This window comes from Rhodanobacter sp. PCA2 (genome assembly GCF_013620825.1).
Classification (GTDB): domain Bacteria; phylum Pseudomonadota; class Gammaproteobacteria; order Xanthomonadales; family Rhodanobacteraceae; genus Rhodanobacter_A.
Genome location: NZ_NJIC01000016.1, coordinates 1 through 100,243, shown reverse-complemented (window position 1 = coordinate 100,243; position 100,243 = coordinate 1). Strand labels below are relative to the sequence as shown.

Sequence of the window (100,243 nt, the reverse complement as noted above, 5' to 3'; positions counted from 1 at the left end):
CTCTTTGGGCACGCAAAGAGAAAGTAGCTCGACCGCCCATAGGGCGGGCGAAAGCCTTTGCTCACTGCAAGCACGACTCGATTCGAAGGCAGCAACGGCGCCAGCCGCCATCACTTGCCATCCGGCAACCCCACCGCCCGCACCGCCGCCGCCAGCCAGCGCAACTGCACGCCCTGGCGGGTGTCGTAGTTCGAGCCGGAGTATCCCCACCAGTCCCAGCATGCCTGCGGATTCAAGGGCGCGAAGCTTGCGCGGGTCTGAGGGTACAGCACGGCCACGTCGTAGGCGTCGGCCCAGCGGTTGAAGCCGGCGTCGCGCACGAAGGCCTCGCCCACCGACTCGGCGTTCTGCCTGCAACCGTGGAAGGCGACCAGCAGGCCGCAGGGTTTGCCCGCCGCGCAGTCCGGCGGCAGGTAGACGTAGCCGGCAGGAGCCATGAACGCATCGGCGCCGGCAGGGCGCAATGCGTCCTGGTCGAACGTGCGCAACTGTCCCTTCGCCGCCGCGACGGCGCGCGGCGGCGGGCCGTACAGGTGGGCGAAGATCGCGCCGGCGGCATCGAAACCGCAGTGGCCAAGGTACGGCGATTCGGACTTGCCGCAATCGTCGCCGCTCGCCGCCACCGGCAGGTTGTGCGCGAAATCGCGCCCGGCATCGTCTACCACCTGCATGCCCTTGAGGCCGGGCACGCCGTCGCGCAGCTTGCGGTAGAACGCGGCGCCGGCTTCGGCCACCGCCGGGGCGACCGTGGCGTCTGCACGGCCGTGCAGCAGGTAGACGCGCGCATGCGCCAGGGCAGCCAACGGACCGATCTCGCCCGCCTTGGCGCGTTGTTCGGCACGCGCCACCAATGCATCGACGTCCGGCGGCGGCACGCCTTTCATGCAGCTGCCCAGTGCCGCGTTCAACTGCCCGTTCGCGCAGCCGTACGGGCCGCCGGCCACCATGGCGGCGCCATGGAAGATTTCCGGCCACGCGAGCTGCGCCTGGGTCGCCATGTACGCCCCGGACGACAGCCCGGTCACCGCCACCCGCGCCGGGTCGAGCTTCAGCCTGGGCAGCGGCGCGGCCTCGTCGGCCTGCGCCGTCGCCGCGAACAGCACGGCGACGGCCAAACACCATTTCATCCATCGCATCGCGATTCTCCCGTCGCCGCCGCGTGCATCGTGGTCAGAACTGGTAACGCGCGCTCAGCGTCACCATCCGCGGATTGCCGTAGTACCCGGTCACTATACCCAGCGCGGCGATGTTGTAGCCGGTGGTGCGGTAGCCCTTGTTGGCGAGGTTGCTGCCCTGCAGGCTCAGCGACCACGGCTGGTCGATCTGCCAGGTCACGCCGGCGTTCCACAGGCCGTAGGCCGGCTGCGCGATCAGCGGCGACAGCGTGGTCTCCGGGTACACCATGGCCTGGTAGGTGTAGTTGATGCGGGCGCCGATGCTGCCGCCGTTGGCCAGCGGCACGGTGTGCTCGAGGGTGAGGCCGCCGGAGAACTTCGGCGCATTGGTGAACTTCTGCTTGTCGGCGATGTTGACGCCGCTGCTCATGAACTTCGTGTACTTGGTGTGCATCCACGCGAGGCTGCCGCGCAGGGTCCAGTACTCGCTCGGCATCCAGGCGAACTCTTCCTCCAGGCCGTCGATGCGGCCCTTGCCGGCGTTGGTGAAGTCGCCGAAGAAGCCCTGCTGGCCGTTCGGCTGCGTGTAGGAGGTGAACACCGACAGCTGGATGTTGGAATACACGTTGCGATACAGCGCCGTGTTCAGCATCAGGCGGTCGTCGAAGAACGTCATCTTGCTGCCCAGCTCGAACGACTTCACCTTCTCGTCGTCGATCGGCCGGCACGAGCTGGGGATCGCCACGCAGTTCGCGCGGATGTTGTAGCCGCCCGAGTGGAAGCCTTCGCTGTAGCTGGCGTAGAGCTTCACGTTCGGGTTGACGCTCCAGTCCAGCGACACCTTGGGCGACACGTTGTTCGTCGCATGCGAGCCGCTGAAGTTCGCCAGCACGCCCACCGGCGTGGCGAAGTCGGCGTTCGCGAAACCGTAGTTCTGGATCAGCGCGGTCTTGGTTTCGTGGGTGTAGCGCAGGCCCACGTCCAGGCTCCAGTCGGGGCTGAAGTCCCAGCTGAAGTCGCCGTAGCCGGCGTAGCTCTTGGTGCCCATGCGGCCGCCGGTGCTGCCGTACTGCGCCAGGCCCAGCGTGGAGTACGGCGGCGAGCCCAGGAAGATGTTGTGGATCGTGCCGTTCGCGGTGCCGTCGAAGTAGAACAGGCCGAACACGCCGTGCACGCTGCCGCCGGCGTCGTAGTTGGCCTGGAATTCCTGGCTGAACTGGTGGTCGCTGTAGACGGCGTTGACGTCGGCGACCTTGGCCGGCAGCGTGTCGAAGTCGATGTTGGTGTCGGTGGACGAGCCGCGCACCGCGGTGACCGACTTCAGCGACCACGCCTGGCTGGCGATCCAGTTCATCGTCAGCGCCGTGCCGTACAGCTTGGTGTGGTTGAGCTGCGCCATACCGCCGCGGGTGTCGTAGTTGCTGGAGAGCGGCTGGTATTGCGGATAGAGCTTGTTGACCTCCAGCAGCTTCGCGCCGCGCGGGTTGGAGTTGTCGCGCACGCCGTCGAACTCCAGCTGGGCGTTGAAGCTGTTCGACGGGAAGAAGCCCACGGTGAGGCGGGCCGCGTTGGTGTTCTTGTTGCCGTTGCGGCTGCCGGTGTCGATGTTCTTGCCGAAGCCGTCGTTGTGCAGGCTGGCCACCGCGAGGCGGCCGCGCCAGACCTGGTCGGCGCTGGCGGTGCCGAGGCTGGCCTTGACGTCCTTCTCGCCGTGCGTGCCCACGGTGGCCTCGACCGCGCCCTCGGTCTTCACCGGCAGCGGCTTGGAGATGTACTTGATCGCGCCGCCGATGGTGTTCTTGCCGTACAGCGAGCCCTGCGGGCCGCGCAGCACCTCGACGCGCTCCACGTCGAACACGTCCAGCATCGCGCCCTGCGGACGCGCCATGTAGACGCCGTCGATGTAGATGCCCACGCCCGGATCGAAGCCCCAGGTGGGATCGGCCTGGCCGACGCCGCGGATGTAGGCGGTGAGCGTGGTGTTGGAGCCGCGCGCGGCGTAGATCTGCAGCGAAGGCACCTTGCCCTGCAGGTCGCCCAGGTTCTGCACGTTCTGCGTGCGCAGGTCCTCGGCGGTGAACGCGCTGACCGCGATCGGCACGTCCTGCAGCGTTTCCACGCGCTTGCGCGCGGTGACCGTCACCTGGTCGAGCTGTTTCACCTTGACCGGCGCATTGCCCTGCGCGCCGGTATCGGCGGGTGCCTGCTGCGCCCACGCCGGCGCGGCGAACGCCGTACCCACCGCCAGACCGACCGCCAGACTCAGATGCGTGCGCTTCATGAACTCCCCCTCATCGTGGACGCACCCAACGGACGTGGATGCCGGATTTTGCGGCGAGCTTAGGCAGCGCATGCAGCGACGACACTTGTACCTTCGTACAGTGCCTGCGCGGCGCGGCGCTGCCGAATACTGCAACCCTCGCTCCATCTCTGCAGGGGATTCGAACGCATGGCATTCCTGATCGTGCTGGCCGCGCTGTGCTTCCTGATGCTGGCGGCCTACCGCGGCCACAGCGTGATCCTGTTCGCGCCGCTGGCTGCGCTGGGCGCCGTGCTGCTGACCGAGCCCGCGCTGGTGGCGCCGATGTTCACCGGCCTGTTCATGGACAGGATGGTCGGCTTCCTCAAGCTGTATTTCCCGGTGTTCATGCTCGGCGCGCTGTTCGGCAAGCTGATCGAGCTGTCGGGTTTCTCCAAGGCGATCGTGGCCGCCACCATCGGGCTGGTGGGGCGCAGCCGCGCGATCCTGTCCATCGTGCTGGTGTGCGCGCTGCTCACCTACGGCGGCGTGTCGCTGTTCGTGGTGGTGTTCGCGGTGTACCCGTTCGCGGCCGAGCTGTTCCGCGCCAGCGACATCCCGAAGCGGCTGATTCCCGGCACCATCGCGCTGGGCGCGTTCACCTTCACCATGGATTCGCTGCCGGGCACGCCGCAGATCCAGAACATCATCCCCACCGCGTTCTTCGGCACCAACACCTGGGCGGCGCCGTGGCTGGGCGCGCTGGGCGCCGCATTCATCCTGCTGGCCGGCCTCGCCTACCTGGAATCGCGCCGGCGCAAGGCGGCGCACGCGGGCGAAGGCTACGGCGGCGACCTCGTCAACGAGCCCGCGCCGTTCGACCACGGCAAGCTGGTGCATCCGCTGATCGCGCTGCTGCCGCTGGTGCTGGTGGGCGTGGCGAACAAGCTGCTCACCGACCTGATCCCGCGCCTGTACGGCAGCAACGCGGCGTTCCAGCCCAGCGTGGTCGGCAAGAGCGCGCCGGTGGTGCAGGAAGTGGGCAAGGTGGCCGCGATCTGGGCGGTGGAAGGCGCGCTGCTGCTCGGCATCCTGTGCGTGCTGGCGTTCGCGTGGAAACCCGTCGCGCTCCGCTTCGCCGAAGGCAGCAAGGCCGCCGTGGGCGGCGCGCTGCTGGCCTCGATGAACACTGCCTCGGAATACGGCTTCGGCGCGGTGATCGCCGCCCTGCCCGGTTTCAAGCTGGTGGCGGACGCGCTGCACGCCATCCCGAACCCGCTGGTGAACGAGGCGGTGACCGTGACGGTGCTGGCCGGCATCACCGGCTCGGCTTCCGGCGGCCTGGGCATCGCGCTGGGTGCGATGTCCGACACCTTCATCGCGAACGCGCATGCCGCCGGCATCCCGCTGGAAGTGTTCCACCGCGTGGCTGCGATGGCCTCGGGCGGCATGGACACCCTGCCCCACAACGGCGCCGTGATCACCTTGCTGGCGGTGACCGGGCTCACCCACCGCCAGTCCTACCGCGACATCTTCGCGGTCACCGTGATCAAGACCCTGGCGGTGTTCGCGGTGATCGCGACCTATGCCCTGACCGGGCTGGTCTGAGCGCGGGACGGCTTTCCCGCGGCAGGGACGACAGGCAGCGCCCCAACATCTCCGGCCGGCCCAGCGGGCGGCCGGCCCGGCCGCCGGCGGCTTTTGCCGGCCGGGGCTCGCGCAAGTGCCCGTACATGCGCGTATAATCGGCCGATTCGCCTTTCCAAAAGTCCGCGTGACGGTCCCCCACACCGCCCGAGCCCTGCCCATGTCCATAGAAAACCTTCGCAATATCGCCATCGTCGCCCACGTCGACCACGGCAAGACCACCCTCGTCGACCAGCTGCTGAAGCAGTCCGGCACGCTCAACGAGCGCACCGTGCTGGCCGAGCGCGTGATGGACAGCAACGACCAGGAAAAGGAACGCGGCATCACCATCCTGGCCAAGAACACCGCCATCAAGTGGAACGGCAACCGCATCAACATCGTCGACACCCCCGGCCACGCCGACTTCGGCGGCGAGGTGGAGCGCGTGCTGTCGATGGTGGACTCGGTGCTGCTGCTGGTCGACGCGATGGACGGCCCGATGCCGCAGACGCGCTTCGTCACGCAGAAAGCCTTCGCGATGGGCTTCAAGCCGATCGTGGTGGTGAACAAGATCGACCGTCCGGGCGCCCGTCCGGACTGGGTCGTCGAGCAGGTATGGGACCTGTTCGACCGCCTCGGCGCCACGCCGGAGCAGATGGACTTCCCCATCGTCTACGCCTCGGCGCTGAACGGCTACGCCAGCCTCGACCACGAGGCCCGCGAGGGCGACATGACGCCGCTGTACGAGGCGATCATGCAGCACGCGCCGAAGCCCGACGTCGACCCGGAAGGCGCGTTCCAGATGCGCATCAGCCAGCTCGACTACAACAGCTTCGTGGGCGTGATCGGCATCGGCCGCATCCAGCGCGGCACCATGAAGAAGGGCATGCCGGTCGCCATCATCGACCGCGAGGGCAAGAAACGCAGCGGCCGCGTCGGCCAGGTGCTGGGCTTCATGGGCCTGGAGCGCATCGAGCAGGACAGCGCCGAGGCCGGCGACATCATCGCGATCTCCGGCATTCCCGAGCTCACCATTTCCGACACCGTCACCGCGCCCGAGGTGCCCGAGGCGCTGCCGGCGCTGACCGTGGACGAGCCCACCATCTCGATGACCTTCCAGGTCAACAACTCGCCGTTCGCGGGCAACAAGGACATGTCCGGCGGCAAGTTCCTCACCAGCCGCCAGATCCGCGACCGCCTGGACCGCGAGAAGGTGCACAACGTGGCGCTGCGCGTGGAGGACGGCTCGGACGCCGACAAGTTCCTGGTCTCCGGCCGCGGCGAGCTGCACCTGTCGGTGCTGATCGAGAACATGCGCCGCGAGGGCTACGAGCTGGCCGTGTCGCGTCCCGAGGTGATCATCAAGGAGATCGACGGCCAGTCGATGGAGCCGTTCGAGCAGTTGGTGGTGGACGTGGAGGAAACCCACCAGGGCGCAGTGATGGAGCGCCTCGGCATCCGCAAGGGCCAGCTCAAGAACATGGAATCCGACGGCAAGGGCCGCGTGCGCCTGGAATACATGATCCCGGCGCGCGGCCTGATCGGCTTCCAGAACCAGTTCAAGACCCTCACCCAGGGTTCGGGCCTGCTGTTCCACGTGTTCGACCACTACGGCCCGAAGGAAGAAGGCCAGATCGCCCAGCGCCCGAACGGCGTGATGATCTCCAACGGCACCGGCCCCACCCCGGCCTACGCGCTGAACATGCTGCAGGAGCGCGGCCGCCTGCTGGTGGGCGACGGCGACGAGGTGTACGAGGGCCAGCTGGTCGGCATCCACGCCAAGGACAACGACCTCACCGTCAATGCCCTGCGCGCGAAGCAGCTCACCAACATGCGCGCCGCCGGCAAGGACGACGGCATCCAGCTCACCCCGCCGATCCGCATGTCGCTGGAACAGGCGCTGGACTTCATCGACGACGACGAACTGGTCGAGGTGACCCCGAAGTCGATCCGCCTGCGCAAGAAATATCTCACCGAGAACGACCGCAAGCGCGCCTCGCGCGGCTGAGCGGGCCGTTGCATGCAGCATCGTCGAAGGCCGCCGCGAGGCGGCCTTCGGCTTTCCGTGCCCCGACGCGCCCGCGGCGTCGGCAACGATTCATGCCCTGAAGCCCGCCGCTGCCGCACCTGCCCGCGCGGTCGGCGCCAACCGACTCGTTTGGCCGTCCAGAACGCGTTGACAGCCCGCCGGACCGCGACTACAGTGCGCGCGCCTTCAGCCCGGCTGACGGCTTCTTTGGCCACTCCCCGCGAGAAATGGACAGTTATCCCGGTAGCCGCGCCGGCAATCGCAAGCTCTTGCGGATGCCGGCATCGCACAACCCGACGAACGCCTGCGACCGCCTGCGGTCGGCCCGCGCCTTCCTCGACTGAGGGATACGGGCCGCCCGCTGCGCCGCAGGCGCACGACACAGGCGAGCCCATGCAGCTCCACCGCTTCCACGCCCCGGCGCGCCCGCGCCCACTCCACGCCGCCGCGCCCGCGGGGCGGTCGCAGGTTCGTGCCTGTCGTCTGTCCGCCACACGCATGCCGCACGATCCACCCCGGGATCACGGAGGCTCCTGATGCCCGGCGACAGTCGACCTCCCTCCGCGTCCCGAGCGGGCGCACTTCCACCGATTTTCCCGTCCGGACCACGACGTCCGGCGTGATGCGCGGCTGATCGCCCGGCTTGCATCCGCCCTCGCCCGACCGGCCACAACGGATCCAAGCCATGTACGTGAACATCCTCAAGCCGCGCGTCGCCTTCTGCACGCTCGCCCTCGCCGGCCTGCTGGCCGGCTGCTCGCACGGCGAGACCGCGCAGGAAACCCCGCCCGCCTTCGTGCGCCACGGCCAGCGCATCGAAGTGCCCGCCGACTCGCCGCTGCGCCAGCGGCTGAAGATCGCATCGGTGGAGCTGCGGCAGGCCCCGCACGAACTGGAATTCCCCGCCACCGTCGAGGCCGACCCCGCGCACATGGCGAACGTGCTGCCCGCGCTCGCCGGACGCGTGGTCGAGCTGCACGTCGACCTCGGCCAGCAGGTGCAGCGCGGCCAGTTGCTCGCGGTGATCGATTCCGGCGACCTCGCCCAGGCCTACGCCGACGCGGACAAGGCGCGCGATGCGCTGAACCTCGCGGGCAAGACCCTGGAGCGCGCCCGCGGCGTGCAGCAGGCCGGCGGCACGGCGACAAAGGATCTGGAAGCCGCGCAAAGCGGCTACGTGCAGGCCCAGGCGGAATCCCGGCGGGCGCAGACCCGCCTCGCCGCGCTTGGCGGCAGCGCCGCCGCGAAGGGCGGAGCGCGGCCCATGCAGGTGCGCGCGCCCATCGCCGGCACCATCACCGCGCTGTCGGTGGCGCCGGGCATGTACGTCAACGACGCCACCACGCCGATGATGACGATCGCCAACATCGACAGGCTCTGGATCACCGCCCAGGTGCCGGAGGACGCGCTGGGCCAGGTCGCGCGGGGCCAGGCCGCCACCGCCAGCGTGCCGGCGTGGCCCGGCCGGGTGTTCCGCGGCGCCGTGGCGTCGGTGGGCGCCGTGCTCGATCCGGCCAGCCGCCGCGACCCGGTGCGCATCGCCATCGACAACGCCGACCACGCGCTCAAGCCCGGCATGTACGCCCGCGCCGGCATCGCCGTGGCGCAGCCGGCGCAGGTGTTCGTGCCGGAATCCGCGCTGCTGATGAACAACGACAGCACCACGGTGTTCGTCGAGGTGGCGCCGTGGATGTTCGAACGCCGCGCGGTGGAACTGAGCTACGACGAAAGCGCGGGCGCCCGGGTGCTCAAGGGCCTCGAGGCCGGCGACCGCGTGGTGGTGGCGGGCGGGGTGCTGCTCAATGATTAACCGCATCATCGAGTTCTGCTTCCAGAAGCGCACGCTGTTCTTCGTGGTCACCGTGCTGGTGGCGATCTTCGGCTGGTACTCGTGGACCCGGCTTTCCATCGAGGCCTACCCCGAACTCAGCGCCGTCACCGCCCAGGTCACCACCCAGGTGCCCGGCCTCGCCGCCGAGGAGATCGAGCAGCAGATCACCACGCCGCTGGAACGCGTGCTGGCCGGCACGCCGGGCCTGGTGCACATGCGCTCCAGCAGCACGTTCGGCCTGTCGCTGATCACCCTGGTGTTCAAGGACGGCAGCGAGGACTACTGGGAGCGCCAGCGCGTGATGGAGCGCATCGCCCAGGCGCAGCTGCCGCCCGGCATCACGCCCGGCCTCGACCCGGTGTCCGGGCCGGCCGGCGAGATCTACCGCTACACGCTGGAGTCGGACACGCAGAACCTGATGCAGCTTTCCGAGATCAACACCTGGGTGGTGATCCCGGCGCTGCAGTCCGTGCCCGGCGTGGCGAACGTGGACAACTTCGGCGGCTACACCAAGGAATTCCAGCTGGTGCTGGACCCGGCCAGCCTGCAGCGCCACGGCGTGAGCGTGAGCCAGGTGACCCAGGCGATCACCGCGAACACCGCGAACGCCGGCGGCGGCCGCATCACCCGCGGCGAGCAGAGCTACATCGTGCGCGGCATCGGCATGGTGCATTCGCTGAAGGATCTGGGCGACATCGTGGTGAGCCAGTCCAACGGCTCGCCCGTGCTGGTGCGCGACCTCGGCCTGCTGCGCTACGGCCACCAGGTGCGCGAGGGCATCCTCGGCAAGGACGGCAACCCGGACGCCGTCGAGGGCATCGTCGACCTGCTGAAGTACCAGAACCCGTCGGCGGTGCTGGTGGACCTGCATGCCAAGGTGGACGCGCTGAACCGCCGGCTCGCGCCGAAAGGCGTGAAGATCGTGCCCTACCTCGACCGCGACGACCTGGTGCACGCCACCACCGACAAGGTGTTCCACACCGTGATGGAAGGCGTGGGCCTGGTCTGCCTGGTGCTGATCCTGTTCCTGGGCAGCCCGCGCGCGGCGCTGGTGACGGCCACCGTGATCCCGCTGTCGCTGGTGACCGTGTTCATCCTGATGCACCTCACCGGCATGAGCGTGAACCTGTTCTCCATCGGCGCGATCGACTTCGGCGTGATCGTGGACGGCGCCATCGTGGTGACCGAGGCGATCCTGCTGCGCCGCGAAGCCAAGCCCAGCGAGGAGCTGGCCGCCTCCGACGTGATGGCCGCCACCGCGCAGGTGGGCAAGCCGATCTTCTTCGCCACGCTGATCATCGTCACCGCCTACCTGCCGCTGTTCGCGTTCGAGCATGCGGAAGGCAAGCTGTTCCGACCGATGGCGTTCACCGTGGGCTACGCGCTGCTGGCGGCGCTGCTGTGCACGATCACGCTGATCCCTGGGCTGGCGTGGCTGGCGCTGCGCAAGCCGCGCAAGCCGTTCCACAACAAGCCGCTGGAGCGGCTGCACGCCGGCTTCAGGTCCAGCCTCGGCAAACTGCTGCAGCGTGTGCACCTCGCCTATCTCGCCACCGGCCTCGCGCTGGCGGCGGTGATCGTGTTCGGCGCCACCCTGGGCCGCGCCTTCCTGCCCACGCTGGACGAGGGTTCGCTGTGGCTGCAGGTGCAGCTGCCCAGCGGGCTGTCGCTGGACCAGGCCAGCGGCATGGCCAGCGACCTGCGCCGCGTGGTGCGGTCCTTCCCCGAAGTGTCCCATGTGGTCACCCAGATCGGCCGCAACGACAGCGGCACCGATCCGTGGACGCCGTCGCACGTCGAGGTGGCGGTGGGCCTGAAGCCTTACGGCACCTGGCCCGGCGGCGAAAGCAAGGCCGCGTTCGTGCGGCGCTTCCAGGCGAAGCTGGACCGCGAACTGCCCGGCATGAGCGTCGGCATCAGCCAGCCGATCAGCGACGGCGAGAACGACATGGTCAGCGGCGCGCACAGCGCGCTGGTGCTGTACGTCTACGGCGACGATTTCAGGCAGATGCGCAAGCTGGGCGACACCATCGTCGACACGCTGAAGACCATCCCGGGCACCGATGCCGCGATCTTCCAGGAGCCGCCGATCCCGCAGCTGGTGATCAAGGCCGACCGCGCCGCCGCGGCGCGCTACGGCATCAACGTGGCGGACATCAGCGGGCTGATCCAGACCGCCATCGGCGGCGCGCCGATCACCCAGGTCTACGTGGGCGACCGCATCTACAACGTCACCGCGCGCGTGGCGAACGAGGTGGCGAACGACGTGGAGGCGATCGGCAGGCTGCCGCTGACGACCGCCAACGGCGGGCAGATCCCGCTGTCGCTGGTGGCGCACATCGCCTACCAGACCGGCGAAGGCACGATCGCCCACGAAAGCGGCAAGCGCCAGCTGTCGATCACGGTGGACAACAACCGGCTCGCGCTGTCGAAACTGGTGGCGCAGGCGCAGGCGCTGATCGCGCAGAAGGTGCACTACGACCCGCAGTCCTACCGCCTGGAATGGGCCGGCACGTTCCAGGAGGCCGAACGTGCGCAGGCGCGGCTGCTGGTGGTGCTGGGCATGGTGATGGCGCTCATGGCGGTGCTGCTGTTCGGCGAGTTCGGCAAACTGCGCCAGGCGCTGCTGGTGCTGGGCGTGGTGCCGCTGGCGACGCTGGGCGGCCTGATCGCGCTGCACCTGCGCGGCGAGACGCTGAACATCGCCACCGCCGTGGGCTTCATCGCGCTGTTCGGCGTGGCGGTGCAGAACGGCATCATCATGGTGGCCAACATCAACCGCCTGCGCGCGCAGGGCATGGCGCTGGCGCACGCGGTGGTGGAAGGCGCCGCCGAACGCTTCCGCCCGGTGCTGATGACCGCCACCGTGGCCAGCATGGGCATGCTGCCCGCCGCGCTCGCCACCGGCATCGGCACCGACGTGCAGCGCGGCCTCGCCACCGTGGTGGTGGGCGGCCTCGCCATCGCCACCCTGCTCACGCTGTATCTGCTGCCCGCGCTGTATTACGCGCTGGAAAGCTGGATCGAGCGTCGCCACCCGCCGCGCGTCGCCAGCTCCGTTCCAGCGCAGGGCATCGTCCATTGATAGGCACGCGGCGCGCCGCCTGAGCGCGCGCCGCCATCAGGTGTTCGCATGAAGACGTCCATCCATCGCACGTTCCGCGCACTGCCGATCCTGGCCGGCGCCACCCTGCTCGCCGGCTGCATGGCCGGGCCCGATTTCCATCGCCCCGCCGCGCCGGAGACCGACCGCTACACCGCGCAGCCCCTGCCCGCCGCCATCGGTGAGGGCAGCGGCGCGCAGCGCCTCGTCGCCGGCATGGACGTGCCCGCGCAATGGTGGACGCTGTTCCGCTCGCCGCAGCTCGACGCGCTGATCCGGCAATCGCTCAAGGCCAATCCCGGGCTGGCCGCCGCGCAGGCTTCGCTGCGCCAGGCGCAGGAGGGACTCGCCGCCGGCAGGGGCGCGCTGTATCCGGCCGCGACGGCCGACTACAACGTGACGCGCCAGCGCATCGCCGGCACGCTGGCCAGCCCGGCCGCCTCGGGCTACGACTACTACACCCTGCACACCGCGCAGCTCAGCGTGTCCTGGGCGCCGGACCTGTTCGGCGGCAACCGGCGCCAGCTCGAAGCACTGCGCGCGCAGACCGACGTGCAGCGCTATCAACTGGAAGCGGCCAGGCTCAGCCTGACCTCGAACGTGGTGGTCGCGGCGATCGAGCAGGCCGGGTTGCGCGCACAGATCGAAGCCACGCAGAAGATCATCGCCAACCAGCAGGAGACGCTCGATTCGTTCCAGCGCCAGCTCAAGCTGGGCCAGCTCGCGCAGGCGGACGTCGCCGCGCAACAGGCCATGTTGGCGCAGGCGCAGGCCACGCTGCCGCCGCTGCAGAAACAGCTCGACCAGCAGAACGACGCGCTCGCCGCCCTGCTCGGCCTCGCCCCGGCGGACGCACGGCTGCCTGCCTTCGACCTCGCCGACCTGCATCTTCCCGACACGCTGCCGCTCAGCCTGCCCTCGCAACTAGTGGCGCAGCGCCCGGACGTGCGCGCCGCCGAAGCGCAGTTGCACGCAGCCAGCGCCCAGGTCGGTGTGGCCGCAGCCAACCGCCTGCCGAAGTTCACGCTCAACGCCAGCGCGGGCAGCTCGCCCACTGACATCGGCAACCTCTTCAGCCACGGCACCGTGTTCTGGAACCTGGGCGCCGACGTGGCGCAGCCGCTGTTCGACGCGGGCAGCCTCAAGCACCAGCAGCGCGCCGCCGAAGCCGCCCTCGACGGCGCGAAGGCGCAATACCGCGGCACCGTGATCGCCGCGCTGCAGAACGTGGCCGACACGCTGCACGCGCTCAAGGCCGACGCCAACGGCCTGCAGGCCGCGCAAACCGCCGAACAGGCCGCCGCGCGCAGCCTCGCGATCAACCGCCAGCAGTTCGCGCTCGGCGACGTGAGCCATCTTGCCGTGCTGCAGGCCGAGCAGGCGTGGCAGCAGGCCGAGATCGCGCTGGTGCAGGCACGGGTCAACCGCTACAGCGACACGGCCGCCTTGTTCCAGGCGCTGGGCGGCGGCTGGTGGCAGCATGAAAAGACGGCTGCGCCTCAAGCACAATGATCCCTCTGCTCCACGATCCGAAGATGCGAATACTTCCCCGCATGCGTCTTGCCACCGTTTTCCTCCTGCTCACCGGCGCGCTCGCGCTGACCACTGCCGCTTTCGCCGATGACGCCCCGCTGTTCATCCCGCAATGGCTCGGCGCGCAATACACCTTCGTCGCCCAGCACCAGGGCACAGTCCATTCGCCCTACGCCGGGCCGCTTAGCCTGCGCAAGCAAGGCGACACCGCGCGCTCGCACACCTTCGGTGCCTACTTCGGCGTGGCGCTGCCTGCGCATCTCGCCTTCTATGTCGACGTGGAGATGTTCCGCGGCGAAGGCGTGAGCGGCGCCACCGGCCTGGGCGGACTCACCAACGGCGACGTGATCCGCGCCGGCGTGGCCGGCCTGGGCCGCGGTGCCTACGTGGCGCGGCGCTACCTGCAATGGTCGCTGCCGCTGGGCGACGGCCGCGAAACAGTGGAGCGCAGCCAGGATCACCTGCCCGGCACGCAGGCCACGCAACGCCTCGACGTGAAGCTCGGCAAGATGGCGGTGAACGACGACTTCGACCGCAACCGCTATGCCAACGGCACGCGCACCCAGTTCATGAACTGGGACCTGTTCAACACCACCAGCTGGGACTTCGCCGCCGACACCCGCGGCTATACCGAAGGCCTGATGCTGGCCTGGGTCAATCCTGCCTGGACGCTGCGCTACGGCATCTACCGCATGCCCTACGAAGCGAACGGGCAACGGCTCGAAAACTCGTTGCGCCACGCGCGCGGCGAACAGTGGCAGCTCAGCCTGCACCCGCATCCCGACGGCTGGGTGCTGCGCCTGCTCGCCTTCCGCAACCACGCCCGCATGGGCAGCTACCGCGATGCCATCGCGCAAGCCCTGGCCACCGGCCAGGTGCCCGACGTGCACGCCGACGACCGTCCCGGCCGCCGCAAGTACGGCTGGGCGATCAACGGCGAACTGCCGCTGGCCGACAACGGCGACACCGGCCTGTTCGCCCGCATGGGCTGGAACGACGGCCGCAACGAATCCTTCGTGTTCACCGAAGTGGACCGCACCGTCAGCGGCGGCTTCCAGCTTTCGGGCGCGCATTGGGGGCGCTCGGCCGATCACATCGGCGTCGGCTTCGCCCTCGATGCACTATCGCGGCCGCACCGCGAATACCTCGCACTGGGCGGCACGGGTTTCGTGCTGGGCGATGGCGCGCTGAACTACGCGCACGAGGAAATCGCCGAGCTGTACTACAGCTGGGCGCCGGTCGCGCACCTCACGCTCAGCCCTGATTTTCAGTGGGTTCGTCATCCGGGATACAACAGGGATCGGGGGCCGGCGGAGTTCGCCGGCGTGCGGGCGCATGTGGAGTTTTGATTGCTGCCGGTGTTGATGGCGGCATGTGGTCTTTTGTCGGCAACCAAAGCGGTTTCGAGCGCCCTATGGGCGCCCGAGTTACTTCTCCTTTGCTTGTCCAAAGGAGAAGTAACCAAGAGGAAACGACACCCCGGTTGGCGCTTGCCGGGCATCCATGCCCGGCAAGTGCGTGAGGTGGGGCCGGGCTTTTCGAGCGGGCATCCTGCCCGCGCGAAAAGGCGTTGCCATCCTTGGCAACGCCCGCTGCGCGGCCTGATCGTCCCCACCTCACCGCCGCCCAGGGGCCCCAAGAGCAGGCGCGCATCGTGCGCGCCAGAAGCAACAGCAAATGCAAAAGCGAAGCGCCGCGAGTATGCGGCGCTTCGCTTTGGGGATGTTTTGATTTTGCTCGTCATCCCAGCGAAGGCTGGGATCCAGTGCTGTAAGCCACGAAACACAACGGCACTGGATTCCTGCTATCGCAGGAATGACGAGCAAGCCGCAGGAATGACGAGCAGGCAGTCGATTAATTAGATCATCCTTGGCTCTGGCTCTGGCTCTGGCTCTGGCTGTGCCCTGCTGTTGCTTCTGCGCGCCGGGAGCGCGCTGCTTTACCCGGGGCCCCTATGGCGCGGCGGGCGGGTGGAGGAAAGTCCGCAGGATGGCTCGCATGGATGCGAGCCAGTTTTTCGCCGGCACAGGATGTGCCGTCGAAAAACCCCGTAACCCGCCCGCGTACCCGCAAGGCAGGATGCCTGGAGGGCGCGCCATCGGGGTGCCATTTCTCTTTGGCTACTTTCTCTTTGGGCACGCAAAGAGAAAGTAGCTCGACCGCCCTAAGGGCGGTCGAAACCGCTCTGATGCAGGCCAAACGCCAGTTCGCCCGTTGCGCGTGAAACGCGCCCACCTACGCCGGCAACTGCGCCCTCTCCAACGCCGCAATATGCCTCTCCAACCGCGGCCCCAGATAACAATGCGACCCACACGGCAACAACCCCACCCGCCCGAACTCGCGCAGATACCACGACGGCGCGCGCGCCAGGAACCCGTGGCGATCCCCATCCACGTCGTCGCGGCTGGTGAACAGCTCCAGGAAGGCGATGCCTTCGAGCATCTCGCCGATGCCGACGAGGCCGGCGCGGATCTCCGCCGGCTTCAGGTAGTGCAGCACATCGGTGCACACGATCAGGTCGAAGCGCGTGTCGAAGCGCAGCTGTTCGAGCTGGCCGAAGCGTGCCAGGCCGATGTTGCGGCTGCGGCCGTAACGCGCCACCACGTATTCGCTGGCGTCCAGCCCGCGGTAATCGATGCCGGGCCGCAATGCGCGCAGCGGCGCGCGCCACGTGCCTTCGCCGCAGCCCACGTCCAGCACGTTGCGCAAGGGGCGGCCGAGGTAGTACTCGGCCTGCGCCACCACCATCGCCACCTTGCGCCTGAGTTCGGCCGGCGAGCCCACTGCATGCTTGGGGTCGCGATACCACTTGTCGAAATAGGCGCGGTCGTAGGTCTTGGTCATGGCAATGCCTCTGTCAGTGGCGCGCATGGTAACCGCTGCGGCCGACGGGCCGCGCAAGATGCTGCGAAAAATGAATCGCCATCGAATTCGCACGGCATGTCACTGCACTGCAGTCATCCGCGCCGATACCTTTGGCGTTGAAACCCCGACACTCTCGCCGGAGCAGGAACGCATGCCTGTCGTTTCGATACGTCGCCGCGGCCTCGCGCTCGGCCTGCTGCTCGGGTGCCTGCCGGCGCTGGCCTGCGCCGGACAGGCCACGCAGCAAGGCATGCCCACCTCCACCGTCACCGCGAAGGTGGATGGCCTGAGTCTTTCGGACATCGCCTGGCTGCGTCGCGACGGCTTCGGCCTGGACAGCGCCACGCTGGCGCGCTACCGCGAACTCGGCCGTGCGCGCTTCCTCGACGAGCAGTTGGCCGGCGGCGACGACACCCTGCCGCCGCAGGTGGCCGCGCAGATCCACGGCTTTCCCGTGGTGAGCACGCCGCTGCCCGAACTGCTGGCGGACTTCCGCGACCGCCAGAAGCAGTTCAAGGACACGCCGGCCGGCCCGGCCAAGGACGCCGCGAAGAAGACGAACCAGCAATACCGCCGCGACCTCTACCAGCAGGCCACGCAGGCCGAGTTGCTGCATGCGGTGTATGGCGGCAACCAGCTCAAGGAACAGATGGTGTGGTTCTGGCTCAACCACTTCAGCATCTACGCGGACAAGGGCCCCGTGCGCGTGTTCGCCGCCGACTACGAGGAACAGGTGATCCGCCCGCGCGCGCTGGGCAAGTTCAAGGACCTGGTGATGGCCACGCTGAAGAGCCCGGCCATGCTGGTGTTCCTCGACAACGTGCACAACGTCAAGGACAAGACCAACGAGAACTACGCGCGCGAGCTGATGGAGCTGCACACGCTCGGCGTGGGCTCGGGCTACACGCAGGCCGACGTGCAGCAGCTGATGCGCGTGCTCACCGGCGCCGGCCTGCTGCCGCCGAAGCTGGCGATGCGCGGCGGCCGCTTCGGCGGCATGCGCCCCGGCTTCGTGCGCGACGGCCTGTTCCAGTTCAATCCCGACCGGCACGACTTCGGCGACAAGCCCTTCCTCGGCCAGACCATCAAGGGCAGCGGCTACGCCGAGATCGAGCAGGCGGTGGACCGGATCGTGCGCCAGCCCGCCTGCGCGCGCTTCGTCTCGCGGAAGCTCGCCGAATACTTCATCGACGACAAGCCCTCGCCCGCCCTGGTCGACGCGATGGCGCAGACCTTCCAGCGCAGCGACGGCGACATTGCGGCGGTGCTGCGCACGATGCTCCTGTCGAAGGACGCCGGCGCCGTGGGCGGGCACAAGTTCAAGGACCCGATGCGCTTCCTGGTTTCCGCGATGCGCCTGACCTACGACGGCCAGCCGATTCCCAACGCCGTGCCGCTGGTGAACTGGCTGCGCCAGATGGGCGAGCCGCTGTACGGCCGCATCACGCCCGACGGCTGGCCGCTGGATTCGGCGAGCTGGACCGGTTCGGGCCAGATGAGCAAGCGCTTCGATTTCGCACGCGTCATCGGCAGCGGCCGCAACCGGCTGTTCGCGGGCAACGACGGCGACGCAGCGATCGCGAACGATCCGCCGCCCGGCCCACCCGATCTGCAGGGCTCCGCACTCTATCGCGACGCCATCGCCCCGCGCCTCTCCGACGCCACGCGCAACGCGCTGGCGCAGGCAAAATCGCCGATGGAGTGGAACACCTTCCTGCTGTCCTCGCCCGACTTCAATTACCGATGAGCCATTCCCCTGCCCGTTGCCGTACGCGGCTCCCTCCCCTGCATGCAGGGGAGGGCTGGGGTGGGGTGCGGTTCGCGGCACAAGCCTTGTCCCCCTCCCAACCTCCCCCTGCACACAGGGGGAGGGGCCAACTCGTCTCCCAATCTCCCCCTGCTCGCAGGGGGAGAAGCCAACTCATCTCCCAGCCTCCCCCTGCTCGCAGGGGGAGGGGCCAACTCGTCTCCCAACCTCCCTCTGCTCGCAGGGGGAGGAGCCAACTCGTCTCCCCCCTGCTCGCGGGGGAGGGGCCAACCCGTGTAGCTGAGGTGCTGTCATGAACCGTCGCGAATTCCTGCTTGCCGCTGCCGGCGCGGCCGCCGCGTCCACGTTGTCGTTCTCGGGCCGGCTGTTCGCGGCGCCCGCGAACTCGCCGCGCTTCCTGCTGGTGTTCCTGCGCGGCGGCTACGACTGCAACAACCTGCTGGTGCCCTGCGGCAGCGACTTCTACTACGAGTCGCGCCCCACCCTCGCCATCGCGAAACCCGATCCGGACAACCCCGACAGCGCCGTGGCGCTGGACGCGAACTGGGGCCTCAACCCCGTGGTGCGCGACACGCTCTATCCGCTGTGGCAGAAGAAGCAGCTTGCCTTCATTCCGTTCGCCGGCACCAACGACCTTTCGCGCAGCCACTTCGAGACCCAGGACCACATCGAGCGCGGCGAACCGCTGGGGCATGAGACGAACTACCGCTCCGGCTTCCTCGCGCGGCTCGCGGGCCTGATGGCCGGCACGCCGGCCATCGCCTTCACCAGCAACCTGCCGCTCTCCTTCCAGGGCGCGGGGCGCGACATCCCCAACATCTCGCTGAAGGACGATCCCAGGGCGCATTTCGACGAGCGGCAGGCGGCGATCCTCTCCGGCATGTACAAGAACACCTCGCTGGCCCATGCCACCGCCGACGGCCTCGCCCTGCCCAAGACGGTATCCGCGGACCTGCGCGACGAAATGGTGGCGGCCAGCCGCGGCGCGCCCAGCGCGCACAACTTCGCCGCCGAGACGCGGCGCATCGCCACCCTGATGCGCGACCAGTACCGGCTCGGCTTCGTCGACGTCGGCGGCTGGGACACCCACGTCAACCAGGGCAACACCAAGGGCGGCCTCGCCAACAACCTGAAGAACCTGGGCGAAGGCCTGGCCGCCTACGCCGACGCGCTGGGCAATGCGTGGAACGACACCACCGTGGTGGTGCTCTCCGAATTCGGCCGCACCTTCCGCGAGAACGGCGACCACGGCACCGACCACGGCCACGGCACCGTGCACTGGGTACTCGGCGGCAAGGTCGCCGGCGGCCGCCTCGCGGGCGAGCAGCTCGCGGTGACCCAGCCGAACCTGCTGCAGAACCGCGACTACCAGGTGCTGAACGACTACCGCGACGTGCTGGGCGGGATGTTCGCGCGACTGTGGGGCTTGAACGCCGGCCAGTTGCAGACGGTGTTTCCGCAGGCGAAGCCGCGGGATCTGCGGCTGGTGTAGAAAGATGGTCCATGCACGGATACCTCCACTGCGCTCAGATACCCGGGCCGTCGTGCACGGGATTCGTTCCCACGCCTACGCACGGACAGCTGCCATGCCCCGCCGCGCACTAGCTCTCCTCCTCACGGCAGCCATGCTGTTGCTCGCCGCCTGCGCCAACCAACCCACGCAGGCAAACAAGGCGGCGCACGGCGCATTCAGCGACAGCGACCTCACCTGGCTGCGCCGAGACGGTTTCGGCCTGGACAGCGCGGATGTGGCGCGCTATCGGAAGCTGGGCCGCGAGGGCCTGCTCGATGCGCAACTGGCCGACCGCGTGCCCGGTTCGATGCCGCCGCAGGTCGTCGGCCTGATCCACGGCTTCGAGGCGACGAACACGCCGCTGCCGAAACTGCTCGGCGATCTGTACGACGCCCAGCAGCAGGTCAAGGCGATGCCTGCCGGGCCGGACAAGGACGCCGCGAACAAGGCCTGGCAGCAGCACGGCAACGCGTTGATGCAACAGGCGCGGCAGGCCGAGTTGCTGCAGGCGGCGTACGGGCCGAACCAGCTCAAGGAGCAGGTGGTGTGGTTCTGGCTCAACCACTTCAGCGTGTACGCGCCCAAGGGCCGCATCCGCTGGGAGCTGGCCGACTACGAGCAGCGCGTGATCCGCCCGCATGCGCTGGGCAGGTTCCGCGACCTGGTGATGGCGACGCTGGAAAGTCCGGCGATGCTGGAATACCTGGACAACGCGCAGAACGCCAAGGGCCACGTCAACGAGAACTACGCGCGCGAACTGATGGAACTGCACACGCTGGGCGTGGGCTCGGGCTATACCCAGCAGGACGTGCAGCAACTGGCGCTGATCCTCACCGGCGTCGGCATCACACCAGTGGACGGCAAGCCGCAACGCTTCAACCCGAAAGTAGCGCCGCTGGTGGTGCAGCACGGCCTGTTCCAGTTCAACCCGTACCGGCACGACTTCAGCAACAAGGTTTTCCTTGGCCAGCACATCAAGGGACGCGGCTACGACGAGGTGCGGCAGGCAGTCGATCTCATCGTGCACCGGCCGGCCTGCGCGCAGTTCGTCTCGCGCCAGCTTGCGCAGTATTTCGTGGCCGACAACCCGCCGCCCGCGCTGGTGGCGCGCATGGCGCAGACCTTCCAGCACACCGACGGCGACATCGCCGCGGTGCTGCACACCATGTTCGACTCGCGCGAGCTGCTGGCCAGCGGCCGCCAGTTCATGACCCCGACCCGCTTCGTGGTGTCCTCCGTGCGCCTCGCCTACGACGGCAAGCCCATCGCGAACGCCCTGCCGCTGGTGTACTGGCTGGACCAGCTGGGCGAGCCGCTGTACGGCCGCATCACGCCCGACGGCTGGCCGCTGGACGGCGCAAGCTGGACCGGTTCCGGCCAGCTCTCCAAACGCTTCGACATCGCCGCCGCGATCGGCAACGGCAACACCCAGCTGTTCACGCCGCCGGGCAGCACCACGCGCGAGGCCGGCTTCCCGATGCTGAGCACGCGGCTGTACTACGACGCCATCGAGCCCCACCTTTCCGCCGCCGCGCGCAGCGCGCTGGCCAAGGCGGAATCGCAGCAGGAATGGAACACCTTCCTGCTGGCCTCGCCGGACCTCAACTACCGCTGACCCGGTTCGCGCGGCCGCACACGGGCGCTGCCCTTGTGTCGGCTTGCGGAGCCGGTGCGCGTCCCGCGTTCAGGCCCGCAGCACCAGCAGGTGCTTGGCCAGCTGGCCGTGCAGGTGGCCGAGGCCACGCACCACATGCAGCAGCAGGAAGAACAGCAGCAGGCCCAGCGCGCAGAGCACGATCGCACCGCTCCAGCTGTGCGTCCACGTGAGCAGGTCGCAGGGCCACTGCGGCGTCCCGAGGCAGGTCACGCCATCCCATTGATCCAGCCCGGGGAACAGCTTCGCAATCGGCATCGCGATGAAGGCCAGCGAGACGGAGAGCCAGGTCACGACCAACGTGAAGTAGAAGATGCCCAGCGGCAGTTGCAGCAACCCGTACAGCATCGAGCTCCAGCTGCGCGGGTCGGTGAACATCGCGCCCATGCGCTGGAACAGCGTCATGTGCTTCGGCGGATACGGCGGCCGCCGCGGCATGCGCACGCCAAGCATGGTTTCCACCAGGCGCCCTTCCAGCAGCGCCAGCCCGCGCACGCTGCCGAAGAACAGCACGATGAACGGCAGGCCGATGATGAGCACCGAGAAGCCCAGCGACACCGAGAGGCCGGCGACCACCCAGGTGAAATACGCGATGCCGGTGACCAGGCCGAACAGCAGGTAGAACAACGCGCCCCAGGCGCGCGGATCGGCGGCCACGCCGAAGAAGCGGCCGGCGGCCGAGCGCCGCTTCGGCGGCGGCGGCGGGCGGATCGCGCGCTGGATCTTGATCTCCTGGTCGCGGTAGATCTCGGCCACCTCGTCCGGGGCGCCGTAGCTTTCCACCACGTGTTCCAGCATCGCGGCCTCGTCGCGGCCGGGGCGTTCGTACAGTTCCGCGCGCAGGTGTTCCTCGGCGTCGTACAGCGCGTCCTGGATCAGCGCGGGGTCGGCGCCGCGCAGCGCGGCACGCAGTTGTTCGAGGTATTCCGCGATCGTGCGCGGCACGTTGCCGGATGCTTCGTTCATCACAGTTCTCCCTGCAATACCTTGTCGACGCTGTCGCGGCTGGCGTTCCACGCGGCGATCCACTCGCGCAGCACCTCGCGGCCGAATTTCGTGATGCGGTAATAGCGGCGCGGCGGCCCGCTCACCGAAGGCTCCACCTCGCTGGCCAGCAGGCCTGCGCCCTCCAGGTTGCGCAGCACCGGATACAGCGCGCTCTGCTTGCCGGCCAGCACGCCCTCGCCCACCTGCTCCAGCCGTTTCGCGATCTGGTAGCCGTACAGCGGCTGGCGCGACTGCCCCAGCACCGCCAGCAGCACCAGCGACACGGTGCCGGTGGACAGCTCCTTCTGGAATTTCTTCAGTTGGCCGTCGAGGTCGTCCATGCACTTGCCTGCACTGCGCCATAGCTTGGACTGAAGCATAGTATTCACTTCACACTAGTACATGCGCCGGAAGTCATGGCCGGCGGATTGGCGCTGCCCCGGGGTTTCTCTGTATCGTGGCGACCGTCTCCCGACCCGGCGCCCGCATGACCGTATCCACCGCGCAACCGGAGCAGCTGCGGCGCAGCCTCTCCAATCGCCACCTGCAGCTGATCGCGCTCGGCGGCGCGATCGGCACCGGGCTGTTCATGGGCTCGGGCAAGACCATCAGCCTCGCCGGGCCGTCGATCCTGCTGGTCTATCTGATCATCGGCGTGATGCTGTTCTTCGTGATGCGCGCGATGGGCGAGCTGCTGCTGTCGAACCTGCAGTACAAGTCGTTCATCGACTTCTCCACCGACCTGCTGGGGCCGTGGGCCGGCTTCTTCTGCGGCTGGACGTACTGGTTCTGCTGGATCGTCACCGGCATCGCCGAAGTGGTCGCGATCGCCTCCTACACCCAGTTCTGGCTGCCGCATCTCGCGCCCTGGATTCCCGCGCTGCTGTGCGTGCTGTTGCTGCTGGGCCTGAACCTGCTGACGGTGAAGCTGTTCGGCGAGCTGGAGTTCTGGTTCGCGCTGATCAAGATCGTGGCGATCTGCGCGCTGATCGCGGTGGGTTGCGCGCTGGTGCTCTGGGGCTTCCGGTCGCCGGCCGGCAACCAGGCCACGCTGGCGAACCTGTGGAACGACGGCGGCTTCTTCCCGAAGGGCGTGTCCGGCTTCTTCGCCGGCTTCCAGATCGCGGTGTTCGCGTTCGTCGGCATCGAGCTGGTGGGTACCGCCGCCGCCGAGACGGCCGACCCGCGGCGCAACCTGCCGAAGGCGATCAACTCCATCCCGCTGCGCATCCTCGTGTTCTACGTGCTGGCGCTGGTGGCGATCATGGCGGTGACGCCGTGGCGGCTGGTCGAGCCGGACAAGAGCCCGTTCGTTGAACTATTCGTGCTGGCCGGCGTGCCCGCGGCGGCCAGTCTGATCAACTTCGTGGTGCTGACCTCGGCCACCTCCTCGGCGAACAGCGGCATCTTCTCCACCAGCCGCATGCTGTACGGCCTGGCGGACGAGAACCATGCGCCGAAGATCTTCACGCGGCTGTCGAAGGCCGCGGTGCCGACGCCGGGCCTGCTGTTCTCGTGCCTGTGCCTGATGCTGGGCGCGGGGCTGATCTACCTGGTGCCGAACCTGCTCACCGCGTTCACCCTGGTCACCACGCTGTCCGCCGTGCTTTTCATGTTCGTCTGGTCGCTGATCCTGTTCGCCTACATGGCGTACCGGCGCAAGCGTCCGCAACTGCATGCGGAGTCGATCTACCGGATGCCTGGCGGCGTGTTCATGTGCTGGGCATGCCTGGCGTTCTTCGCGTTCGTGCTGGTGCTGCTGTGCCTGCAGGCCGACACCCGCGCCGCCCTGCTGGCCAGCCCGGTATGGTTCGTGCTGCTGGGCGTCGGCTATGCGTGGAAGCGGCGGCGCGCCGCCAAACGGTAGAATTGGCTCACCATTCACTGCCTTGGGGGGGACATGCAGGGTCCGTCGGGAGTTTCGATCGTCCATCCGCATGTGCTGGAATCAGCGGACGCGTGCCGGGCCGAGTTCTGTTCGGCGGCGCCGTTCCCCCACGTGACGATCGATGATTTCTTCGCCCCGGATTTCGCCGCGGCACTGCTGGACAGCTTCCCCGCGTTCGAGCGCGGCAACTCGGTGGGCGACGACGGCAAGCTGGGTGGCAAGTCCACGCTGGCAAAGATCCGCCAGCTCGGGCCGGCCTGGGAGCAGCTTGACGACGCGATCCGCAGTCCCGAGTTCCTGGCGACGGTAGGCCGTCTCACCGGCATCGACGGCCTGATCTACGACCCGTGGTATCTCGGCGGAGGCACCCATGAGAACCGCAACGGGATGAGCCTGGACCCGCATGTGGATTTCAACTACCACCCCAGCGAACGCTGGCACCGCCGCCTCAACCTCATCGTCTACCTCAACCCGCAGTGGGAGGAATCATGGGGCGGCTGCCTGGAACTGTTCCGCGATCCACATGCCGATGCGCGCCCAGCACGCTCGGTGGCGCCCGCGTTCAACCGCTGCGTGATCTTCGAGACGTCCGAATGTTCCTGGCACGCCTTCAACCGGATCGAGCTGCCGCCTGAGCATGCCGATCTCACGCGCCGCTCCGTCGCGTTGTACTTCTACACGAAGGATCGCCCCGCCGCCGAGACGGCGCCGCGTCACACCACTTATTACGTGAACCGCCAACTGCCGCCGCACCTGGACGAGGGTCACATTCTGACGCGCAGCGACGTGGCCGGGATCCAGCAGCTGATCGAGCAGCGCGACAGCCACATCCGCATGCTCTATGCCGAGAACACCGCACTGCGCGAAGCCCAGGATGCCGGCCTGACCGGACACCTGCTGTACCTGGCCAGACGCGCCTTCGTGCGCTTCCGCAAATAACGCACGCACCGGCTTGCGGCTCCTGCTAACGTGCCGCGACGCCAACGATACGGGGAAACCACCATGCGCCATCATCCTGCCGCCGTCGCAATGGCGCTCGCTCTCGCGGCGGTCTCGGCCTCCGCCGCGGAAGACAAGCCCACGCCCAGCGCGAAGGAACTGCTGGCGGCGTCGAAGCCGGCCGAATGGCGCACGCCCGACCCGGCCAACCTGCTCTACATGCAGCTGCCTGCGGGCCGCGTGGTGATCGAGCTGGCGCCGGGCTTCACCCCGCTGCATGCGCAGAACATCCGCACGCTGGCGCGCGAGCACTATTTCGACGGGCTGTCGATCAACCGCGTGCAGGACAACTTCGTGGCGCAGTGGGACGATCCCGAAAGCGACGGCGACCATCCCGATCCGGCGAAGCTGAAGCCGCTGGGCAAGGCCAAGCAGACGCTGCCGCCGGAATACACCCGCGCGATCGACGCGAAGCAGCCGTGGATGCCGCTGCCGGACGGCGACGTGTATGCGCCGGAAGTGGGCTTCAGCGAAGGCTTCCCCGCCGCGCGCGACCCGGCCACGGGACGCGAATGGCTGACGCACTGCTACGGCATGGTGGGCGTGGCGCGCGACATCGCGCCGGACAGCGGCAACGGCAGTTCGCTGTACGCGGTGATCGGCCAGTCGCCCCGCGCGCTGGACCGCAACCTCGCGATCGCCGGCCGCGTGCTGGAAGGCATGCCGCTGCTGTCGGGCCTGCCGCGCGGTCCCGCACCGATGGGCTTCTACGCCAAGGCCGAACAGCGCGTGCCCATCCTGTCGGTGCGCCTCGCCTCCGAACTGCCGCCCGCGCAGCGCACGGATATCCAGGTGCTGCGCACCGACAGCCCCACCTTCGCCGCGCTGGTCGAAGCCAGGCGCAACCGCCGCGACGCGTTCTACAAGAACCCCGCGGGCAAGGTCAGCCTGTGCAGCATCGATATCCCGGTACGCGACGGCGGCAAGCCGGCCGCGCCGTAAGAATCGGCAGCGGAGCGCCATAACCGGATCAGAACATCCGCCCCGCTCGTTCCGGTTATCGTGCGCCACTGGAACCGCTGCTGCCGTTGCCCATGTCCCTGAACGACACGATGGATCTCCTGCGGGCCTGGCTGCGCGATCCCCGCAGCGTGGGCGCGCTGGCACCCTCCGGCCCGGCGCTGGCCCGGCTGATGACCGCCCATGTCGACCAGGCGCACGGCCCGGTGATCGAGCTGGGGCCCGGCACCGGCGTGTTCACGCGGGCCTTGCTGGACCGTGGACTGCCGGGGCACCGGCTGGTGCTGGTGGAAACCGACCAGGTACTGGCCAGTGCGCTGGCCCACCGTTACCCGCTCGCGCGCGTGCTGCACATGGATGCCGCCGAACTGGGCAGCGCGTCTTCGCTGTTCGGCAACGAACGCGCCTGCGCCGTGATCAGCGGCCTGCCGCTGCTGTCGATCCCGCCCGACAAGGTCGAAGCCATCATCGCGGGCGTGTTCGAGCGCCAGTTGCAGCAGGACGGCTCGCTCTACCAGTTCACCTACGGCCTGCGCTGCCCGGTGCCGCGCGCGCTGCGGCAGCGCCTGGGGCTGGAGGCCGAGCGCATCGGCGGCGTCTGGCTCAACCTGCCGCCGGCGCAGGTCTGGCGCATCCGCCGCCGCACCCGCTGATTCCCGGCTTGCCGCCCCTGGCCTGATCGTCCGCGCTTGCAAACGATATATCGTGGATATATCTTCGACTCCCAATTCGATATATCGGAAGCAGCCATGCGCATGCATCACCTGTTCCATCGTTTCGCCCACCACCACGATTCCCACGGCTTTTTCGCGTACGACGGCGAGCGCGGCTTCCACGCCGGCCGTCACGGCCCGTTCGGCGGCCACCATGGCGGCGACGACAGTTTTGGCGGCTGGGACGCGCTGCGCGGCGGCGGCCGGCGCGGCGGCGGCCGCATGTTCGGCCACGGCGACCTCAAGCTGCTGCTGCTGGCGCTGATCGAGCAGCAGCCGCGCCACGGCTACGAACTGATCCGCACCATCGAGGAGATGTTCCACGGCCAGTACACGCCCAGCCCCGGCGCGATCTACCCCACCCTCGCCATGCTGGAAGACATGGGCCATGTGCAGGTGGAAAGCGAGGCGGGCAACCGCAAGCTCTACGCGATCACCGACGCCGGCCGTGCCTTCCTCGACGAGAACCGCGCCGCGGTGGACGCGGCGACCTCGCGCACCGAGCACAGCGCGCGCCTGGCAGCGAAGATGGCCGCGCCGATGGCGGTGCGCAAGGCGATGCACGCGCTGAAGCACGCGCTGATGATGCGCACCGGCTGGGACAAGGCCGAGGCGGATCGCATCGCCGCGATCCTGCAGCGGGCCGCCAGCGAGATCGCTGGTGGCCAGCCGAAGGATTGATGCACCCGCCGTCTTCTCCCGGCGGCTTCCCTACGCGCCAGCCATCGCCAGCGCCCCATCCCCACGAGGCAACCACGATGGCACTCCATGCCCACCAGCGCCTGCGCCACGACGTCGTGCTGCGCATGCTCGACGTGCTGCGCGTCGAACGTCTCTCGCCGCACATGCAGCGGGTGACGCTCGGCGGCCCCGGCTTGCGCGGCTTCCGCGGCGCGTCGCCCGACGATCACGTGAAGCTGTTCCTCCCCAACCGCGACGGCGAGCTGGTGCTGCCCGCGCTCGGCGCGAACGGCCCCGAATTCCCGCCCGACCGCGAGCCGTCGCCGATGCGCGACTACACGCCGCGCCGCCACGACGCCGCGCGCGACGAGCTGACTGTCGACTTCGTGCTGCACGGCGACGGCCCCGCGTCGAACTGGGCGGCGCAGGCCGCGCCCGGCCAGCAGCTCGGCGCCGGCGGACCGCGCGGCTCGTTCGTGATCGCCGGCGACTTCGATCATTACGTGCTGGTGGGCGACGAAACCGCCCTGCCCGCCATCGGCCGCTGGCTGGAGGAAATGCCCGCCGGCACGCGCGCCACCGCGTTGATCGAACTACCCGACGCCGCCGACCGCCAGCCGCTGCACACGCACGCCGATGTCGACATCCGCTGGCTTGCACGCCATGGCGAGGCAGCCGTGGACAGCCGTCGCCTGGAACAGGCCCTGCAGGAATTGCCCGCCATCGAAGGCGACGTGTTCCATTGGATCGCCGCCGAATCGGGCCGCGCCCGTGCCATGCGCCAGTGGCTGGAACAGCGCGGCGTGCCGAAAGACTGGATCAAGGCCACCGGCTACTGGAAGGCTGGCGCGGACGACGACAACGACTGATCCCGAGCCGCTGCGGGTGAACGCACGGTGAGCGAAACCGCGCCGTCACTACGAAACCTTGCCGCAACATGGGTTATGTCATGGCATAACGCCATTGCCGGTCGCACTGCGGCCGCAGGAGTCGGGCATGAGGCGCAGGAACAAGTGGCTGGCATGGATCATCGGGATACCGGTGGCACTGGTGGTCATCCTCGCCGTGGCGCTTGCCCTGTTCGACTGGAACCGCCTGAAGCCGACCATCGACGCCAGCGTCAGCGCCGCCATCGGCCGCCCGTTCGCGATCAACGGTTCGCTCGACGTGCAGTGGCGGCGCGAGCCGCAGGCAGGTGGCCTGCGCGCGTGGCTGCCGTGGCCGCAGGTGGTGGCGAACGACATCAGCGTCGCGAATCCCGCATGGGCGAAGCAGCGCGAGTTCGCCCACCTGGACGCGCTGCGCTTCAGCCTGTCGCCGCTGGATCTGCTGCTGCACCGCGTGCGCATTCCCACCTTGCAGCTGGTGCGTCCCCGCGTGGACCTTGAGCGCGATGCGCAGGGCCGCGCCAACTGGAACTTCGAACTGTCGAACAGCGCGTCGCCTTCCCGCTGGGCGCTGGACCTCGGCGCGATCGCTTTCGATGCCGGCCACATCGCGCTGGACGACGCCGCCGGCCGCGTGCGGATCGATGCCGACATCGAACCGCTGAAGCAGGCGATTCCCTACGACCAGATCGTGGCGCAGGCGCGCACCGATGCGCGCGCGCAGGCCGAGCGCAGCGCAGGGCGCGGCGCCGACAGGTCGCTGCGCAGCGACGACGAGGCGCCGGCGGAATCCGGCGAGGCGGCCGCGCGGCGAACCGCCTACCAGTTCGCGTGGACCGCCAGGGGCAGCTACCAGGGCGCACCGCTGGAAGGCAGCGGCAGGACCGGCGCCGTACTGGCGCTGCAGCAGGCCGACCAACCATTTCCCGTACAGGCACGCTTGCGCATCGGCGATACGCACATCGCCCTCGTCGGCACGCTGACCGATCCGCTGCACCTGGGCGCGCTGGACCTGCGCCTGTGGCTCGCCGGCTCCAGCATGGCCAGGCTGTATCCCATCCTCGGCGTGACCCTGCCCGACACGCCGCCCTACGCCACCCGCGGCCGCCTCACCGCCACGCTGGGGCGTCACGGCAGCCGCTTCGGCTACCACGGCTTCCGCGCCCGCGTGGGCGGCAGCGACCTCGCGGGCGACGTCGATTACGTCACCGGCGGCGCACGTCCCAAGCTCAGCGGCAAGGTGCAGGCCGAGCAACTGCACCTCGCCGACCTGGCGCCGCTGATCGGCGGCGGCGGCTCCAGCACCACCGCGCCGCCGCCCGCGGCGTCGGACCGCGTGCTGCCCACGCAAGCCTTCCGTACCGACCGCTGGAAGGCGATGGATGCGGACGTGACGTTCGCCGCGGGGCGCATCGAGCACGGCGCGTCGCTGCCCATCGAATCGCTGTCCACCCACCTGGTGCTGGACGGCGGAGTATTGGCGCTGGACCCGCTGCAGTTCGGCCTCGCCGGCGGCCATGCGGACGGCGCGCTGCGCCTGGACGGCAGCGCCGCGCCCATGCGCGGCAGCCTGAAACTGCATGCGCGGCACCTGAAGCTCAAGCAGCTGTTCCCGGACTTCGAGCCGATGCACACCAGCCTTGGCGAGATCAACGGCGGCGCCACGCTGGACGCGCGCGGCAATTCCGTCGCGGCCCTGCTCGGCAGCGCCAACGGCGAGCTGAAGCTCTTGATGAACGACGGCGCGATCAGCCGCAACCTGCTGGAGACCGCCGGCCTCAACGTGGGCAACATCGTGCTCGGCAAGCTGTTCGGCGACCGCACGGTGAAGATCAACTGCGCCGCCACCGACCTCGCCGCGCAGAACGGCCTGTTCCGCACGAAGCTCTTCGTCTTCGACACCCAGGATGCGCTGATCGACGTCGAGGGCACGGTGAACTTCGCGAACGAGAAACTGGACCTGGACGTGACGCCCCACACCAAGGGCTTCCGGGTGCTCTCGCTGCGTTCGCCGCTGTACGTGCGCGGCACGCTGAAGCAGCCGGACGTGGGCGTGCAGGCCGGCCCGCTGCTGGTACGCGGCGCCGGCGCGCTGGCGCTGGGCGTGGTCGCCGCCCCCGCAGCCGCGCTGCTGGCGCTGGTCGCCCCCAGCCACGACAGCGGCGACGCCAACACCTGCACCACGGTGCTGCAGCAGATGCGCACGCCCAGGCAACCCGCTTCCGTGGGCAAACCGCGCCGCTGACATGCTGCCGCGACCCGCGGCGCAACGTAGAATGCCGCGTCTCCCATCGATGCGTTTCCATGCAAGCCACCAACCGGGCCCGCCTGCAGATCCACTTCTGCGTGCTGTTGTGGGGCTTCACCGCCATCCTCGGCAAGCTGATCACGCTGCCCGCGCTGCCGCTGGTGTGGTGGCGCATGCTGCTGGTGACCGCCGCATTGCTGCTGGTGCCGCGCGTGTGGCGCGGCCTGCGCGCGATGCCGTCGCGGCTGCGCTGGGCCTATGCCGGCATCGGCGTGCTGGTGTCGCTGCACTGGCTCACCTTCTACGCCGCGATCAAGCTGGCGAACGCGTCGGTGGGCGCCACCTGCATCGCACTGGGGCCGGTGTTCCTGGCCTTCGTGGAACCGTGGATCGCCCGGCGCAAGTTCGACCCGCGCGAGCTGCTGATCGGCGCGGCCGTGGTGCCGGGCGTGGCGATGGTGGTGGGCGGCGTGCCGCACGGCATGCGCCTCGGCATCGCGGTGGGCGTGCTGTCGGCGCTGTTCGTGGCGCTGTTCGGCTCGCTCAACAAGCGGCTGGTGAACCACGGCGACCCGCTTACCGTCACCTGCATCGAACTGGGCACCGGCACCGCCTTCCTCACCGTGCTGGCGCCGCTGCTGCCGCACGCAGGCGCCGCCTTCGTGCTGCCCGGTGCGCACGACACGCTGCTGCTGCTCGCGCTGGCCTTCGGCTGCACCCTGCTGCCGTTCGTGCTCGCGCTGGTGGCGCTGCGCCACATGAGCGCCTTCGGCACGCAGATGGTGACCAACCTGGAGCCGGTCTACGCGATCGTGCTGGCCATGCTGCTGCTCGGCGAGCAGCGCCAGCTCGATGGCTGGTTCTACGCGGGCGTGGCGGTGATCCTCGTCGCCGTGTTCGCGCATCCGCTGCTGGCGCGCCGGCAGCGACCGGCCGGGCAGCCGGAATTGCTGGGGACGGCGGAGAGCCACAACATCGTGGAGTAACGCCAGCCGGTGCGGGGATTCAGGCCGCCTTGCCGGCAAGGCTCTCGCGCAGGTGGTCGATGAAGGCGCGCACCTTGGCCGGTGCGTGCAGCCCGGCGTACACCGCGCTGAAGCTGCCTTCGGGCAGGCGCTGCGTGGGCAGCAGGTGTTCCAAGCGGCCGGCGGCGAGGTCGGCTTCCACCATGAAATCGGGCAGCACGGCCACGCCGGCGCCAGCCAGCACCATCGCATGCACGGCCGCCGCACTGTCGGCCTGGGCACGCGGCGCCAGCCGCACCCGGGTCTGCGCACCGCTGCGCGCGGTGAATACCCAGCGCGCGGGGGAACTCAGCACCGCGAGCAGGATCGCGTCGTGCTGCGCCAGCTCCAGCGGTCGGCGCGGCCGGCCCCGCGCAGCGATATAGGAAGGCGCCGCCACCAGCAACTGGCGGAAGCCGGTCAGGCGCACGGCGCGCAAACCGGAGTCGCGCAGCGGGCCGCCGCGGATCGCCAAGTCGAAACGGCCGCCGATCAGGTCGCTCATGCCGTCGTCCAGCACCAGTTCGGCATGCACCTCCGGATAGCGTCGGAGAAAGCGGGCCAGAACAGGCGCTATCACCGAGGTGCCGTAGTTCACCGGCGCCGTGAGGCGCAGCGTGCCGCGCGGCGTGTCGCGGTTCTCGCCCACGCGACCGATGGCTGCCTCGGTTTCGCCGAGGATGCGCACGCAGTCGGCATGGAAGGCTGTGCCGGCTTCGGTCAACGCCATGCGCCGCGTGCTGCGCACCATCAGCGTCACGCCCAGCTCGCGTTCCAGTCGCGCCAGGTGCTGGCTCACCATCGCCTTGGTCTGCCCGAGCTGTTCCGCAGCCGCGGTGAACGAGCCTGCGCGCACCAGCGCAACGAACACCGCCAGCCGATTGAGATTGACCTCGCCCATGCATGCGCTCCACTGTCAACTCCTGATTTACAGTGAATTGCACCATCCCGCGTTTATCGAATCAATGGCCTGGCGCATGCTGGTCTCCATCCCCACCCATCGGAGACTTCCATGCACATCGCCTTGTTCGGCGCCACCGGCCACATCGGCCATGCCATCCTCGACGAGGCGCTTGCGCGCGGCCACGAAGTGACCGCCGTCGTGCGCGACCCGGCCCGCCTCGACCTCCGCCACGACAGGCTCAAGCTCGTCACCGGCGACGTGGCGCAGCCGGAAACCTGGCAGGAGGCCGTGCGCGGCAGCACCGCGGCAATTGCGAGCCTGTCCGCACGGCGCGACAGCAACCCGAATACCCCGCCCGCCAATGCGCGCATCCTGCTCGACCGCTTGCCCGCGCTGGGCGTCCAGCGCTTCGCGTGGGTGGGTGGCGCCGGCAGCCTGGAAACCGCGCCGGGCGTGCGCGTGATCGACAACCGGAACTTCCCGGCAGCGTGGAAGCCGGAAGCCGAGGCCCAAAGCCAGGCACGCGAGGGCTGCCGGGCCAGCACCGCATCGATCGACTGGACCTACATCAGCCCCGCCGCCTTGATCGAGGACGGCAAGCGCACCGGCCATTACCGCATCGGCGGCGACCAGTTGGTGACCGATGCTGCGGGCGTCAGCCGCATCAGCGTGGCCGACTATGCCATCGCCCTGCTCGACCGCATCGAGAAAGGCGACGCCCCGCGCCGCCGGATCACCGTGGCCTACTGAGCGGGAGGCGCACCCGCCGTACCGGCCATCCCGGGCATGTCGTCCATGCCGGGATGGCCGGCATCGTGGTGATCGCCGCCCATCACCATATCGTCGTCCGGCGGCGCCATGGCGACGATGGCCTTGTACTGCGCCGGCGTCATGTCCGGCAGCTTCTGCAGGAAGGCCACCATGCTCCAGATCGTGGCATCGTCGTGGCTGTGGCCCCAGGCCGGCATCGCGCTCATCTTGATGCCGTGCTTGATCGCCCAGAACGCGGCCTTCGGATCGACGCGCAGCTGCGCCAGGTTCGGCGGCTGCGGGTACAGCCCGGGGCGGATTTCCGAATCCTCCATGCCCGGCGCGAGATGGCAGCCGGTGCACATCGCCGCGTACTGCCCCGCGCCTTTCAGGATCAGCTGCGGATCGTCGAGGTCAGGCAACTTGAGGTCTTCCGAGCGCACGCGGATCGAGCGGTCGCGCAACGCCTGCAACACGACGGACACCGGCCGCGTATGCGGCGCGTCCGCGCCGATGTCGTAGGCGCCGGAATAGACGAACGCCCCGGCACCCGCCACCAGCGCGCCCAGCGTGCATGCCACGGTGATTGCAACTTTCACGTACGGCTTCATGGGCACTCCTCAGAACCAGATGCGGACACCAGCCACGAGCTGGCTGTCGGACACGGGGCGTCGATCCTCTCGTGCATACGCGGCCGTGGCGCCGAAGCGGCGTACCCACGACACGCCGAGGTAGGGCGCGAACTGCCGCCTGATCTCGTAGCGCAGCCGCAGGCCGAAGCTGGCGTCCGACAGCCCGGCACCGATCCCGCGCTGCGGATCGGCCTTGCCGTAGAGGTTGAATTCAAGCTCCGGCTGCAGGATCAACCGCTGGGTGAACAGCAGCTCGTACTCCACGCGCAGCCGCGCGGCGGTGCGACCGGACGGCGCCGCATAAGCCGTCGCCGACAGCGCGAACCAGTACGGCGCCAGGCCTTGCACGCCGAACGCGGCCCAGTCGCGGGCGGGACCATCGCCGAAGTCGTGGCGCACGCCGAGCTGGGTGTCCCAGTACGACGCCACGGCATGGCTCCACAACGCCTCGGCATCGCCGTCGCCGACGCGGCCACCGGCGCGCTCGCCTTCGCTGCGCACCCACAGGCGATCGATGTCGCTGCCGTACCAGGCCTGTAGATCCCAGCGCTGCCCGCCGCCGTCCCGGCCGTCGAAGGCTTCGAGCCGGTCGAACCGCAGCATGCCCAGCGGCGCGGCGTCGCGCATGTCCATGCCCGGCATGTCGCCGTGGCCGATGCCGTCGGAATAATCGGCGCTGCGCGCGTCAGGCGGCGCCGCGCCGCCCTGCATGCGCATGTCGTGCGTCGCGCTGGCGCCACCGTGATCCATGCCTTCGTGCGTGGCATGCGGGGACATGTCCATGTGATCCATGTCCGGCATGGCATGGTCGCCATGCTCCATCGGCGGCATCGCGCCTGATGCATGGTCCGCGTGATTCGTTGCGTCGGCGGGTGCCGGTGCCGCCATGGGCGATGCTTGGTCAACAGGCGTTGCTGTGCGTTGTGGCATGCCCTGCTTCGCCGGCTTCGGCTTGCCGTGCCCATGATGCGACGGATGCTCCGCATGGCCCGCATCGTGCGCCATGCCCGGCATCTCCGACATGTCCATGCCTGTGCTGCTCGCCGGCGCCGGCGCGGTTTGCCCCAGCACTGCCAGCGGCAACGCGCATGCGAGGCTGACGAGCGCCCTGCGGATGATCGCGCTCATGCGACCACCACTTCGCGCATCATTCCCGCTTCCATGTGATAGAGCATGTGGCAGTGATAGGCCCAGCGCCCCGGGGCGTCCGCGGTCACGCCATAGGCGATGCGCTGCGCCGGCTGCACGTTGATGGTGTGCTTGCGCACCTGGAATTGCCCCTGCGGGTTTTCCAGCTCGCTCCACATGCCGTGCAGGTGCACGGGGTGGTTCATCATGGTGTCGTTGACCAGCACCAGGCGCAGCCGCTCGCCGGCACGGAAGCGGATCGGTTTCGCCTCCGAGAACTTCACGCCGTCGAACGACCACATGTAGCGCTGCATGTTGCCGGTGAGGTGCAGCTCGATCTCGCGTCCGGGCTCGCGCGGATCGAGCGAGCCGCCGATGGTGTGCAGGTCGGCGTAGGTGAGCACGCGTCGGCCGTTGCCGCGCAGGCCGATGCCGGGATCGTCGAGGTTCGTGCGCGGCATGTCCACGCGCATGTCCACGCCGGGGTTGCGGTATTCGCTGCGCGCGTGGTGCACGGCGGCCGAATGGCGCATGTCCATCGCCCCCATCATGTCCACCATCGCCAGCGGCTCGCGCGGGTCCATCGCAGGCACCTCGGCGACCATGCCGGGCCGCGGCGCCAGCGTGCCGCGCGCATGGCCGCTGCGGTCGATGGCCTGGGCGAACACCGTCCAGGCGCGATCGTCGGCGGGTTCCACGATCACGTCCAGCGTCTCGGCCACGGCGATGCGGAATTCATCCACGCTCGCCGGTTCGACGTCCTGGCCGTCGGCGCCGACCACGGTCATCTTCAGCCCCGGGATACGCACGTCGAAGATCGTCATCGCCGAGCCGTTGATGAAGCGCAGCCGCACTTTCTCGCCGCGCCGGAACAGGCCGGTCCAGTTGCCGGCCGGCGCGACGCCGTTCATCAGGTAGGTGTAGCTGGCGCCGCCCACGTCGGAGAGATCGGCGGGGCTCATGCGCATGGCGTTCCACATGCGCCGTTCGGCCAGCGCCGCGCGAAGCCCGCGGGCATGTGCGTCGCGAAAGAAGTCCGGCACGGTGGGTTCGGCGTAGTTGTAGTAGTCGCCCTGCTTTTTCAGGTGCGCATAGATCGCCTCCGGGTCCTCGTCGCTCCAGTCGCTGAGCATCACCACGTAGTCGCGGTCGGCGGGAAAGCGCTCGCCGCCGGCCGGGTCGATCACGATGGGGCCGTAGAGGCCGGCCTGCTCCTGGAAGCCGGAGTGGCTGTGGTACCAGTAGGTGCCGCTCTGCCGCACCGGAAAGCGATACGTACAGCTTTCGCCCGGCGCGATGCCGGGGAAACTGATGCCGGGCACGCCGTCCATCCGGAACGGCAGCAGGATGCCGTGCCAGTGGATGGAACTGGGCACCGGCAGGCGGTTGGTTACGCGCAGCGTGACCGTGTCGCCCTCGCGCCAGCGCAGCAACGGGGCGGGCAACTGGCCGTTGACCACAGTGGCGATGCGCTTGCGCCCGGTGAAATCCACCGGCAGCTCGCCGATGGAAAGCTCGAAATGCGTGCCGCGCAATTCGCGGCGCACGGCGGCCTGTTGTGCTGATGCCCCGCCCACGTGCAAGCCCAGCCCGGCGGCCACGCCGCCCAGCGCCAGACCCTGCACGAAACGCCGGCGCGACAACTGCACGCCGCGCAAATCCTGCCTGTTCATACCTGCTTTGCTCCTGCGCGGAATCACCGGGATTCCGCCTGGCGTTGCCGCGAACGCGGCAACGGGCCTGCGCGCGGGCAGGCGACCAAGGAAGGTCTGATTGATCGACTGCCTGCTCGTCATTCCTGCAAAAGCAGCAGGCGCCCCACAACGGCGAAGCGCCTCCGGCCTTCGCCGGGATGACGAGCGAAATCAGACCACCGCCAACCGAACGAATCGGCATCAGCGGGAGGAATCAGGCCAGCGGCGGCCGCAAGGGTGGCGGGTGCGGAAGCGTAGGTGCGATGGCGGGCCAGGCCTGCCACTTCGTCGCGGCGAGGCGTACCGGCACCACGGCGGCAGCCAGTTCCGGCAGCGCGGCCGTCGCATGCACGCAGGCACACGCGCCACCGGCATGGGCGCCGTCCGCATGCAACGGGGCCTGCGCGCTGTCGGGATGCGTCATCGTCGCGGCACCGGACATGCCGCCCATGCCGGCACAGCAATCCGCATGGGCGAACACGGAACCCGCCAGGCCCAGCCACGCGCACAGCGCCAGCACGAACAGCAGGCGGCAGCGGCGCAGGCGGCGGAGGGACGAACGGATCATGCCGCGAGCATAGCCACGCACCACGCGCCCGCTCAACCCTGAAGCCGGCTTCATGCGGTCTGCGCGGCGGCCACAGCCTATACTTGGGCGCCTTTCTGCGGCCGCCGCCATGAACTACCGCCACGCCTACCACGCGGGCAATTTCGCCGACGTCCTGAAGCACGCGGTGCTGCTGGCGCTGATCGAGGCGCTCAAGCTCAAGCCCGCGCCGTTCTGCGTGATCGACACCCACGCCGGCAGCGGCTGCTATGCGCTGGACGGCGCCGAGGCCGACAAGACCGGCGAATACAGGGACGGCATCGCCCGCCTGCTGTTTCCCGACCTGCACGGCGGCGACGCCCATGCCGCCGCACTGCCGCCGCTGCTGCGCCGTTGGCTGGATTCCATCCTCGCGCTGCCGGGCAACGAACACGGCCTGAAGCTCTATCCCGGCTCGCCGCTGCAGGCCGCACTGGCCATGCGCGACACCGACAGCGCGCAACTGTGCGAACTGCACCCGGAGGAATCCGCAAGGCTGCGCGAACTGTTCCACCGCGACGCCCGCATGCACGTGCACGGACGCAACGGCTACGAGGCGCTGGGCGCGTTGCTGCCGCCGAAGGAAAAGCGCGGCCTGGTGCTGATCGACCCGCCCTACGAGGCGCAGGAGGCCGAGTACCGCCTGATCGAGCACGCCCTGAAGGGCGCGCTGGAGCGCTGGCCCGGCGGCATCTACGCGGTGTGGTATCCGATCAAGCGGCGCAGCCAGGTGCAGCCCTTCCTGCGCTGGCTGCAGCATTGCGGCGCGAAGCGCGTGCTGCGCGCGGAGCTGCTGGTGCACGGCGACGACTCGCCGCTGCGCCTCAACGGTTCCGGCATGGCGATCATCAACGCGCCCTGGCAGCTCGACGAAACCCTGCGCGAACCGCTGCGCGCGCTGGCGCGCCTGCTTGCGCAGGAACGCCCCGCCGAGTGGAAGCTGGACTGGCTGGTGGCTGAATCCGCCGCGCCCCCCGCAGCGCCCGCCCGGCTACCGCCGGGGCCGCGCCGCCGCTAAGCTCGGACCACCGTCTCGCATCCGGGAGATCGCCATGCGCCTTGCCGCCGTTTCCGCCCGCATCCTTCTTCCCATCGTGCTGCTGGGCCTCGCCGCCTGCGCGCCCGCGCCGATCTACAAGACCGCGCCCGGCACCGTCGCCGCCACGCCCATGCAGGTGGGGCAGTCGCCGGAGCAATACGCGCGCGGCCAGGTGATCTGGGGCGGCCGCGTGGTGGGAGTACGCAACCTGCCCGACCACAGCGAGATCGAAATCCTCGCCTACCCGCTTGACGCCTCGCAGCGGCCGAAATTCGGCGGCGGCGCGAGCGGCCGCTTCATCGCCGTGCTGGCGGGCTACGCCGAGCCCATGAACTACCCCAACGGCGCCCCGATCACCGTTGACGGCCAACTCGCCGGCAGCCGCGCCGGCAAGGTGGGCGAGGCCGATTACGTGTTTCCGCTGGTGCAGGCTACGCAGTCGCATGTATGGACCGACCAGGAAATGCGCAGCGGGCGCCCGAACGTGAGCTTCGGCGTGGGGCTTGGCGTGGGCATCCGCTGATTCGGGCTACCGCTGCATCGTCCGGCGATGCGCGTCGCGCCCGATCCGGCTGCCCAGCCATTCCCCGAACCACATATCGGACCATGGACGAAAGCGCTCCCTTCACCGCCCATCCCATCGCGCACGTGCGCTCGCCGTACGCGCGGCGCATCGACGCGCCGCACCAGTCCACCGTGGTGGCGGGTACCGAGACGGGTGCCGAGGCAGAGGCGCGCATCGAGTTCGTGGACGGCTTGCCGGCGGAGGCGTTCCGCGACCTCGCCGGCTTCGGGCGTGTCTGGCTGATCTTCGTGTTCCATCGCAGCGAAGGCTGGAAGCCGCTGGTGCGGCCGCCGCGCGGTGGCGGCAAGCGCGGCGTGCTGGCCACGCGCTCGCCGCACCGCCCGAACGCGATCGGCTTGTCCGCGGTGGAACTGCTCGCGGTGGAGGAACGTGCGCTGCGCGTGCGCGGCGTGGACCTGCTGGACGGCACGCCCATCCTCGACATCAAGCCCTACGTGCCCTACGCCGATGCGTTTCCGGCCACGCCGGCGGGCTGGATAGACGCAATAGACGCGGCGCAGGGCCGCCATTCCGCCCCGGGCCCGAAGCGGCCGCGCTAGGTCGCCGGCACGCCACCAGCCTGAACGCTCCTGGTTGTGCGACTGCGTCAAAAAGGCCCAAAGACTTGTATAATCACTCATACAAGCTTATGCTGCACCGCACACAATACTTCCGAGTATTGACATGATTTCCGCCAGTCTGCGCCCCACCATCTCGCACCCGCCGCTGCTTCCGCGCGGCCACGGGTACGACGTCTCCGCACTGGTCTGGCACCCTCCGCACGGCGAACTCCTGCGCAGCACGGATGGCCGCGAGTTGTGGCTGCGCGTGATCGAACCCGGCGATGTCGCTGCGCTGCAACGCGCATTTACCCGGCTGTCGCCGGAAGACATCCGACGGCGCTTCCTGCACGCGATGTCCGAGCTGCCGCCATTGATGGCCAAGCGCCTGTGCAACATCGATCCGGTGCACGAATCCGCGTACGTGCTGATGGACGAATCCGTGCGCCCCCACGAGATCCGTGGCGTGGGCCGCATCTACGTGGACCACACCTCCGACAACGCCGAGTTCTCCGTGGTGGTGGAACATGACTGGAGCCGCCAGGGCCTCGGCGTGCTGCTGATGCAGCGACTGGTCGACGACTGCCGCAGCCGCGAACTCACCGAGATCTGGGGCTATGTGCTGCTGGAAAACCGGCCGATGCTGGAACTGTGCCGGGATCTGGGCTTCACCCAGCGCCTGGTGCCCAGCGAACCGGGCGTAGCCCAGCTCTCGCTGCGCCTTTAACGCCCTCGCCCCTCTCCCCATCGGGGACAGGGCAGGGGTGGGGGGCATGCCTGCCCCGCCGCGATACCGGAGCGGGTTTCCGAGGCAACGCTTTCGCAAGCACCGCCACCCACCTCGATCCTCTCCCCGGAGGCACGAGGAAGAAAGGCTGGTTACACGCGTCGCGCTACACTTGTCCGCTTTCCCGGCGCGGCAAGACGTTCGCGCCTCCAGCGCAACGTATCCATGTCCGCCTCGATCCCGCATCCCCCGCTTCCCACCTCCCCGAAACAGCGCCGCTACTGGACGCCTCCGCACGGCTCCGCGCGCGCCCTGTTGCTGGCCGAGGCGGCACGCTCGCACGACGGGCTGCTGGTGGCGGTGACGCGCGACACCCAGCGCGCCTCGGCGCTGGAGGACGAGCTGCGCATCTACGCCGGCGACCTGCCGGTGCTGCATTTCCCGGACTGGGAAACCCTGCCCTACGACGCGTTCAGCCCGCACCCCGAGATCGTCTCGCAGCGCATCGCCACGCTGTACCGGCTGCCCGGCGTGAAACGCGGCGTGCTGGTGGTGCCGGTGGCCACGCTGATGCAGCGCATCGCGCCGCGCTCGCACATCACCGGCTCCGGCCTGGTGGTGGCGAAAGGCCAGAAGTTCGACCTCGCCACCGAGCAGCGCCGGCTGGAGGCCAGCGGCTACCGCAACGTGCCGCAGGTGGCCGAGCCCGGCGATTTCGCCGTGCGCGGCGCGCTGATCGACATCTTCCCGATGGGCGCGGCCGAGCCCTACCGCATCGAGCTGTTCGACGACGAGGTCGATTCCATCCGCAGCTTCGACCCGGAGACGCAGCGCTCCGCGCAGCCGGTGGAGAAGGTGGAACTGCTGCCCGCGCGCGAGTTCCCGCTCACCGACGAGGCCGCCAAGGGCTTCCGCAACGCACTGCGCGAACGCTTCCCCATCGACGTGCGCCGCTGCCCGCTGTACCAGGACATGAAGGAAGGCGTCACGCCCGGCGGCATCGAGTACTACCTGCCGCTGTTCTTTCCCGCGAAGAGTCCGCCCGTGGATGTGCGGGGTGTTGCGGGGGATCCGCATACAGGCACCTCCACCTTGTTCGACTACCTCGCCGACGACGCGCTGTTCGTGCTCGGCGAAGGCGCCGGCGAGGCCAGCGAAGCGTTCTGGACGCAGACCGCCGACCGCTACGACCAGCGCGCCCACGACATCGAGCGTCCGGTGCTGCCGCCGGCCGAGCTGTACCTGTCGCCCGAGCAATTGCGCGAACAGCTCAACCGGCGCCTGCGCGTGGAAGTGGTGGCGCCGGGCCATGCGCACGCGATGGACGCCGGCACCCAGCCGGCGCCCGAGTTGCCGCTGAACCGCAAGGGCGAGGAACCGGGCACCTCGCTGCGCCACTTCCTGGAGAACTACCCCGGCCGCGTGCTGATCGCCGCCGATTCGGCCGGGCGGCGCGAGGCGCTGCTGGAAACGCTGGCGGGCGCGGGCCTGAAGCCGGAGCACGTCGACGGCTGGCAAGACTTTCTCCTGCCCCTGCGTGCAGGTGGAGGTCGGGAGGGGGCTGCCCCAACTGGCGCAGAAGCAAAAGCCCCCCTCCCCAACCCTCCCCAGCACGCAGGCGAGGGAGTCAAGTTCGCCATCACCATCGCACCGCTGGAACAGGGCTTCGCGCTGGCGAAGCCCATGCTCACCGTGCTCACCGAGCGCGAGCTGTTCGGCGAGCGCGTGCGCACCGAGCGGCGCCGGCGCCGCGGCGCGGCGCGCGATCCGGACACGATCATCCGCGACCTCACCGAGCTTTCGGTCGGCTCGCCCATCGTGCACGTGGACCACGGCGTGGGCCGCTACCAGGGCCTGCTGTCGATGGAGCTGGGCGGGATGGAGGGCGAGTTCCTCGTCATCGAATACGCCAAGGGCGACAAGCTCTACGTGCCGGTGGCGCAGCTCGGCCTGGTCAGCCGCTACTCCGGCACCGCGCCGGAACTGGCGCCGCTGCACTCGCTGGGCGGCGACGCCTGGGAACGCGCGCGCAGGAAAGCCGCCGAGAAGGTGCGCGACGTGGCCGCCGAGCTGCTGGCCATCTACGCCCAGCGCGAGGCGCGCGGCGGCGAGTCGCTGTCCATCGACCGCCTGCTGGTGGAGGAATTCGGCGCCAGCTTCCCGTTCGAGGAAACGCCCGACCAGGAACAGGCCATCGACGCCGTGCTGCGCGACCTCGCCGCGCCGCGCGCGATGGACCGCGTGATCTGCGGCGACGTGGGCTTCGGCAAGACCGAGGTCGCGCTGCGCGCCGCCTTCGCCGCCGCCACCGCGGGCAAGCAGGTGGCCGTGCTGGTGCCCACCACCCTGCTCGCCCAGCAGCACTACCGCAACTTCGCCGACCGCTTCGCCGACTGGCCGGTGAAGGTGGACGTGCTCTCGCGCTTCAAGTCCGCCAAGGAAGTGAACGAGGCGCTGAAGCGGCTCGCCGACGGCCAGATCGACGTGATCGTGGGCACGCACAAGCTGCTGCAGCCCGACATCAAGTTCCGCAAGCTGGGCCTGGTGATCGTGGACGAGGAACAGCGCTTCGGCGTGCGCCAGAAGGAGCAGCTGAAGAAGCTGCGCGCCGAGGTGGACCTGCTCACCATGACCGCCACGCCGATCCCGCGCACGCTCAACATGGCGATGAGCGGGCTGCGCGACCTGTCGCTGATCACCACGCCGCCCGCGCACCGCATGGCCGTGCGCACCTTCATCTCCACCTGGGACCCGGCCACCATCCGCGAAGCCTTCCAGCGCGAGCTGGCGCGCGGCGGCCAGGTGTACTTCCTGCACAACGAGGTGCAGAGCATCGAGCGCACCGTGCGCGAGCTGGAGGAACTGGTGCCCGAGGCGCGCATCGGCGTGGCCCACGGCCAGATGGCCGAGCGCGAGCTGGAACGCGTGATGGCGGATTTCCATCGCCAGCGCTTCAACGTGCTGGTGTGTACCACCATCATCGAGACCGGCATCGACATTCCCACGGCCAACACCATCATCATCGACCGCGCCGACCGCTTCGGCCTCGCGCAGCTGCACCAGTTGCGTGGCCGCGTGGGCCGCTCGCACCATCGCGCCTACGCCTACCTGATCGTGCCCGACCGCAAGGCGATCACCGCCGACGCGGAGAAGCGCCTGGAAGCGCTGGCCTCGCTGGAGGAACTCGGCGCCGGCTTCACCCTCGCCACGCACGACCTGGAAATCCGCGGCGCAGGCGAGCTGCTGGGCGACGAGCAATCCGGCCAGATCCAGGAAATCGGCTTCGGCCTCTACACCGAACTCCTCGACCGCGCCGTGCGCGCGCTGAAGAGCGGCAAGGTGCCCGACTTCGACCTGTCGAGCGAACACGAAACCGAAGTCGAACTGCACCTGCCTGCGCTGATCCCCGACGACTACCTGCCCGACGTGCACACGCGCCTGACGCTGTACAAGCGCATCGCCAGCGCGCGCAACGACGAGCAGCTGCGCGACCTGCAGGTGGAGATGATCGACCGCTTCGGCCTGCTGCCCGAGCCCACCAAGACGCTGTTCGCGCTGTCCGGCCTGAAGCTGATGGCCACGCCGCTGGGCATCCGCAAGCTGGACTTCGGCGCCAACGGCGGCCGCATCACCTTCCGCGACAAGCCGGAGGTCGATCCCATGGCGATCATCAAGCTGATCCAGAGCCTGCCGCGCGTCTACAAGCTCGACGGCCAGGACAAGCTGCGCATCACCCTCGACCTGCCCGGCGCCAGCGAACGCATCCGCAGCGCGCAGGAAGTGCTGGTGCTGCTGGGCGCGCGGCGGCCGGCGTAAGCCAGCGGCCGGGTCAGGAACTGCAGGAAAGCATCGAACACCCGGGCTTGTGCCGCGCCCAGTCGGGACGCTTGCGCGCAAAGGCCTCGCGGCCGGGCTGTTCGTCGTACGGATGGCGCAGCACGTCCAGCAGCTCGTGGATGCCGGCGTTGTCGCCCTGCTCCGCCCGCTCGATGGCCTGCTGCGCGAGATAGTTGCGCAGCACGTAGCGGGGATTGGCTGCGCGCATGCGGGCGTGCCGCTCCGCCGGTGGCAAGGAATCGCCGGCAAGGCGGGCGGCGTAGCGCGCCAGCCAGTCCGCGAACGACGCCTCGTGCGCCTGCCGCTTCGCCTCGTCGTAGAACGCCTCGTGCAACGGCTGCAACGCCGGATGCTGCGGATCGAGATCGGCGAGGCCGCGGAACCACAGCGCCATGTCCACCTCGGCCTCATGCAGCAAGGCCTGCAGCGACTGCATCAAGGCCACGTCCTCGTCGCTGCACGCGGCAAGGCCGAGCTTCGCGGCGATGCTGGCGCGGTCCGCTTCCGCATACACGGCGGCGTAGCGGTCCAGCCCGGCCTGCAGCGGGGCGATGTCGCCGAACAAGGGCGCCAGCGCGGCGGCCAGCCGCGAGAGGTTCCACCACGCCACGTTCGGCTGCTGGCCGTAGCGGTAGCGGCGGCGCTGCGCATCGGTGGTGTTCGGCGTCCAGTCCGGATCGTAGTCGTCGATCCAGCCGTAGGGGCCGTAGTCCAGGGTGAGGCCGAGGATGGACATGTTGTCGGTGTTCATCACCCCGTGCACGAAACCCACGCGCATCCAGCCGGCCATCAACTGCGCGGTGCGCGCGCAGATCTCGCCGAACCAGTCGCCGTACAGGCTCTCGCCCTGCCCCGTGAGACTGGGAAAATCACGGCGGATGGTGAAGTCGACCAGCTGCCGCAGCAGCGCCGTGTCGCCGCGCGCGGCAGGCAACTCGAAGCTGCCGAAGCGGATGAAGGAAGGCGACGCACGGCAGACGATGGCGCCGGGTTCCGCCTGCGGATGGCCGTCGTAGAGCATGTCGCGCACCACCGCTTCGCCGGTGCCGACCAGGCACAGCGCGCGCGTGGTGGGAATGCCCAGGTGGTGCATCGCCTCGCTGCACAGGAATTCGCGGATCGAGGAACGCAGTACCGCGCGCCCGTCGGCGCCGCGCGAATACGGCGTGGGGCCGGCGCCTTTCAACTGCAGCTCCCAACGCGCTCCATCCGCCGCGACCGCCTCGCCCAGCGAGATCGCGCGGCCGTCGCCCAACTGGCCCGCCCACACGCCGAACTGGTGGCCGCCGTAGTTCGCCGCCCAGGGCTGCATGCCCGGCATCAGCGCGTTGCCGCCGAACACCTGCGCGAAACCGTCGCTGGCGGCTTCGTCTGCATCGAAACCCAAGGCCGTGGCCATTTCCGCCGAATGGGCGAGCACACGTGGCGCCGCGACGGGCGTGGGCAGCACCTGCGTGTACAGCGCGCCGGCGACTTCGCGCGGGCCGGGCGCGGCCGAGGGATCGCCAGGGAGTTCGCGGAGGAAGGCGTTGTCGAAGTGCAGTGGGAGCATGGGGAGATGGTAGCTCGCCGTCTGCACATGCCCCAGAGCGGGGCGCGTTGTTGATGTCTGGAAAGTGCTTCCTGCACTTTCCAGACTCGCCCGCACGCGGCCCGGCTCCGCAGTTTGTTTGTCCGTAGCCGGGCTGCCCGGCGCCGCCTTACTTCAGCGGCTTGCGGAACCGGTACGCGAACTGGTCGGTGTGGCCGCGTATCGACTTGTCGAACACCGCGGCCGTGTGCGGGTCGGCGGGGTTGCGCAACACGTCGCTCTCGCCATCGAACACGAAGCCGGCAGCTTCCACTTCCTTCTTCACCGCGGCCGGATCGATGCGGTGCAAGGTGTCGGTGTCGGCCAGGCCCGAGCCGGCCGGGGCCACGTGGTCGATCACCACGAACACGCCGCCGGGCTTGAGCGCGTCGTACACCGCCTTGTCGAACTTCGCCATGTCCACCGGCCCCATGAACGGATCGTGGTAGTCGTGGTAGTTCTGCGCGGTGAACACCACGTCGACCTTGGCCGGCACGCTGAGTTCGGCAGACGGCTGCTGCAGCAGGCTCACGTTCGCGTAGTGCGGCGTGGCCACCAGCTTCTGCCATTCCGCGTAGCTCTTCGCCGCGTATTTCGCCATGCCTTCCGGCCACACGGTATAGACGTGGCCCTGCGGCCCCGCGATGGCGCTGAACATCCGCGTCCAGTAGCCCTTGCCGGGCACCAGTTCCAGCACCTTGTCGCCGGGTTTCACCTGGGTGAAGCCCATCACAGCCGCCATCTGGCGACGCGCGTCGTCCTTCGCGTCGGCGGCGCGGACGGGATCGTTCATCGCGGTGGCGACGTAGGCGGGCACAGCCTGGCTGCCGGAGGATCCGGCGGGCGCGGCAGCGGCAGGGAGGGCGAGCGCGAGCAAGGCGGCAAGAACGGTAGTGCGCATGACGGACTCCGCTTTCGGCGATGGGGTGCCGATTGTGCACCCGTTCGCCGGTCGCGGTGTCCATGCCGGATGAAGCCGGAACTTCAATCCTGCCGCAGCGGCCAACTGGCCAATTGGCGGTAGTCCCGTTCGCCGGTGCGGCTTTCCAGCAGCGCGAGTTCGCGCACCGGCCAACGCAGCGGCGCCACCGCCACTTCCGGCAGCATCGCGCCGCCGTAGGCCAGCGTGACGTGCGGCACGAAGCGTCGCTCCAGCCTCAGTCCCGGCACTTCCTGCAGCAGCCGGTCGTGCCATTGCCGCCACAAGCGCCGCAGGGCCTCCGGCAACACGCGACCGCACAGCACGCGTGGCGGCTGGCGCCCGTCGAAGCTGCGCAGGCGGTCCAGCGTCCAGTCGAACGCGCCGCCCGGCAGGCTGGCTGCCACCCGTTCCGCACCCGCGACGAGGCCCAGCGGCGGCGCCGGATGGCTGCCCAGGAAGTGCAAGGTGGCGTGGTAGCGTCGGGGGTTCACCCGCCGGAACCCGCGCTCCGGCGCCATGCCCGCCGCGGCCGCGGTCTGCGCCAGCGCAAGGCGGGTATCCGCATCCGGCTGCAGCGCGAGAAACAGCTTGCTCGCGCCTTCGGCGTTCCCGCTGGTCGAATCGCTCGTGCTGCGGTGCATGATCCATCGATGGGTGGCAGGGACGAAAAATGCTGCCCCGAATATGCGTATTTGCGCAGCTTGCGCAAGCTCTGCGTTGTGGACGGAAGCAGAGTGGGCGACACCGCTGTCGCACCGCACTATCCGAACCGGACGCCGAGGGCAGTCGGGTGATTGTGTACGTATCATGAATGCCGCTAAAGTACTGCCTACGGCCACACAGGGGTGGCCGAGGGTTGAAGCATGCACATAGCGCTGACCCGCTCCACAGTGGAACGTGGAGTACGCAGGGTCGCAGGGATGCTTGCCGGAAAGTACATCGAGGCAACCGTTCCCAAGCCGTTGCCGGTGACCGTGCCGGCACTGGTCACCTGGCTCTCGGAAACACACTCGCGACGCGCCGACGAGGATGCCCGGCGCGCGATGCTTTGCGACGTGGATTGAGCGGACAGCGCGCGCCCGTCAGTGCACGGGCGCGGCCGTTGGCGGTTGCGCGGTCAGCAGTCCCCGGATGGTGCGCAGCTTCGCCTTGAGCTGCGTCTCGTTCGCCGCGCCCAGCCGCAGCATCAGCTTCCGCCCCACCGACAGCGATTCCAGCGCCGGATCGACGTAGAGATAGCGCCCCTGCACCAGCTGCAGCGCAGGCGGCTGCGCCGGCTCGGGCGCCGCGAGCATGTCGTCGATCGCGGCAATCAGCCGATCGTTGAAATAGCCCCTGGGATAACCGAGTTCGCGATAGGCCTGCTGGAACAGCGGATAGCTGTGCACGTACCAGGCCACCAGGGCTTTGGGATCGGCGTGCTGCACGATGCCCATGTAGGGCGCGTAGCGATCCGCGTTGCGCTTGTCGGCAGTGAGGATGCCCTGCGTCTCATGGGACTGGAACGCGCCGCGCGGCGTGCGCAGCGGCAGGATGAAGCTGCTGCCCAGCGTGCGCCGCGGCAAGGCGTCGACCGTGGTCACGATGCGGGTCACCAGTTGCTCCGGCACCAGCAAGCCTTTCAGCGCCCCGCCTCCCAGCCCGTACAGCGCCGCGCCCACGCTGGCGTCGCTGTCGCCCAGCGCAGGCAGCGGCGCGGTGGATGCCGGGGCCGGCGCCTGCCCGATCGGATGCTGGATCGCGGTGGTTGCGGCGGTCGCGGCCGGCGCGGCCGCGCTGGTGGAGGCGGCCGCGGTGGACGGCGTGGCGGGCTGCACGCCGGCGTTCGGCTGGGTGGCGCGCCAACCCACGTAGGCCGCGACCGCGGCGATCGCCGCCACCGCGATCACCGCCATGGTCCACCCGCTGCTGCCCGACTTGCGCCTGTTCGCCACGATCCACCTCCGCACCCGCTGTCTCCAACGGAGTTCGACTCGCGTGCGGCCGAATCGTTCAGTGCACGGCGGCCGTGCTCACACCTTCAGCCGGTAACCGGTCTTGAAGATCCACCACACCGTGGCCAGGCACAACACCAGGAACGCCAGGGTCGCGACCAGGCTGATGCCCACGCCCACGTCGGCCAGGCCGTAGAAGCTCCAGCGGAAACCGCTGATCAGGTACACCACCGGGTTGAACAGCGTCACCTTCTGCCAGAACGGCGGCAGCATGTGGATGGAATAGAAGCTGCCGCCGAGGAAGGTCAGCGGCGTGATCACCATCAGCGGCACCACCTGCAGCTTCTCGAAGTTGTCCGCCCAGATGCCGATGATGAAGCCGAGCAGGCTGAAGGTGATCGTGGTGAGCAGCAGGAACGCCACCATCACCAGCGGATGCGCGATGGAATAGTCCACGAACAGGCGTGCCGTGGCCAGGATGATCAGCCCCACGATGATCGCCTTGGTGGCGGCCGCGCCCACGTAGCCCAGCACGATCTCCAGGAACGACAGCGGCGCGGAATGCACCTCGTAGATGGTGCCCACGAATTTCGGGAAGTAGATGCCGAACGACGCGTTGGACACGCTCTGCATCAGCAGCGACAGCATCACCAGGCCGGGGATGATGAAGGCGCCGTAGTGGATGCCTTCCACGCTGGTGATGCGCGAACCGATCGCCGAACCGAACACCACGAAGTACAGCGAGGTGGACACCACCGGCGAGGCCACGCTCTGCATCAGGGTGCGCCCGGTGCGGGCCATTTCGAAGCGGTAGATCGCGCGTACGCCGTACCAGTTCATGCGCCCTCCTTCACGAGTTGCAGGAAGATCTGTTCCAGCGTGTCCTGCCGCGTGCTGAGGTCGCGGAAGCGGATGCCGGCAGCGGCCAGGTCGGCCAGCAAGCCGGTGATGCCGGTGCGTTCGCCCTGGGTGTCGTAGTTGTAGACGAGTTCGTTGCCGCCCGCGGCCAGCTCCAGGTGATGGGGCGCGAGCGCGTCGGGCACCGCATCCAGCGGCTCGTGCAGCTGCAGCCGCAGCTGCTTGCGGCCCAGCTTCTGCATCAGCGCGGCCTTCTCTTCCACCACCACCAGCTCGCCCTTGTTGATCACGCCCACGCGGTCGGCCATCTCCTCGGCCTCCTCGATGTAGTGCGTGGTGAGCAGGATGGTGACGCCGCTCTCGCGCAGGCGCCGCACCATCGCCCACATGTCGCGGCGCAGCTCCACGTCCACGCCGGCGGTGGGTTCGTCCAGGAACAGCAGCCGCGGCTCGTGCGACAGCGCCTTGGCGATCATCACGCGCCGCTTCATGCCGCCGGACAGCATCAGGATCTTGCTGTCGCGCTTGTCCCACAGCGACAGCTCCTTCAGCAGCCGCTCGATGTAGGCGTCGTCCGGCGCCTTGCCGAACAGGCCGCGGCTGAAGCGCACCGTGTTCCACACCGACTCGAACGCGTCGGTCTTCAGCTCCTGCGGCACCAGGCCGATCATCGAGCGGGCGGCGCGCCAGTCGCGCACGATGTCGTGGCCGTCCACTGTGATGCTGCCGGCGCCCAGGTTGACGATGCCGCAGATGATGCTGATCAGCGTGGTCTTGCCCGCGCCGTTGGGTCCGAGCAGGGCGAAGATCTCGCCGCGGCGGATCTCCAGGTCGATGTGCCTCAGCGCCTGGAAGCCGCCGGGATACAGCTTGTCCACTCCGCGCACGACGAGGATGTCGTCGGTCGCCGTTCGTGCCACTGCATTCATGCCCGCCTCCGGATTCGAGAGGAAATACCCAAGCCGCTTGCTTCCCTGTCCGTCATCCCGGCCTGCGCCGGAACGGCGAACGCATTTCAGGCCTGCTCCGCTGCCACGACGCCCAGTGTCGGCTCATCGTCGCGGCGCAACGCGAAGCGCGCCAGCAGGAAGGCCGCCACCGCGCAACCGGCGATACCGCCCACCATCGGCAAGGCGGTGCCATCGAGGAAACGCCCCACCACCGCGATCACCAGCGCGCCGGTGACGAATTGCAGGGTACCCATCAGCGCCGACGCGGTGCCCGCGATCGGGCCGTGCCGGTCCAGCGCCAGCACCGCCGTGGTGGGCATCACCAGGCCGAGGAAGCCGTAGCCCACGAACAGCAAGGCCATCAGCAGATCCAGCCGGTCCGCGCCCGCGGCGGTCAATGCCAGCAGGGCCAGCATCGCCGCGGCGTAACCGATCACTGCCGTGCGCACCACCCGGCGCAAGCCGTAGCGGCCGCCCAGCCAGCCGGTGAACTGCGCCGCGCCGATGAAGGACACCGCGTTCACCGAGAACGCCAGGCTGTACTGGGTGGGCGTGAGCCCGTAGTGCTCGATCAGCACGAAGGAGGAATTGGCAAGGTAGGTGAAGAAGCTGGACACCCCGAACGCGCCGATCATCACCAGGCCGAGGAACTGGCGGTCGCGCAGCAGCGTGCGGTAGCCCGCCAGCGCCGAAGCCACGCTGCTCGCCACCCGCTGCTCCCTGGTGCGCGTCTCCTTCAGCACGAACGCCGCCAGCAGCAGGCCCAGCACCGCCGCGCCCGCCACCACCCAGAAGATGCCGCGCCAGCCCGCCAGCCGGATCACCAGGCTGCCGGTCAGCGGCGCCAGGATGGGCGACACGCTGAACACCAGCATCAGCAGCGCCATCAGCCGCGCCGCGTCGTTGCCGGTGTGCATGTCGCGCACGATGGCGCGCGGTATCACCATGCCGGCGCAGGCGCCCAGCCCCTGCACGAAGCGGGCGGCGATCAGGGTGTGGATGTCCGGCGCCAGCGCGCAGCCGATGCTGGCCAGCGCGAACAGGCACAGGCCGAAATAGATCGGCGGCTTGCGCCCGAACATGTCCGACAGCGGCCCGTAGATCACCTGCGCCGCCGCGACCGCCGCGAAGAACGCCATCAGGCTCATCTGCGCCGTGTCCACGTCCGTATGCAGCCCGCGCTGGATGCCGGGCAGCGCAGGCAGGTACATGTCGATGGCGAACGGGCCGATGGCCGAGAGCAGGCCGAGCACCAGCGCCGCTCCCAGCATGCGGGACGTCATGGCGAAACCTCGATGGAGATGCGGGGACGTGAAGGAGAACAGCCATGGCAACGCGCCGTCGTTCGCATGCCAGGGGCCGGCAATATTAAACCAATGGGTTTTGAAATCAACCGGACGCAGGCACGGCTGCCTTGCCGCGGACGCAGGAATGGACCGGGGAACGCCCGTACGGCCTGCGCCGCGCCAGCCGGCGCGTGGTTTCGACCCCGGGACCAAGCCTCCATTCGGCCACGGCTTCCCTCATGCAACTTTCAGGTTGCATGTGATCCCCGATACGCCTAACCTGCAACCCCGGGGTTGCCGATGACCCTGCGCGGAGGATTCCATGAACACCCAGCCAGTCGCCGACCGCATCGAACGGCAGATCCTGTTGCAGGCCCCGCGCGCCAAGGTCTGGCACGCCCTGGTGGACGCCGAAAGCTTCGGCGACTGGTTCGGCGTGGACCTCGAGGGCCAGCGTTTCGTCGCCGGCCAGACCGCGCGCGGCCACATCACCTACCCCGGCTACGAGCACCTGATGTGCGAAATGCAGATAGAGCGGATCGAGCCGGAACGCCTGTTCTCCTACCGCTGGCATCCCTACGCGGTCGACCCCGCCGCGGATTATTCGCGGGAGCCCACCACGCTGGTGGAATTCACCCTGGAAGACGGCGCCGACGGCATCCTGCTGCGCCTGGTCGAATCCGGTTTCGACGGCATTCCGCTGGCCCGCCGCGCCGAGGCATACCGCATGAACAGCGGCGGCTGGGACGAGCAGATGGCGAACATCCGCAACTACCTCGCCGGCCACTGAGCGCGCCATGCCGAAACACGCCGCCTGGCAGGACAGCGCGCCGGTGTTCGCCGCGCTGGGCGACGCCACGCGGCTGCGCCTGCTCGCCGCGCTGTGCGCCGGCGGCGCGCTGTCGATCGCGCAGCTCACCGCGGGCACCGCGATCACCCGCCAGGCGGTCACCAAGCATCTGCAGGTGCTGGCGGACGCCGGGCTGGTGCGCGACAACCGGCTGGGCCGCGAACGCCGGTGGGAACTGGAACCGTCGCGCATCGACGCCGCACGCGAGGCGCTGGACGCGATCGCGGCGCAATGGGACCAGGCGCTGGCACGGCTGAAGCGGCGGGTCGAACACTGACACTCGCGGCTCACTCGGCGTCGCAACCGCCCTCGTCGATCTGCCGCAACTCGCACTCCACCTCCCAGCCGTCGCCGTGCACCTCCAGGAAGCGGCGCGCCAGCGCCAGCGCCTCGTCCATCGACGCCGCCTGCAGCATCGCGTAACCGGCGACCACCTCCTTGGTCTCGGCGAACGGGCCGTCCACCACCGTCTGCCGGCCGTGCGACAGGCGCACGCGCTTGCCTTCGGCGGTGGGCCGTAGCCCGGCGGTGTCCAGCAGCGAACCGGCCGCGCTCATTTCGGCCATCAGCCGGCCCATGTCATCCATCAGCTTCGCGTCGGGCTTCTGGCCCGCGCGCTCGTTGATCCGCACCATCGAAAGGAATCGCATCCCGTTTCTCCCGCAGTCATGGCGCCGCAGGCGTGCGGCGTCCGGGAAACGACGAGCAGCGACAACGCGGATCGACATGGGGTCGAACGGGTTGCCTCAAATGCGAATAACTATCATTATTGCACGCCCTTCCACGACCGGACCGCCACGCGAATGCGCCTCAACGACTTCATGCACCGCTACGGCACCCCGCTTACCGCGGGCCTGTTCACCGTCTCCGCCGTCTCGGGCGTGGCGCTGTTCTTCCACTGGGCGCCGCGCACCTTCCACGCCATGCATGAATGGCTGAGCATGCTGCTGCTGGCGCCGTTCGTGCTGCACCTGGTGAAGAACTGGAAGCCGCTGGTGGCCTACGCGAAACGCCGCACGCTGCTCGTCCCCATCGCGCTTTCGCTGCTGGCAGCGGTGCCGTTCGCGCTGACCGCGGGCAAGGGCCGCGCCGCGAACCCGGTATTCCAGACCGTGACCCTGATGACCCAGGCCAGCCTTGCCGACCTGGCGCCGGTGCTGCAGGCCTCGCCCGAGGAACTGCTGCGCCATCTGCAGCAGCAGGGCTACCAGGCCGCATCCACCGGGGACACGGTCGCCGCCATCGCCGCCGCATCGCAGGCCAAGCCCAACGATGTGCTGTATGCGATGTTGCCGGGCCGCCGCGTCGACAAACCCGCGCGCGGCTGAGCCCACGCTGCACTGGTCCCCCACCACGCCCAGGCGCCTGCGCCCGCAGCCGGCGCCGGCCCCGGCGGCAACGGGCCCGCTGCACCGTTGATCCACCCCAACCCAGGAACGGGGTTCGCCAGGCACGCGAAGGAAATATTTCTTGACTTCATGTCAATAATATCTAACATCACGTTTGCCAAACCAAACTCGGAACCTGCCCCCATGCCCTCCTTCGAAAAGCGTGCCTGGCTTTCCCTGTGGAGCCAATGTCCGCCCTACATCGTCTATTTCCTGATCCAGGGCCTCATGCCCACGGTGTTCACCACGTTCCTGGAGCGCATCGCCTGCCTCGCCGTGGTGGCCAGCGTGCATGCGATCGCCTACCTGGTCGGCCTGGCGCTGATGAAGCGGCAGGAACGCGGCGAGCCCCTGCTGCTGGACGAACGCGACCGCGCCATCGACGGACGCGCCACCCGTATCGCCTACTTCGTGCTGCTCACCGGGATGATCGTGGTCGGCGTGGTGATGCCGTTCACCGATACCGGCTGGAAGATCACGAATACCGCGCTGTTCGCGATCGTGCTCGCGGAGACGGTGCGCGACGTGCTGATCGTGACGGGTTACCGAGGGAAGGCCCGCCTTGCCCACTGAGCCGCTCACCAACGAGGTGCGCCTGCTGCGTTTCCTGGCGCAGGACATGACCCAGGCCGAACTGGGCCAGCGCGTGGGGCTCACCCGCCAGACCATCGCCGCGATCGAACAGGGGCGCTACTCGCCGTCGCTGGAAGTGGCGTTCCGCATCGCCGACGTGTTCGGCAAGCGGCTGGAAGAGGTGTTCCACTGGAACCCCGGCGCCACGGCGAAAACCGCCGACGCGAAGTAGGCACGACCGCACCCGCACCGCGCCGCCACCGGCATGTGCTCGCGCCTGCACCAGGGGAAAAGACGCGCAGGCGCTACCTGCGCGCCGCGATGATCTGGTCGAGGTAGTCCGGCGTGCCGGCGATGCGCTCCAGGTGCGGGTACTGCAGGCCGCCGTGGTAGTCCACCGGCACGGTCTGCATCTGACCCTGGTATTTCAGCAGCAACTGGATCGGCGCCTTGCCGGTTTTGGCCGCCACGATCGCCTCCTTCAGCGCGTCGCGCGTATAGGCCTGCCCGTTCACCGCCACCACGGTGGCGCCGGTGCTGACGCCGGCCTTGAAGGCGGGGCCGCCCCAGCGCACGTCGTTGATGCCGCCCTGCTTGTCCACGGTCAGGCCGATCGACCAGGCGAAGTTGTACATGTGGCGCGAAGACTCCGGCCGGCTGTCGTACTGCTTCTCGTAGGCGCTGGGCTGGTCGGTGTAGACCAGCTTCCAGCCCGAGGCGGCGAGGCCGTCGAGCAGCGGCGGATTCAGCGCGTCGGCACGCGCGCGGAGGAAGCCGGCCCAGTCGAACGGCGCCACGCCGTTCAACGCGGCCACCACGTCGTCGAAGGTATAGGGCTTGGTCACGAAGCTGCCGTTGTCCACGCCGAAGAAGGCCTGCGCGAAATCGTCCAGCGACTTCTTGCCGTGGGTGAGTTCGCGCAGCTTGGCGTCCGCCGCCAGCCACAGCATCTGGCCGCCGGAGTAGTAGTCCTCGCTCATCTGCCAGCTGCGGTACGGCAGCGCGGAGCGGTGCGCGGCGGTGGCATCGTTGGTGGTGTCCTCCAGCGTGCGCCACTGGAAGCCGGGGCGGTTGCGGTCGTAGTTCGCCGCCACCATCGCCAGCGCATCGCGGAACTGCTCCGGCGTCCACAGGCCGGCGCGCGCGGTGAGCACGAAGCCCCAGTACTGCGTCTGGCCCTCGTACACCCACAGCAGCGAATCGCCCATCGGCACGTTGAAGTTCGGCGTCAGGAGATCGGCCGGGCGGCGGAACTTGCCGTTCCACGAGTGCACGTATTCGTGCGCCAGCAGGTCGCGGTTCGGCGCGTTGTCGGCCCAGGCGGTGAAGTAGTCGGCGTCCATGCCGTCCTCGCTGGACTGGTGGTGCTCCAGGCCGTTGCCGGCCAGTTGGTCGGACAGCGAGAACAGGAAATCGTAGTGGTCGTAGTGGTGCGAGCCGAACAGCTTCACCGCCTGGCTCACCAGCGCGCGATGCTGCTGCAACTGCTGCGGCGTCATCTCCAGGTACTTCGGCGCGTCGGCCACGATGTCCAGGTGCACCGGCGCCCCGCCGGGCGGGGTCAGGTCCACGCGGCTGAAATGGCGGCCGGCGTACATCGGCGAATCGACCAGCGTGTTGTAGCTCACCGGCTTGAACGTGGTGGTGGCGCCCGACTGCGTCGCCGTCTCCAGCGCCGAACCGAACTGCCAGCCCTGCGGCAGCACCACGCTGGGCGCGAAACGGATGCCGCGCGTGTAATGTCCGGCCGGATACAACGACATCTTGTCCCACTCCAGCATCAGCATGCGGTCGGTCATCTCGTAGCCGTCGCGGCGCGGCGACAGGTACTGGAAATCCGCATCGATGCTGGCGACGCCCGCGGGCACCTCGAGATGGAACGCGTACACGTCGTACTTGTCGCGCTTCCACGCGATTGGTTTGCCGTTGGCGCTGAGCTTCAGCCCCGCCAGCATCGCGATCGGGCCGCTGGGCGAATGGGCGCCGGGTATCCACTCCGGATAAAGCAGGGTCAGCTTGCCGGCCTCGACCGGGATGCTCTCGTGCACGCGGAAGATGCCCTGCCGCACGTCGCTGGCGTCGACGTGGATGGCGATGGTGCCCGGATACGCCGTGTCCTGCGGCGCCGGCACCTGCGTGCTGCGCGATACCTGCGCGCCGGCGGCGCCGGCCATGAGCGCCAGCGACACGGCCAGGGCGAGGCGCGCCGCGACGTGGCGACGGACAGCTTGTGGACGCGTGGACGGAACACGGGACATGGCGGCACCTGCAGGCGGCTCGGGATTTCCCCAACTTAGCACCAGCGCCGGCCCGCGCGAGGGTGACGACTGGCACTGTGCGACGATGGGCATCGCCATCGCCGAGGAGATCGCCATGACCGCCAGTCACCAACCGCAGGATGTCGCGCGCTTCTGGCGCGAGGCCGGCCCGGACAAATGGTTCGCCAGGGACGCGGCCTTCGACCGCGAATTCGCCGCGCGCTTCGGCGAAGCCCACATGGCCGCCGCGCGGCGCGAACTCGACCACTGGCTGGACGAGGCCGAGAGCGCGCTGGCGCTGCTGATCCTGCTCGACCAGTTCCCGCGAAACGTGTTCCGCGGCACGGCGCACATGTTCGCCACCGACCCGCTGGCGCTGTCTCTGGCGCGGCAGGCGGTGGCGCGCGGCCACGACCGCGCGGTGGAACCGGCGCTGCGCGTGTTCTTCTACCTGCCGTTCGAACACAGCGAGGCGCTGGCCGACCAGGACCGCTCCGTGGCGCTGTGCGAAGGGCTGGACGACTACGCGCGCTACGCAGACATCCATCGCGACGTGATCGTCCGCTTCGGCCGCTTTCCGCACCGCAACGCCGCGCTCGGCCGCGAGACCACGGCCGGGGAGCAGGCGTTTCTCGATGCAGGCGGTTTTGCCGGCTGAGCGTCAGGCGAGCTTGCGCGCCGCCGCCACCACGTCCGCCACGCCCGGCAGCACCAGGAAGGCCGCGCCCGCCAGCGGGGTGAAGGTGTCCGCGCCCACCACGCGTTCCAGCGGCGTGGCACCCAGGCCCGCTTCCACGATGGCGGTGATCACGCCCTCGCCCACGCCGGCGCTCTTGCGGCCCTCGTCGAGCACCAGGATGCGCTTCGCGCTCTTCGCCTGCGCCGCGATGAAGGCGTCGTTGAGCGGCGCGAGCCAGCGCAGGTCGACCACGCGCACCTTCCACTTCAGCTCGGCCTCGATGCTGCGCGCGGCGCGCAGCGCCATCGGCACACCGTTGCCGAAGGTGAACACCACCAGGTCGTTCGCCTGCCCGTCGTAGACGCGGCCCTCGCCCAGCGGCATCGCCTCGCCCGGTGCGGGATAGGCGAACTGCCACTGGCCGTCGCCGGCTTCGTGGAGATCCTTGGTCATGTACAGCGCGATGGGTTCGAGGAAGGCGCACACGCGGCCGTCCACCTTCGCCAGCGCGGTGAGCGTGCGCAGCATGGTCGCCGCGTCGTCGCCGCGCGAAGGACAGCCCACCACGAGGCCCGGGATGTCGCGCAGCGCGGCTATCGAGTTGTCGTTGTGGAAGTGGCCGCCGAAGCCACGCTGGTAGCCGAGCGAAGCCACGCGCATCACCAGCGGGTTGCGGTACTGGTCGTTGGAGAAGAACTGCAGGCTGGCCGCCTCGCCGCGGATCTGGTCGCCCGCGTTGTGGAAATAGGCGAGGTACTGGATCTCCGGTATCGGTAGCATGCCCATGTTGGCGTAGCCCTGGGCGAGGCCGAGGATGATCGTCTCGTCCAGCAGGGTGTTGAACACGCGCGTGTTCCGGAACGCCTTGTGCAGGCCCTTGGTGACCGTGTACACGCCGCCCTTCTGCGCCACGTCCTCGCCGAACAGCAGCGACTCCGGGTACTTGGCCATGACGTCGTGCAGGGCCTGGCCGATCTGGATCGCGAGATGCCGCGGCGGCTGGTTTTCCGGCAGCTTGTCGGCGCCGCCGAAGGCCTTGAGGCGCGCATCGGCATAATCAGCGCGTTCGGCTTCGGCCTTCACCACCGCCGGCGTGTAGGGCGCCAGCGGTTTCATCACCTCGTCCAGGCGCTCCAGCTTGGGCCGGCGATCGGCCTCCTCTGCGGCGGCGAAGCAGCGCCTGCGCACGGATTCGTTGAGTTCCAGCAGCGCATCCTTCGTGTACAGTCCCGACTCCAGCGCGATCGCCGCCGAACGCAGCAGCGGATCGCTTGCTTCCACCGCCACCAGTTCCTCGATGCTGCGCCACTCGATCTCGAAGTCGGTGCCCGCGTGGCCCATGATGCGGGTGGTGCGCAGGTGCAGGAAGGTGGGCCGGCGCGTGCCGCGGCAATGCTCCACCGCGCGCTGCACCTGGGCGTAGCCGTCGGCGAGGTCGAGGCCGTCGGCGTAGAAATAATCGAGGTTGGAGCGCGACTGGAAGTTGCTGGCCACCCAGCCGGTGGGCGTCTTCACCGAGATGCCGATGCCGTTGTCCTCGCACACGAAGAGCACCGGCGCGGGCAGCTTCTGGTAGGCCGTCCACGCCGCCGCGTTGAACGCGGTCTGCGCGGTGGCGTGGTTGCTGGAGGCGTCGCCGAACGAGCAGATCGCGATGGAATCCTCCGGCACCGGCAGCACGTGGCCGATGCGCCGTGCATGGTCGATGGCGACGGCCGTGCCCAGCGCCTTGGGCAGGTGCGAGGCGATGGTCGAAGTCTGCGGCAGCACCCAGAGCGGCTTGCTGCCCCACACCTTGTGACGCCCGCCGGAGGCGGGGTCTTCCGCGCTGGCGGCGAAGGACAGCGCCGAATCCATCACCGGGTCCATGCCCGGCAGCTTGCGGAAGCGCTCGGCCATGAAGCCGCCGCTGCGGTAGTGCAGGAAGGCCGGATCGGTGTGGCGGGTCAGCCGCGCCACCATCGCGTTGCCTTCGTGCCCGCTCGAACCGATGGTGTAGAACACCTTGTTCTGCACGCGCAGCACGCGCGCCATCAGGTCGAGGTGGCGCGAGATCAGCTGCGATTCCAGCAGCTCGCGGAAGCCGCGCGCATCCAGCGCGCTGCCCGGCAGCACCGGCGCGTCGTCGCGCGGCGCCGCGCGCACGTCGCCCCGCCATCCGGCGACGAACTCGGTGAAGTTCTGGTCGACGATCTCGGCGCGGTTGAAGCCCTTGTGGCGGGCGGCGATGGGAGCGGGTGTGGTGGTCATGGCGATGTCGTGTGGTGGCTCGGCCGCGTGGCCGTCAGGAAGAGGAAACGATGGACAGCACGGAGGGCTGGCGCAAGCGGCGCAGGCTGTTGGCGCGGGCGCGATCCTTGTCGCGGCCGAAGGCATCGAGGATGCGGATCTGGTCGTCCAGCGACGGCACCGGCACGGCCAGCCCCTGCACGCCGACCAGCACCAGCCGGCCCGGCGACACCGGCTGCCAGCCTTCACCGCGGTCGAGTTCCAGCCCGCCCATCACCTCCACCGGCAGGCCCGGGAAGCGGTAACGGGCGAAGCGCGAGCGGAAGCGGTCGTCGTCGGCCGGCGCATGCGCGGCGTCGCGGCGGTCGGCCCACAGCGCCGCCAGCGCATCGGCATCGGCGCGGGAAACCAGCACGTCGACGTCGGCCACGTCCACCTCGGCGCCGAGCAGGCGGGCCGCCGCGCTGCCGACCAGGCACCACGGCTCGACGCAGTGCACGTGCAGCTCGGGCACCAGCTCGGTGAGCGCGACGAACAACGCGGGCGGGATGTGGCTCATGCGTAGAAACAGGCGTGCATGAGCACGCGTTCGGTTTCGATGCGGATGTCTTGCAACCCTATGCGGAACATGCCGACCCCGGTGCCGGTCCACCCTCGCCGTCATTCCGGCGCAAGCCGGAATCCAGTGCCTCGGGCGTTGGCTTGAAAGGCGCTGGATCCCGGCCTGCGCCGGGATGACGATCAGAAAAATCAGAACGCGTTGATGCCCGTCAGCTCGCGTCCCACCACCAGCTCGTGCACGGTTTCGGTGCCTTCGTAGGTGATGACCGATTCCAGGTTCAATGCGTGGCGGATCGCGCCGTGCTCGGTGGTGATGCCGGCGCCGCCGAGGATGTCGCGGCACTGGCGCGCGATGTCGATGGCCATGCGGCAGTTGTTCCACTTCGCCAGCGACACCTGGGTGGGCTGCATGGCGCCGGCATCCTTCAAGCGACCGAGCTGCAACGAGAGCAGTTGCGCGGTGGTGATGCGGCGGGCCATGTCGGCCATCTTCAACTGGACCGCCTGGTTCGAGGCCAGCGGGCGACCGAACAGGATGCGTTCGGCGGTGTACTCCAGCACTTCCTTGAGGCAGGCCTGCGCGGCGCCGATCGGGCCCCAGGTGATGCCGTAGCGGGCCTGGGTGAGGCAGCCCAGCGGGCCCTTCAGGCCCTTCACGTTGGGCAAGCGGTTGGCGTCGGGCACACGCACGTTGTCGAAGAACAGCGCGCTGGTGACCGAGGCGCGCAGGCTCATCTTCTTGTGGATCTGCTGGGCGGTGAAGCCGGGCGCATTCGTCGGCACGATGAAGCCCTGGATGCCGTCCTCGGTCTGCGCCCACACCACGGCGACCTGTGCGAGGTTGCCGTTGGTGATCCACATCTTGGCGCCGTTGATGATCCAGTCGCTGCCGTCCTTCTTCGCGTGGGTCTTCATGTTGGCCGGGTCGGAACCGCCATGCGGCTCGGTGAGGCCGAAGCAGCCGATGACCTCGCCCGCCGCCATCTTCGGCAGGTATTCCAGCTTCTGCTCCTCGCTGCCGTAGGCGTAGATCGGATACATCACCAGCGAACTCTGCACCGAGGCGAAGCTGCGCAGGCCCGAATCGCCGCGCTCCAGTTCCTGGCAGATCAGGCCGTAGCTCACGCCGCTCATGCCGGCGCAGCCGTACTTCTCGGGAATGGTGGCGCCGAGCACGCCCAGGCCGGCGATTTCGGGAATCAGTTCGACGGGGAAACGCGCCTGGTCGAAGCAGTCGCCGATGATCGGCAACACCTTCTCGTCGACGAAGCGGCCGACGGTGTCCTGCACCATGCGTTCCTCGTCGGTGAGCAGCGAGCGGACGTCGTACAGGTCCAGCGGGTTCAGGCGGGCGGCGGCCATGTGCGCTCCAGCGGCGGGCAGGAAAACGACGATTCTAGCGGGCGGCGCCGCCGCGGTCATGGCCGGGTGCAGCAGCGGCGCGGCGTGCGATCATGCGCGCTTCGTCCCCGCCCCGGAAACCTCATGCTCAAGGGTGTGCTGCTGGGCTTCGCCTGCTTCGCTGCCTACGCCATCAGCGATGCTTTCGTGAAAGCCCTGCATGGCAGCGTGCCGCCCTACGAGTCGGTCTTCTTCGGCGGCCTGCTGGGCCTCGCCGCCCTGCCCTTCGTGATGGACAAGGGCGACGGCTGGCGCGACGTGTTCGTCGCCCGGCGGCCGAAACTGTGGTGGGTGCGCGCGCTGGCCGGCGCGCTGGGCAACATCTGCTCGGTCACGGCGTTCACCCTGCTGCCGATGGCCGAGGTGTTCTCGATGATCTTCCTGATGCCGATCTTCGTGACCATCCTGTCCGTGCTGCTGCTGAAGGAGCATGTGGGCTGGCGCCGCTGGATGGCGGTATTCGCGGGTTTCGCCGGCGTGCTGGTGGTGCTGCGCCCCGGCTTCCGGGAGCTGGGACTGGGGCATGTGGCGGCGATCGTGTGCGGCATCGCCGCCGCGCTGTCGGTGGTGGCGCTGCGCATGGCCGGCAGCGCAGAAAAACGCGTGAGCCTGTACGGCGCCGGCGCCGTCGGCCCGCTGGTCGCCGGCGGCCTGCTGATGCTGCCGCACTTCGTCTGGCCCGATCTGCACCAGTCGCTGCTGCTTGCCGGCTACGGCCTGCTCGCCGCGTTCGCCGGCGTGCTGCTGATGCACGCCACCCTGCTCGCGCCCGCCAACCGTGTCGCTCCCACCCAGTACAGCCAGATGCTGTGGGCCATCGCGTTCGGCTACTGGTTCTTCGGCGACCATCTCGACTGGCCGATGCTGATCGGCATCGCGATGATCCTGGGCGCGGGACTCTTCACCCTGGTGCGCGAGGAGAAAAAGACTTCGTGGTGGAAGCGCACCAGGATGGTCTGATGCCGTCCCACGCCCACCAGCCCATGCCTTGCGAACCCACCCCGACATGACCGCCCAGACCGCGCAGCATCCCAATCTCGCTCTCTCTCCCATCGTCGCCGGCCTGTGGCGGATCGCGGACTGGAACCTCGACGTGGCGCAGCGCGTGCGCTGGATCGAGGAGGCGCTGGCACTGGGCATACACACCTTCGACCATGCGGACATCTACGGCGATTACCGCGCCGAAGCCCTGTTCGGCGAAGCGCTGCGGGCCGCGCCTGCCCTGCGCGGGCGCATGCAGCTGGTGACCAAGTGCGGCATCCGCCTGCGCTCGGCGCAGCGGCCGTACCGGCTGAACCACTACGACACCTCGGCCGCCTACGTGCGCGGCCAGGTGGAGCAGTCGCTGCGCAAGCTGCACACCGAACAGCTGGACCTGGTGCTGATCCACCGCCCCGACTACCTGATGGACGCCGCCGCGCTGGCGGACACCTTCGCCGCGCTCACCGGCGAAGGCAAGGTGGCGCACTGGGGCGTATCCAACCACACCGCCAGCCAGTTCGCCCTGCTGCACCGGCACCATCCCCTCGCCACGAACCAGGTCGAGCTGTCGCCGCTGCACCTGGACGCGCTGGACGACGGCACGCTGGACCAGGCCCAGCAACTGGGCCTGCGCCCGATGATCTGGTCGCCGCTGGGCGGCGGCCGCCTGTTCTGCGGCGACGACCCGCAGGCGCTGCGCGTGCGCAGCGAAATGGCGACGATCGCCGCACGCCTGGGCACAACCATCGCCACGCTGGCCTACGCCTGGATCCTGCGCCACCCGTCGCGGCCGCATCCGATCACCGGCACCGGCCGCATCGACGGCCTGCGCGAAGCGGTCGCCGCGCTGGACCTGCGGCTGGACGCGGAGGACTGGTACGCGATCTGGACGGCCGGCAAGGGCCACCCGGTGCCCTGAGTCAGCGGTTGCTCACGCCGTGCGGCACGTGCCCCGTGGCGACGTGCCTGCGCGCGGACTCCACGTTGGCCGGCGAGTCGTCGAAGAAAATGTCGGCGCCGAAGGCATCGAGGAAGGGGCCCTTGTCGCGGCCGCCGAGGAACAGCGCCTCGTCGATACGCACGCCCCAGCGGCGCAGGGTGAGGATAACTCGCTTGTGCGCCGGCGCGGAACGCGCGGTGACCAGGGCGGTGCGGATCGGCGAGTTCTCGGCGGGGAACGCCGCCTGCAGCCGATGCAACGCGGTGAGGAAGCCGCGGAACGGGCCGACCGACAGCGGTTCGTCCGCATGTTCGGTCTCGTTGCGGTGGAACGCTTCCAGTCCTTCCTCGCGCGACACGCGCTCGCCTTCGTCGCCGAAGATCACCGCGTCGCCGTCGAAGGCGATGCGCAACTGCTCGCTCATCCGCGGCGGCGCCACGCTGGGCAGGATGGTGGCCGCGGCCACGCCGGCCTTGAGCGCGCGCGCCACGTCCTCGGCGTTGGCGGACAGGAACAGGTCGGCCTTGAACGGCGCGATGTAGTCGGAGGTGGGCGCGCCGCTGGTGAACGCCGCGCGGCTGATCTGCAGGCCGTGGTGCTGGATCGCGTTGAAGATGCGCAGGCCGGTGTCGCCGGAATTGCGCGACAGCAGGATCACCTCCACCGGCGGCACGTCGCCCGCCAGCTTGTTGAGGTCCAGCAGCTTCTGCACCAGCGGGAACGCCACGCCCGGCTGCAGGATCTCGTTCTCGTGCTCGATCTGGAAGTTGCGGTAGGCGTCCAGGCCCTCGCGCTCGAACAGCGCGTGGCTGTTGCCGAGGTCGAACAGGGCGCGCGAGGAGATCGCCACCACGAGGCGGTTGTCGTTGGCGGAGGAAGGATCGTGGGCAGGCATGCGGCCAATCTAGCGCATGGCGGGGGTGTGGGGTGAGGCGGGGTTGCCGCAGTGGGCGCGTTGTGTGCGATGGCCAGGATGGATGGCCGGGGTCGGAAGCTACCGCGCGCAACGTGTCTTCCGTGCAGGGCGGCCCCTCACCCCGGCCCTCTCCCCGGAGGGGAGAGGGAGACAAGCAACGCGCACACTCCGATCTTCCCCGGAGGGGAGAGGGAGACAGGCAACGCGCACACTCCGATCTTCCCCGGAGGGGAGAGGGGGGGACAAGCAACGCGCACACCCCGATCCTCCCCGCGAAGGGGAGAGGGAGAAAGCCGGGTCAGTCGGCGGCGAATTGTTCGTCGAGGATGCGCTGTTCGAGGTTGTGCTCGGGGTCGAACAGCAGGCGCACGCCCTGCCCTTCGGCCTGGCGCACCACCACGTCGCGCACGTTGCGTACTTCCAGGAAATCGGCGGTGGCGCTGACCGGACGCTTGCCGGGATCGAGCACGCGCAGGCTGACCTCGGTGCGGTGCGGCAGGATGGCGCCGCGCCAGCGACGCGGGCGGAACGGGCTGATCGGGGTGAGCGCCAGCACGTTCGCGTCCAGCGGCAGGATGGGCCCGTGCGCGGAGAGGTTGTAGGCGGTGGAGCCGGCCGGCGTGGCCACCATCACGCCGTCGCAGATCAGGTTCGGCAGCTTCACCGCCTCGTTGAGTTTCACCTCGACGTGCGCCGCCTGGTTGCTCTGGCGCAGCAGCGACACCTCGTTGAAGGCCAGCGCGCGGCGTGGCTCGCCGTCCGTGTCGGTGGCGAGCATCTCCAGCGGGAACAGCTCGGCCGCATGCGCGCGGGCCACGCGTTCGGGCAGGCCGTCCAGCCGGTGCTTGTTCATCAGGAAGCCGACGCGGCCGAGTTTCATGCCGTACACCGGCACGCCCAGCGCGAGATGCGCATGCAGGGTGCGCAGCATGAAGCCGTCGCCGCCCAGCGCCACGATCAGTTCCGCCTCCGCCGCCGGCACGTCGCCGTACCGCTCCACGAGCTTGCGCCGCGCCTGCTGGGCGACGCTGGTGTCACTGGCGACAAAGGCGAAGCGCATGGGGGCGGGGATTGGGGATTCGGGATTCGGGATTCGGGATTTGTAAGAGCCGGCGTCCGGCCTCGCCGATCATCCCGGCAAGACACGCGGCAACGCAAGCGGTAGGGCCGGGATTGGGGAGACGGGATTGGGGATTCGGAAGAGTGGAGTCTCGGCTCTTCCTTCATCCCCGCAAGGCACGCGGCCTTCAAAGCCCGCGTGCCCTGCTTTTACGAATTCCGTATCCCCAATCCCGAATCCCGGCCCTCAACCCACCGGCACCTGCGCGAGCTGGGCCAGCCGGCGTACCGCGACCGAGGCGATCGGGTAGTCGGCGTTCTGGGTGAGGATCTCGGCCAGCATGCCGCGGGTGTGCTGCAGGGTGGCGTCGTCGCGACGCAGCCACGCCTGCACCGGCGAGACATCCTTGCCGCCGCCGTCCAGCTTCAGCACCTGCTGCGCCAGCGCGCGGTGCTGGTGGTTGAGCTCGTCCAGCAGCGAGCCGCGCGCCTGGGCGTGCCAGTGGCCTTCCACCGGCAGCGCCTCGATCTGGCCGCGCAGCCATTCCAGATCCAGAGCTTCGCCCAGCTCGTAGAACACGCCGGCGACCTTCTCCACCGGCTGGCCGGCCTGCTGCGCCACTTCCACCATGTCCAGCGCGGCGCGCAGTTCCGACAGGCGCGCCAGCCGCACTGCCAGCTCGGCGGGCAGGCCCAGGCCTTCCCACTTTTCCTGGCTGCTGGCGAAGTCGGCCTTGCCGGTGGTGGTGAGCACCTCCGGCAGCGCCCTGCGCAACGCGCTCACGTCGGCCTGGTAGCGCTCGACGTTGGCGGCGATCTCCAGCGTGCCGCCGGGGCGATTGAGCAGCCAGCGGGTCATGTGGCGCAGCAGCGACCAGATCTGCATCACCGCATCGACCTGGGTGCCTTCGGCCACCTTGCTGTCCAGCGCCTCGATCTCGGCCCACAGCTCGCGCGCATCGAGGATCTCGCGGGCGGCGGTATAGGCCTTGGCGATCGCCGCCGGCCCTTTGCCGGTGTCCTCCTGCATGCGCATCATGAAGGTGGCGCCCATGCGGTTGATCGTGGAGTTGGTCACCGCGGTGGCGATGATCTCGCGCTTCAGGCGGTGGCGCTGCATGTGTTCGGCATACTTCTCGTGCAGCGGCGCGGGGAAGTAGCGCACCAGTTCCTTGGACAGGTACGGGTCTTCCGGCACGTCGGAATCCAGCAACTGCTGGAACAGGCGGATCTTGTCGTAGGACAGCAGCACCGCCAGCTCCGGCCGGGTCAGGCCCTGGTTGCGGGTCTTGCGCTCGGTCAGCTCCGCCTCGCTGGGCAGGTTCTCCACCTGGCGGTCGAGCTGGCCTTCGGCCTCCAGCGTGCGGATGAAGTGCGCCATCGAGCCGATGCGCTTCACCGACTGGTGCTCCATCAGGGTGATCGCCTGGTTCTGGCGATAGTTGTCCCACAGCACCAGCTGGGCGACCTCGTCGGTCATCGCGGCGAGCTGCTTGTTGCGGTCCGCCTCGCCCAGTTCGCCGCGCTGCACGGCGTCGTTGAGCAGGATCTTGATGTTCACCTCGTGGTCCGAGGTGTCCACGCCGGCGGAGTTGTCGATGAAGTCGGTGTTCAGCAGCACGCCCTTGTGCGCCGCCTCGATGCGGCCCTTCTGGGTCATGCCGAGGTTGCCGCCCTCGCCCACGATCCGGCAGCGCAGCTCGCCGCCGTCCACGCGCAGGCCGTTGTTGGCGCGGTCGCGCGCGTCGGCATGGGTTTCGCTGCTGGCCTTGACGTAGGTGCCGATGCCGCCGTTCCACAGCAGGTCCACCGGCGCCTTGAGCGCGGCGTTGAGCAGCTCGTTCGGCGCCAACTGGGTGACTTCGGGCTTGAGGCCAAGCACGGCGCGCGCTTCCGGCGACACCGGTATCGACTTCGCCGAGCGCGGCCACACGCCGCCGCCGGCGGAGATCAGCGACTTGTCGTAGTCGTCCCAGCTGGAGCCCGGCAGCTTGAACATGCGCTCGCGCTCCGCGAAGGAACGCGCCGCATCCGGGTTCGGGTCGATGAACACGTGGCGGTGGTCGAACGCGACGACCAGGCGGATGTGCTTCGAGAGCAGCATGCCGTTGCCGAACACGTCGCCGGACATGTCGCCGATGCCCACGCAGGTGAAGTCCTCGCTCTGGCTGTCGCGGCCCAACGCGCGGAAGTGGCGCTTCACCGATTCCCACGCGCCGCGCGCGGTGATGCCCATGCCCTTGTGGTCGTAGCCGTTGGAGCCGCCGGAGGCGAACGCGTCGCCCAGCCAGTAGCCGTGTTCGATCGAGATCGCGTTCGCGATGTCGGAGAACTTCGCGGTGCCCTTGTCGGCGGCCACCACCAGGTAGGGATCGTCGGCGTCGTGGCGCACCACGTCGTGCGGGTTCGCCACCTTGCCCTCGACCAGGTTGTCGGTGATGTCCAGCAGGCCGTTGATGAACAGCTTGTAGCAGGCGATGCCCTCGGCCAGCACCGCGTCGCGGTCGCCGGCGACCGGCGACTTCTTGACGAAGAAGCCGCCCTTGGAGCCCACCGGCACGATCACGGTGTTCTTCACCATCTGCGCCTTCACCAGGCCCAGCACTTCGGTGCGGAAATCCTCGCGGCGGTCGGACCAGCGCAGGCCGCCGCGCGCCACCGGGCCGAAGCGCAGGTGGATGCCTTCCACGCGTGGCGCGCACACCCAGATCTCGCGGTACGGCACCGGCTTGGGCAGGTCGGGCACGGCGTGCGAGTCCAGCTTGAAGCTGATGTAGTCGCGGTACGCGCCGTTCCACTGCTGGAAGAAGCTGGTGCGCAGCGTGGCGTGGATCACCGCCACGAAGCTGCGCAGGATGCGGTCCTCGTCGAGGCTGGCGACGTTCTCCAGCAGCACGTTGATCGCGCCCTCCAGCACCTTGACCTGCTCCGCGCGCGGCTGCGCCAGCGCGGCGGCGAGGCTGTCGACCAGTGCCGGATTCGCGGCCTGCACGTTTGCCGGGATCAGCGCCGACATCTCGCCGTGCAGCAGCTCGCCGGCGACCTTGCGCTCGTCGGCCGACAGCGATTCGCGGCGCGGGTCGAACTTGGCCAGGAACAGCTCGACCAGCAGCCCGGCGATCGCCGGATAGCGGTTCAGCGTGTCCTCCATGTACGACTGCGAGAACGTGCTGCCGGCCTGCAGCAGGTACTTGCAGTAGCCGCGCAGCATGGCGATCTGGCGCCAGCTCAGCTTCGCGCCCAGCACCAGGCGGTTGAAGCCGTCGTTCTCGGCGTTGCCGCGCCAGATCTGCTCGAACGCATGTTCGAACAGCGAACCGACCTGCTCCACGCCGAAGGTGAGCTTGGCCGCCGGCTGCACCTCGAAATCCTGGATCGACAGCGGCACGCTGTCGCCGGGAATCTCGTAGACGTGCTCGGTGAGCACGCGCAGGCCCAGGTTCTCCAGCTGCGGCAGCACCTCGGACAGCGCGATGTCGCCGCCGGAACGGTAGACCTTGAAGCGCAGCGTCTCCGGCGCCTTGGGCGGGTGGTAGAACGACATGCGCAGCGCGTTGTCGCCTTCCAGCTGCGCCAGCTGGTGCACGTCCTCGGCGGCCACCGCGGGGCTCACGTCGTCGACGTAGCCAGGCGGCAGCGCGCGCAGGTAACGGTTCGCCAGCACCACGCCCTCGTGCTCGCCGCGCTGCTTCACCAGCGCGTCGCGCACCTCGTCCTGCCAGTTGCGCACGATGGTCGTCACGCCGTGTTCCAGCGCGGCCAGGTCGTACTCGGGCTGGTCGCCGATCTTCGGCCGCAGCACGATGTACAGGCGCGCCAGCGCGGCTTCGCCCATCAACACGGAGGAATCGATCTGCTCGGCATGCAGCGCCTCGCCCAGCAGCGCCTCGATGCGTTCGCGCACCGAGGTGTTGAAGCGGTCGCGCGGCACGAACACCTGGCAGGCGAAGAAGCGGCCGTAACGGTCGCGGCGCATGAACAGGCGGGTGTGCGCGCGCTGGCGCAGTTCCAGGATGCCGCTGGCGATGACGGACAGTTCGTCCTCGCTGCTCTGCAGCAGTTCCTCGCGCGGCAGCGTCTCCAGGATGTGGCGCAGCGCCTTGCCGGAATACGAGTCGCGCTTGAGGCCCGAACGGGCGAGCACCGCTTCCACCTTGTGCCGCAGCAGCGGCACGTCCTGCGGGCGCGCCATGTAGGCGCTGGAGGTGAACATGCCGAGGAAGCGCTGCTCCGACGCGGCGCGACCGTCGGCGCCGAACCTGAGCACGCCGATGTAATCCATGTAGCCCGGGCGATGGATGCGCGAGCGCGCATTGGTCTTGGTCAGGATGATCGCGTCGACCGAGCCGGACTGCGGCAACTCGGAGGCCGCCAGCGTCTTCAGCGAGCGCGGCGCCATCGACTGCTCGTTCTTGCGCAGGATGCCCAGGCCCGAGTTGTCGATCGCGCGCAGCACGCTGTCGCCGGCGGCGTCGACCACCTCGTACTCGCGATAGCCGAAGAACGTGAAGTTGTCCGCGGCGACCCAGCGCAGGAAGTCGCCCGCCTCGCGCGCGGAGGCCTCATCCAGCACCGGCTTGCGCTGCGACATGTCGTCGGCGATCGCCAGCGCCTTGTCGCGCATCGCGGCCCAGTCGCCCACCGCGGCGCGCACGTCGTCCAGCGCGGCCTCGACCCAGGCGACCAGTTGCGCCTGCTCGGCCGCATCGGCCACGCGGTCGACCTCGAAATGCATGATGGATTCGGCCGCGCCGGCATCGCCGCCCAGCGCCAGCAGCTTGCCGCCGGCATCGCGCTGCACGGTCAGCACCGGATGGATCACCGCGTGGATCTGCAGGCGCCCGGCGACGGCCATGCTCACGGTGTCGATCAGGAACGGCATGTCGTCGGTGACGATCTGCAGCCAGCCGTGGCCGGCGTGGCCGGTCTCGGGGTTCAGCACGCGTACGGCGGCGGCCCCCGGTGCGCGCTGCTGCATGAAGTCCAGCAGGCCGCCCACCAGGGCGGCCCATTGCTCCGGCGTGTGCAGACCGCGGTCGCCCTCCGTTACCCGCGCGAAGAAGGCGCCGATAAAAAATTGCGCCTCATCAAGGCGCTGGGTGGGGAATCCGGCTTGCTTCAGAGCCTCGAGCACGGCGGACTGAAGCGGAACTTCATGGGCTGCACGAATGGCATTCATGGCATCTACTGGTAGTGGGAACGAAAGTGTCGCTGCAAAGCCCCGAAAGGATACGCTGCGCGTCAGGGTGAATCCACCGCGACGCCTTGTGCATAGCGTCATGAAATGCCTCGTTCCATGCATTCGCGTGACGTGCGCAGCCGTCGCGCCTGCACGCTTTCGTCACGCTTGAAGAACACCCCATCGCATGCAATCGGTGCGGTCCGCGCCGAAGCCTTGGTGCCCTGCCCGCGTACCCGGATGCCGCTGCGTGGCGCCCGTCGGCTCGTCCCGCCCCTGGCCGTGGTGCAAGCCGGCCGGATTGCTCACAAAACCCATCCATCGGCAAGGTCTTCTAAATTGTGAACTGTACGGTATAGTAGCGGTCCGTTCGCCCACTCCCCACGCGGAACGCAGGCAAGCGCCCGACTTCTGACACACGACATGCAATGGCTGCGCCGCCATGCTCTGGCGCAGGCTGCAACCCCATCGCGACAGCCCCTTTTCACGATCAGCACGCTCCGGAGTCCCCATGAAATCCCCGTTCCTGCGCGCACCTGCGTTGTGCCTCGGCCTGCTGGCCCTGACCGCCTGCGGCAAGAAGGAGCAAGGCCCACCGCAAATGCCGCCGCCCGAGGTGGGCGTGGTCACCGCGCAGCCGCAGAGCGAGCCGCTGACCCGGGACCTGGTCGGGCGCCTGTCGTCCTTCCGCAGCGCCGACGTGCGCGCCCGCGTGGCTGGCGTGCTGCTGAAGCGCAATTACACCGAGGGCACCGACGTCAAGAAGGGGCAGTTGCTGTTCCAGATCGACCCGGCCCCGCTGCAGGCGGCCCTCGCCGCGGCGCAGGCCGCGCAGGCGCAGGCGCAGGCCACCTACACCAACGCCAAGGTCAACGCGCAGCGTTCGCGCGACCTCGCGCCCAAGGGCTACATCTCCAAGTCCGACCTCGACAACGCCCTGGCCACCGAGCGCACCGCCGCCGCCGCGGTGCAGGCGGCGCGCGCCAACGTGCAGACCGCCCGCATCAACCTGGACTACGCCAGCGTCACTTCGCCGATCGACGGCCGCGCCGGCCAGCAGCAGGTGACCGAGGGCGCGCTGGTGGGCAACGGCACCGCCACCCTGCTCACCACGGTGGACCAGATCGATCCGCTGTACGTGAACTTCACCATGAGCGTCGCGGACATGGAGCAGTTGCGCCAGGCGCAGACCAGCGGCGGCGTGACCCTGGCCGGGGCGAACCAGGCCAGCGTGCAGGTGACGCTGCCCGACGGCAGCACCTACGCGGAACCGGGCACGCTGGATTTCACCGGGGCCACGGTGGACCCGTCCACCGGCGCGATGAACCTGCGCGCGCAGATCCCCAATCCCGGGCACAGCCTGCTGCCCGGCATGTACGTGACGCTCAAGGCGAAGCTGGGCGAGCAGCACAAGGTGTTCCTGATCCCGCAGCAGGGCGTGCTGCGCGATACCGTGGGCGCCTACGTGTTCGTGGTGGGTGCGGACGGCAAGACCAAGCGCCACGACGTCACCGCGGCCAGCATGAGCGGCAGCAACTGGGTGATCACCAGCGGCCTCTCCGCCGGCGACCAGGTGGTGGTGTCCGGCGTGCAGAACGTGCATGAGGACGGCCCCGCCAAGGCGTCGCCGTGGCAGCCGCAAGCCGCCGCAGGCGGCACCGCCCCGGCCGCCAAGCCGGCCAGCGGCAAGTAACGGAGTCCGATCATGCCGAGTTTCTTCATTGACCGCCCGATCTTCGCGTGGGTGGTGGCCATCCTGATCTCGCTGGGCGGCATCCTCGCGATCCTCAACCTGGGCGTGGAGTCGTATCCGAACATCGCGCCGCCGCAGGTCACCGTGAGCGCCACCTACCCCGGCGCCAGCGCGGACACCACCGAGAAGACCGTCACCCAGGTGATCGAGCAGCAGCTCACCGGCATCGACCACCTGCTGTACTTCAGCTCGTCCTCGAGCGCCAACGGCCGCGCGCAGATCACGCTGACCTTCGAGACGGGCACCGACCCGGACATCGCCCAGGTGCAGGTGCAGAACAAGGTGGCGCTGGCCACGCCGCGCCTGCCCAGCGAAGTGACCCAGCAGGGCGTGGTGGTGGCGAAGGCCAACGCCGGCTTCCTGATGGTGATCGCGCTGAGGTCGGACAACCCGAACATCGACCGCGACCGCCTCAACGACATCGTCGGCTCGCAGGTGCTGGACCAGATCTCGCGCGTGCCCGGCGTGGGCAGCACCCAGCAGTTCGGCGCCGAATACGCGATGCGCATCTGGCTGAACCCGGACAAGCTGCAGGGCTACAACCTGTCGGCGACCCAGGTGATGGCCGCCATCCAGGGGCAGAACGTGCAATTTGCCGCCGGCTCGCTGGGCGCCGATCCGGCGATTCCGGGCCAGGGCCTCACCGCCACGGTGTCCACCGAGGGCCGCTTCACCACGCCGGAGCAGTTCGCGAACATCATCCTGCGCGCGAACCCGGACGGCACCACCGTCAAGCTGGGCGACGTGGCGAGGATCAGCTTCGGCCCCGGCAACTACGGTTTCGACACCATGTGGGACGGCAAGCCGATCGGCGCGTTCGCGATCATGCTGCTGCCCGGCGCGAACGCGCTGGACGTGTCCACCGCGGTGCGCGCGAAGATGGACGAACTCGCTCCCAGCTTCCCGCCCGGCGTCAGCTGGTTCAGCCCGTACGACAGCACCACGTTCGTGCACATCTCCATCAACGAGGTGGTGCAGACGCTGATCGAGGCGATCGTCCTGGTGTTCCTGGTGATGCTGCTGTTCCTGCAGAACTTCCGCGCCACCGTCATCCCCACCCTGGTGATCCCGGTCGCCCTGCTCGGCACCTTCCTGGGCATGCTGGTACTGGGCTTCACGATCAACCAGCTCACCCTGTTCGGCATGGTGCTGGCCATCGGCATCGTGGTGGACGACGCGATCGTGGTGATCGAGAACGTCGAACGCATCATGACCGAGGAGAACCTCCCGCCGAAGGAGGCCACGCGCAAGGCGATGGGCCAGATCACCGGCGCGGTGGTGGCGATCACCGTGGTGCTGGCGGCGGTGTTCGTACCCTCGGCGCTGCAGCCGGGCGCCTCGGGCATCATCTACAAGCAGTTCGCGCTGACGATCGCGGTGTCGATGCTGTTCTCGGCCTTCCTCGCGCTGTCGTTCACGCCGGCGCTGTGCGCCAGCTTCCTGCAGCCGGAGCACCACAAGAAGAAGAACATCGTCTTCCGCAAGTTCAACGACTTCTTCGAGTGGACCACGAAGACCTATACCGGCCACGTCGGCAGCGCGGTGAAGCATGCGCCGCGCTGGATGATGGTGTTCGTGCTGGTGGCGATCCTCGCCGGCTTCCTCTACACCCGCCTGCCCGGCAGCTTCCTGCCCGAGGAGGACCAGGGCTACGCACTGTCCGTCATCCAGTTGCCGCCGGGCGCCACCAAGCAGCGCACGAACGAGGTGATGGCGCAGATGCGCACCATCCTGGGCAAGGACCCGGCGGTGGAAGGCGTGCTGCAGGTGACCGGCTTCAGCTTCATCGGCTCCGGCGAGAATGCCGGCATGGCCTTCATCAAGCTGAAGGACTGGGCCAAGCGCGACGTCACCGCCATGGAGTTCATCCAGCGCGCGAACATGCAGCTGTTCCAGATCCACGATGCGCGCATCTTCGTGGCGAACATCCCCACCGTGCAGGGCCTGGGCCAGTTCGGCGGCTTCGACATGTACCTGCAGGATCGCGCCGGCCTGGGCCGCGACGCGCTTACCCAGGCGCGCAACATGCTGCTCGGCAAGGCCAGCCAGGACCCGGTGCTCACCGGCGTGCGCCCGAACTCGCTGGAGGATTCGCCGCAGCTGAACCTGGACGTGGATCGCGTGCAGGCGCAGTCCATGGGCCTGTCGGTCAGCGACGTGTACAACGCGGTCAGCCTGATGCTGGCGCCGGTGTACGTGAACGACTTCACCTACGGCGGCCGCGTGAAGCGCGTGATCATGCAGGCCGATGCGCCCTACCGCATGGGTCCCAGCGCGCTGCAGCATTTCTTCTCGCCCAGCAGCACGCAGAAGAACGGCGACGGCACGTCGGCGATGATCCCGCTCTCCAACGTGGTGCACCCGAAGTGGGCCATGGGTTCGCCCGCGCTGACCCGCTACAACGGCTACTCCGCGGTGGAAATCGTGGGCTCGCCGGCCCCGGGCCGCGCCTCGGGCGAGGCGATGAACGAGATGCAGAAGATCGTCACCAACGATCTGCCCAAGGGCTACGGCTACGACTGGACCGGCCAGTCCTACCAGGAAATCCTCTCCGGCAACGCCGCCACGCTGCTGATGGTGCTGTCCATCTTCATCGTGTTCCTGGCGCTGGCCGCGCTGTACGAGAGCTGGTCGATCCCGGTGTCGGTGTTGCTGGTGGTGCCGCTGGGCCTGCTGGGTGTGGTGGTGTTCACCATGCTGCGCGGGCTGCCCGACGACATCTTCTTCAAGATCGGCCTGGTCACGGTGATCGGCCTGGCCGCGAAGAACGCGATCCTGATCGTGGAATTCGCGGTGGCCGAGCAGCAGGCCGGGCGCACGCTGCGCGAGGCCACCATCGACGCGGCCCGCCTGCGACTGCGCCCCATCCTGATGACCTCGCTGGCCTTCATCCTGGGCGTGTTCCCGCTGTTCGTCTCCACCGGCGCGGGCGCGAATTCACGCCACGGCATCGGCACCGGCGTGATCGGCGGCATGCTGTTCGCCACCTTCCTCGGCGTGCTGCTGATCCCGGTGTTCTACATCGTGGTGCGGCGCCTGCTGGGCGACAAGCTGGACGGCGACGGCAAGGCCCATCCGGCCACCGGCACGGGCATGCAGCCGTTCGACTCCAATCCCAGGCCCTAGCCGGCCCGGGATGGGAGCGAAGCAGAGCTCATAGCCGCTCCTCAAGCGACACACAAAAGGCCCCGACCCCAGGTCGGGGCCTTTTATCTGTGTCGCCATAGCTTACGGATACTTCGCAAGTTTCTCGATCTTGAAGCGCGATGTCCATGATAAGAAAGAAAAACTTTCATCTGTGGCATGTTATAAAAACGTTGACGTACGGTAATTCTTACGCTACGTTCGTAAAACCTCACACATCGCTCAGCAATAACCAAGGCCTGATCGCGGGAATCGGGCAGCCGGGTACCCCCTGGCTGCCGCGAGGAAGCGGCCCGGCGACGTGCATTGCGCCAAGGCCTTGTTTCAACCGGCCCGGAGCGATCTGGTCCACATCGAGAACGGGGAGTTACGAATCATGCATCCACACAACACCAAGTTGTTCCGCTTCCGCCGCACTGCCCTGGCCGCCAGCCTGGGCCTGAGCATCGGCCTGTTCAGCGTCGCCGCCTTCGCCCAGGACGCCCAGAGCGACCAGGCGCCGAGCCAGACCAAGGCCAAGGAACTTTCGGCCGTGACGGTCACCGGCTCGCGCATCCACAGCGTGGACGTGGAAACCGCCCAGCCGGTGTTCACCGTGACCCAGGCCGACATCCAGAAGACCGGCCTGGTCAGCGTCGGCGACATCCTGGCCAACCTCACGGTGGCCGGCTCCCAGACCTTCAGCAAGGCGGGCGTGCTCACCTCCAACCCCGAGCAGGGCGGCCAGTACATCAACATCCGCAACCTGGGCGAGCAGCGCACCCTGGTGCTGGTCAACGGCAAGCGCTGGGCCACCAGCCTGGCCGGCTTCACCGACCTGTCCACGATCCCGTCGGCGCTGATCGAGCGCATCGACATCCTGAAGGACGGCGCGTCCTCGCTCTACGGCTCCGATGCCATCGCGGGCGTCGTCAACATCATCCTGAAAGACCGCTATGAAGGCGCCGAAGCCTCGGCCTACTACGGCCAGAACCAGCAGGGTGACGGCACCAAGGACGCCTATTCGTTCACCCTGGGCGGCGGCAACGACAAGGCCTCGCTGGTGTTCGGCGCCAACTACACCAAGGAAGGCGCCGTCTGGGCGAAGAAGCGCAACGCCACCAGCTATACCTACGGCCCGAACCACGCCGAGGACGGCCTGAGCGGCACCAGCCCCTGGGGCTACTACCAGTTGCTCAATGCCACGGGCGGCGGGACCGGCCCCCGTCACGTCATCAACCACACCGGTACGTGGAACGGCGTGGGCGTCGGTGCGGATTCGCGCGACCCCGCCAACTACCACACCGGGCAAACCATCGACGATCTGTACAACCCCACCCAGCAGATGCAGATGGCCGGCCCCAACGAGCTGAAGTCCATCTTCACCACCGGTCGCTACGACATCAACCAGTACGTCACGTTCCGCGCGACCGGCATGTACGCCGAGCGCGACAATACCCGTCAGGTGGCAGGTTACCCGCTGAACAGCCTGACCCAGGCCACCAATCCGGTCTATCTCAGCGGCGGGAGCTACTACAACCCGCTCGGCCAGGACCTGTACTTTGCCCGTCGCATCACCGAACTGCCCCGCGTCACCAAGAACAACGTCAAGTCGTACCACTTCGACGCCGGTTTCGAAGGCTACTTCGAGGTGGGCAGCCGGACCTGGAACTGGGACGTCGGCACCAATTACAACAAGTACGACGTGGTCGAGTACGGCTCGGGCAACCTCAACCTGCTGAACCTGAAGCAGGCGCTGGGCCCCTCGTTCCTGAACTCCGCCGGCCAGGTGCAGTGCGGGACCGCGGCCAACCCGATCGCGTTCAGCTCGTGCGTGCCGTTCGACATCCTCGGCGGCCCGTCGGCCTCCACGCCGGAAGCACTCAAGTACATCAACAGCCTTAGCCAGGCCACGCTGCAGAGCATCTCCAAGGAATACACCGCCAACATCACCGGTGGCCTGTTCGACCTGCCCGCGGGCGAGGTCGGCTTCGCCGCAGGTTACGAGCATCGCAAGGTCAGCGGTTTCGCCATTCCCGACCAGCTCGCCAGCTCCGGCAAGACCACCGACCTGGCCGCCGGCGCCACCTACGGCAACTACACCATCAACGAAGGGTACGTGGAGCTCAACGTTCCCCTGTTGAAGGACCTGCCGGGCGCGAAGCTGCTGTCGATCGACGTCGCCAGCCGTTATTCGCACTACAGCAACTTCGGCAGCACCACCAACAACAAGTACAGCTTCCAGTGGAAGCCGATCAGCGACCTGCTGGTTCGCGGCACCTATGCGGAAGGTTTCCGCGCCCCGACCCTGGACGACGTTTCCGGCGGCGGCTCGCAGACGTTCGACTACTACACCGACCCGTGCGACACGCGCTTCGGTGCGGCAGCGACCGATGCCGGCGTGGCCGCGAAGTGCGCGGCCCAGGGCCTGCCCGCGAACTTCCGCCAGATCGGCACGACCGGCCTGCCGGTCACCGCGCGCGACCAGCAGGGCACCACGGCGTTCAACTCGGGCGTGGGCAATGCTGACCTGACCCCGGAAAAGAGCGTCAGCAAGACCGCGGGCATCGTGTACAGCCCGCAGTGGGTGCCGGGGCTGGACCTGAACGCCGACTGGTACAACATCAAGATCACCAACGTGATCACGTCCATCAGCGCCAACTACGTGCTCAACCAGTGCTACCTGGCGAATTCCACCACCTTCTGCAGCCAGTTCGGTCGCGACCCGGGCACGGGCCAGGTGGTTGGCCTGAACCGCGGCAACATCAACACCGGCATGCTGTCCACGGAAGGCTGGGACTTCGGCGCGCACTACCGCCTGCCGGAGTTCGGCTATGGCAAGTTCGGCGTCAACTTCGATGCGAACTACCTGAGCGCCTACAACACCCAGAGCTCGTCTGACGCCGACGTCGTGGGCTATGCCGGCACCTGGAGCCTGCCGCGCTGGCGCATCAACGCGGGCGTGGACTGGTCGATGGGCGACTTCGGCGCATCCTGGGGCCTGCGCTACTACGGCGCGTTCCGCGACCAATGCTGGGAAGCGGACGTCGAGTGCAACCAGCCGAACTACGAGGGCAAGAACTGGGGCACCGGTGCCAACCGCAAGGGTGCGATCGTGTTCCACGACGTGCAGTTCCGCTACGACACCCCGTGGAACGCCAACGTCCAGGTCGGCGTGAACAACGTGTTCAACAAGAAGCGCCCGATCACCTACACGGTGACCAACAGCAGCGCCTCGTACTACGACCCGGCGCTGGACATCGACCGTTACTTCTACGTGCGTTACATCCAGAAGTTCTGAGCAACATCCAGACTCTGGAAACGAGGCCGGGATCCGCAAGGATCCCGGCCTTTTTGCTTGGGCGCCCCGGCCGCCGGCTCAGCGCAGGCCGGTCTCGTTGCGCGCGATCACGATGCGCTGGATCTCGCTGGTGCCTTCGTAGATCTCGGTGATCTTGGCGTCGCGGAAGTAGCGCTCCAGCGGCATTTCCTTGGAGTAGCCCATGCCGCCGTGGATCTGCACGGCCTGGTGGGCGATCCACATCGCCGCCTCGGAGGCGACCAGCTTGGCAACGGAGGCCTCGGTACCGAAGCGGCCGCCGTTTTTCTCGGCCTCGCCCTTGGCCCAGGCCGCGCGCAGCGTGAGCAGGGTGGCGGCGTCGAGCTTGCACTTCATGTCGGCGATCTTCGCCTGGGTCATCTGGAAGCTGCCGATGGGGTGGCCGAAGGCCTTGCGGTCGCGCGCCCACTGCAGCGTGGCCTCGTACGCGGCGCGGGCAAGGCCCACCGCCTGCGAGGCGATGCCGATGCGGCCCGCGTCGAGCACGCCCATCGCGATGGAGAAGCCCTTGCCTTCCTGGCCCAGCAGGTCGTCCTTCGGGCACACGTAGTCGGTGAACTCGATCTCGCAGGTGGCCGAGGCGCGGATGCCCAGCTTGGGTTCGGTCTTGCCGGCGTGGAAGCCCGGCTTCTGCGTGTCGATGACGAACGCGGACACGCCCTTGGCGCCGATGCCCGGCGTGGTGATCGCGAACAGCACGATGTAGCGGCACACCGGGCCGGAGGTGATCCAGCTCTTCTTGCCGTTGATCACCCAGTCGCCGTCCGCGTTCTTCGAGGCCCGCGTGTGCATGGCCGAGGCATCGGAACCGGACTGCGGCTCGGTGAGCGCATAGGCGCCGATCGCCTCGCCCTGTGCGATCGCGCGCACGTACTTCTGCTTCTGCGCCTCGGTGCCGTGCTTGAGGATGCCGTTGCAGAACAGCGAGTTGTTCACGCTCATCACGGTGGAGGTGGCGGCGTCGGCGGCGGCGATCTCGATCATCGCCAACACGTAGCCCACCGTGTCCATGCCGGCGCCACCGTACTCGTGCGGCACCTCGATGCCCATCAGGCCGAGCTGGCCCATCTCGCGGATGTTGTCCAGCGGAAACTCGCCCCGGGCATCCAGCTCCGCCGCCACCGGCGCGATGCGCTTCTGGGCAAAGTCGCGGGCAATGGACTGGATCGACAACTGGTCTTCGGTAAAGCTGAAATCCATGGGGGACTCCGGTGACGAAATGATGATGAAAAGCCGCTCATTTTAGCCGGGTTGGCCGCAGCACCTTGTGCGGGTGCAGCAGAACGCCGCTTTCGTCATTCGCACTCCGGCGCGGCAAGGGCGACAGCGCCTTGCCCTTGACGATTCCGCGCCCGCGCCCTACCTTTGCATCGCTTTATCGCGATGAAAGGATAGCCATGGACCTCGCCACTGCCTCCAGCGTGCTGCGCCTGCTCGCCGACCCCACCCGGGTGCGCCTGCTGGCCCTGCTCGAAGGCGAGGAGCTCACCGTGGCCGAACTGGCCGCAGTGCTGCACCTGGCGCAGCCGCGCGTGTCCACCCATCTGGCCAAGCTGAAGGAGGCCGGGCTGGTGCGCGACCGCCGTGCCGGCGTCTCCGCCTATTACCGCGCCAACAGCGAGGGCGACGAACACCAGCATGCGCTGATCGCGTCCCTGCGCGAGAACATCGACGACGCCCTGCTGCGCGAAGACACCGCCCGCCTGCCCGCCGTGCTCGCCAACCGCGCCCGCGCCGCCGGCTGGGCCGATACCGTGGCCGGCGACATGGAGCGCCACTACTCGCCCGGCCGTACCTGGGAGACCCTGGCGCGCGCGCTGCTGCAGCTGCTGGGCACCGGCGACGTGCTGGACATCGCTTCCGGCGATGGCATCACCGCCGAGCTGCTGGCGCCGCACGCGCACTCCATCGTCTGCGTGGATTCCAGCGATCGCGTGGTCGAGGCCGCCGCAAAGCGCCTGGAAGCATTCCCCAACGTCGAAGTGCGCCAGGGCGACATGCATGCGCTCGACCTTGGCGAACGCCGCTTCGACCTCGTGCTGATGCTGCATGCGCTCACTTACGCCGAGCGCCCCGCCCAGGCGGTGGCCGAGGCCGCGCGCCTGCTGCGCCCCGGCGGCCGCCTGCTCGCGGTGACGCTGGGCAAGCACGACCACCGCGCCGCCGTGGAACCGTTCGACCACCGCAACCTCGGCTTCACCGAGGAGGAACTGCGGGACTGCGCGACCGCCGCGCGCCTGCAGGTGCTCAGCTGCGACCGCATCAGCCGCGAACGCAAGGCGCCGCATTTCGAAGTCATCAGCCTGCTCGCGCAGAAGAACAAGTGAGAAACCACCGATGAGCACCCTGCCCTGGTTGCACCCCGAACGCGTCGCGCTGCTCGAAGCCGCGCTCGCCCGACGCATCCTCATCCTCGACGGCGGCATGGGCACCATGCTGCAAGGCCATCGGCTGGACGAAGCCGGCTTCCGCGGCGAGCGTTTCGAGCACGGCCACGATGGTGCGCACGCTCACGGGCACCACCACGACGGCCATGCCCATGACCACCCCGGCTGCGACCTCAAGGGCAACAACGACCTGCTCACGCTGACCCAGCCGGCGATCATCCGCGGCGTGCACGAGGCCTACCTCGAAGCCGGCGCCGACCTGGTGGAAACCAACACCTTCAATTCCACCCGCATCAGCCAGGCCGACTACAAGCTGGAGCATCTCGCGCACGAACTGAACCTGGAAGGCGCCCGGCTGGCCCGCGCCGCCTGCGACAAGTTCACCGCGCTGACGCCCGACAAGCCGCGCTTCGCGATCGGCGTGCTCGGCCCCACCAGCCGCACCGCCTCGCTGTCGCCCGACGTCAACGATCCCGGCTTCCGCAACGTCACGTTCGAGGAGCTGGCGCGCAACTACACCGAATCCGCCAGCGGCCTGATCGACGGCGGCGCCGACATCCTCATGGTGGAAACGATCTTCGACACCCTGAACGCCAAGGCCGCGCTGTACGCGATCGACACGCTGTTCGTGGAACGCGGCGCGCGCCTGCCGGTGATGATCTCCGGCACCATCACCGACCGCTCCGGGCGCACGCTCTCGGGCCAGACCGCCGAGGCGTTCTACTACGCCGTATGCCATGCGCGGCCGCTGTCGGTGGGCTTCAACTGCGCGCTGGGCGCGGACGACCTGCGCCCGCACATCCAGGTGCTGGCCGACATCGCCGACAGCCGCGTCAGCACCCACCCCAACGCCGGCCTGCCGAACGCCTTCGGCGAATACGACGAGACGCCCGAGCACATGGCCGGCGTGATCGCCGGCTTCGCCCGCGACGGCCTGCTCAACCTCGTCGGCGGCTGCTGCGGCACCACGCCGGCCCACATCAAGGCGATCGCGGACGCCGTGCGCGACTGCCCGCCACGCGCGCTGCCCGGCGAAAAGCGGGAAGCCGCGTGAACACCCCCGCCTTCCTCCCTCTCCCCTTCGGGGAGAGGGCCGGGGTGAGAGGCCGTGCCGGCACGGGAATCCCTTCCGCACACGCTTCACTCCGCCACACGGCGCACTGCCGCTCTTCACTTCAGTCGCCCCCCCGCCGCGGAGAGATGCCCCACACAAAAAAGTCACCATGACCCCCCGCCACACCCGTCTCTCCGGCCTCGAACCGCTGGTCATCACGCCCGACCTGCTGTTCGTCAACGTGGGCGAGCGCACCAACGTCACCGGCTCCGCGAAGTTCAAGAAGCTGATCAAGGAAGACCGCTACGACGAAGCGGTGGAAGTCGCGCGCCAGCAGGTGGAGAGCGGCGCGCAGATCCTCGACGTGAACATGGACGAGGGCTTGCTCGACGCCGAGGCGGCGATGGTGAAGTTCCTCAACCTGATCGCCGCCGAGCCCGACATCGCGCGCATCCCGGTGATGGTCGACTCCTCGCGCTGGAGCGTGATCGAGGCCGGCCTGCGCTGCCTGCAGGGCAAGGGCGTGGTGAACTCCATCTCGCTGAAGGAAGGCGAGGAGGTGTTCCTCGACCAGGCCAGGAAAATCCTGCGCTACGGCGCCGCCACCGTGGTGATGGCGTTCGACGAACAGGGCCAGGCCGACACCGTGGCGCGCCGCCTGGAAATCTGCGAACGCTCCTACCGGCTGCTCACCGAGAAGATCGGCTTCCCGCCCGAAGACATCATCTTCGACTCCAACATCTTCCCCATCGCCACCGGCATCGAGGAGCACGCCGACAACGCGGTGAACTTCATCGAGGCGGCGAAGGAGCTGAAGAAGCGCTACCCGCTGTCGCACCTCTCCGGCGGCGTCTCCAACGTGTCGTTCTCCTTCCGCGGCAACGACACCGTGCGCGAGGCGATCCACAGCGTGTTCCTGTACCACGCCATCAAGGCGGGCATGGACATGGGCATCGTCAACGCCGGCCAGCTCGCGATCTACGACGAACTGGAGCCCGAGTTGCGCGAACGCGTGGAAGACGTGGTGCTGAACCGCCGCGCCGACGCCACCGAACGGCTGATGGAGATCGCCGAGAAGCACAAGAAGGGCGCGCGCGAACAGGACAACACGAACGCGCTGGCCTGGCGCGAACTGCCGGTGCGCAAGCGGCTGGAACACGCGCTGGTGCACGGCATCGACCAGTACGTGGTGGACGACACCGAGGAAGTGCGCCAGACCGTCACGCGCACGCTGGACGTGATCGAAGGCCCGTTGATGGACGGCATGAACGTGGTCGGCGACCTGTTTGGCGCCGGCAAGATGTTCCTGCCCCAGGTGGTGAAATCCGCCCGCGTGATGAAGAAGGCGGTGGCCTACCTGCTGCCCTTCATGGACGAGGAAAAGAAGCGCAGCGGCGACACCGGCAAGTCCAACGGCAAGATCGTGATGGCCACGGTCAAGGGCGACGTGCACGACATCGGCAAGAACATCGTCGGCGTGGTGCTCGCCTGCAACAACTTCGAGGTGGTCGACCTCGGCGTGATGGTGCCGGCGCAGAAGATCCTCGACGCCGCGATCGCGGAGAACGCGGACATGATCGGCGTCTCCGGCCTGATCACGCCTTCGCTGGAGGAGATGGCCCACGTCGCCAAGGAGATGAAGCGGCAGAACTTCTCCATCCCGCTGCTGATCGGCGGCGCCACCACCTCGCGCGCGCACACCGCGATCAAGATCGAGCCGAACTACGGCACCGCCTGCGTGTGGGTGAAGGACGCCTCGCGCGCCGTGGGCGTGGCGCAGTCGCTGGTGTCGAAGGATCTGGTCGACGGCTTCCTCGCCAAGGTGCGCGCCGAATACGCCGAGATCCGCGAACGCCACAAGCACCGCGGCCCCGGCAAGAAGCTGGTGACGCTGGAACACGCCCGCGGCCAGCGCTTCGCCTGCGACTGGGCCAGCTACGCACCGCCGCAGCCGCTCAAGCCCGGCATCACCGTGTTCGACGACTACAGCCTCGCCGAGCTGCGCGAGACGATCGACTGGACGCCGTTCTTCCAGGCCTGGGAACTCGCCGGCCACTACCCCGCCATCCTCACCGACGAGGTGGTCGGCGCGCAGGCCAGCGAACTGTTCGCCGACGCGCAGAAGATGCTGGACAAGGTCGTCGCCGAGAAGTGGCTGAAGGCCCGCGCGGTGATCGGCTTCTGGCCGGCCGCGAACATCGGCGACGACGTGGAGATCTACGCCGACGCCGCACGCACGCAACCGCTCGCCACCCTGCACCACCTGCGCCAGCAGGCCGACAAGCCCGCCGAACGCCCCGACTTCTGCCTCGCCGATTTCATCGCGCCGAAGCCCTTCGGCAAGCCCGACTGGATCGGCGGCTTCGCGGTCACCGCGGGCCTGGGCATCGAGGAACACCTGGAGCGCTTCCGCGCCGAGTTCGACGACTACTCATCGATCATCCTCAAGGCCCTGGCCGACCGCCTCGCCGAAGCCTTCGCCGAGCGCATGCACCAGCGCGTGCGCCGCGAGTTCTGGGGCTACGCACCCGACGAAACGCTCGACAACGATGCGCTGATCGCGGAGCAATACCAGGGCATCCGCCCCGCCCCCGGCTACCCCGCCTGCCCCGACCACACCGAGAAGACCACGCTGTTCCGCCTGCTCGACGCCACCAGGAACGCCGGCATCGAACTCACCGAAGGCTTCTCGATGTATCCCGCCGCCGCGGTGTCGGGCTGGTACTTCTCGCACCCCGGCAGCCAGTACTTCGTGGTCGGCCGGCTCAGCCGCGAACAGGTGGAGGATTACGCGAAGCGCAAGGGCTGGACCCGCGAGGAAGCCGAGCGCTGGCTGGCTTCCAACCTCGACTACGACCCGGAGTGAGCGCTCAGCTCTCTTCCGGGCCGCCCGGCACCACCGTCTCCTTCCGGTGCTCGCGCATGTGGGCGATCACGTTGTAGATCGACACCAGCATCGGGAACGCCGTCTGGATGATGCCCACCGAATCGTTCTTGCCCCAGACGAAGTACGCCAGGGTCAGCGCGCTTCCGCTCACCGACAGGTACCAGAACATCATCGGCACCACCACTTTCCGATGCTTGCGGGTGGCGTAGAACTGCACGAACCAGCGCGCGGTGAACAGCAGCGTGCCGGCAAGGCCGACCACCTTCCACGTCGTGAAATGGAACTGCCCCAGCGCCTGCAGGACATGATCGATGAGGTGTGACATGGCGGGAACCGCTCGATGGGGGAGCCGGCATTCTACGCGAGTGCCCCGCCGCGGTTGACCTGACAGCGCCCGCCCCGTATAGTTGCGCGCTTCCGGCGGGCGGTTAGCTCAGCGGTAGAGCACTGCCTTCACACGGCAGGTGTCACAAGTTCGATCCTTGTACCGCCCACCAATAGATTCAACGATTTAGGCCACCTCGCAAGGGTGGCCTTTTTCGTTGTACGGACAAGCTGCGATGTCGGAGCGTGCCCCTGCCTGTCGTCTGGTTCAACCCTCCCCCGGCGAAACCGCGGCGGAACACCCTTCCCGCTCCCTCCTTGGGTTGCCCGGACCCCACGTGAAATAGGTGGCGGTGAGCAGCAGGACCCACGCGCCACCCACGTAGAGCGCTATCCGTGTATCCGGGCGATAACCCAGCATCACGACCACGAATAACAGGAACAGCAGGCAGGCGGCGCCGGTCCATGGCCAACCGCGCAGCGGAAACGCCCCTGCACCGGAGCGCCGGCGGAAGCTGAAGTGCGCGATCAGCACCATCGCCCAAGTCCACACCGTGTTGAACGAAAGGATGGACATCATCATCTCGAAGATGCGTCTGGGCAGCAGGTAGTTCAGCACCACGCCGACCAGCAGGCAGGCCAGGGTGAGCAGCACGCCGCGGACAGGCACGCCATGCACGCTCACCCTGGCCAGGGCGGCCGGCGCCTGCCCCTTCGTGGCCAGGCTGTAAAGCATGCGGCTGCCGCTGAAGGTGGTGCTGTTGAAGCCGGACAACGCCGCGGTGATGAGCACGAAGTTGATCACGCCCGCGGCATGCGCGATGCCCAGCCGGTCGAAGGTGGTGACGAACGGGCTTCCCTGGGTGCCGATCTGGTTCCACGGGTAGATCGCCATGATCACGAACAAGGCGCCCACGTAGAAAATCAGGATGCGCCACAACACCGAATTGACCGCGCTCGGAATGGTGCGCTCCGGCTGCGCTGCCTCGGCCGCGGCCATGCCCACGGTCTCGATGCCGCCGAAGGCGAACACCACCACCGGCAACGCCAGCACCATGCCCGTCACTCCGTGCGGGAACCAGCCGCCGTAGCTCCACAGGTTGCCCAGACCCATCGGCTGCCCGCCGTTGCCCCAGCCCAGCCAGATCATGCCGGCTCCACCCAGGATCATCAGCACCACGGTCACCACCTTGATCATGGTGAACCAGAATTCCATCTCGCCGTATACCAGCACCGTCATCAGGTTCAGCGATCCGATCATCAGCACGCTGGCCAACACCCAGACCCATTGGGGAATATCCGGGAACCACAGGTGCATGTAGATGGCGACACCGGTGCTTTCGGCCATTCCGACGCCAACCATCAGCAGCCAGTAGTTCCAGCCGGTGACGTACCCCGCGAACGGCCCCAGGTAGCGATGCGCATAGCTACTGAACGAACCGGCCACCGGGTCGTGCACCGCCATCTCGCCCAGCGCCCGCATGATGATGAAGATCATCAGGCCACCGATCATGTAGGCGAACAGCACCGAGGGCCCAGCCATCTGGATCGTGCTGGCCGAGCCCAGGAACAAGCCGGTGCCGATGGCCATGCCCAGCGCCATGAAGGTGATGTGGCGCGGCAGCAGGCGGCGCTGCAAATTCTGGTTCATGCATTTCACCTGTGGATGCGCTGGCTGGAACCCGCCGTCGAAACCTCGACCGGCATGCATTGGGGCGATGTCCGGGCAGGCTGTCCTAGCCGGCTGCCCGGCAGGCCGATGGGCGCGCTTCTGCGTACGCAGTCGACCCGGCGCCCGGGGACTCAACGGCCGGGCGACGATCGGGTATCGGGGAACAGTCCGCGCGCAATGAAAAAAGCCCCCCGGCGGAACCGGAGGGGTGGGGGAACAGAGACGGCCTCGCCAAGCCAGCCGCCCTCGGCAACTGGAGACACCAGGCATTCATCGGGGGCGAAGCCGTCGATGCGACGGCAGCCTTCAACGCAGGCTTGCCCGGCCTCGCCCCGCGGCATGCTCATTTCTTCGCGGACCCGAAGCTGCCGTCGTATTGGGCGGCCATGTAGGCCAGTGCGGCAAATGCGGCGACGTTCTGCCGGATGGCCTGGCGATCCACCTTGTCGAAGGTGTCGTCGGCCGTGTGATGAAGGTCGAAGTACCGGGTCATGTCCTGCCCGAACCAGGCCCAGGCAGCGCCCTTGCCGGCCATGGGAACGACATCGGGACCAGGTCCGCCTGCGCCGCCGGCATGTTCGATCCCGAGCGTGCCCATCAGGTTCTTCATCGACTCCAGAAACGGGCCGCCTTCCGCGGCGGAGCTGTAGTTGAACGCATAAAGGCGTCCCGATCCCGAGTCGCTTTCCAGCGCAAGGACATGCTTCGCCACGTCAGCCGCGTGGGCGACGGCATATTGCCTCGCCCCGATCAGGCCGCGTTCCTCGTTGGCGAAGGCCACGACGCGGATGGAACGCTTCGGGCGCACGGGCAGGGACGCGATCATCTTCGCCGCGGCGGCGGTTATCCCGATGCCGGAGGCATCGTCCACGGCGCCGGTGCCCATGTCCCAGGAATCCAGGTGACCGCCGAGCAGGATCCATTCCCGTGGCGTCTTCGATCCGGTGATCTCGGCGATGACGTTGTAGGACGTCACCTCGCCGCCCCACCCGCAATCGAGCGCCAGCCTCACACGTACCGGCCCCTTCTTGAGCAACCGGTCAAGCTGGTCGGCATCCGGCAGCGCCACCGCTGCGGCGGGAATCGGCTGCACGCCTTCGCCGAACGACGTCATTCCGGTGTTGGCCACCCGGCTGTAGTTGGTTCCGACCGTACGCATCAGGTAACCGACGGCGCCCTTTTGGCTCGCAACGGAAGGGCCCTGGCTGCGGGCTGAGCCAACGCCGTTGTATCCCGTCATGTCCTTGTACCGCCCCATCACCGTATCGACGAACGCGATCTTCCCGGACAGGCTGCCCGCAGGCGCCGCGCGCAACTCGTCCACGCTGCCGAAGCGGACGATTTCGGCTTCCACGGTTCCGCCGGGACTTCCCCCCAGGGCCGTCACCACCAGCTTCTGGCGATGTTCGCCCAGCACCTCCGCGCCCTCCGAACGGCGCTCCCAGTTCCTGAAGGTCACCGGCTCGGTCCAGACCTTGTCGAAACCGAGCTCGCGGTACTTCCGGACGGCCCATTGCACGGCCCGCGCGTCTGCCTCGCTGCCCGCAAGCCGCGGGCCCACTTCGGTCGTCAACGACTCGATCAGGTTCATCGCAAGATCGTCTTTGAGGCCCTGCTCGATCAATTGCCGCGCCGTGCTTTCGGACTCGGCGGATACCTTGGCGGCTTTCGACTCGGCTGCAACCCCGGCAAACAGGATCGCGGCCGCCAGCAAGATCGCTGTGCCCGGGCGCGAGCGTCCCGGCATGTGGCGTGAAGTCATGTTTTTCCCCTCAGCTTGAATGCTTCGTCTTTTCGATCCAGGCATCGACAATCGTTTCGAGCGCATCGAGCGGCACCGCGCCGTCCTCGAGCACGCAGGCATGGAACGCCCGGATGTCGAATTTCGGCCCCAGCTCTTTCTGGGCCTTCGCGCGCAACTGGCGGAACTTCATCTCGCCGATCTTGTAGGCAAGCGCCTGACCGGGGATCGCCATGTAGCGCTCGGTCTCCACGATGGCGTTGGCTTCGCTCTCCGCAGAGTTGTCGAGCATGTACTTGATGACCTGCTCCCGGGTCCATCCCTTGCGGTGCAGACCGGTATCCACCACCAACCGTATGGCACGCCACAGCTCGTTCTGCAGGCGCCCGAAATAGTTGTAGGGATCGCGGTAAAGCCCCATGTCGCGTCCCAGGGACTCGGCATACAGCGCCCAGCCCTCGGCGTAGGAGGTCTCTCCGCCGAAGCGACGGAATTTCGGCAGGCTCGAAAGCTCCTGCTGCAAGCCGACCTGGTAGTGATGGCCCGGGATGGCCTCATGCAGGTACAGCGATTCGGCGTCCCAGCGGTACAGCACGGACAGGTTGCTGGTGTTCACGTAGAAAACGCCCGGACGCGTGCCATCCGCGCTGGGTTCGACGTACGCCGCGGACGGCGCGGACTTCGCCTGGAATGCCTCGAACGGCCTGATTTCGAATGCCGCCTTCGGCTTGATCGAGAACAGAGTGCCGACGTGTCCGTCGACGACCTTTCTGATGGCGTTGAAATTGCCGAGCACGTCCGCTTCGGACGCGTAACGGAAGCGCTTGTCCTCCTGCACGTATTTGAAAAAGTCGTGCATCGGGCCCTGGAAGCCCGTCTGTTTCATGACCTCGCGGATCTCGCCGTGGATCCTGTCCACTTCCTTCAGGCCGATGGCGTGGATCTCGTCCGGCGTGAGGTCGGTCGTGGTGGAACTGCGCGCCTTGAAGGCATACCACTCCGTGCCGCCGGGTAGCGCCGACAGGCCGGACGTGCTCCGTGCGGCCGGCACGTATTCCTTGGCGATGAAATTCCGCAGCTGTGCGTAGGCTGGAACGATCGTCTGCTCGATCATCTGCCGATATTCGGCTTCGATGCGCTTCCGGTCCTTCGGATCGATGGACTTCGGCATGTTCCGCACCGGCCGCCAGAACACCGAGTCCTCGGCCTTGCCGACCACATGCTGGTTGAGCTGGTCGACAACCTTGAGCATCAAGGCCTTCGGCTGGACGATGCCGTTGACCATGCCCGTGCGCGCGTTCTGCTCGAGCTGGCGGAATATGACGGGGATGTTCGCCGCCCTGCTCCGCCAGTTGTCGTAATCGGCAACCGTCTTGAACGGCTGGCTGCTCACCCCGGAACCGAGCGACGCCAGGTTCGTGGCGGGATTGCCGAACTGGCTGAAGGGCTGCTGCCAGTCGTTGAAGCGCTGACCCTCGATCCGCTGGTCCATTTCCTCCAGGAAGAGGCGATAGCTGATCAGGTCCTGGCCCGACAAGCCCGACTCTCCGACTGCGGCCACGCGGCCGCGCCAGGATTTCAGGAACGCCAGCGTCTCCGCCCGATACTCGGCGGTGTAGGTGTTGGGGAGGAGATTGTTGTAGCGCGAGTCACCCAGGAAGGTGGCAGTGAGCGGTTCGCGCTTCAACAGCACTTCCCAGTATTCGTCGTAAAGGTGGTCGAGCCTGGCGGCCTTGCCGGCCGCTTCGCTGCTTGCGGCATCCACTGCAGCCGGCGACGCGTGCGGCGCCGCCATCGCGGCCGGCGGCATGCCAAGAGAAACCCACATGCCCGCCGCCATCGCGGCGAGCCTGATATTCGGACTCTTCATTGTCTGGATCTCGTTGAGGGCGCGAACAACGCTGGGACTCGGGCGGCGGGCCGGGCCCGCCGCCCCATCGTCAGTAGTCGTAGCTCATGCTGAGGCGCACGTACCTCGGCGCCTGCTGATTGACTCCCGCACCGTAAAGCGGGTCAGGCGTGCCCGGATCGATTTCCGAGTACGGATGCCGCCAGGTGACCGCCCGCGCGTTCAGCACGTTGAACATGCTCGCGTTGAATGCGAGCTTGCCGCCGGCGAAATCGGGGCGGTAGGTCACGGCAAGATCCAACTGCTTCACCCACGGCAGCCGGCCGTACTTGCCAGGCGGCGAAGGTTCGCCGAAACAGTACCGGTACTCGTTGTGGAATCCGTTCGGGTCGGCTTGATTGGCGCCATAGGATCCGAGGCAGACCTTCGGGGCGCCGGAAACCGCGCTGATGTTCCATGAAGCCAGCCATTCCGGGGAAAACTGGTAGTAGCCGTAGAGCTTGATCTGGTGCGTGTGATCGTTGGCCTGCGGGCCGTTGCTGTGCTCCATGACCTCCGGATAGTCCCAGTTCGAGGTGGTCGACGTGGCCGCCTGTTGGGTGACGGAAATCACCTGGCCTTCCGCCGTTCCGTAACTCCTCGAGAATGTGTAATCCAGGCGCGCATACCACTTGCCGTCGAAGGGGTGCTCCAGCAGGAAGTTCAGCCCGTAGTACTTGCGCTTGTATTCCGGCAGCCCGATCTCGGCGGCATTCATCGGAACCGTCACCAGGTTGCCCGAGGTGTCGATCAGCTTGAACGTGTTGGCGAGGCCGGGATTCATCAGCCAGCAATGCAGCGGGTTGCTTTCGCCGGTGACGGTGTAGCCCAGCGACGCAGCCTTGGCGACCACCCGGTCGAATCCGCAGTAGTCGTCGACGCCCGTCCGCAGGCTGCGGAAGGTGGCCTTCGCCCCGTATACCCACGCGGAGTCCCAGGCCTTGGTGAAGCCGAGGATGAACTCGTCCTGGTAGGACGGCTTCATGCCTTGCGACGTGACGGTGCGGGCATCCGGGAGTATCCCGTAGTAGCCGTTGGGAGATACGGCTCCCGACATCTGGGACAAGCCCGCAGGCGTGCCGTCCGGATTGATGCCCCCGTACGTGTAGTACGTGGAGGTGATTTCCAGCGCGCCGGCGGCGGTAAGCGCCGGGCCCAGCGGCAAAGCCAGATAGTAGCGGCCGGCGTTGCCGAACACCTTGAACGTGGAGTCGGACAGGACGTCCCAGCTGAAGCCGAGGCGGGGAGCCCACTGGCCGCTGGACTGCTTGATGTATGACTGCCCGGCCGAGTTGTAGTTGGTGAACTGGTCCAGCCGCAGGCCGAGGTTCAGCAGCAGGCTGTTGTTGACCTGCCAGTTGTCCTCGACGTACTGCGCGGTCTGCTCGGAGCGGATGTTTGCCAGCTGGTTGAAAACGTATTTGCGGACATAGTAGCCGCCCGCGCCATTCGGAAAACCGGACGTCGCGGGGACGCCCAGGCCAGAGGAGATCGGCACGTTCGGATCGGTCTTGCCGTAGATCCAGTAATAGCCGGGGCCGGACGTCATGCGACCCTGCTTGACCGCTTCGGCCTTCTGGTTGTCGACGCCCACGGTAATGCCGTGGGTCCCCGCCTGGTAGTTCAGGTCGATCCGCAGGTTCTCCATGTTGCCACCGCGGCCGGGATTGAACACGGAGGAAACCGTCTGCGCATTCCGGATGGGGCTGCCACCCGTCAGCAAGGGATTCTGGAAGGTGTGGCCCTGGACGTAGGTGAGGTTGGGGTTGTAGCCCGGGATTCCGTCGTAGTTCTGGGTGTCCTGCTTTCCGTACAGCGCCGACAGGGTGAGGTTGTTGGTCAGATAGCCGGTGTACTGGGCGCTCCAGATATCGCCGCCCCTCTTGATCACGTCGTCCTGGGCCGTGAAGTTCTCGCGGTCCAGGCTCTCGTAGTCGTAGTTGTAGATGTTGCCGTAGGTTTTCAGGCGACTCGAAGCTGCCGTCAACTCGACGATGTGGTTGTCGCTCACGTACCAGTCCAGCTTTCCGTACCAGCGCGGCTGCCGGTCGTAGAACGAGACGTAGCTGTTCGAACTTTCCACGTTGTTGACGGTGACGCCGCTCTCCTTGCGCAGTTCGTACGCGCCGAACAGATACAGGCGGTCCGAAATCAGCGGGCCGCCGAAATAGGCACTGGCGACATTGGCATCCAGCTTGTCCTTGCTCCGCGGCTGGAACATGCCTCCGTTGGCCGGGTAGCGCACGTTCCGGTAATCGCCGCGCATGCTGCCGGGCTCCCACGCGTACTGCACACCAAACTTCCATTCCTTGGTTCCGCGCTTGCCGACCGCGCTCAGCACGCCGCCGGACGAGCGCCCGTACTTCGCGCTGTAGCCGCCGGTGAACACTTCCTGCTGGCTGATCGCGACCGTCGGAAGCGTCAGGCCACCGAGGTTGTTGTAGGGGTCCGTGGTGTTCAGGCCGTTGATGTAGTAAGCGTTCTCGCTGACCGACGAGCCGCCGAAGGAAACCAGCGACTGCCCCGTGGGGCTCTTGAAGCCGCCACTGTTGTTGACGACGCTGGGCGCCAGCTGCGCGATCGCCTCGGAGGTCATCTCCATCGGCAGCTTCGCGATCTGGTCGGCCGTTACCACGGTACGCGAATCGACGCTGCTGACGTCGATGGCGTTCGCCAGCGGATCGGCGGACACCTGCACCGCGCTGAAGGTCTTGACGTTGCCGAGGAACGAGATTTCCGTGCTGGTGCCCACGGTCAGCGGCACCCGGTCCCTGACCTCGTAGACGGCCTCGCCCTTCTTGGCGGTGACCGAGTAGATGCCGAGCGGGAGTTGGGAAACCTGGTAGCGGCCTCCCTCCACCTTGATTTCGCGCGAGTACCCGCTGTCATTCCGGATGACAACGCTGGTTACCTCTTCCGGAACGGCGCCGGTCAAGGACCCGGTGGTGCTTTGCGCGTTTGCGGAACCGACATGCAACGCCGCCAACATGGCGACTGTCAGCAATGTCCGCACCGGGACGTTGCGCGCTATGTGCTTTTGCGACTGCTGAATCATCCCTCATCTCCCCGCAGATTGTGTGCGACCAACTACCAGACATGGTCTGGCTGCCATTTCACTTGCGCCCCAGCCAATCCAGCCTTTGTGCGGATTGCTTCTGGCTCGGGTTTTTCAGCACGTAAAGGGTCAGTTTCTGCTTGCCCTTTTCCTCTGCCTTTTGAAGGTCGAGCCCGTACCATCCGAGGGCCTCGGAATAATCGACTTCGACCGGAGACTCGACGACCTTGTCGAACCAGTCCTTCAACGGGTGTCCCGTCACGCTTTCGGCCACCGCGGTGAAGTCCTCCGGCCTGAACCCCTTGTCGCCCGAGTACTTCGCATAAGCCGCGCGCATGACGTCGTCGAGACTGACCGCGCCATCCGTCAATTTCCGGATATGGGCGTCCAGCAGGAAGCCGGCGACCTCGCCCTTGATGTAATAGCTCACCGTCTGGTCGGATGCGCCGATGCCGGAGTTGCTGTTCGACCAGACGCCCAACGACGATTGGGCAAGGGACTGCTTCAGCCTGCCCGGGGAGTTCTGCAGGGCGCTGATCTGCTTCGACAGCATGTCGAGATATCCATCGGTGCCGATCAGGCCGCTCCGCTTCAGCATGAGATTGCTGTAGTACGAGGTGAGCCCCTCCGATATCCACAAGGTGGACACGGTCGGCGTGGATTCGTAGTCGAACGGGCCAAGCTCCAGCGGGCGCAGCCGCTTGACGTTGAACGAGTGCTGATACTCGTGGGCCAGCAAGGCGAGGAAGGAGTCGTACCCGGCAGCCGTCGAGAACCTCTCCGGGTTGAGGTTCACCAGGGTTGAATGGGCATGCTCGAGTCCGCCACCGGAATTCCTGAAGGCCAGCAGGAACGCATACTTCCGCCACGGTTTCGCGTGCCAGAACTTCCGCGTCTCGTCGACCATCGTCTTGAGGTTCGAGCGGACCTTCTCATTGTCCACCGCAACCGCGCCGCGGTTGTATGCGATCAGATGCGGCGTACCCATCGAGGTGAACTCGAGTATCTCCAGGTCGCCCGCCATGATCGGCGAGTCGACCAGTTCCTCGTAGTTCTCCGCCAGGTAGCCGTACGAGTGGCCGTGCTTGACCCTCTTGAGTCCGGTGGCGTTCTTCCAGCCCTTCGGCAGATCCAGAACGACGACCCGCGCGAGCGACTCTTCGCCCTTGACCGTGATGTACGTGGCCGAACCGTTGAGCACCAGGTAGCTGGAGGTCAACTCGTTCCTGGAAACCGAGCGCTCCTTGGCCAGAAGCGCGTACCTGACCACCAGTTCCTTGATTCCCGGCGTGGCCACCGTCCAGCGATTGCCGCCCGCGTCGGCAATTTTCAGTTCATTGCCGCTCTTGTCGTACGCATTGATGCGCACGACATTCTTCTTGTAATCCTCTTTTACGTAATAACCCGGCGTCCAGACGGGAAGATACAGGGTAGTGTCGGCCCCGCTTGCCGGGAACGTCGCGTCCACTTCGACGATCTGCCCCGGAATATCCTTGACATGGATCACATACTCGATGGACGGTTTTGCCTGGTCGACCGCCTGTGTCTTTTTTTGCCCATTTGCCGCGCACGCCATGTGCACCGGCAAAAGAGCGACAACAAAGGCCAAAACAAATCCCTGCACGAATTTCATGACAACCCCCAGTTCTCTATTGAGAAAGGAACACCGGAACTCCGCGGCGCATGCCGCTTTTCACGAATCGACGATCAGCGACACCCCGTACGACCGCGGCGAATTGAAGTCGTAGACATTGCTGCCGAGCACGCGCCAGCTGAACTTGTCGGTTATGTTGGTCGCCTGAAACCGCAACATCGCTTTCGACCTGCCGATCTCGAATCGGTACCTGAGGCCAAGGTCGATCTGCGTGTAACCGCCGATTTCCACCGCATTCGCCTGGTCGGCGTATTTGCGGCCGTAGTAATTGATCGATGCATTCAGGGACAGATTCGGCATTTGCGCCAGGGCATGCGTCGAGCTTAATGTCACGCTCGTCCTGGGTTGCCCCACCGGCAGAAGCGTCTTGCCGGTGCCGTCGTATCCGGTACTCGTCACGGATGGATCCATGAACACCGCACCCAGGAGGAGCGAAGTGCTTTCGCGCACGTCGCCCGAAAGGCTTACCTCGAATCCCTTGTGCGTGACGTCGCCGGTGACGCCGTAGACCCCGTTCGCATCCAGATCGAGGTACGGCTTCTTGACGTTGAAGTAGCCGGTCACCACCCGCAACCCGAAGCCTGGTCGCCAGAGCACGCCGGCATCCCATTGCGTCGTGCGTATGGCCGGCATCACCTGTGCCCGGTTTATCGCGTAATCGGGCGCGGACCCGGCATCCTCCAGGCCCTTGGTACGGCTGGCGTATGCGGTGATCCACTTTGCCGGACGCCAGGTCGCCGCGACGTTGTACAAGGTGGGCGCGTCCCTGCTCGCCTTGCCGTCGGCCTCGATGCGCTTTTCGTACTCGACCTTCTGCACCCCGACATCGAGCGTTGCCCAGTCCCGGATTCTCGCCCCATAGGAAATCCCGGCACCGAACTGGCTGATCGACTCCTTCTCCCGCGCATGGAAAGAGAACGCCGGTTTGCGCGAGGCATCGGGAGCCTGAATGGAAAACCTCCCCAACGCGAAGCTCTCGCCGCCACCGTGCAGGTTCGTCCGGCGCTTCGCCCGCAGCGACGCGTGGAGGCTGTGCCGGATGCGATCTCCGCTCCTCCACTCGCGCCCGACCAGCAACTCTCCGCTGTCCGACACCGTCTTCTGCACCGGATCGGCGGATACGGTCCGGTCGGCATAACCGTCTCCCGACACGCCGGCGAGGCGATACGAAACCGAGTCTTCGGATTTCAGGACCGACCGGAACAAGCCCGCGGAGAGTTGCAGGTCGGCGGGCAACCCCACGCGCGCAATCGCGCCGTAGTTCGTGTTCGCGGTCCTTCCATTCGCCCACGACGGTCCGATGTAGTGTCGTCGCCTGACCGAACCCGGCAGTCGGTTGCCCAGGCTGATGTAGACCGGCGAGGGCTTCTTTCCCAGCGTGATCACGCTGCTGAACAGCGGAGTGATCCTGATTTTCTCCGTCGGTGTCCAGTAGGGAATCACCGCATAGGAAACGGTTTTCGAAGCGGAGCCGTTTGCCACTTCGTCCCTGTAACCTCCGGCGCCGAAGGCCCAGCCGAGATCGTGATCCGGCACCGGGATCCTGGCGTCGAACTCGATCGCCTGGCTGCCGAACGGGCCGTAGCCCAGCCTCGAACTGACCTCCCGCTTGTCGCCGGCCGGCCGCAACTTGTAGTCGGCGATTCCGGTCGGGGCGGGAAACAGGTAGTTCTGCGCCGCGATACCCACCCGTATCGCGCTGCTTTCCATCAGCCGGTCGCTGAACCCTCCGAGCCGATCGATGTACAGTCCTTCGACACGGATGTTTCCCGCCGAAACAGGCGAAAAGCCCCGGACGGAGCCCGAGCTGTACAGTCCGACGCTCTCGTCGCCGACGCTGGTTCCGAAGGCGTCGTCCGCCGATGCCGTGGGATTGGCCTGGGTGCGCTGGGCGCAGGCAATGTCGGGGCCAAGACACGCGGCAAGAAGAAGCGGCACGACGCATAGCCGCTTTGAATTCGCGACATTCCGCGGGCGTTGCTCGGGGCCATTTTTGGTTCTTTTGCGCAAAACTCCCCCTACAGCGCAGCCCTGCGGCGCGCAGCACAAATGGATCTGGCAAATTCGGCGACGCCCTACTCGGGTGCGGTCACCGTCGCAACGACTTCACCCAGTCGACGGGCGTGCGGCTGATTCATTCTGACGTGCATCTCGCTGTGTCACCGCCGTGCATATGATTCAAGTGGTATTCCAACCAATACACATGCCGGTCCATGTGGCACGCCCCGAACCAGCAGCCGAGTGAAAGCCCGGCCATGTCGGTACAACCATGGCGGCGTTCACGACCAGCCGAGCGATCTGCCCGCCAACAACACCCGTCGCTTCCTGCGGACAAACTCCGGCCCTCACCCTCGCGTATGCGTGGAAGTGCGACCGCGACGTACCTATCCCCTGTCTGTTGCCGTGCCTCGTCCCCGAAGGCTGTAGTCATCCTACCGAAACGTTCATGCGCGATGTCCGCAATTTGTTACGGATCAAATATGACTCATGCGCGACACGCGCATCGAATGGCAAAAACGTGCAAGAACGCGGTATCCGATGGCCACAAGTCGTTCGTGCGCCGCACCATTCCTTCCCCGCAAAAAGGGTGGCGTTCCAGATTTGCAAGATCATGCGCTTATCAGACTTGCCACCCCGCTGCAACGGCCCTAAGTGCTGTTGTGGGGTATCCAGCCGCCCATGCATGATCGGGCGCCATGGACAAGATAGATCGACAGCTGCTGGCCTCACTGCAGGAAGATGCATCCCTGTCGCATGCCGAGATAGCCGAGCGCATCAATCTTTCGCCCTCGCAATGCTCCCGCCGCCTGCAACGTCTTCAGCAGGAGGGATTCATCGTCCGGCAGGTATCCATCCTCAACGAGGCGAAGCTGGGGCTGCATGTCGAGGCTTATGTAATGGTCGCTCTCACCACGCATGTGGCCGGGGCTGCCGCAAGCTTTCGTCAACGGATGGCCCACATCAACGAAGTGGTCGACTTCTGTTCCCTCACCGGTGATGTCGACTATCTGCTCCACATCATCACCAAGAGCCTGACGACCTTTACCGAACTCATCAATGAACACATCCTGGGGAAAGGCGATGTGGCAAGCGTGCGCTCCAGCATCGTCCTCGAACGGATCAAGCGCTCCACAGCCCTGCCCCTGATGTAGATGGGCCTCCGGCACGGGACTTTGGTTTTCAGGCCGCGACGCTCAAGCCGCTGCCCTTGGCTTCGCTCGCCAATGGTTTCAATCGCTTGCTTCACCTCAAACGTGCGCCTGATCATCTCGTTGCCCGCCCCGGGACCGGGACACGTAGCAACCACAAAGCCTTTGCACCTGTCGGCTGGGCGGCGCCTGGGCGCAATCCCGTCACCGCGACACGAATGGCTCCGGCGGTAAATCGACGCGGCCCTGGTCCATTCGACCGAGGAGCACCCTCAAACCGCGTATCTGCAAGCCGTGTTGCTGCGTCGCCGCACGTCCGGAACAGGTCACCGTACTAGAATGGGCGACTGTGCCTGCAGCCTTGCCCCATTTGGGGAAGCCGCGCTCATGTCGTTGCTGTTCCCCGGCGGCCATCGCTGCGATGCCGCCATCCATTGATGCCTGGGGCATCTTTCCATGGAGTCGCCGTACCAATGATTTTCGAAACCATCGCCAACACGGGTCACGAAGAAGTCGTCTTCTGCCACAACAAGGACGCCGGCCTCAAGGCCATCATCGCGATCCACAACACGGTGCTGGGCCCCGCGTTGGGCGGCCTGCGCATGTGGCCGTACAAGACCGAGCAGGAAGCCGTCAACGACGTGCTGCGCCTGTCGCGCGGCATGACCTACAAGAACGCCGTGGCCGGCCTGAACCTGGGCGGCGGCAAGGCGGTGATCATCGGCGATCCGTCCAGGGACAAGTCCGAGGCGCTGTTCCGCGCGTTCGGCCGTTTCGTCAACTCGCTCAACGGCCGCTACATCACCGCCGAGGACGTGGGCATCGACGTCAACGACATGGAACACGTGTTCCGCGAGACCGAGTACGTCACCGGCGTGCACCAGGTGCACGGCGGCTCGGGCGACCCTTCGCCGTTCACCGCGTTCGGCACCCTGCAGGGCCTGATGGCCGCGCTGCACTTCAAGCACGGCAACGAGGACGTCGGCAAGTACAGCTTCGCGGTGCAGGGCTGCGGCCACGTGGGCAGCGAGTTCATCAAGCTGCTGCGTGAACAGGGCGCCAAGGTGTTCGTCACCGACATCAACAAGGACGCCGTGCAGCGCTGCGTGGACGAGCTGGGCTGCGAAGCCGTGGCCCTGGACGACATCTACGACGTGGACGCCGACGTCTACAGCCCCTGCGCGCTGGGCGGCACCGTCAACGAGCAGACCATCGACCGCATCAAGGCGAAGATCATCTGCGGCGCGGCCAACAACCAGCTCGCCACCGACGCCATCGGCGACGAACTGCAGCGCCGCGGCGTGCTGTACGCCCCCGACTACGCGGTGAACGCGGGCGGCGTGATGAACGTGTCGCTGGAGATCGACGGCTACAACCGCGAGCGCGCCATGCGCATGATGCGCACGATCTACCACAACCTCGGCCGCATCTTCGAGATCAGCAAGACCCAGAACGTGCCAACCTACAAGGCCGCCGACCGTCTCGCCGAAGAGCGCATCAGCGCCATCGGCAAGATCAAGCTGCCGCACATGGGCAACGGCGGCACCCGCTTCCAGGGCCGCATGCGCGGCCAGTGAGGCGATTCCGTACGCGCTGCCGCAAGAGACCGCCGCAAGG

General features: G+C 67.8%; 73 protein-coding genes and 1 tRNA gene. 41 read left to right on the top strand and 33 right to left on the bottom strand.

From position 1 onward, the window contains the following. Positions 1-110: 110 nt before the first annotated feature. Entirely contained in the window at positions 111-1,127 is a 1,017-nt protein-coding gene (locus PCA_RS06160) for a PHB depolymerase family esterase (RefSeq protein WP_181301719.1), read from the bottom strand. 43 nt (positions 1,128-1,170) lie between these two features. Next, the gene (locus tag PCA_RS06155) at positions 1,171-3,396 is read right to left on the bottom strand and encodes a TonB-dependent receptor (RefSeq protein ID WP_181301718.1); all 2,226 of its coding nucleotides are present in this window, start codon (positions 3,394-3,396) and stop codon (positions 1,171-1,173) included. Between the two features lie 168 nt (positions 3,397-3,564). On the opposite strand from PCA_RS06155, the gene PCA_RS06150 reads away from it, so the two are divergent. The 6 genes from PCA_RS06150 (at position 3,565) to PCA_RS06125 (ending at position 14,825) form a co-directional block, all read left to right on the top strand. Beyond that, positions 3,565-4,962: a GntP family permease gene (locus PCA_RS06150; RefSeq protein ID WP_181301717.1), complete on the top strand. Its 1,398-nt coding sequence runs from the start codon at positions 3,565-3,567 to the stop codon at positions 4,960-4,962. Positions 4,963-5,161: 199 nt separating this feature from the next. Continuing rightward, entirely contained in the window at positions 5,162-6,988 is a 1,827-nt protein-coding gene (gene typA, locus PCA_RS06145; RefSeq protein ID WP_181301716.1) for a translational GTPase TypA, read from the top strand. A gap of 706 nt (positions 6,989-7,694) precedes the next feature. Beyond that, a complete protein-coding gene (locus tag PCA_RS06140; RefSeq protein ID WP_181301715.1) occupies positions 7,695-8,819 on the top strand; it encodes an efflux RND transporter periplasmic adaptor subunit in 1,125 nt (374 codons plus the stop codon). Then, positions 8,812-11,925: a CusA/CzcA family heavy metal efflux RND transporter gene (locus PCA_RS06135; RefSeq protein WP_181301714.1), complete on the top strand. Its 3,114-nt coding sequence runs from the start codon at positions 8,812-8,814 to the stop codon at positions 11,923-11,925. The genes PCA_RS06140 and PCA_RS06135 overlap by 8 nt, the downstream gene beginning before the upstream one ends. Before the next feature lie 48 nt (positions 11,926-11,973). Then, positions 11,974-13,455: an efflux transporter outer membrane subunit gene (locus PCA_RS06130; RefSeq protein WP_181301713.1), complete on the top strand. Its 1,482-nt coding sequence runs from the start codon at positions 11,974-11,976 to the stop codon at positions 13,453-13,455. Positions 13,456-13,496: 41 nt separating this feature from the next. Then, positions 13,497-14,825 (top strand): carbohydrate porin, encoded by a 1,329-nt coding sequence (locus tag PCA_RS06125; protein ID WP_181301712.1) that lies wholly within the window; start codon positions 13,497-13,499, stop codon positions 14,823-14,825. Positions 14,826-15,711: 886 nt separating this feature from the next. On the opposite strand, the gene PCA_RS06120 is transcribed toward PCA_RS06125, so the two are convergent. Beyond that, positions 15,712-16,320: a class I SAM-dependent methyltransferase gene (locus tag PCA_RS06120; protein WP_181301711.1), complete on the bottom strand. Its 609-nt coding sequence runs from the start codon at positions 16,318-16,320 to the stop codon at positions 15,712-15,714. 172 nt (positions 16,321-16,492) lie between these two features. Between PCA_RS06120 and PCA_RS06115 the strand changes: the two genes are divergently transcribed. The 3 genes from PCA_RS06115 (at position 16,493) to PCA_RS06105 (ending at position 21,237) form a co-directional block, all read left to right on the top strand. Beyond that, entirely contained in the window at positions 16,493-18,088 is a 1,596-nt protein-coding gene (locus PCA_RS06115) for a DUF1800 domain-containing protein (protein WP_181301710.1), read from the top strand. A 313-nt stretch (positions 18,089-18,401) separates the two neighbouring features. Next, the gene (locus PCA_RS06110) at positions 18,402-19,601 is read left to right on the top strand and encodes a DUF1501 domain-containing protein (protein ID WP_181301709.1); all 1,200 of its coding nucleotides are present in this window, start codon (positions 18,402-18,404) and stop codon (positions 19,599-19,601) included. 133 nt (positions 19,602-19,734) lie between these two features. Further along, positions 19,735-21,237 (top strand): DUF1800 domain-containing protein, encoded by a 1,503-nt coding sequence (locus PCA_RS06105; protein ID WP_219918581.1) that lies wholly within the window; start codon positions 19,735-19,737, stop codon positions 21,235-21,237. Positions 21,238-21,306: 69 nt separating this feature from the next. Here PCA_RS06105 and PCA_RS06100 read toward each other — a convergent pair whose 3' ends face one another. Both PCA_RS06100 and PCA_RS06095 read right to left on the bottom strand, forming a co-directional pair. Further along, on the bottom strand, positions 21,307-22,242 hold the full coding sequence (locus PCA_RS06100; protein WP_181301707.1) for a sensor domain-containing protein: 936 nt from the start codon (positions 22,240-22,242) through the stop codon (positions 21,307-21,309). Continuing rightward, positions 22,242-22,604, bottom strand: coding sequence for a PadR family transcriptional regulator (locus tag PCA_RS06095; RefSeq protein ID WP_181301706.1), 363 nt, complete (start codon positions 22,602-22,604; stop codon positions 22,242-22,244). The genes PCA_RS06100 and PCA_RS06095 overlap by 1 nt, the downstream gene beginning before the upstream one ends. Before the next feature lie 146 nt (positions 22,605-22,750). On the opposite strand from PCA_RS06095, the gene cycA reads away from it, so the two are divergent. The 8 genes from cycA to PCA_RS06055 all read left to right on the top strand — a co-directional run bounded on the left by cycA (position 22,751) and on the right by PCA_RS06055 (position 31,625). Further along, positions 22,751-24,130: a D-serine/D-alanine/glycine transporter gene (cycA, locus tag PCA_RS06090; RefSeq protein WP_181301705.1), complete on the top strand. Its 1,380-nt coding sequence runs from the start codon at positions 22,751-22,753 to the stop codon at positions 24,128-24,130. Positions 24,131-24,262: 132 nt separating this feature from the next. Beyond that, positions 24,263-25,090, top strand: a complete 828-nt coding sequence (locus PCA_RS06085) for a 2OG-Fe(II) oxygenase (RefSeq protein ID WP_343204419.1) — start codon at positions 24,263-24,265, stop codon at positions 25,088-25,090. 63 nt (positions 25,091-25,153) lie between these two features. Continuing rightward, the gene (locus PCA_RS06080; RefSeq protein WP_181301703.1) at positions 25,154-26,092 is read left to right on the top strand and encodes a peptidylprolyl isomerase; all 939 of its coding nucleotides are present in this window, start codon (positions 25,154-25,156) and stop codon (positions 26,090-26,092) included. 110 nt (positions 26,093-26,202) lie between these two features. Next, positions 26,203-26,763 carry an rRNA adenine N-6-methyltransferase family protein gene (locus tag PCA_RS06075; protein WP_255436695.1) on the top strand — a complete coding sequence of 187 codons (561 nt, stop codon included), beginning with the start codon at positions 26,203-26,205 and terminating at the stop codon, positions 26,761-26,763. Positions 26,764-26,859: 96 nt separating this feature from the next. Beyond that, positions 26,860-27,504 (top strand): PadR family transcriptional regulator, encoded by a 645-nt coding sequence (locus PCA_RS06070; RefSeq protein WP_181301701.1) that lies wholly within the window; start codon positions 26,860-26,862, stop codon positions 27,502-27,504. Positions 27,505-27,581: 77 nt separating this feature from the next. Beyond that, positions 27,582-28,373 carry a siderophore-interacting protein gene (locus tag PCA_RS06065; RefSeq protein WP_181301700.1) on the top strand — a complete coding sequence of 264 codons (792 nt, stop codon included), beginning with the start codon at positions 27,582-27,584 and terminating at the stop codon, positions 28,371-28,373. A 127-nt stretch (positions 28,374-28,500) separates the two neighbouring features. After that, on the top strand, positions 28,501-30,636 hold the full coding sequence (locus tag PCA_RS06060) for an AsmA family protein (protein WP_181301699.1): 2,136 nt from the start codon (positions 28,501-28,503) through the stop codon (positions 30,634-30,636). 59 nt (positions 30,637-30,695) lie between these two features. Beyond that, positions 30,696-31,625 (top strand): DMT family transporter, encoded by a 930-nt coding sequence (locus tag PCA_RS06055; RefSeq protein ID WP_181301698.1) that lies wholly within the window; start codon positions 30,696-30,698, stop codon positions 31,623-31,625. A gap of 19 nt (positions 31,626-31,644) precedes the next feature. Here the strand turns inward: PCA_RS06055 and PCA_RS06050 are convergent, their stop codons facing one another. After that, positions 31,645-32,544 carry a LysR family transcriptional regulator gene (locus PCA_RS06050; protein ID WP_181301697.1) on the bottom strand — a complete coding sequence of 300 codons (900 nt, stop codon included), beginning with the start codon at positions 32,542-32,544 and terminating at the stop codon, positions 31,645-31,647. Positions 32,545-32,655: 111 nt separating this feature from the next. Between PCA_RS06050 and PCA_RS06045 the strand changes: the two genes are divergently transcribed. Next, positions 32,656-33,297, top strand: a complete 642-nt coding sequence (locus PCA_RS06045; RefSeq protein WP_181301696.1) for an NAD(P)H-binding protein — start codon at positions 32,656-32,658, stop codon at positions 33,295-33,297. Here PCA_RS06045 and PCA_RS06040 read toward each other — a convergent pair. From PCA_RS06040 to PCA_RS06025, 4 genes are all read right to left on the bottom strand, one after another. Continuing rightward, the gene (locus PCA_RS06040) at positions 33,291-33,908 is read right to left on the bottom strand and encodes a cytochrome c (RefSeq protein ID WP_181301695.1); all 618 of its coding nucleotides are present in this window, start codon (positions 33,906-33,908) and stop codon (positions 33,291-33,293) included. The genes PCA_RS06045 and PCA_RS06040 overlap by 7 nt on opposite strands. A 9-nt stretch (positions 33,909-33,917) precedes the next feature. Beyond that, the gene (locus PCA_RS06035) at positions 33,918-34,706 is read right to left on the bottom strand and encodes a copper resistance protein B (protein ID WP_343204418.1); all 789 of its coding nucleotides are present in this window, start codon (positions 34,704-34,706) and stop codon (positions 33,918-33,920) included. Positions 34,707-35,053: 347 nt separating this feature from the next. Beyond that, positions 35,054-36,730, bottom strand: a complete 1,677-nt coding sequence (locus PCA_RS06030; RefSeq protein ID WP_181301693.1) for a copper resistance system multicopper oxidase — start codon at positions 36,728-36,730, stop codon at positions 35,054-35,056. Positions 36,731-36,965: 235 nt separating this feature from the next. Next, positions 36,966-37,319, bottom strand: a complete 354-nt coding sequence (locus PCA_RS06025) for a hypothetical protein (RefSeq protein ID WP_181301692.1) — start codon at positions 37,317-37,319, stop codon at positions 36,966-36,968. Positions 37,320-37,428: 109 nt separating this feature from the next. Between PCA_RS06025 and rlmJ the strand changes: the two genes are divergently transcribed. The 5 genes from rlmJ to mfd all read left to right on the top strand — a co-directional run bounded on the left by rlmJ (position 37,429) and on the right by mfd (position 44,044). After that, positions 37,429-38,355, top strand: coding sequence for a 23S rRNA (adenine(2030)-N(6))-methyltransferase RlmJ (rlmJ, locus tag PCA_RS06020; protein WP_181301691.1), 927 nt, complete (start codon positions 37,429-37,431; stop codon positions 38,353-38,355). 34 nt (positions 38,356-38,389) lie between these two features. Next, a complete protein-coding gene (locus tag PCA_RS06015; protein WP_181301690.1) occupies positions 38,390-38,899 on the top strand; it encodes a Slp family lipoprotein in 510 nt (169 codons plus the stop codon). 83 nt (positions 38,900-38,982) lie between these two features. Continuing rightward, entirely contained in the window at positions 38,983-39,501 is a 519-nt protein-coding gene (tsaA, locus tag PCA_RS06010) for a tRNA (N6-threonylcarbamoyladenosine(37)-N6)-methyltransferase TrmO (RefSeq protein WP_181301689.1), read from the top strand. A gap of 124 nt (positions 39,502-39,625) precedes the next feature. Beyond that, a complete protein-coding gene (locus tag PCA_RS06005; RefSeq protein WP_181301688.1) occupies positions 39,626-40,228 on the top strand; it encodes a GNAT family N-acetyltransferase in 603 nt (200 codons plus the stop codon). Positions 40,229-40,453: 225 nt separating this feature from the next. Further along, the gene (mfd, locus tag PCA_RS06000; protein ID WP_181301687.1) at positions 40,454-44,044 is read left to right on the top strand and encodes a transcription-repair coupling factor; all 3,591 of its coding nucleotides are present in this window, start codon (positions 40,454-40,456) and stop codon (positions 44,042-44,044) included. Positions 44,045-44,057: 13 nt separating this feature from the next. Here mfd and PCA_RS05995 read toward each other — a convergent pair whose 3' ends face one another. The 3 genes from PCA_RS05995 to PCA_RS05985 all read right to left on the bottom strand — a co-directional run bounded on the left by PCA_RS05995 (position 44,058) and on the right by PCA_RS05985 (position 47,198). Beyond that, complete coding sequence (locus PCA_RS05995; protein WP_181301686.1) at positions 44,058-45,617, bottom strand: YdiU family protein; 1,560 nt, start codon at positions 45,615-45,617, stop codon at positions 44,058-44,060. A 148-nt stretch (positions 45,618-45,765) separates the two neighbouring features. After that, complete coding sequence (locus PCA_RS05990; RefSeq protein WP_181301685.1) at positions 45,766-46,536, bottom strand: class I SAM-dependent methyltransferase; 771 nt, start codon at positions 46,534-46,536, stop codon at positions 45,766-45,768. 83 nt (positions 46,537-46,619) lie between these two features. Beyond that, positions 46,620-47,198: a 2'-5' RNA ligase family protein gene (locus PCA_RS05985; protein ID WP_181301684.1), complete on the bottom strand. Its 579-nt coding sequence runs from the start codon at positions 47,196-47,198 to the stop codon at positions 46,620-46,622. 279 nt (positions 47,199-47,477) lie between these two features. Between PCA_RS05985 and PCA_RS05980 the strand changes: the two genes are divergently transcribed. Then, positions 47,478-47,621, top strand: a complete 144-nt coding sequence (locus tag PCA_RS05980; protein WP_181301683.1) for a hypothetical protein — start codon at positions 47,478-47,480, stop codon at positions 47,619-47,621. 18 nt (positions 47,622-47,639) lie between these two features. Here the strand turns inward: PCA_RS05980 and PCA_RS05975 are convergent, their stop codons facing one another. From PCA_RS05975 to PCA_RS05960, 4 genes are all read right to left on the bottom strand, one after another. Further along, on the bottom strand, positions 47,640-48,491 hold the full coding sequence (locus tag PCA_RS05975) for a DUF3014 domain-containing protein (protein ID WP_343204417.1): 852 nt from the start codon (positions 48,489-48,491) through the stop codon (positions 47,640-47,642). Between the two features lie 78 nt (positions 48,492-48,569). Then, complete coding sequence (locus tag PCA_RS05970) at positions 48,570-49,331, bottom strand: ABC transporter permease (protein WP_181301682.1); 762 nt, start codon at positions 49,329-49,331, stop codon at positions 48,570-48,572. After that, the gene (locus tag PCA_RS05965) at positions 49,328-50,278 is read right to left on the bottom strand and encodes an ABC transporter ATP-binding protein (RefSeq protein ID WP_181301681.1); all 951 of its coding nucleotides are present in this window, start codon (positions 50,276-50,278) and stop codon (positions 49,328-49,330) included. Before PCA_RS05965 ends, PCA_RS05970 begins: the two co-directional genes overlap by 4 nt. 86 nt (positions 50,279-50,364) lie before the next feature. After that, the gene (locus PCA_RS05960) at positions 50,365-51,582 is read right to left on the bottom strand and encodes a multidrug effflux MFS transporter (RefSeq protein ID WP_181301680.1); all 1,218 of its coding nucleotides are present in this window, start codon (positions 51,580-51,582) and stop codon (positions 50,365-50,367) included. A gap of 325 nt (positions 51,583-51,907) precedes the next feature. Between PCA_RS05960 and PCA_RS05955 the strand changes: the two genes are divergently transcribed. Both PCA_RS05955 and PCA_RS05950 read left to right on the top strand, forming a co-directional pair. Then, positions 51,908-52,375, top strand: coding sequence for an SRPBCC family protein (locus PCA_RS05955; RefSeq protein WP_181301679.1), 468 nt, complete (start codon positions 51,908-51,910; stop codon positions 52,373-52,375). Positions 52,376-52,382: 7 nt separating this feature from the next. Continuing rightward, positions 52,383-52,712 carry a metalloregulator ArsR/SmtB family transcription factor gene (locus PCA_RS05950; protein WP_181301678.1) on the top strand — a complete coding sequence of 110 codons (330 nt, stop codon included), beginning with the start codon at positions 52,383-52,385 and terminating at the stop codon, positions 52,710-52,712. A gap of 10 nt (positions 52,713-52,722) precedes the next feature. On the opposite strand, the gene PCA_RS05945 is transcribed toward PCA_RS05950, so the two are convergent. Further along, the gene (locus tag PCA_RS05945) at positions 52,723-53,085 is read right to left on the bottom strand and encodes a YciI family protein (protein WP_181301677.1); all 363 of its coding nucleotides are present in this window, start codon (positions 53,083-53,085) and stop codon (positions 52,723-52,725) included. Between the two features lie 153 nt (positions 53,086-53,238). On the opposite strand from PCA_RS05945, the gene PCA_RS05940 reads away from it, so the two are divergent. From PCA_RS05940 to PCA_RS05930, 3 genes are all read left to right on the top strand, one after another. Beyond that, positions 53,239-53,763, top strand: a complete 525-nt coding sequence (locus PCA_RS05940) for a DUF4405 domain-containing protein (RefSeq protein WP_181301676.1) — start codon at positions 53,239-53,241, stop codon at positions 53,761-53,763. Positions 53,764-53,967: 204 nt separating this feature from the next. Further along, positions 53,968-54,396: a hypothetical protein gene (locus PCA_RS05935; protein WP_181301675.1), complete on the top strand. Its 429-nt coding sequence runs from the start codon at positions 53,968-53,970 to the stop codon at positions 54,394-54,396. A 16-nt stretch (positions 54,397-54,412) separates the two neighbouring features. After that, a complete protein-coding gene (locus PCA_RS05930; RefSeq protein ID WP_343204420.1) occupies positions 54,413-54,628 on the top strand; it encodes a helix-turn-helix transcriptional regulator in 216 nt (71 codons plus the stop codon). 73 nt (positions 54,629-54,701) lie between these two features. On the opposite strand, the gene PCA_RS05925 is transcribed toward PCA_RS05930, so the two are convergent. Beyond that, complete coding sequence (locus PCA_RS05925) at positions 54,702-56,654, bottom strand: M61 family metallopeptidase (RefSeq protein ID WP_181301674.1); 1,953 nt, start codon at positions 56,652-56,654, stop codon at positions 54,702-54,704. Between the two features lie 115 nt (positions 56,655-56,769). Here PCA_RS05925 and PCA_RS05920 point away from each other — a divergent pair, with 115 nt between their 5' ends. Then, positions 56,770-57,312: a DUF924 family protein gene (locus tag PCA_RS05920; protein ID WP_181301721.1), complete on the top strand. Its 543-nt coding sequence runs from the start codon at positions 56,770-56,772 to the stop codon at positions 57,310-57,312. A 3-nt stretch (positions 57,313-57,315) separates the two neighbouring features. Here the strand turns inward: PCA_RS05920 and PCA_RS05915 are convergent, their stop codons facing one another. From PCA_RS05915 to PCA_RS05905, 3 genes are all read right to left on the bottom strand, one after another. Further along, entirely contained in the window at positions 57,316-59,583 is a 2,268-nt protein-coding gene (locus PCA_RS05915; RefSeq protein WP_181301673.1) for a thiamine pyrophosphate-dependent enzyme, read from the bottom strand. Positions 59,584-59,617: 34 nt separating this feature from the next. Then, the gene (locus PCA_RS05910) at positions 59,618-60,121 is read right to left on the bottom strand and encodes a hypothetical protein (protein ID WP_181301672.1); all 504 of its coding nucleotides are present in this window, start codon (positions 60,119-60,121) and stop codon (positions 59,618-59,620) included. 191 nt (positions 60,122-60,312) lie between these two features. Then, the gene (locus tag PCA_RS05905; protein ID WP_181301671.1) at positions 60,313-61,485 is read right to left on the bottom strand and encodes an acyl-CoA dehydrogenase family protein; all 1,173 of its coding nucleotides are present in this window, start codon (positions 61,483-61,485) and stop codon (positions 60,313-60,315) included. A gap of 123 nt (positions 61,486-61,608) precedes the next feature. On the opposite strand from PCA_RS05905, the gene PCA_RS05900 reads away from it, so the two are divergent. Next, positions 61,609-62,484 carry a DMT family transporter gene (locus PCA_RS05900; protein ID WP_181301670.1) on the top strand — a complete coding sequence of 292 codons (876 nt, stop codon included), beginning with the start codon at positions 61,609-61,611 and terminating at the stop codon, positions 62,482-62,484. 46 nt (positions 62,485-62,530) lie between these two features. Then, positions 62,531-63,424 (top strand): aldo/keto reductase, encoded by an 894-nt coding sequence (locus PCA_RS05895; protein ID WP_181301669.1) that lies wholly within the window; start codon positions 62,531-62,533, stop codon positions 63,422-63,424. A gap of 1 nt (position 63,425) precedes the next feature. On the opposite strand, the gene PCA_RS05890 is transcribed toward PCA_RS05895, so the two are convergent. From PCA_RS05890 to PCA_RS05880, 3 genes are all read right to left on the bottom strand, one after another. Continuing rightward, positions 63,426-64,340, bottom strand: coding sequence for a 5'-nucleotidase (locus PCA_RS05890; RefSeq protein ID WP_181301668.1), 915 nt, complete (start codon positions 64,338-64,340; stop codon positions 63,426-63,428). A gap of 319 nt (positions 64,341-64,659) precedes the next feature. Beyond that, positions 64,660-65,421, bottom strand: coding sequence for an NAD kinase (locus PCA_RS05885; RefSeq protein ID WP_181301667.1), 762 nt, complete (start codon positions 65,419-65,421; stop codon positions 64,660-64,662). 246 nt (positions 65,422-65,667) lie between these two features. Next, on the bottom strand, positions 65,668-70,599 hold the full coding sequence (locus tag PCA_RS05880) for an NAD-glutamate dehydrogenase domain-containing protein (protein ID WP_181301666.1): 4,932 nt from the start codon (positions 70,597-70,599) through the stop codon (positions 65,668-65,670). A gap of 511 nt (positions 70,600-71,110) precedes the next feature. Between PCA_RS05880 and PCA_RS05875 the strand changes: the two genes are divergently transcribed. From PCA_RS05875 to PCA_RS05865, 3 genes are all read left to right on the top strand, one after another. Beyond that, positions 71,111-72,292 carry an efflux RND transporter periplasmic adaptor subunit gene (locus PCA_RS05875; protein ID WP_181301665.1) on the top strand — a complete coding sequence of 394 codons (1,182 nt, stop codon included), beginning with the start codon at positions 71,111-71,113 and terminating at the stop codon, positions 72,290-72,292. A 12-nt stretch (positions 72,293-72,304) separates the two neighbouring features. Beyond that, positions 72,305-75,478, top strand: a complete 3,174-nt coding sequence (locus PCA_RS05870; protein ID WP_181301664.1) for a multidrug efflux RND transporter permease subunit — start codon at positions 72,305-72,307, stop codon at positions 75,476-75,478. A gap of 394 nt (positions 75,479-75,872) precedes the next feature. Then, positions 75,873-78,776: a TonB-dependent receptor gene (locus PCA_RS05865; RefSeq protein WP_181301663.1), complete on the top strand. Its 2,904-nt coding sequence runs from the start codon at positions 75,873-75,875 to the stop codon at positions 78,774-78,776. A 78-nt stretch (positions 78,777-78,854) separates the two neighbouring features. On the opposite strand, the gene PCA_RS05860 is transcribed toward PCA_RS05865, so the two are convergent. Then, entirely contained in the window at positions 78,855-80,015 is a 1,161-nt protein-coding gene (locus PCA_RS05860) for an acyl-CoA dehydrogenase family protein (RefSeq protein WP_181301662.1), read from the bottom strand. 197 nt (positions 80,016-80,212) lie between these two features. On the opposite strand from PCA_RS05860, the gene PCA_RS05855 reads away from it, so the two are divergent. The 3 genes from PCA_RS05855 to metH all read left to right on the top strand — a co-directional run bounded on the left by PCA_RS05855 (position 80,213) and on the right by metH (position 85,122). Next, entirely contained in the window at positions 80,213-81,142 is a 930-nt protein-coding gene (locus PCA_RS05855; protein ID WP_181301661.1) for a metalloregulator ArsR/SmtB family transcription factor, read from the top strand. A 10-nt stretch (positions 81,143-81,152) separates the two neighbouring features. Further along, positions 81,153-82,256, top strand: a complete 1,104-nt coding sequence (locus PCA_RS05850) for a homocysteine S-methyltransferase family protein (RefSeq protein WP_181301660.1) — start codon at positions 81,153-81,155, stop codon at positions 82,254-82,256. A gap of 106 nt (positions 82,257-82,362) precedes the next feature. Continuing rightward, the gene (gene metH, locus PCA_RS05845; protein ID WP_255436698.1) at positions 82,363-85,122 is read left to right on the top strand and encodes a methionine synthase; all 2,760 of its coding nucleotides are present in this window, start codon (positions 82,363-82,365) and stop codon (positions 85,120-85,122) included. A 4-nt stretch (positions 85,123-85,126) separates the two neighbouring features. Here the strand turns inward: metH and PCA_RS05840 are convergent, their stop codons facing one another. Further along, entirely contained in the window at positions 85,127-85,468 is a 342-nt protein-coding gene (locus tag PCA_RS05840; RefSeq protein ID WP_181301658.1) for a lipid-A-disaccharide synthase N-terminal domain-containing protein, read from the bottom strand. A 97-nt stretch (positions 85,469-85,565) separates the two neighbouring features. Here PCA_RS05840 and PCA_RS05835 point away from each other — a divergent pair. Further along, a tRNA-Val gene (locus PCA_RS05835) sits at positions 85,566-85,640 on the top strand. A 95-nt stretch (positions 85,641-85,735) separates the two neighbouring features. Here PCA_RS05835 and PCA_RS05830 read toward each other — a convergent pair. The 6 genes from PCA_RS05830 to PCA_RS05805 form a co-directional block, all read right to left on the bottom strand. Continuing rightward, positions 85,736-87,118, bottom strand: a complete 1,383-nt coding sequence (locus tag PCA_RS05830) for an amino acid permease (RefSeq protein WP_181301657.1) — start codon at positions 87,116-87,118, stop codon at positions 85,736-85,738. 364 nt (positions 87,119-87,482) lie between these two features. Continuing rightward, positions 87,483-88,730 (bottom strand): M28 family peptidase, encoded by a 1,248-nt coding sequence (locus PCA_RS05825; protein ID WP_255436697.1) that lies wholly within the window; start codon positions 88,728-88,730, stop codon positions 87,483-87,485. Positions 88,731-88,911: 181 nt separating this feature from the next. Further along, positions 88,912-90,750: a DUF885 domain-containing protein gene (locus tag PCA_RS05820; protein ID WP_181301656.1), complete on the bottom strand. Its 1,839-nt coding sequence runs from the start codon at positions 90,748-90,750 to the stop codon at positions 88,912-88,914. A 70-nt stretch (positions 90,751-90,820) separates the two neighbouring features. Beyond that, a complete protein-coding gene (locus tag PCA_RS05815) occupies positions 90,821-93,823 on the bottom strand; it encodes a TonB-dependent receptor (RefSeq protein ID WP_181301655.1) in 3,003 nt (1,000 codons plus the stop codon). Positions 93,824-93,881: 58 nt separating this feature from the next. Further along, positions 93,882-95,456, bottom strand: coding sequence for a M61 family metallopeptidase (locus PCA_RS05810; protein WP_181301654.1), 1,575 nt, complete (start codon positions 95,454-95,456; stop codon positions 93,882-93,884). A 60-nt stretch (positions 95,457-95,516) separates the two neighbouring features. Beyond that, positions 95,517-97,415 (bottom strand): TonB-dependent receptor, encoded by a 1,899-nt coding sequence (locus PCA_RS05805; RefSeq protein ID WP_181301653.1) that lies wholly within the window; start codon positions 97,413-97,415, stop codon positions 95,517-95,519. A 758-nt stretch (positions 97,416-98,173) separates the two neighbouring features. Here PCA_RS05805 and PCA_RS05800 point away from each other — a divergent pair. Beyond that, positions 98,174-98,629, top strand: a complete 456-nt coding sequence (locus PCA_RS05800; protein ID WP_181301652.1) for an Lrp/AsnC family transcriptional regulator — start codon at positions 98,174-98,176, stop codon at positions 98,627-98,629. A gap of 470 nt (positions 98,630-99,099) precedes the next feature. Next, positions 99,100-100,203, top strand: coding sequence for a Glu/Leu/Phe/Val dehydrogenase dimerization domain-containing protein (locus PCA_RS05795; protein WP_181301651.1), 1,104 nt, complete (start codon positions 99,100-99,102; stop codon positions 100,201-100,203). Positions 100,204-100,243: the final 40 nt, after the last annotated feature.

Excerpts from the sequence above, each read along its gene's own strand:
- PCA_RS06030 (WP_181301693.1), bottom strand. The coding sequence starts at position 36,730 with ATGAACAGGCAGGATTTGCGCGGCGTGCAGTTGTCGCGCCGGCGTTTC.
- mfd (WP_181301687.1), top strand. The coding sequence starts at position 40,454 with ATGTCCGCCTCGATCCCGCATCCCCCGCTTCCCACCTCCCCGAAACAG.
- PCA_RS06070 (WP_181301701.1), top strand. The coding sequence starts at position 26,860 with ATGCGCATGCATCACCTGTTCCATCGTTTCGCCCACCACCACGATTCC.
- PCA_RS06105 (WP_219918581.1), top strand. The coding sequence starts at position 19,735 with ATGCTGTTGCTCGCCGCCTGCGCCAACCAACCCACGCAGGCAAACAAG.
- PCA_RS06005 (WP_181301688.1), top strand. The coding sequence starts at position 39,626 with ATGATTTCCGCCAGTCTGCGCCCCACCATCTCGCACCCGCCGCTGCTT.
- tsaA (WP_181301689.1), top strand. The coding sequence starts at position 38,983 with ATGGACGAAAGCGCTCCCTTCACCGCCCATCCCATCGCGCACGTGCGC.
- PCA_RS05800 (WP_181301652.1), top strand. The coding sequence starts at position 98,174 with ATGGACAAGATAGATCGACAGCTGCTGGCCTCACTGCAGGAAGATGCA.
- PCA_RS05955 (WP_181301679.1), top strand. The coding sequence starts at position 51,908 with ATGAACACCCAGCCAGTCGCCGACCGCATCGAACGGCAGATCCTGTTG.
- PCA_RS05865 (WP_181301663.1), top strand. The coding sequence starts at position 75,873 with ATGCATCCACACAACACCAAGTTGTTCCGCTTCCGCCGCACTGCCCTG.
- PCA_RS05940 (WP_181301676.1), top strand. The coding sequence starts at position 53,239 with ATGCGCCTCAACGACTTCATGCACCGCTACGGCACCCCGCTTACCGCG.
- PCA_RS05920 (WP_181301721.1), top strand. The coding sequence starts at position 56,770 with ATGACCGCCAGTCACCAACCGCAGGATGTCGCGCGCTTCTGGCGCGAG.
- PCA_RS05970 (WP_181301682.1), bottom strand. The coding sequence starts at position 49,331 with ATGAACTGGTACGGCGTACGCGCGATCTACCGCTTCGAAATGGCCCGC.
- PCA_RS05935 (WP_181301675.1), top strand. The coding sequence starts at position 53,968 with ATGCCCTCCTTCGAAAAGCGTGCCTGGCTTTCCCTGTGGAGCCAATGT.
- PCA_RS05810 (WP_181301654.1), bottom strand. The coding sequence starts at position 95,456 with ATGAAATTCGTGCAGGGATTTGTTTTGGCCTTTGTTGTCGCTCTTTTG.
- PCA_RS05885 (WP_181301667.1), bottom strand. The coding sequence starts at position 65,421 with ATGCGCTTCGCCTTTGTCGCCAGTGACACCAGCGTCGCCCAGCAGGCG.
- PCA_RS05980 (WP_181301683.1), top strand. The coding sequence starts at position 47,478 with ATGCTTGCCGGAAAGTACATCGAGGCAACCGTTCCCAAGCCGTTGCCG.
- PCA_RS06095 (WP_181301706.1), bottom strand. The coding sequence starts at position 22,604 with ATGGACGACCTCGACGGCCAACTGAAGAAATTCCAGAAGGAGCTGTCC.
- PCA_RS06100 (WP_181301707.1), bottom strand. The coding sequence starts at position 22,242 with ATGAACGAAGCATCCGGCAACGTGCCGCGCACGATCGCGGAATACCTC.
- PCA_RS06025 (WP_181301692.1), bottom strand. The coding sequence starts at position 37,319 with ATGATCCGTTCGTCCCTCCGCCGCCTGCGCCGCTGCCGCCTGCTGTTC.
- PCA_RS05870 (WP_181301664.1), top strand. The coding sequence starts at position 72,305 with ATGCCGAGTTTCTTCATTGACCGCCCGATCTTCGCGTGGGTGGTGGCC.
- PCA_RS05825 (WP_255436697.1), bottom strand. The coding sequence starts at position 88,730 with ATGAACCTGATCGAGTCGTTGACGACCGAAGTGGGCCCGCGGCTTGCG.
- PCA_RS06160 (WP_181301719.1), bottom strand. The coding sequence starts at position 1,127 with ATGAAATGGTGTTTGGCCGTCGCCGTGCTGTTCGCGGCGACGGCGCAG.
- PCA_RS05950 (WP_181301678.1), top strand. The coding sequence starts at position 52,383 with ATGCCGAAACACGCCGCCTGGCAGGACAGCGCGCCGGTGTTCGCCGCG.
- PCA_RS05965 (WP_181301681.1), bottom strand. The coding sequence starts at position 50,278 with ATGAATGCAGTGGCACGAACGGCGACCGACGACATCCTCGTCGTGCGC.
- PCA_RS06125 (WP_181301712.1), top strand. The coding sequence starts at position 13,497 with ATGCGTCTTGCCACCGTTTTCCTCCTGCTCACCGGCGCGCTCGCGCTG.
- PCA_RS05925 (WP_181301674.1), bottom strand. The coding sequence starts at position 56,654 with ATGTCCCGTGTTCCGTCCACGCGTCCACAAGCTGTCCGTCGCCACGTC.
- PCA_RS05850 (WP_181301660.1), top strand. The coding sequence starts at position 81,153 with ATGAGCACCCTGCCCTGGTTGCACCCCGAACGCGTCGCGCTGCTCGAA.
- rlmJ (WP_181301691.1), top strand. The coding sequence starts at position 37,429 with ATGAACTACCGCCACGCCTACCACGCGGGCAATTTCGCCGACGTCCTG.
- PCA_RS05880 (WP_181301666.1), bottom strand. The coding sequence starts at position 70,599 with ATGAATGCCATTCGTGCAGCCCATGAAGTTCCGCTTCAGTCCGCCGTG.
- PCA_RS06035 (WP_343204418.1), bottom strand. The coding sequence starts at position 34,706 with ATGTCCCCGCATGCCACGCACGAAGGCATGGATCACGGTGGCGCCAGC.
- PCA_RS05830 (WP_181301657.1), bottom strand. The coding sequence starts at position 87,118 with ATGAACCAGAATTTGCAGCGCCGCCTGCTGCCGCGCCACATCACCTTC.
- PCA_RS05895 (WP_181301669.1), top strand. The coding sequence starts at position 62,531 with ATGACCGCCCAGACCGCGCAGCATCCCAATCTCGCTCTCTCTCCCATC.
- PCA_RS06040 (WP_181301695.1), bottom strand. The coding sequence starts at position 33,908 with ATGAAGCCGTACGTGAAAGTTGCAATCACCGTGGCATGCACGCTGGGC.
- PCA_RS06110 (WP_181301709.1), top strand. The coding sequence starts at position 18,402 with ATGAACCGTCGCGAATTCCTGCTTGCCGCTGCCGGCGCGGCCGCCGCG.
- PCA_RS05960 (WP_181301680.1), bottom strand. The coding sequence starts at position 51,582 with ATGACGTCCCGCATGCTGGGAGCGGCGCTGGTGCTCGGCCTGCTCTCG.
- cycA (WP_181301705.1), top strand. The coding sequence starts at position 22,751 with ATGACCGTATCCACCGCGCAACCGGAGCAGCTGCGGCGCAGCCTCTCC.
- PCA_RS05855 (WP_181301661.1), top strand. The coding sequence starts at position 80,213 with ATGGACCTCGCCACTGCCTCCAGCGTGCTGCGCCTGCTCGCCGACCCC.
- PCA_RS05915 (WP_181301673.1), bottom strand. The coding sequence starts at position 59,583 with ATGACCACCACACCCGCTCCCATCGCCGCCCGCCACAAGGGCTTCAAC.
- PCA_RS05815 (WP_181301655.1), bottom strand. The coding sequence starts at position 93,823 with ATGATTCAGCAGTCGCAAAAGCACATAGCGCGCAACGTCCCGGTGCGG.
- PCA_RS06115 (WP_181301710.1), top strand. The coding sequence starts at position 16,493 with ATGCCTGTCGTTTCGATACGTCGCCGCGGCCTCGCGCTCGGCCTGCTG.
- PCA_RS06155 (WP_181301718.1), bottom strand. The coding sequence starts at position 3,396 with ATGAAGCGCACGCATCTGAGTCTGGCGGTCGGTCTGGCGGTGGGTACG.
- PCA_RS05795 (WP_181301651.1), top strand. The coding sequence starts at position 99,100 with ATGATTTTCGAAACCATCGCCAACACGGGTCACGAAGAAGTCGTCTTC.
- PCA_RS06150 (WP_181301717.1), top strand. The coding sequence starts at position 3,565 with ATGGCATTCCTGATCGTGCTGGCCGCGCTGTGCTTCCTGATGCTGGCG.
- PCA_RS05890 (WP_181301668.1), bottom strand. The coding sequence starts at position 64,340 with ATGCCTGCCCACGATCCTTCCTCCGCCAACGACAACCGCCTCGTGGTG.
- PCA_RS05900 (WP_181301670.1), top strand. The coding sequence starts at position 61,609 with ATGCTCAAGGGTGTGCTGCTGGGCTTCGCCTGCTTCGCTGCCTACGCC.
- PCA_RS06120 (WP_181301711.1), bottom strand. The coding sequence starts at position 16,320 with ATGACCAAGACCTACGACCGCGCCTATTTCGACAAGTGGTATCGCGAC.
- PCA_RS06130 (WP_181301713.1), top strand. The coding sequence starts at position 11,974 with ATGAAGACGTCCATCCATCGCACGTTCCGCGCACTGCCGATCCTGGCC.
- PCA_RS05905 (WP_181301671.1), bottom strand. The coding sequence starts at position 61,485 with ATGGCCGCCGCCCGCCTGAACCCGCTGGACCTGTACGACGTCCGCTCG.
- PCA_RS06080 (WP_181301703.1), top strand. The coding sequence starts at position 25,154 with ATGCGCCATCATCCTGCCGCCGTCGCAATGGCGCTCGCTCTCGCGGCG.
- PCA_RS05820 (WP_181301656.1), bottom strand. The coding sequence starts at position 90,750 with ATGAAGAGTCCGAATATCAGGCTCGCCGCGATGGCGGCGGGCATGTGG.
- PCA_RS05875 (WP_181301665.1), top strand. The coding sequence starts at position 71,111 with ATGAAATCCCCGTTCCTGCGCGCACCTGCGTTGTGCCTCGGCCTGCTG.
- PCA_RS05995 (WP_181301686.1), bottom strand. The coding sequence starts at position 45,617 with ATGCTCCCACTGCACTTCGACAACGCCTTCCTCCGCGAACTCCCTGGC.
- PCA_RS06075 (WP_255436695.1), top strand. The coding sequence starts at position 26,203 with ATGGATCTCCTGCGGGCCTGGCTGCGCGATCCCCGCAGCGTGGGCGCG.
- PCA_RS05910 (WP_181301672.1), bottom strand. The coding sequence starts at position 60,121 with ATGAGCCACATCCCGCCCGCGTTGTTCGTCGCGCTCACCGAGCTGGTG.
- PCA_RS06065 (WP_181301700.1), top strand. The coding sequence starts at position 27,582 with ATGGCACTCCATGCCCACCAGCGCCTGCGCCACGACGTCGTGCTGCGC.
- PCA_RS06055 (WP_181301698.1), top strand. The coding sequence starts at position 30,696 with ATGCAAGCCACCAACCGGGCCCGCCTGCAGATCCACTTCTGCGTGCTG.
- PCA_RS06015 (WP_181301690.1), top strand. The coding sequence starts at position 38,390 with ATGCGCCTTGCCGCCGTTTCCGCCCGCATCCTTCTTCCCATCGTGCTG.
- PCA_RS06140 (WP_181301715.1), top strand. The coding sequence starts at position 7,695 with ATGTACGTGAACATCCTCAAGCCGCGCGTCGCCTTCTGCACGCTCGCC.
- PCA_RS06045 (WP_181301696.1), top strand. The coding sequence starts at position 32,656 with ATGCACATCGCCTTGTTCGGCGCCACCGGCCACATCGGCCATGCCATC.
- PCA_RS06050 (WP_181301697.1), bottom strand. The coding sequence starts at position 32,544 with ATGGGCGAGGTCAATCTCAATCGGCTGGCGGTGTTCGTTGCGCTGGTG.
- PCA_RS05860 (WP_181301662.1), bottom strand. The coding sequence starts at position 80,015 with ATGGATTTCAGCTTTACCGAAGACCAGTTGTCGATCCAGTCCATTGCC.
- PCA_RS05990 (WP_181301685.1), bottom strand. The coding sequence starts at position 46,536 with ATGCGCACTACCGTTCTTGCCGCCTTGCTCGCGCTCGCCCTCCCTGCC.
- typA (WP_181301716.1), top strand. The coding sequence starts at position 5,162 with ATGTCCATAGAAAACCTTCGCAATATCGCCATCGTCGCCCACGTCGAC.
- PCA_RS06060 (WP_181301699.1), top strand. The coding sequence starts at position 28,501 with ATGAGGCGCAGGAACAAGTGGCTGGCATGGATCATCGGGATACCGGTG.
- PCA_RS05840 (WP_181301658.1), bottom strand. The coding sequence starts at position 85,468 with ATGTCACACCTCATCGATCATGTCCTGCAGGCGCTGGGGCAGTTCCAT.
- PCA_RS05985 (WP_181301684.1), bottom strand. The coding sequence starts at position 47,198 with ATGCACCGCAGCACGAGCGATTCGACCAGCGGGAACGCCGAAGGCGCG.
- PCA_RS05945 (WP_181301677.1), bottom strand. The coding sequence starts at position 53,085 with ATGCGATTCCTTTCGATGGTGCGGATCAACGAGCGCGCGGGCCAGAAG.
- PCA_RS06135 (WP_181301714.1), top strand. The coding sequence starts at position 8,812 with ATGATTAACCGCATCATCGAGTTCTGCTTCCAGAAGCGCACGCTGTTC.